This is a genomic window from Thalassotalea sp. 1_MG-2023, from assembly GCF_030546745.1.
In the GTDB taxonomy this organism is placed as follows: domain Bacteria; phylum Pseudomonadota; class Gammaproteobacteria; order Enterobacterales; family Alteromonadaceae; genus Thalassotalea_C.
Genome location: NZ_JAUOPD010000008.1, coordinates 1 through 115343 on the forward strand (window position 1 = coordinate 1; position 115343 = coordinate 115343).

The 115343-nt window shown below is 39.5% G+C and carries 99 protein-coding genes and 3 riboswitches (1 of these 102 running past the window's edge); of the genes, 40 read left to right on the forward strand and 59 right to left on the reverse strand.

Annotated features, from left to right (window positions below; genetic code table 11):
• The coding region (locus Q4489_RS08205; protein ID WP_303478923.1) for a transposase at nucleotides 1–297 on the forward strand (297 nt) is incomplete at its 5' end.
• 28 nt (nucleotides 298–325) lie between these two features.
• On the opposite strand, the gene Q4489_RS08210 is transcribed toward Q4489_RS08205, so the two are convergent.
• The 3 genes from Q4489_RS08210 to Q4489_RS08220 all read right to left on the reverse strand — a co-directional run bounded on the left by Q4489_RS08210 (nucleotide 326) and on the right by Q4489_RS08220 (nucleotide 5163).
• Complete coding sequence (locus tag Q4489_RS08210) at nucleotides 326–745, reverse strand: N-acetyltransferase (protein ID WP_138570161.1); 420 nt, start codon at nucleotides 743–745, stop codon at nucleotides 326–328.
• A gap of 125 nt (nucleotides 746–870) precedes the next feature.
• Nucleotides 871–1716, reverse strand: coding sequence for a nucleotide-binding protein (locus Q4489_RS08215; RefSeq protein WP_303478931.1), 846 nt, complete (start codon nucleotides 1714–1716; stop codon nucleotides 871–873).
• 501 nt (nucleotides 1717–2217) lie between these two features.
• A complete protein-coding gene (locus tag Q4489_RS08220; RefSeq protein WP_303478933.1) occupies nucleotides 2218–5163 on the reverse strand; it encodes a tetratricopeptide repeat protein in 2946 nt (981 codons plus the stop codon).
• Between the two features lie 226 nt (nucleotides 5164–5389).
• On the opposite strand from Q4489_RS08220, the gene Q4489_RS08225 reads away from it, so the two are divergent.
• Nucleotides 5390–6034 carry a hypothetical protein gene (locus tag Q4489_RS08225; protein WP_303478936.1) on the forward strand — a complete coding sequence of 215 codons (645 nt, stop codon included), beginning with the start codon at nucleotides 5390–5392 and terminating at the stop codon, nucleotides 6032–6034.
• A 114-nt stretch (nucleotides 6035–6148) separates the two neighbouring features.
• Here Q4489_RS08225 and Q4489_RS08230 read toward each other — a convergent pair whose 3' ends face one another.
• Complete coding sequence (locus Q4489_RS08230) at nucleotides 6149–7192, reverse strand: energy transducer TonB (RefSeq protein WP_303478938.1); 1044 nt, start codon at nucleotides 7190–7192, stop codon at nucleotides 6149–6151.
• Nucleotides 7193–7523: 331 nt separating this feature from the next.
• Between Q4489_RS08230 and Q4489_RS08235 the strand changes: the two genes are divergently transcribed.
• On the forward strand, nucleotides 7524–8201 hold the full coding sequence (locus Q4489_RS08235) for a hypothetical protein (protein ID WP_303478941.1): 678 nt from the start codon (nucleotides 7524–7526) through the stop codon (nucleotides 8199–8201).
• 92 nt (nucleotides 8202–8293) lie between these two features.
• On the opposite strand, the gene Q4489_RS08240 is transcribed toward Q4489_RS08235, so the two are convergent.
• The 5 genes from Q4489_RS08240 to Q4489_RS08260 all read right to left on the reverse strand — a co-directional run bounded on the left by Q4489_RS08240 (nucleotide 8294) and on the right by Q4489_RS08260 (nucleotide 19185).
• The gene (locus Q4489_RS08240) at nucleotides 8294–9442 is read right to left on the reverse strand and encodes a saccharopine dehydrogenase family protein (protein WP_303478944.1); all 1149 of its coding nucleotides are present in this window, start codon (nucleotides 9440–9442) and stop codon (nucleotides 8294–8296) included.
• Between the two features lie 11 nt (nucleotides 9443–9453).
• Nucleotides 9454–10521, reverse strand: a complete 1068-nt coding sequence (locus Q4489_RS08245) for a saccharopine dehydrogenase (protein ID WP_303478946.1) — start codon at nucleotides 10519–10521, stop codon at nucleotides 9454–9456.
• A gap of 104 nt (nucleotides 10522–10625) precedes the next feature.
• On the reverse strand, nucleotides 10626–13340 hold the full coding sequence (locus tag Q4489_RS08250; protein ID WP_303478949.1) for a TonB-dependent receptor: 2715 nt from the start codon (nucleotides 13338–13340) through the stop codon (nucleotides 10626–10628).
• Nucleotides 13341–13652: 312 nt separating this feature from the next.
• On the reverse strand, nucleotides 13653–15983 hold the full coding sequence (locus tag Q4489_RS08255) for an aminotransferase class III-fold pyridoxal phosphate-dependent enzyme (RefSeq protein WP_303478951.1): 2331 nt from the start codon (nucleotides 15981–15983) through the stop codon (nucleotides 13653–13655).
• 52 nt (nucleotides 15984–16035) lie between these two features.
• Nucleotides 16036–19185, reverse strand: a complete 3150-nt coding sequence (locus Q4489_RS08260; RefSeq protein WP_303478954.1) for a glycoside hydrolase family 2 TIM barrel-domain containing protein — start codon at nucleotides 19183–19185, stop codon at nucleotides 16036–16038.
• Between the two features lie 242 nt (nucleotides 19186–19427).
• Here Q4489_RS08260 and Q4489_RS08265 point away from each other — a divergent pair, with 242 nt between their 5' ends.
• Nucleotides 19428–20150 (forward strand): FadR/GntR family transcriptional regulator, encoded by a 723-nt coding sequence (locus tag Q4489_RS08265; RefSeq protein WP_303478957.1) that lies wholly within the window; start codon nucleotides 19428–19430, stop codon nucleotides 20148–20150.
• Nucleotides 20151–20220: 70 nt separating this feature from the next.
• Here Q4489_RS08265 and Q4489_RS08270 read toward each other — a convergent pair whose 3' ends face one another.
• From Q4489_RS08270 to Q4489_RS08410, 29 genes are all read right to left on the reverse strand, one after another.
• On the reverse strand, nucleotides 20221–21276 hold the full coding sequence (locus Q4489_RS08270) for a formimidoylglutamase (protein ID WP_303478959.1): 1056 nt from the start codon (nucleotides 21274–21276) through the stop codon (nucleotides 20221–20223).
• Nucleotides 21277–21597: 321 nt separating this feature from the next.
• Nucleotides 21598–24723 carry an efflux RND transporter permease subunit gene (locus Q4489_RS08275; RefSeq protein WP_303478961.1) on the reverse strand — a complete coding sequence of 1042 codons (3126 nt, stop codon included), beginning with the start codon at nucleotides 24721–24723 and terminating at the stop codon, nucleotides 21598–21600.
• 11 nt (nucleotides 24724–24734) lie between these two features.
• Complete coding sequence (locus Q4489_RS08280; RefSeq protein WP_303478963.1) at nucleotides 24735–26489, reverse strand: efflux RND transporter periplasmic adaptor subunit; 1755 nt, start codon at nucleotides 26487–26489, stop codon at nucleotides 24735–24737.
• Entirely contained in the window at nucleotides 26489–27853 is a 1365-nt protein-coding gene (locus tag Q4489_RS08285) for a TolC family protein (RefSeq protein WP_303479217.1), read from the reverse strand. Before Q4489_RS08285 ends, Q4489_RS08280 begins: the two co-directional genes overlap by 1 nt.
• Before the next feature lie 47 nt (nucleotides 27854–27900).
• Complete coding sequence (locus Q4489_RS08290; protein WP_303478965.1) at nucleotides 27901–28398, reverse strand: DUF411 domain-containing protein; 498 nt, start codon at nucleotides 28396–28398, stop codon at nucleotides 27901–27903.
• Between the two features lie 122 nt (nucleotides 28399–28520).
• Nucleotides 28521–28961 carry a CopL family metal-binding regulatory protein gene (locus tag Q4489_RS08295; protein ID WP_303478967.1) on the reverse strand — a complete coding sequence of 147 codons (441 nt, stop codon included), beginning with the start codon at nucleotides 28959–28961 and terminating at the stop codon, nucleotides 28521–28523.
• A gap of 122 nt (nucleotides 28962–29083) precedes the next feature.
• Complete coding sequence (locus tag Q4489_RS08300) at nucleotides 29084–30463, reverse strand: PhoH family protein (RefSeq protein WP_303478969.1); 1380 nt, start codon at nucleotides 30461–30463, stop codon at nucleotides 29084–29086.
• Between the two features lie 292 nt (nucleotides 30464–30755).
• Complete coding sequence (locus tag Q4489_RS08305) at nucleotides 30756–31310, reverse strand: hypothetical protein (protein WP_303478972.1); 555 nt, start codon at nucleotides 31308–31310, stop codon at nucleotides 30756–30758.
• Complete coding sequence (locus Q4489_RS08310; protein ID WP_303478975.1) at nucleotides 31310–32281, reverse strand: ABC transporter substrate-binding protein; 972 nt, start codon at nucleotides 32279–32281, stop codon at nucleotides 31310–31312. Before Q4489_RS08310 ends, Q4489_RS08305 begins: the two co-directional genes overlap by 1 nt.
• A gap of 1 nt (nucleotide 32282) precedes the next feature.
• A complete protein-coding gene (locus Q4489_RS08315; protein ID WP_303478978.1) occupies nucleotides 32283–33500 on the reverse strand; it encodes a hypothetical protein in 1218 nt (405 codons plus the stop codon).
• A 216-nt stretch (nucleotides 33501–33716) separates the two neighbouring features.
• Nucleotides 33717–35561, reverse strand: a complete 1845-nt coding sequence (locus tag Q4489_RS08320; RefSeq protein WP_303478980.1) for a TonB-dependent receptor — start codon at nucleotides 35559–35561, stop codon at nucleotides 33717–33719.
• Nucleotides 35562–35596: 35 nt separating this feature from the next.
• A riboswitch (cobalamin riboswitch) is annotated at nucleotides 35597–35754 on the reverse strand.
• A gap of 36 nt (nucleotides 35755–35790) precedes the next feature.
• Entirely contained in the window at nucleotides 35791–36642 is an 852-nt protein-coding gene (locus tag Q4489_RS08325; protein WP_303478983.1) for a cobalamin-binding protein, read from the reverse strand.
• 5 nt (nucleotides 36643–36647) lie between these two features.
• Nucleotides 36648–37250, reverse strand: a complete 603-nt coding sequence (gene cobO, locus Q4489_RS08330; RefSeq protein WP_303478984.1) for a cob(I)yrinic acid a,c-diamide adenosyltransferase — start codon at nucleotides 37248–37250, stop codon at nucleotides 36648–36650.
• Nucleotides 37243–38730: a cobyric acid synthase gene (locus Q4489_RS08335; protein WP_303478985.1), complete on the reverse strand. Its 1488-nt coding sequence runs from the start codon at nucleotides 38728–38730 to the stop codon at nucleotides 37243–37245. The genes cobO and Q4489_RS08335 overlap by 8 nt, the downstream gene beginning before the upstream one ends.
• Nucleotides 38730–39410 (reverse strand): histidine phosphatase family protein, encoded by a 681-nt coding sequence (locus Q4489_RS08340; protein WP_303478987.1) that lies wholly within the window; start codon nucleotides 39408–39410, stop codon nucleotides 38730–38732. Before Q4489_RS08340 ends, Q4489_RS08335 begins: the two co-directional genes overlap by 1 nt.
• Entirely contained in the window at nucleotides 39403–39966 is a 564-nt protein-coding gene (gene cobU, locus Q4489_RS08345) for a bifunctional adenosylcobinamide kinase/adenosylcobinamide-phosphate guanylyltransferase (RefSeq protein ID WP_303478989.1), read from the reverse strand. The genes Q4489_RS08340 and cobU overlap by 8 nt, the downstream gene beginning before the upstream one ends.
• On the reverse strand, nucleotides 39963–40757 hold the full coding sequence (locus tag Q4489_RS08350; protein WP_303478991.1) for an adenosylcobinamide-GDP ribazoletransferase: 795 nt from the start codon (nucleotides 40755–40757) through the stop codon (nucleotides 39963–39965). The genes cobU and Q4489_RS08350 overlap by 4 nt, the downstream gene beginning before the upstream one ends.
• On the reverse strand, nucleotides 40757–41824 hold the full coding sequence (cobT, locus tag Q4489_RS08355) for a nicotinate-nucleotide--dimethylbenzimidazole phosphoribosyltransferase (protein WP_303478995.1): 1068 nt from the start codon (nucleotides 41822–41824) through the stop codon (nucleotides 40757–40759). Before cobT ends, Q4489_RS08350 begins: the two co-directional genes overlap by 1 nt.
• Nucleotides 41824–42813 carry an iron ABC transporter permease gene (locus Q4489_RS08360; RefSeq protein ID WP_303478999.1) on the reverse strand — a complete coding sequence of 330 codons (990 nt, stop codon included), beginning with the start codon at nucleotides 42811–42813 and terminating at the stop codon, nucleotides 41824–41826. Before Q4489_RS08360 ends, cobT begins: the two co-directional genes overlap by 1 nt.
• A complete protein-coding gene (locus Q4489_RS08365) occupies nucleotides 42813–43583 on the reverse strand; it encodes an ABC transporter ATP-binding protein (protein WP_303479003.1) in 771 nt (256 codons plus the stop codon). The genes Q4489_RS08360 and Q4489_RS08365 overlap by 1 nt, the downstream gene beginning before the upstream one ends.
• An 86-nt stretch (nucleotides 43584–43669) precedes the next feature.
• Nucleotides 43670–43876, reverse strand: a riboswitch (cobalamin riboswitch).
• A 116-nt stretch (nucleotides 43877–43992) separates the two neighbouring features.
• Nucleotides 43993–44706, reverse strand: a complete 714-nt coding sequence (locus Q4489_RS08370; protein WP_303479005.1) for a gluconate 2-dehydrogenase subunit 3 family protein — start codon at nucleotides 44704–44706, stop codon at nucleotides 43993–43995.
• Between the two features lies 1 nt (nucleotide 44707).
• Nucleotides 44708–46390 (reverse strand): GMC family oxidoreductase, encoded by a 1683-nt coding sequence (locus Q4489_RS08375; RefSeq protein WP_303479009.1) that lies wholly within the window; start codon nucleotides 46388–46390, stop codon nucleotides 44708–44710.
• Between the two features lie 2 nt (nucleotides 46391–46392).
• Nucleotides 46393–47121, reverse strand: a complete 729-nt coding sequence (locus tag Q4489_RS08380; protein ID WP_303479011.1) for a DUF1080 domain-containing protein — start codon at nucleotides 47119–47121, stop codon at nucleotides 46393–46395.
• Between the two features lie 25 nt (nucleotides 47122–47146).
• Nucleotides 47147–48001: a sugar phosphate isomerase/epimerase family protein gene (locus Q4489_RS08385; protein ID WP_368389590.1), complete on the reverse strand. Its 855-nt coding sequence runs from the start codon at nucleotides 47999–48001 to the stop codon at nucleotides 47147–47149.
• Between the two features lie 17 nt (nucleotides 48002–48018).
• Nucleotides 48019–49752 (reverse strand): GMC oxidoreductase, encoded by a 1734-nt coding sequence (locus tag Q4489_RS08390; RefSeq protein WP_303479012.1) that lies wholly within the window; start codon nucleotides 49750–49752, stop codon nucleotides 48019–48021.
• 40 nt (nucleotides 49753–49792) lie between these two features.
• Nucleotides 49793–50404 (reverse strand): gluconate 2-dehydrogenase subunit 3 family protein, encoded by a 612-nt coding sequence (locus Q4489_RS08395; RefSeq protein ID WP_303479014.1) that lies wholly within the window; start codon nucleotides 50402–50404, stop codon nucleotides 49793–49795.
• Nucleotides 50405–50422: 18 nt separating this feature from the next.
• Nucleotides 50423–51631 carry a sugar MFS transporter gene (locus Q4489_RS08400; protein ID WP_303479016.1) on the reverse strand — a complete coding sequence of 403 codons (1209 nt, stop codon included), beginning with the start codon at nucleotides 51629–51631 and terminating at the stop codon, nucleotides 50423–50425.
• Nucleotides 51632–51639: 8 nt separating this feature from the next.
• Nucleotides 51640–52692 carry a sugar phosphate isomerase/epimerase gene (locus tag Q4489_RS08405; protein ID WP_303479019.1) on the reverse strand — a complete coding sequence of 351 codons (1053 nt, stop codon included), beginning with the start codon at nucleotides 52690–52692 and terminating at the stop codon, nucleotides 51640–51642.
• Between the two features lie 12 nt (nucleotides 52693–52704).
• A complete protein-coding gene (locus Q4489_RS08410) occupies nucleotides 52705–53865 on the reverse strand; it encodes a Gfo/Idh/MocA family protein (RefSeq protein ID WP_303479021.1) in 1161 nt (386 codons plus the stop codon).
• A gap of 145 nt (nucleotides 53866–54010) precedes the next feature.
• On the opposite strand from Q4489_RS08410, the gene Q4489_RS08415 reads away from it, so the two are divergent.
• Nucleotides 54011–54736, forward strand: a complete 726-nt coding sequence (locus Q4489_RS08415; protein WP_303479023.1) for an AraC family transcriptional regulator — start codon at nucleotides 54011–54013, stop codon at nucleotides 54734–54736.
• 40 nt (nucleotides 54737–54776) lie between these two features.
• Here Q4489_RS08415 and Q4489_RS08420 read toward each other — a convergent pair whose 3' ends face one another.
• Nucleotides 54777–55109 carry a hypothetical protein gene (locus Q4489_RS08420; RefSeq protein ID WP_303479026.1) on the reverse strand — a complete coding sequence of 111 codons (333 nt, stop codon included), beginning with the start codon at nucleotides 55107–55109 and terminating at the stop codon, nucleotides 54777–54779.
• 232 nt (nucleotides 55110–55341) lie between these two features.
• The gene (locus Q4489_RS08425) at nucleotides 55342–55662 is read right to left on the reverse strand and encodes a hypothetical protein (protein ID WP_303479028.1); all 321 of its coding nucleotides are present in this window, start codon (nucleotides 55660–55662) and stop codon (nucleotides 55342–55344) included.
• A 357-nt stretch (nucleotides 55663–56019) separates the two neighbouring features.
• Here Q4489_RS08425 and Q4489_RS08430 point away from each other — a divergent pair, with 357 nt between their 5' ends.
• The 3 genes from Q4489_RS08430 to Q4489_RS08440 are packed head-to-tail and all read left to right on the forward strand — an operon-like array spanning nucleotide 56020 to nucleotide 59388.
• A complete protein-coding gene (locus Q4489_RS08430; protein WP_303479031.1) occupies nucleotides 56020–57453 on the forward strand; it encodes a HAMP domain-containing sensor histidine kinase in 1434 nt (477 codons plus the stop codon).
• 1 nt (nucleotide 57454) lies between these two features.
• Nucleotides 57455–58003 (forward strand): hypothetical protein, encoded by a 549-nt coding sequence (locus Q4489_RS08435; protein ID WP_303479034.1) that lies wholly within the window; start codon nucleotides 57455–57457, stop codon nucleotides 58001–58003.
• A complete protein-coding gene (locus Q4489_RS08440; RefSeq protein ID WP_286271426.1) occupies nucleotides 58003–59388 on the forward strand; it encodes a sigma 54-interacting transcriptional regulator in 1386 nt (461 codons plus the stop codon). Before Q4489_RS08435 ends, Q4489_RS08440 begins: the two co-directional genes overlap by 1 nt.
• 36 nt (nucleotides 59389–59424) lie before the next feature.
• On the opposite strand, the gene zapE is transcribed toward Q4489_RS08440, so the two are convergent.
• Entirely contained in the window at nucleotides 59425–60540 is a 1116-nt protein-coding gene (gene zapE, locus Q4489_RS08445; protein WP_303479038.1) for a cell division protein ZapE, read from the reverse strand.
• Nucleotides 60541–60699: 159 nt separating this feature from the next.
• On the opposite strand from zapE, the gene Q4489_RS08450 reads away from it, so the two are divergent.
• From Q4489_RS08450 to Q4489_RS08460, 3 genes are all read left to right on the forward strand, one after another.
• Nucleotides 60700–61164 carry a DUF1043 family protein gene (locus tag Q4489_RS08450; RefSeq protein WP_303479040.1) on the forward strand — a complete coding sequence of 155 codons (465 nt, stop codon included), beginning with the start codon at nucleotides 60700–60702 and terminating at the stop codon, nucleotides 61162–61164.
• Between the two features lie 125 nt (nucleotides 61165–61289).
• Nucleotides 61290–62645, forward strand: coding sequence for a DegQ family serine endoprotease (locus Q4489_RS08455; RefSeq protein ID WP_074498633.1), 1356 nt, complete (start codon nucleotides 61290–61292; stop codon nucleotides 62643–62645).
• Nucleotides 62646–62787: 142 nt separating this feature from the next.
• Nucleotides 62788–63849 carry a trypsin-like peptidase domain-containing protein gene (locus tag Q4489_RS08460; protein ID WP_303479043.1) on the forward strand — a complete coding sequence of 354 codons (1062 nt, stop codon included), beginning with the start codon at nucleotides 62788–62790 and terminating at the stop codon, nucleotides 63847–63849.
• 71 nt (nucleotides 63850–63920) lie between these two features.
• On the opposite strand, the gene murA is transcribed toward Q4489_RS08460, so the two are convergent.
• Genes murA through mlaF form a run of 7 tightly spaced genes read right to left on the reverse strand, consistent with a single transcriptional unit; the run spans nucleotide 63921 to nucleotide 68629 of the window.
• Nucleotides 63921–65183 carry a UDP-N-acetylglucosamine 1-carboxyvinyltransferase gene (gene murA / locus Q4489_RS08465; protein ID WP_303479046.1) on the reverse strand — a complete coding sequence of 421 codons (1263 nt, stop codon included), beginning with the start codon at nucleotides 65181–65183 and terminating at the stop codon, nucleotides 63921–63923.
• Between the two features lie 21 nt (nucleotides 65184–65204).
• Nucleotides 65205–65462 (reverse strand): BolA family protein, encoded by a 258-nt coding sequence (locus tag Q4489_RS08470; protein WP_074498631.1) that lies wholly within the window; start codon nucleotides 65460–65462, stop codon nucleotides 65205–65207.
• A 39-nt stretch (nucleotides 65463–65501) separates the two neighbouring features.
• Nucleotides 65502–65798, reverse strand: a complete 297-nt coding sequence (locus Q4489_RS08475) for a lipid asymmetry maintenance protein MlaB (protein ID WP_303479050.1) — start codon at nucleotides 65796–65798, stop codon at nucleotides 65502–65504.
• A 9-nt stretch (nucleotides 65799–65807) separates the two neighbouring features.
• The gene (locus Q4489_RS08480) at nucleotides 65808–66512 is read right to left on the reverse strand and encodes a phospholipid-binding protein MlaC (RefSeq protein WP_303479053.1); all 705 of its coding nucleotides are present in this window, start codon (nucleotides 66510–66512) and stop codon (nucleotides 65808–65810) included.
• A gap of 14 nt (nucleotides 66513–66526) precedes the next feature.
• Nucleotides 66527–66997, reverse strand: coding sequence for an outer membrane lipid asymmetry maintenance protein MlaD (gene mlaD, locus Q4489_RS08485; RefSeq protein WP_303479055.1), 471 nt, complete (start codon nucleotides 66995–66997; stop codon nucleotides 66527–66529).
• Nucleotides 66998–67046: 49 nt separating this feature from the next.
• Nucleotides 67047–67823 carry a lipid asymmetry maintenance ABC transporter permease subunit MlaE gene (gene mlaE / locus Q4489_RS08490; RefSeq protein WP_303479058.1) on the reverse strand — a complete coding sequence of 259 codons (777 nt, stop codon included), beginning with the start codon at nucleotides 67821–67823 and terminating at the stop codon, nucleotides 67047–67049.
• Nucleotides 67820–68629, reverse strand: coding sequence for a phospholipid ABC transporter ATP-binding protein MlaF (mlaF, locus tag Q4489_RS08495; protein ID WP_303479061.1), 810 nt, complete (start codon nucleotides 68627–68629; stop codon nucleotides 67820–67822). Before mlaF ends, mlaE begins: the two co-directional genes overlap by 4 nt.
• A 335-nt stretch (nucleotides 68630–68964) precedes the next feature.
• Here mlaF and Q4489_RS08500 point away from each other — a divergent pair, with 335 nt between their 5' ends.
• From Q4489_RS08500 to mgtE, 12 genes are all read left to right on the forward strand, one after another.
• A complete protein-coding gene (locus tag Q4489_RS08500) occupies nucleotides 68965–69948 on the forward strand; it encodes a calcium/sodium antiporter (protein ID WP_286271414.1) in 984 nt (327 codons plus the stop codon).
• Between the two features lie 8 nt (nucleotides 69949–69956).
• On the forward strand, nucleotides 69957–70922 hold the full coding sequence (locus Q4489_RS08505; RefSeq protein WP_303479066.1) for a KpsF/GutQ family sugar-phosphate isomerase: 966 nt from the start codon (nucleotides 69957–69959) through the stop codon (nucleotides 70920–70922).
• The gene (gene kdsC / locus Q4489_RS08510; protein WP_303479069.1) at nucleotides 70922–71470 is read left to right on the forward strand and encodes a 3-deoxy-manno-octulosonate-8-phosphatase KdsC; all 549 of its coding nucleotides are present in this window, start codon (nucleotides 70922–70924) and stop codon (nucleotides 71468–71470) included. Before Q4489_RS08505 ends, kdsC begins: the two co-directional genes overlap by 1 nt.
• Nucleotides 71467–72033 carry an LPS export ABC transporter periplasmic protein LptC gene (lptC, locus tag Q4489_RS08515; protein ID WP_303479072.1) on the forward strand — a complete coding sequence of 189 codons (567 nt, stop codon included), beginning with the start codon at nucleotides 71467–71469 and terminating at the stop codon, nucleotides 72031–72033. The genes kdsC and lptC overlap by 4 nt, the downstream gene beginning before the upstream one ends.
• The gene (gene lptA / locus Q4489_RS08520; RefSeq protein WP_303479075.1) at nucleotides 71999–72523 is read left to right on the forward strand and encodes a lipopolysaccharide transport periplasmic protein LptA; all 525 of its coding nucleotides are present in this window, start codon (nucleotides 71999–72001) and stop codon (nucleotides 72521–72523) included. Before lptC ends, lptA begins: the two co-directional genes overlap by 35 nt.
• On the forward strand, nucleotides 72520–73251 hold the full coding sequence (gene lptB, locus Q4489_RS08525; protein WP_074498620.1) for an LPS export ABC transporter ATP-binding protein: 732 nt from the start codon (nucleotides 72520–72522) through the stop codon (nucleotides 73249–73251). The genes lptA and lptB overlap by 4 nt, the downstream gene beginning before the upstream one ends.
• A gap of 53 nt (nucleotides 73252–73304) precedes the next feature.
• Nucleotides 73305–74810, forward strand: coding sequence for an RNA polymerase factor sigma-54 (locus tag Q4489_RS08530; RefSeq protein WP_303479080.1), 1506 nt, complete (start codon nucleotides 73305–73307; stop codon nucleotides 74808–74810).
• A gap of 24 nt (nucleotides 74811–74834) precedes the next feature.
• Nucleotides 74835–75122: a ribosome hibernation promoting factor gene (gene hpf / locus Q4489_RS08535; RefSeq protein ID WP_074498618.1), complete on the forward strand. Its 288-nt coding sequence runs from the start codon at nucleotides 74835–74837 to the stop codon at nucleotides 75120–75122.
• A gap of 22 nt (nucleotides 75123–75144) precedes the next feature.
• Nucleotides 75145–75600 (forward strand): PTS IIA-like nitrogen regulatory protein PtsN, encoded by a 456-nt coding sequence (ptsN, locus tag Q4489_RS08540; RefSeq protein ID WP_074498687.1) that lies wholly within the window; start codon nucleotides 75145–75147, stop codon nucleotides 75598–75600.
• A 15-nt stretch (nucleotides 75601–75615) separates the two neighbouring features.
• On the forward strand, nucleotides 75616–76470 hold the full coding sequence (rapZ, locus tag Q4489_RS08545; RefSeq protein ID WP_074498617.1) for an RNase adapter RapZ: 855 nt from the start codon (nucleotides 75616–75618) through the stop codon (nucleotides 76468–76470).
• Between the two features lie 138 nt (nucleotides 76471–76608).
• A complete protein-coding gene (locus Q4489_RS08550) occupies nucleotides 76609–76884 on the forward strand; it encodes an HPr family phosphocarrier protein (protein WP_303479082.1) in 276 nt (91 codons plus the stop codon).
• Nucleotides 76885–77103: 219 nt separating this feature from the next.
• Nucleotides 77104–78462 (forward strand): magnesium transporter, encoded by a 1359-nt coding sequence (gene mgtE / locus Q4489_RS08555; protein ID WP_074498615.1) that lies wholly within the window; start codon nucleotides 77104–77106, stop codon nucleotides 78460–78462.
• A 58-nt stretch (nucleotides 78463–78520) separates the two neighbouring features.
• Here the strand turns inward: mgtE and pmbA are convergent, their stop codons facing one another.
• Nucleotides 78521–79864, reverse strand: coding sequence for a metalloprotease PmbA (gene pmbA / locus Q4489_RS08560; RefSeq protein WP_303479084.1), 1344 nt, complete (start codon nucleotides 79862–79864; stop codon nucleotides 78521–78523).
• A 100-nt stretch (nucleotides 79865–79964) separates the two neighbouring features.
• Here pmbA and yjgA point away from each other — a divergent pair, with 100 nt between their 5' ends.
• Nucleotides 79965–80483, forward strand: a complete 519-nt coding sequence (gene yjgA / locus Q4489_RS08565) for a ribosome biogenesis factor YjgA (protein ID WP_303479086.1) — start codon at nucleotides 79965–79967, stop codon at nucleotides 80481–80483.
• Between the two features lie 104 nt (nucleotides 80484–80587).
• On the opposite strand, the gene Q4489_RS08570 is transcribed toward yjgA, so the two are convergent.
• The 4 genes from Q4489_RS08570 to Q4489_RS08585 form a co-directional block, all read right to left on the reverse strand.
• Nucleotides 80588–81715, reverse strand: a complete 1128-nt coding sequence (locus Q4489_RS08570) for a succinylglutamate desuccinylase/aspartoacylase family protein (RefSeq protein WP_303479088.1) — start codon at nucleotides 81713–81715, stop codon at nucleotides 80588–80590.
• 20 nt (nucleotides 81716–81735) lie between these two features.
• Nucleotides 81736–82992 carry a PLP-dependent decarboxylase gene (locus tag Q4489_RS08575; RefSeq protein WP_303479090.1) on the reverse strand — a complete coding sequence of 419 codons (1257 nt, stop codon included), beginning with the start codon at nucleotides 82990–82992 and terminating at the stop codon, nucleotides 81736–81738.
• A gap of 11 nt (nucleotides 82993–83003) precedes the next feature.
• The gene (locus tag Q4489_RS08580; RefSeq protein WP_303479091.1) at nucleotides 83004–83753 is read right to left on the reverse strand and encodes a 2,3,4,5-tetrahydropyridine-2,6-dicarboxylate N-succinyltransferase; all 750 of its coding nucleotides are present in this window, start codon (nucleotides 83751–83753) and stop codon (nucleotides 83004–83006) included.
• A gap of 132 nt (nucleotides 83754–83885) precedes the next feature.
• Nucleotides 83886–84056: riboswitch (Lysine riboswitch) on the reverse strand.
• A gap of 138 nt (nucleotides 84057–84194) precedes the next feature.
• A complete protein-coding gene (locus Q4489_RS08585) occupies nucleotides 84195–85451 on the reverse strand; it encodes a DsbA family protein (RefSeq protein ID WP_303479093.1) in 1257 nt (418 codons plus the stop codon).
• A gap of 202 nt (nucleotides 85452–85653) precedes the next feature.
• Here Q4489_RS08585 and Q4489_RS08590 point away from each other — a divergent pair, with 202 nt between their 5' ends.
• From Q4489_RS08590 to arcA, 3 genes are all read left to right on the forward strand, one after another.
• Nucleotides 85654–86682 carry a methyltransferase gene (locus Q4489_RS08590; protein ID WP_303479095.1) on the forward strand — a complete coding sequence of 343 codons (1029 nt, stop codon included), beginning with the start codon at nucleotides 85654–85656 and terminating at the stop codon, nucleotides 86680–86682.
• A 91-nt stretch (nucleotides 86683–86773) separates the two neighbouring features.
• Nucleotides 86774–88405, forward strand: a complete 1632-nt coding sequence (locus tag Q4489_RS08595; RefSeq protein ID WP_303479096.1) for a sensor histidine kinase — start codon at nucleotides 86774–86776, stop codon at nucleotides 88403–88405.
• Nucleotides 88406–88595: 190 nt separating this feature from the next.
• On the forward strand, nucleotides 88596–89297 hold the full coding sequence (gene arcA / locus Q4489_RS08600) for a two-component system response regulator ArcA (RefSeq protein WP_303479098.1): 702 nt from the start codon (nucleotides 88596–88598) through the stop codon (nucleotides 89295–89297).
• 118 nt (nucleotides 89298–89415) lie between these two features.
• Here the strand turns inward: arcA and Q4489_RS08605 are convergent, their stop codons facing one another.
• Nucleotides 89416–89766 (reverse strand): Hpt domain-containing protein, encoded by a 351-nt coding sequence (locus Q4489_RS08605; protein WP_303479100.1) that lies wholly within the window; start codon nucleotides 89764–89766, stop codon nucleotides 89416–89418.
• A 275-nt stretch (nucleotides 89767–90041) separates the two neighbouring features.
• Between Q4489_RS08605 and folE2 the strand changes: the two genes are divergently transcribed.
• The 3 genes from folE2 (at nucleotide 90042) to Q4489_RS08620 (ending at nucleotide 97477) form a co-directional block, all read left to right on the forward strand.
• The gene (folE2, locus tag Q4489_RS08610) at nucleotides 90042–90965 is read left to right on the forward strand and encodes a GTP cyclohydrolase FolE2 (RefSeq protein ID WP_074498606.1); all 924 of its coding nucleotides are present in this window, start codon (nucleotides 90042–90044) and stop codon (nucleotides 90963–90965) included.
• 605 nt (nucleotides 90966–91570) lie between these two features.
• A complete protein-coding gene (gene gltB, locus Q4489_RS08615) occupies nucleotides 91571–96031 on the forward strand; it encodes a glutamate synthase large subunit (RefSeq protein WP_303479102.1) in 4461 nt (1486 codons plus the stop codon).
• A 27-nt stretch (nucleotides 96032–96058) separates the two neighbouring features.
• Nucleotides 96059–97477 carry an FAD-dependent oxidoreductase gene (locus tag Q4489_RS08620; protein WP_303479104.1) on the forward strand — a complete coding sequence of 473 codons (1419 nt, stop codon included), beginning with the start codon at nucleotides 96059–96061 and terminating at the stop codon, nucleotides 97475–97477.
• 349 nt (nucleotides 97478–97826) lie between these two features.
• On the opposite strand, the gene Q4489_RS08625 is transcribed toward Q4489_RS08620, so the two are convergent.
• On the reverse strand, nucleotides 97827–100391 hold the full coding sequence (locus Q4489_RS08625; RefSeq protein ID WP_303479106.1) for an EAL domain-containing protein: 2565 nt from the start codon (nucleotides 100389–100391) through the stop codon (nucleotides 97827–97829).
• A gap of 88 nt (nucleotides 100392–100479) precedes the next feature.
• A complete protein-coding gene (locus tag Q4489_RS08630) occupies nucleotides 100480–100773 on the reverse strand; it encodes a hypothetical protein (protein WP_303479107.1) in 294 nt (97 codons plus the stop codon).
• A gap of 157 nt (nucleotides 100774–100930) precedes the next feature.
• Here Q4489_RS08630 and Q4489_RS08635 point away from each other — a divergent pair, with 157 nt between their 5' ends.
• The 4 genes from Q4489_RS08635 (at nucleotide 100931) to Q4489_RS08650 (ending at nucleotide 106613) form a co-directional block, all read left to right on the forward strand.
• Nucleotides 100931–101770: an isopenicillin N synthase family oxygenase gene (locus tag Q4489_RS08635; RefSeq protein WP_303479109.1), complete on the forward strand. Its 840-nt coding sequence runs from the start codon at nucleotides 100931–100933 to the stop codon at nucleotides 101768–101770.
• 120 nt (nucleotides 101771–101890) lie between these two features.
• Nucleotides 101891–104809: an RNA polymerase-associated protein RapA gene (gene rapA / locus Q4489_RS08640; protein ID WP_303479110.1), complete on the forward strand. Its 2919-nt coding sequence runs from the start codon at nucleotides 101891–101893 to the stop codon at nucleotides 104807–104809.
• A 2-nt stretch (nucleotides 104810–104811) separates the two neighbouring features.
• On the forward strand, nucleotides 104812–105477 hold the full coding sequence (rluA, locus tag Q4489_RS08645) for a bifunctional tRNA pseudouridine(32) synthase/23S rRNA pseudouridine(746) synthase RluA (protein ID WP_303479112.1): 666 nt from the start codon (nucleotides 104812–104814) through the stop codon (nucleotides 105475–105477).
• 149 nt (nucleotides 105478–105626) lie between these two features.
• On the forward strand, nucleotides 105627–106613 hold the full coding sequence (locus tag Q4489_RS08650; protein WP_303479113.1) for a DUF3530 family protein: 987 nt from the start codon (nucleotides 105627–105629) through the stop codon (nucleotides 106611–106613).
• Between the two features lie 28 nt (nucleotides 106614–106641).
• Here Q4489_RS08650 and djlA read toward each other — a convergent pair whose 3' ends face one another.
• Genes djlA through Q4489_RS08665 form a run of 3 tightly spaced genes read right to left on the reverse strand, consistent with a single transcriptional unit; the run spans nucleotide 106642 to nucleotide 109111 of the window.
• The gene (gene djlA, locus Q4489_RS08655; RefSeq protein ID WP_303479115.1) at nucleotides 106642–107433 is read right to left on the reverse strand and encodes a co-chaperone DjlA; all 792 of its coding nucleotides are present in this window, start codon (nucleotides 107431–107433) and stop codon (nucleotides 106642–106644) included.
• The gene (murU, locus tag Q4489_RS08660) at nucleotides 107433–108119 is read right to left on the reverse strand and encodes an N-acetylmuramate alpha-1-phosphate uridylyltransferase MurU (protein ID WP_303479116.1); all 687 of its coding nucleotides are present in this window, start codon (nucleotides 108117–108119) and stop codon (nucleotides 107433–107435) included. The genes djlA and murU overlap by 1 nt, the downstream gene beginning before the upstream one ends.
• Nucleotides 108116–109111 (reverse strand): aminoglycoside phosphotransferase family protein, encoded by a 996-nt coding sequence (locus tag Q4489_RS08665; RefSeq protein WP_303479118.1) that lies wholly within the window; start codon nucleotides 109109–109111, stop codon nucleotides 108116–108118. The genes murU and Q4489_RS08665 overlap by 4 nt, the downstream gene beginning before the upstream one ends.
• Before the next feature lie 232 nt (nucleotides 109112–109343).
• On the opposite strand from Q4489_RS08665, the gene lptD reads away from it, so the two are divergent.
• The 6 genes in view from lptD to Q4489_RS08695 are tightly spaced (at most 17 nt apart) and all read left to right on the forward strand, a layout consistent with a single transcriptional unit that may run on beyond the window.
• Nucleotides 109344–111620 (forward strand): LPS assembly protein LptD, encoded by a 2277-nt coding sequence (gene lptD, locus Q4489_RS08670; protein WP_303479119.1) that lies wholly within the window; start codon nucleotides 109344–109346, stop codon nucleotides 111618–111620.
• Nucleotides 111621–111637: 17 nt separating this feature from the next.
• On the forward strand, nucleotides 111638–112918 hold the full coding sequence (gene surA, locus Q4489_RS08675; RefSeq protein WP_303479121.1) for a peptidylprolyl isomerase SurA: 1281 nt from the start codon (nucleotides 111638–111640) through the stop codon (nucleotides 112916–112918).
• 8 nt (nucleotides 112919–112926) lie between these two features.
• Complete coding sequence (gene pdxA / locus Q4489_RS08680) at nucleotides 112927–113919, forward strand: 4-hydroxythreonine-4-phosphate dehydrogenase PdxA (RefSeq protein WP_303479123.1); 993 nt, start codon at nucleotides 112927–112929, stop codon at nucleotides 113917–113919.
• Nucleotides 113920–113934: 15 nt separating this feature from the next.
• Nucleotides 113935–114750: a 16S rRNA (adenine(1518)-N(6)/adenine(1519)-N(6))-dimethyltransferase RsmA gene (rsmA, locus tag Q4489_RS08685; RefSeq protein ID WP_303479126.1), complete on the forward strand. Its 816-nt coding sequence runs from the start codon at nucleotides 113935–113937 to the stop codon at nucleotides 114748–114750.
• Nucleotides 114740–115120: a Co2+/Mg2+ efflux protein ApaG gene (apaG, locus tag Q4489_RS08690; RefSeq protein WP_303479129.1), complete on the forward strand. Its 381-nt coding sequence runs from the start codon at nucleotides 114740–114742 to the stop codon at nucleotides 115118–115120. The genes rsmA and apaG overlap by 11 nt, the downstream gene beginning before the upstream one ends.
• 5 nt (nucleotides 115121–115125) lie before the next feature.
• Nucleotides 115126–115343 carry the 5' end (the start) of a symmetrical bis(5'-nucleosyl)-tetraphosphatase gene (locus tag Q4489_RS08695; RefSeq protein WP_303479132.1) on the forward strand. Its footprint extends 598 nt past the window's final position, so 218 of the gene's 816 nt are visible here — the first part of the coding sequence; the start codon lies at nucleotides 115126–115128; its stop codon lies beyond the right edge, outside the window.

Consider the following 115343-nt stretch of genomic DNA (forward strand, 5'->3'; position numbering starts at 1 on the left):
TATATCAACAGTAAACAAGCGGCTGCATTAGTGGGAGTAGCACCAATGAATAGAGAAAGTGGGCGATATAAAGGCCAGAGAAAGATACAAGGAGGTCGTGCACAAGTTAGAACCGTATTGTACATGGCAATGATGTCAGCGATGCAATCAAATCCCGTTTTTAAAGCAACATATCAACGATTATTGGCCGTTGGTAAACCTAAAAAAGTTGCGATAATAGCGTGTATCAGAAAGATGATTGTGATTTTAAATTCGATGCTCAGAGACGGTGTAATGTGGGAAGCGCCAAAAGTGTAAAATTAACTATTGACGCCATAGTCTCTTGTTATATGCCCAGTTGCTTCTGTAAGAAATAACTAGTGTGCCCTTTAGGCATATCAGGTAATTCGCCAAAAATTGAATAACCTGCTTTGATATAAAAATCTAGCGCTTGGAATGTAGTCGTTTCCAACCTAATGCTAGGGATATTTTGAGATAAAGCATATTCCTCCATACGAGATAATAATTTTGTTCCCCATCCACCTTCACGAATACTTTCATCAATCCAAAGTCCCTGAATATGCATCCAGTTCCAGTTGATTTCACCTAGAATGCCGCCAAGAATCACACCTGATTCATCTTTTATGAATGAAGATATTTTTTCTCTAAACACAGTACCAGTATGCGATTCGTTAAATTCCGTCAAACCAGTTTTCAGGGCTTCAAATTCATTATCTTGTGGTGGGAGAGGATTAGTTAATTCCATAATTATGCTACGAACTCCGTTTGGGCATATAACGCCGCAATAACCGAGCGGAGCATTGCGTGGTAAAGTGAGCGAAGCGAACCACGCAATGCGGAGTCCGGTTGATTGCTTTGTTAGCATTTTTTCTAGAACGGAATATCGTCATCGAAGGCATCCGATACTTGCTTTGGTGGTGCTTGCTGAGGCTTGGGAGCCGGAAAGGCCAATTCTTCATTTTCTAAAAGCAACTCAATGCCTGCTGGCGTGATTTTATATGTGTAATATTCGTTTCCGTTCATATCTGAGTCGTTTCGCTTTTCAATATAACCAACGCGCTCTAGACGAATTACAGATAGATCTACTTTATGGGATTGCTCATTCAAATTATTTTTTACTTGGTAAAGCAAGTGCCCTTCCGGATCGGACGTAGCAGTACCCAAAAGTTGAGCAAGGACTAAGTAATCGAAATCCTTAACATTGGCAGCATCGATATTAATCTTTGGTGGAGCGACTGCAGCGGTCACCTCCTCCACGGTATGTAGCTTTTCCATTTGCTGCTTCATAAGAACACAAGCGTGATTGACAGAAGATGCTAAATCGCCATCAGATCTATCGGGCTCATAATCTGCCGGGGTTACACCTAGAAGGTCTGTCGGAAAATGCAGATCTACTCCTCTAGGCTTAAGAATAAAACACCTTTCTTTTCCTAGTGCCCCAATAAATAAGCCAAGTTCAAAAAGGACGTTGTCACGAACTATAGCTTTTTGTTGGTTTCGAATTATCGCAATGTCATCTGGAGAGAAAATAAATAGGGAAAAATCGACTGCTTTAGCTTTGTTTGTCAAAGCATCGATAGTGTTGCTCGAAAGATCAAAGGTTCCATTTCTCCAAATAGTGACTTCAGCCTTATGATCTAGATTGAGATTCACGGCATCAGCTACGTCTAGACTCTCCGAAGAGGAACCTATAAATATTCTTGGCTTTCTACTCATCGATTTCCCATATCATTGTGAAGCTAACAGCTTATTCATAAGAACCATTCTCGCAAGTAACGCTACGAACAGGTTCTCATTTTCATAAAATTGAAATTTCAAATTATCACTTCTTCTTAACTATATCAACGAGATAGTGCTTTGCTATTCTCGTTTGCTCCGTTAATACGAGAATAGTTCTCGATTTTCTGTTAAAAACAAGAAAAAAGGGAGGCTGTATAAGTACACAGCACTAAATAAATTAATGTTGATGATGTTTTTCAACATTACCTCGCTTTTTTTGCTGCTATCAAAGCATTAATTTGGATAGGCCGTTACGCTAATAGAACGATTGAAACCAACCTATTGGTTCAAATACTACATTACCTTTAATAAACAGAAGCACCTTTAAATTGCTACAACAGAGGAGTTGAACGACGTCTTAATTATCTTGCAAGTTATGAAAATATTGCCCTTAAGACACTGCCCGAAATAAAATCGTTATTTTACAGCCCAACGGTTTTAAAATTGCTTTATTAATTCAGCGCGGTTCTGACTTAACAAATGTGTTAATTCTGTTTTTATTTTTAGCGTTTCTTTGTGGTTTTCACCTAATACTTTTGCACTTACTTTAAGAGTTTGTCGAAAAAGCGTTTCTGCTTGCTTATACCTTTCAGTTATCTGATAAAGCTCAGCTAAGGAATGGTTTGCACTTAATACCTCAGGGTGTTCTGGCCCAAAAACTAACGTAGCAGCGCTTATATGCTGATTTAGTGATTGTTCAGCTAACTGATATTGCCCAGTTGCCATTTGAGTTAAAAATACACCTTTCATACAATAAAGTGTGTAAGGATTATTAATGCCTGATTTAGTTAACCATTTGTCTATACAAAGCTGATAATAGCGTTCTGCTTGTTCATAGTCTTTTTGGGCGTAGTAAAGGTTCCCTAACTTTTCTATAGAATACAACGTGTGACGATAGTCAGCGCCAAACAGCTGTGTTCGCTTTTGATATACTTGTTTAAAAATTTTTTCCGCCTGTGCAAAGTCTTTCTTAGCTAAGTAATAGGTTGCTAAATTATCTAGAGCGCCTAATGAATCTTGATGATCTTTGCCAACAACCTTGTTACTAACTTCTATCGTTTCTTTAATCACTGGCAATTTATCGGTTCCATCCTTTATTACATTCAGCCGACTGAGATTAAATAACAAACCTAAATAATCTTCATCTTTTGCTAAATGGTTTTCTTTATAAATCTCAAGTCCTTTTAGTATGTGCTTCTCTGCAGGCGCTATTTTGCCTAAATCAATATAAATAAGGCCTAACGTTTTATGTAGTAAAGCGTCTACATAGGGTGGATAGGTATTTTGAACTGGATCATTGAGTTTTCTGCCAGCATTGTTAAGTACAGTAGTTAATGAAACATCTTTACCTTTGGCAACAAAGGGGCTACTTGCCGCTAATGTTTCTGTTAAAAATTTTGAAATAGCTTTTGTTTTTTGACTTTGTGATAACGCGATATCTCGCTCGTTTTTCACTTGATTTGCTTGGAACCAAGTTAATACGCTAAACCCCATCAATGCGACAATAAAAAAGCTTAAAGTGATTCTTTTTCTTCCCTGATAACGTTTAGAGCTTTTAATGAAAGCAAGTTCGTTATCACTTAATGTAACTTCTTTACGTTTAATTAAATCTTCAGCGTCAAGCACTTTTTGCTTTGAATTGAGGAGCGCGTCGGTGGCTTTTCCAGTATTTAGCCAAAACATGCAATCATCAGCGAGTTGTTCTCGTTTATGAATAGCAACACTATTGTTGCTAAGCCATAATTGAATGCGTTGCCAATGTTTTAATAACGCTTCGTGCGCAATAGTGATAAATTGAAAGTCTTGTGCATCGCTATCTTGATGTTCAGTTAAATAACTACGTTGTTCACCTGTGTTTGTTTGAATGATAGTGGCAAATAACCGAGCATTGAGAAAGTGTTGAATAAACTGCTTTTCAACAGGCTTGTTAAAGTATTTTTTAGGTAGCTTTCGTGCTGTCACATTATGTTTATTTTTGTGATCTACTTGAATTAAGGCATGCATAATATTGTCCCAGCACGCTTGAACATTTACCGGTAAACGATTAAATACTTTTTCAGCTTGTTGAGCGATAGCCCCTTCAATTCCACCCATTTTTCGATAAACACTAAGCAACAATACATTCTGGCTACTACGTTGTTGGTACAATAAATCGAGCGTATATTCTAACAGTGGCAAGGCATCTGGATTTTTAACCGCAGCAGCAAGTAGTATTTCGTCTAAATGCTCTTCATTTTCTTTGTCGTGTTCAAAGCTTAATCCTGCAGCGATTGCAGGGTTTCTGATCATTCGACTAATTTCTACTGGGGTTGGCGCTTGTAAGTCGTACTGTTTTCCTTGGTCTTTTAATTCATAAAAACCTTTTACATCAAGACACTCAGCATAAAAATCATTTCTAAGCATTGCAGTAAAAAGTAACTGTTTACATTGCGCTATTTGTAATAAGCAACTCATTAAATTTTGCTTTAGTTTGACCGTTAAATTTTCATCTAAAAGAAATTGCTCAAATTGGTCGATAACAAGTAGTTTGTAATCTTTTACTTGCTCAGGTTGTGCAAGCTCTGCTTCATTATTGTTTAGATTACTGTCAACATTTAAAGCGTTTGTTAACTGAAATGGGTCTGCTTCTATCTGTGAAATTAAATGTGATAGCTCTATTGTCGTTTTAATTAATGCTAACTTGTTCAACGCATGTACTAATGCTGCAACTGGTGATTCATCGATACATTGACTAGGGCTTATAAAGTGATATTCAGTCACCCTGAGCTGAGAAAACCCCGTTTCACTGTTAAGGTAAGGTAACACTCCTGCCCTCATTAACGATGACTTTCCACTGCCACTTTTACCTAAAATCAATAGAAAATTATTTGACCGTTTGATGCTTGTCTTTAATTGGTAAATAACGTCTACAATAGCTTTTGCTCTGCCAAAGTAAATTGAACTATGTTGTTCATTAAAAGTATTTAACCCTAAATATGGTGAACCTTGCGTCCACTTTTTTAGCGTTTGACGTTGCGATACTTGATTAGATTTCGTTGGAAAATTAACTGGAGCAATAATTTTATAGCCACGGCGATAGATTGTTTCAATAAAACTTGGTTTTTTTGAATTACAGCCGAGTTTCTTTCTTAATCCCGCAATACATTTTTGTACCGGAGCATCTCCATAAAATGTCCCCGCCCAGCAAGCAATTAACAATTGTTCTGCACTAACGGTTTCACCGGCATTTTGACAAAGGTAAATCAACACATCCATCATCTTGGGCTCGATGGTGAAACGTGTACCTTCTTTGATTAGTTGATTGGAATCACCATCAACCGTCCATGTTCCTAAAGTGAAAGTACGAGGTGACTCAGTATGTTCAGCGATGCTCTTAGAATCCATTCTTTCGCAGCCTTTTTTAAAGATTAAATTGTCAATAAAGCTTACAGCATAAGGTTAGATTTCGCCACTTAACACAAAAAAACACAAAACCATTAAATCATTGAATAACAACATGTTTTTAACGCTCACCGAAATGGTAAGGAAACCGTAAGTCTTTTTTATATTTTTTGAACAATAATGCTAGTACAGGAAGTAACACGTAAATATTTAAAAGCCTAAGGAGCAGATGATGAACTGTACAATTAAAGTATTGATAGTAATTCAGCTAATGCTTTTTCATTTATTGGTAAATGCGCAAAACATAAATGGACTTGCATCACAGAGTAATGAAACATGGAGTTTTTCTAAAGAACTAAGAGCAACGTTTGTCAAAAAACAGAACCTTAATTATTTGGTCATTAGCAACTCAGAAGGCCGTATTCTCACTGAGCATCTTATTCCTAGAGCAAAACTCTTGGCTAACATCACTTGGGCAAGCAACGATCAATACCTTACCTTTACCGAAAATAACAGAAGCTTATGGCTCTTTAATATTGCTGATAATTCGGCAACACTAATTGAACAAAACTTTCAAAGCAAAGAGCCATTAAATTTTAATGCCCAATGGTCACCAAATGGCCAATGGATGCAGTATTTATCCAACAATAATTCACGATATCCAGCAAAAATGTACTCCTTAAAACGTAAACGGGCTTATCTTGTACCCGTGGCCTCAGACGTCATTGTTGATATTGCATGGCATGATAATAAAAATGAATTGGTAATTAATACCGATCAATCAACAAAAGAACAAACGGAAATGTCGTTATACGATATTAAAATGACACTTCAGCCAGAAGCGCAAATAGTACAAGTAATTCCCTTTGACTGACATTAAAAACACTAAATACACGCTGCTCTTTGCTGCTTGAATTAACGGGTAACAATAGTTAACGGCAAAGTTGCAAAGAGTAGCAAGCATTTAATTGAACGATTAGTGCGCTTGCTATCGGTACACTGCGTTTCTTTCCATCTCAGCTATTTTGCTCATTTCAACATCATGCCAAGTCGCATCACAATCGATATACGAAGCTGAATTTTGGGGTGATGGCAGCAACATAATTGTTCTTATATTATTCTTTGGCGTTGCTAATCGGGTGAGTTGCCATGCATTTATTTGTTGAGTTAATGCTTGCTTTAAGGGGGTGTCTATTTTTCGACAAAAGTCTATCAACGTTACTTTACCGCGTTTAGAAATAGTAAACTCTACCGCTAGCTTTCGTTCTTCAATAATCTGATAAATTGACTCATCTAAGCTGATCCTCATATCACCAACATGCCAATATTTTGCCACTTGATAAATAGGGGTAATAGGTAGTGAACTTGCGTCAATAACGGGTTCAGTAACCGTTGTTGTCATGTCAATTGGTTTATTCACTAACTCTGCTTGTTGCAAAGTGCCAAAATAATCCAAACCATTCATCAAGCTTAGAAAAGCTTGCTCTTTCTCATCAACACTTCCTGGAAATTGTTTGAATATGTTCACCAAGGCTTTTGCTAAAAACTTAGACTCGTCAATACTTAACACGCCATGGTAAGCAAATGAATTCTGTACCCATTCTTGATGGCTATTGCCAAAGGTTGGTTTCGATAAACGATTTTGGCGAAAGGCATTGATTTCATGACTTTCATGGGTTAATTCAGCACGGCAATCATCAGCATCGTATGTTGTTTGTTCAGAATCGTTAAGCCTAAATTCAAGCATCACTTTCTGTCGTTGTGCTTGTGATGATGGCTGTTCAGTTTGATATTGCCATTGCTCGACTGCTTTAACAGCTTCACCTTCAAACACTTGATGGCTACTGGCTATTGGCTCAACAAACTGTGTATTACCTTGCTTATTGATAAAAAACTGGACAGTAACACAGCCCTCAAGCTTTTGTTTTATCGCTTTTACCGGGTATTTAGGGTTTACTCTTTTAATGTTTTGCCAGTCATTTGCATTAGCAAATGTCGTTATAAGGCAAATTAGCAATATCCATATTTTCATGTGAGTCCTTTTAAAAGATTAGAGTTCGTGCAGAATGAGAACTATCTTAGTTTTCAATATTATAAAAGTTAAGGCGTTTTCTGTTATTTATTTCTCAGTATATATCAATCATTACCGGCAACAGTTTGCCGAAAATACATTAAATAGGCAATGGTTCGTCAGACAATCTCTTTAACTTTTCAGCGACTATTCTTTTGCCATAGCCTAACAATAATGTAAATCAGCAGTACAAGGTGTTTTTCCAAAAATTGTTAATGCATCAAGTAATGGAGTGATTTTTGCTAGGTTTTGTTACTAACTTGGCTTTTAAAACAATAAGGTGACGATAGAAATGGAAATTACCAGCAGTGCGTTTCACACGCAAATACAAGGTTCACATCAAGTTGGAAACGCTAAAAGCGATAGTGATTTCGCGCAAATTCTCGCGGGATATCAACCTAATAAATCAGAAAATAGCAAAGTTGAAGTCCGCGCTGAATCTGTTTTTAACATGAACACCAATCAAGGCAATAATGATGTTAATCTTGATGAATACCTAACCAATGGTCCACAAACTACCCCAGCGTCGTTAAAAGATGTAGAACTGTTATTACCAACAGCACATAATGTTGACACCTTAGCAAAATATTCCCAAGAAAAGTTCAAAGATTTGCTTAGCCAATACAACATCGCTTCACCACCTGAAACAATCTCGTTTGATAATGAAGGGCAAATTGTTATACCTGCAGATTACCCTTATACAGCACAATTAAAACAAGCATTAACAGAAAACCCTATCGTGGAAAACGCGCTTAGAACTACCGCAGCCTTAGCAAGCCATTATGCAGGTATCATGGAAGGACAACCGTTTCGAGATGAAATGGCAACAGCAAGATCGCAAGCAGATAGAGACAGGGTCATTGAAAAATACAGTTATTTATTTGACGATAACCGACCCGCTAAGCAAATTATTTTAAGTTTTTTAGAAGATGGTAGCCTGTTACTTGGCGAGAAAAAACTAAACGCTTAATAGGTTTTAATGTGTTTACAGGTATAAAAAAACCCCTTAGTAAATACTAAGGGGCGCCAGCGCTACAATAAACATAGCCAGGGAAATATCATTTAAACAAGTTGTTCAATGTGTACCGATTGGCCAAGTTTCGAGAGTTTATCTAACCATTGTTGTGCAATATCAGGCTGGCTAGGTGCCGCATGAACACCTGCAGGAATGTCGCCATTTATCACAGCTTCAATGCCAAGCGCTACCGTAATTGACACTAAACGTGCCATCGCTTGCCCTTCACTATTACCAGCAGCGTCCATGTAATAACGTTGATGCCAAACGGTGTTATCTGCTTGTTTTGCTTCTAACTCAACAGACATAACAACACGATCAGGTTCACCTTCTTCGTAACTGTATTTTTCTTCTAAATCTTGGCTGATCTCTGCCATTTTTTCTAAACCAGCTTCCCCTTGCAAGTCACCCACTTGATCAAAAAGATATTGCCATGCTTGTGACCAGCCATTCAATCGTAAGGTACCACGAACAAATTCTTCAACTTGCCACTCAGGTTCAAATTCATATTGCTTAACAAAAGGAATAGAATCGCGGTTTGGGTATGCTTGGAATGTTTCATTAACAGCACTTATGTGAATATCTTTTAATGCTTCCCATGGGCCTTTCGAGTTATTTTCTACGCCATTTTCTAGCCATTTAGCAGGTGATGTAAGTGCTTTTAGTACCCCTAATGGCGACCAACTGAATTTGTACTTAAAATCATTCGGTGTTTTAGGGAAACCGCCACAATAAGAGCGAAAATACAATTTTGAGTCGGCGCTACACGCATCACTTTCTTTAAAGCGTGCTACTAATAAATGTGCGAATAGGTGATCAATACCAGGATCTAAGCCAATTTCATTGATAAAGGTTAAGCCTTTCGTTTTGGCTTGTTGATCAAGCGCTCTCATTTCAGGTGCAATATAGCTACTTGAAACAAAGTGTGCTGATTTGTCTAAACAAAGTTGTGCTACTTCTACATGCATATTTGCAGGTAGCATTGATACCAAAATATCACCCGCTTTAACATTTTCAGCTAAAGTAGACCAATCTAATTGTTTTAATTCACATTCAATATGTGCTTCATCTAACATCGCTTGCGCTTTATCAGTACGACGGTTCCATACGACTAGATTATGTGATGAATTTGCTAAATATTTGATCCCTGGCGTGGCAGATAGCCCAACGCCAAGCCAATGTATGGTTGGTTTCATAGGAGGTTCTCTTATAGGTTTGTCGTTTTTTGATGAAAGATATCGAGTGCTTTTTGCCATACTGGCAGACTCAAATCATGTAAAGATGCTAAATAGGGCACTAATTGCTGACCGTAGTCTTCACTACTTTCTTTTGGCAATAATGATGGCAAATGATCAATCGCGATTAGATGCAAGCTATTTGGCTGTGGTATCACTTCTATAGTCGGTTCATTAAAGGTTGTGCAGTGGTTATAAATGCGAATTGGATTATAATCACCATAAGGGTCACAACTCACATCAGAAATTACACTCAGGTTTCGCTCAGCCGTATCAAGTGAAGCTAGTGTCACAAAAGGCGGTAAGTCTTGGTTAACCAATACACAATTAACTAATACATCCGCATCATTCACTTGTTCAAATGGCCCGCCTACTGCTGTTTCTGCCATATCCCATTCAATAGTGTTTAATTGCAATGCTTTTGCTAAGCCTATTGCGCCCGAACCGCTTCGACCTTTCGCACCAATTACCATTACTTTAGGTTTATGTTTGCATTGGGTAAGTAACCCTGATACTTCGCTGATCAACTTTTCTTGATCAGAAAAAGAGCACACTGGCGACAGTGCAGTTTTGCCCAGTTGTTTATTCGCCCAAGCCCATACGCCAAGTGCTGCGCCAGCAAAACCAGCCCAGTATCCAAACGCTGCAATTCGGCGTTGATTTTCATCGACTAAAAATTCTAAATCGTATAGTGCGCCTTCGCCTTGTTTAAAGCGCGATAAAATATCTTCAGCACCGGCTTGCTCTTTATAAGCGTGGGCAAAATAAATATGTTTATGAACCAATGGGAAATTATCTTCAGGTAACTCTTTTAACCCTAGAATAAAAGCACTTTTGGGTGCTTGTGGCCAACTACCTTCTGAGACAATTTCACACCCCACAGCTCGGTATTGTTCAATAGTGAAAATGTTCTGGTGGCCCTGCTCAACCGATACTTTATAACCAGCATCAATCAGTGTTTTTGCGCCTGTAGGGGTTAGCGCGGTACGTTGCTCCTGAGGTTTTGTTTCGGCACGTAACCAAATATGCGTCTGACTCATAAAAATATTTACTTCTCGTTTAATCAATTCAAAAACAAATGAATGAAAGTCAGTCAGTTATCATCAACATAACTGACTGACTTAACATTAGCTAAATTCAGTGATTAGAATTTTCCGCGAATACCTACTGAATACCTAGGTCCTGTTTCAGTAACCGTTAGGGTTTGGTTAGCGTATTCTGCATTTTTAATATATAGCTCGTTGGTGATGTTAATACCTTCAAAGAATACCGTTAGGTTTTCATTAAGGTCATAACTTCCACTGATATCGACTTGTTTATAGTCATCAACATAGTGGCCGTCTCGCCATGTTTGAGGCTTAGATTGCATGAAACGGTCACGATTGTTATAGGCAATTCGGAACTGTATCTCGTCTTTTTCATAAAATAAGATCAAGTTTTGCGAATCACTTAAACCAATTAATGGCAGTTTTTCAGCACCTTCATCAGCAGTAGATTCACTGTCAACAAAGGTCATATTTGCAATAACACCTAAACCATCAAATGGTGCAGGCAAACTGGTAAACATGTGCTGAACAGCAACTTCATAACCATCAATTTTTGTATTATCTTCATTGATTGGGCGCGACATTTTGTAAGTATATGTACCACTTGGTACTGTAACCGTTTCTTCTGTTTCACCTGAGCCTAAGTAACCATCAACATCTTTAGAAAATGCGGCAATCGCTGCATAACTGCCTTCTTGGTAGTACCATTCAAGAGTAAGATCTAAGTTAGTCGATTCGAACGGATCTAGTTTTGGATTAGAGCCAGAGCCAAATAATTGATCAATAGGACCATCGCCGTAACTTGCAAGCGGTGACATTTCAGCCAATTCAGGGCGCGTTAAGCTTTTTGACCAAGCAAAACGAGCGACAAACTCATCGGTAATTTCTAGCTTACTGTTCAAGCTAGGTAAAACATGGCTATAGCTATGACCAACTTCAACAGCCACATAATCATCTGAGGTTATAGCGCGAACCTCGCCTGGTTTTTCATTAGATTCAATTAAATCTAATAGTGCTACTTGATTACCTTTCGATGTACTATCAGTTTTCACATAACGTACGCCAGCAATAACTGACCAAGGCATTTCATTTACTTCGCCTTCGAAATAGAAGTCAGTATAAAGTGATTTTAACTCTTCATTGACTTCATACGCTGTAGGATCATCAACAATACCAAAACCAGCACGAGAGAATATTGCCCGTACTAAATCAGGATCATCTAACTGTGAAATTGCTTCATCCGTACCTAAGAAAGCAAATAAATCATCTGAATTTAAGGTTGGCCAGAATTCAGTTGGGTTACCTGAACCGCCTGATAAAAAGCCATCAGCATGGTAAGTCCATAACATATCTGCCGGTAATGGAATACGCGAGCTGTTATCAGCATAAGTCCACGGCAGTGGATTTTCTGTTTCTGCATAGGTTGAACCTAAGGTACGATCAGAGTAATGAAGACCAAAACCAATTTTTACTAATGGACCCATTTCAACAAAAACGTCATTATCTATTTTAGCCTCAAGGACTTCATCTTCTACACGAGTACCTTGTAAAGATGCCCAACCAGCTGTTAACACATCGCCTTCTTTGAAGTTTTCGAACGACATGGTAGGTACTAAATCGCCAGACGTTCTGTCATAGGTATACTCACCAGGGCGACCAGCAACAACATCAGACCAACCTTTACCAGGGTCATGTTCAGCTTTAGAGGTGTTAATATCTGCTGTTAAACCCCAGTTATCAGTAACTTGCCAATCAAGGTTTAAACCAAATGCTTTTAGTTTATTATCTGCATCTGATTGACGTACTAAGGTTTCGATATAACTATCAACAAAGTCAGCTTTGACTAAGGTATTATTTTCGTCGATAACAGGGTTTCTCACATTGCCTGTTTCAAACCACATTGGGAAAACATCTTGACGGTATTGCACATTATAATCTGAATATAGTGCGTCTGCTGTTACCGTAACATCTTTCGTAGGCTTATATTGAAGTACCAAAGTGCCACTGTTACGTTCACGAGTTTCTGTTTGCGCGATTTGATCATAGTTTTGCGGGAAATAAATTTCGCCATAATTCTGACCATCTAAATCGTCTTCAGTTTTGTAATAATATGCGGTATTCGCTTGGTCGTAACGGCTTTCACGTTTGTAATGTGAAAAAGAAGCCAGTACACCAAATTTATCATCATCAAAGGTATTGCTGATAAGGCCTGAGAATTGCGGGCTCATTTTTCCCGTCATGTCATCATACAAGCCTTTAATACTGCCAACGGCTTTAAATCCTGGGAAATCCATCGGCTTAACAGTGCTGATATCTACCGTTGCACCAATCGCACCTTCTTGTAAGGCCGCTGATTGCGTTTTATGCACTTCTGCACCATTGATAAGTTCAGATGCTAAAATATCAAAACTGAATGCTCTACCGCCACTTGTTGTTGCAAGGGTACGACCATTTAATAATACAGAGTTGAATTCTGGCCCCATACCACGCACGGTAATTAGCTGCCCTTCACCACCACTACGATCAATTGAAACACCCGTTATACGCTGTAATGATTCAGCAACGTTTTGATCTGGAAACTTACCAATATCTTCTGCTGATATCGCATCTACTACATTGCCAGAATCTTGTTTAATACCTACTGAGTTAATCAAACTACCGCGAATACCGGTCACGGTGATCACTTCAGTATCTTTTTCTGCTTGTTCTTCTTCTGCTTGATTCGCATCTGCCCATGTAATACCCGATACCCCAAGGTTTAACATAAGTAAAGACGTTAAATAGCTGAGCTTAAAAGGCTTGCCGTTTTTCATATCTATTCCTCTGTTTTGTCATGTCACTTAAGCGCGTGTCTTAATGCACACTTACAATACTATCGTATTTATAGTATAAATCAGATAATAGTATATTTAAGGATTAAAAGTAAACGGTTGAATATAAAATATGCAGATATATTGCATACAAAAACAATAAGGCACTGTTTTTAAAGGAAAGAATTATTTTGTTTTTTGATAATAACGATTGAATCGCTATCAAATGAGTCGCGTTTTTTTCACACAAAGAAAAATGTCATATCTATTACCACATGACATTTTAGCTTTTAGAATGATGAATATTCGTGTGCGCTAATCACTTACCAGTGTTTGCAAGCCTAAAGTCAAGGCATTGATAAATGTGTCAGCATCTTGCTTGTTGAACACGATAGGAGGCTTAATTTTTAAAATATTATAAAATGGCCCTTCTGTACTCAAAATGATTTGTTGGGTTTTCATAAATTCTACTAATGATGCTGTAAGGTCAGTTGCTGGTGCTTTAGTGTTGCGGTTTTCAACAAGCTCAACGCCAATAAACAGTCCTATGCCTCTAACATCACCTATCACATCGAACGCTTGCTGTAATTTACGTAACGCATGTTGCAGGTAATCGCCTGTTTGCTTCGCATTTTCCATCAGTTGTTCTTCTGTGATCACATCAAGCACCGCAGCGCCAATTGCACAAGAGACTGGGTTGCCACCAAAAGTATTGAAATATTCCATGCCTGTTACAAAGGCATCAGCAATTTCTTGGGTTGTGATCACCGCAGCCATTGGGTGACCATTTCCAATAGGCTTACCTAAAGTGACAATATCAGGCACAACTTCTTGAGTTTCAAATGCCCACATATGACTACCTACTCGACCAAAGCCCACTTGTACTTCATCAGCAATACATACACCGCCGGCATCCCTCACTTTTGCATATACTGCTTGCAAATACCCCTCAGGCATAATGATTTGTCCTGCTACACCCTGTAACGATTCACATATAAACATGCCTGGCTTTTTCCCATGCTCAGCAAGTTCATTTATCGCACGCTGCACATCTTCTGCATAAGCCGTTGCACTATCAGCGGTATTTCCTTGGTATTTGCCACGATAAGGATCAGGCAACATCACTTTATGCACATAATCTTTTGCCCCTTCGCCGCCTGGCCCATCAAACTTATATGGGCTCGCATTAATACATGCATTGGTATTACCATGATACGCGCCTTCAACTGTCAGTAACTCGGTTGAACCGGTATAATTTTTAGCTAAGCGAAAAGCCAATTCATTTGCTTCACTTCCACTGTTTACAAACATACAAACCGATAACGGCTCTGGCATAGTCGCGAGTAATTTTTCAGCATAATTGACTAAGTTGTCATGAAGAAAACGAGTATTAGTGTTTAGTTTTGCCATCTGAGCTTGCCCTGCAGCCACTACTTTAGGGTGGCAATGCCCGACGTGGCAGACATTATTAACCATATCTAAATAACGGTTTCCTTGCTCATCATAAAGATATGCGCCTTGCCCTCGCACAATTTTTAATGGCTCTTTAAAGCTCAAACTTAATGTTTTGCCTAAATGTTTTTCACGATACTTTTTAATCTCAGCTTTTGTTTTTCCTTGATCGGGATTCACCCCACAAGCAACTTTTAATCGACAAGTAATCGCATAAAAATTCACCTCTTTAAGTAACGAAAGTAACTGCCAAGCGGGTTTAACTGATACCAACAAATAATCGTTATTTGGCTGCTCTTTGATCGCGTTAGCAGCATTACATACGCTCGTACAAAGCCTTAACGCAATTAAATACGGTAATGTATCAAATTCATCGTCATTAATAGTATAGTGCTCATGAAAACCAGCAACGGTGTTGACCAATGTGGTTAATGGGTCTGCTTGTTCCATCATGGCATAAGCAGCAGTTATCGCTAGTTCATTAATCGTTTGGCTATACACCATATCGCCAAAGTCTATTAACCCCGTAATTTTACTAGGGGTGTTAGTTTGATCAACGAGCAGGTTATGATCGTTGGCGTCATTATGAATAACACTACAAGGAAGTTTTGCTAAGTTTGGAGTGACATGTGCTTGATACATTGATAAAAAATATTCAACAAGCGGCTTTTGATCTTGTGCTAGGTGTTGTTTTTTATCTTGGCAAATAGCATAGCCATGCGCTAAGTCCCAATCAAAATAGCGATACGCACCTTGGTGTTTAAAGTCGCTTAATGTATTAGCCACTTTAGCCATAAAATGTCCAAGATTTTGCCACAAGGTTGATGACATGTTTTGTTGATTCGCTTGAGCATAAAAATCACCGGGTAAATACGTTAGCACCCGCATATAAAATGTGTTCTGCTGGGTATCTACAATGTCAGTGATCTGCTGATCATCCTGATTCTTCACCACTTGAGGCACAGGTAACTCATTAGATGATAAATGCGTCATGGCATCATTTTGCATCATCAGCTCAATTTTTTTCTCGGCACTATTAGCGACTTTTACAACATAACGTTGTTGTGCTGTCACCAAAAGTAAATTTTGATCACAATAACTTGCAAGCGCTGTTAACTCGCCATCTAATTGATAGTGGTGTTGTAATAGCGTTGTTAATGTTTCAATTGAAAATGTTGGTGTAACTGAGTTCATGATTATCTCTTAACTGTTTTATGGCGAGCCTTGCGAAGACTCGCCATGATCTTTATTTGACCGCTATTGGTATTAAGGTAAAACGATAGCGTAAATCTTGTGCTTTAATCGTGTATTGGTCATGCACTAGGCGTCCCCATGAGGTATCGCCGCCTACTCCCATTTGCAGGTGGTCAATATTAACCGTGGTTAAATCTCGACGCGGCACATCAATCGCATGTTTAGTGGTTACCGGCACTAAACCTGATGCAGAAGCCGTTGCATCACCTTGAGCAAAATCAATATCAGCTTGTAAATACGGCCATGCGCTTGTGTTAAGCACTTGTTCACCAACTGCTTTAAAGCCAACACCTTGTTTATTGGTGATACTCATCCATCGAACATCGGTTTTATTGCCATTTTCCTGTGGACGAATATAGTGCTCGATTTGTTCATCAACCATAGCACGGTGCAACGCGATTTTAGCGCCGGTTTTTCTATCCCAATAAGATTCGTGCGGCCCTCTTCCATACCAAGTAAGGTGTTCATAAGCGCCTGGCATCACAAATTGCATACCAAATCGAGGAAGATTAGGTAGTGTTTGATCATCAGCTAAATCAAGTGATGACGTTATTTGAATACTACCATCATTCGCAAGCTGGTAATCAAGTGAATATGTACCGTTAAAGTCTGTCGACTTATAGTGTGCCGTTACCTTATTAGCTTTAGCTTCAAAGGTACTTAACGTTAATTTCTGTGCCGCAGTTTGCCAAACAGCAGCCCATTTTTGCATGTTATTCCCCAAATCATTGTCGGTAGGAGCACGCCAAAAGTTAGGCATTAATGGCTGTAATAATAAGGACTCATCGTTAAAAGTATAGTTAACTAAATAGCCTGTTTTTTTATCGAAGCTCGCTTGAAAATGCTTTCCTTTGTAACTAACCTTTTGGTGATTTTCTAACTTGATTAGTGATCCTTTTTCAGCCTTAACAAAGTTGTTAGCCTTTTCTTTACTGCTAACAACAAACTGCTCAAACGCAATTTCATGGCCAATTGGCAGTAACGGCTGTTGATCTTTAATCACCGCACTCAAGGTGATGACATACTCTTTACTGCTGTCTTGTATTAGCTTACTGATTGGCAGAGTAACTTTTGCTTTGGTTCTTGGCTGAACCGCAGGCATTTTTTGTTTGCCGCTAGCAATAGTTTTACCGTCAGCTGCAATGTTCCAATTCAGTTGATATTGGTCTAAATCTGTAAAGAAAAATTCGTTATCAATCGCAAAAGTACCTTGCTGAATATCCACTGTAGAAAAGTTGATATTTTGATACACTTTTTTAACTTCATAAGCATGAGGATGGGGCTTTCTATCAGGGTTCATCAAGCCGTTATTTAAAAAGTTACCATCTGTTGGTAGCTCAGGGTGGAAGTCTTTACCGTAAGCATAATATTTCTGGCCGTGCTCATTAACATACTCTAACGATTGATCAACCCAGTCCCAAATGAAACCACCTTGCAAAGATGGGTATTTCTTTATGACAGCCCAATAATCTTTGAGGTTGCCTACTGAATTACCCATTGCATGGGCATATTCAATCATGATCCCTGGGCGGTAAGGAGATCCTTCGGCATACTTAACTAAGCGTTCAATAGAAGGATACATAGGTGCAAAAATATCAGTGTAATGTTCTGTACCCGCAGGTTCATATTGTACTGGCCTAGTACCGTCGTTATCTTTGAGCCACTGATACGTTGTTTCAAACACTTTACCTTCACCCGCTTCATTACCTAGCGACCAAATAATAATAGAAGGGTGGTTTTTATCTCGCTCATACATACGACGCGTTCGGTCAATATGTGCCGGTATCCAGCTTTCTTCATCGCCAATTTGCGTGGCTTTATTTGTGGCTAATGGGTGTGATTCGATATTCGCTTCATCAATCACATACAATCCGTATTTATCGGTTAAATCATACCAATATGGATTATTTGGGTAATGACTTGAACGCACAGCATTAATGTTAAACTGTTTCATTAATTGAATATCACGTTCCATTGACGCTTTATCAACCACATGGCCTTTTCGTGGATCAGTTTCGTGACGATCAACCCCTTTGATATAAATAGGTTGCCCGTTAACCAGTAACTGCGCGTTTTTAATTTCTATATGGCGAAAACCAATATCATCTTTAACCGATTCAATAACTTCACCGTTATTGTTTTTCAGGTTAATGACCAAGGTATATAAATTTGGCGTTTCAGCGCTCCAAAGAGCAGGGTTATCTAACGTACTCGCTAAGCTAACTTTGGTGCTTTTGCCGCCGGAAAGTGTGACTTTTTTCTGGCCCTGTAGCACTGGTTTCATCCCTTTTCTAGGGTCAAGTAGCTTGTATTCAACTAAACGCGTTTCTGTTGATTTTTGAAAGTTCTCTACTGTAACATCAACGGTAAATTCGCCTTGTGTGAAATCTTTATTTAATTTTGGCTGCGCATGAAAATCAAAAATATGCTGTGCTTCGGTTGCAAACAGATAGACATCACGTTCGATACCAGAAATACGCAGCATATCTTGGCTTTCTAAGAAACTCGCATCTGTCCAACGCCTGATTTGAAAAGCTAACAAGTTTTCATTGTCTTGCAAATAGGGCGTCAAATTAAATTCAGCAGGTGTTTTAGCCCCTTGACTAAAACCAACTTTTTCACCATTTAACCATACATCTAGCGAAGACTTAGCCGCGCCAACATGCAAAAACACTTGCTTATTTTTCCAGCTTTCTGGCAAGGTAAATGGTTTTCGATATGAACCTATTGGGTTGTAGTCCGTGGGCACATCAGGCCACTTAGTACTAAACGGGAACCTTTCATCTAAATAGATCGGGTAACCATAACCTTCAATTTCCCAGTTCCCCGGTACGGGTATTGTGCCCCAATGTGTGTCGTCAAAATCAGATAAATGAAAATCACTGGCCGCATCATTAGGTGAACGTTGCCAGTCGAATGTCCATAAACCGTTCAGTAACATAAAGTTACTGCTTTGCTCTTTGAGATCAACAAGCGCTGCTTGTTCGCTTTGGTAAGGAAATAAACTTGCCCGAGGTTCAAGTTTGTTAATCGCGAAAACCGTATGATCACGCCACGGCTCTCTCACTTCATTCGCTGATGCTGATGTTGCAAATAACGACGTTGAAAATAATGCGATACTCGATAATTTTTTTAATAACATTATTATAAACCTGTAAAACTTTGTACTATTTATACTACAATATACAAAACTACTGACAAGGGATAAATATACTTTTTTCAATACTAGTTTTGTAACATCATGTTATTAAATAATATTTTTATCATTTATAGTATTTAATATACCAATGATGTAGTTATTACTGGAGTAAAGCAAATTACTCATTTATTATCAGCAGATTATGCAGATTTAAATCTGCTTTAGAATTCAATAAAAGGTAACACATGGACGCTAGGCACTTAAATTTAACACAACAACTTGTACACGAGCTTGGCCGTTCAATATTAAAAGGTAAATACAAAGTTGGTGGTAAACTTCCGTCGGAAGCGGAATTAGGTGAAATATATGATATTAGCCGTAATGCGACCCGTGAAGCGGTAAAAATGCTCACAGCAAAAGGACTCATTAGTTCGCGTCCTCGCAAAGGTATTCAAGTTGCAGATCAAAACAAGTGGAACTTGTTCGACACCGATGTGCTTGGTTGGATTCTAGTCGGAAAACCTGATTTATATATGTTGCGCCATTTTATGCAACTAAGACAACCCGTAGAAGCACAAGCCGCATATTTAGCCGCGCAATATGCAACCGCAGAAGACTTTGATAACATTGAACAGGCACTGTCAAATATGCAGTTAGCTGAAGTAAATAACGACGCTGAAGCTACACATCACGCTGATGTGAAATTTCATAAAGCGGTGTTAAATGCCACTAAAAACCCTTTCTTTATACAATTAGAAAACTTTATTGAAATAGCGTTAAAAGTAAACTTACGCTACACCAATCGTATTAAACCAGTCACTGAGCTCGAATACCAAGCACATGCTGATTTATTTGCAGCTATTAAAAAAGGTGAAGCGGCTAAAGCATACGAGTTCGCGATGTCGACACAATCTGCTACGTTAAAGTTAGTTGACGAAGCCATTACTAGATCAGAATCTGAAGCTTAAAACCTCAGTTATACGCATAACATCCGACGCCTAAACATAGTTACCAATGTGGTGAATAAACTAGGTTTATTTATGCGCTTTCTTTCGCCTGTATAAAACTCACCACTAATGATGCATATAGCTGTCCGATATCATTCATGCCGGCTTCGATTCCACTGGGATGCTGAGCAGGAGCACCTTCCGCTAAATGCAAATAACAGCTGGATGGTTCACTTCCCATGCGATAAACAAAATACTCCGCATCTTGAACGCTAATACCACAATTAGTATATGCGCTTGCAGGTACAAAAGAGATACTATCTACATCAACTTCAATGCCTATCGCTTGATCAACCTCTTTTAAATATGCTTGTCCTGCTTGTAATGCCGAGCTGAAGTCTTGATTTCGTCTAACCCAAATATCTTGATAACTTACCCACTTAAAACCAAAGTCATGTAGGGCTTGAATGTTTGTTTTTGAATTTTTTAACTCATGCATGCCTAATGAAAAATAGCGATTTAACAGACCTTGTTTAGCGGCATAACTAAAACCATTGCCACTATGACGCCCTTCTGGTGCTCTAAAATCAGTGTGTGGATCTAAATTTATTGCACTTATTGGTGTCTGCATACTTTGGCTTGCTGCTTTTATGATGGGATAAGCGTTATTATGTCCGCCGCCAACAACAATAGGCGTGAGCTTTTCATCAAAAATGATTTGGCATACTTGGCTAACACGATGATCTAACTCACTGACTAAGTTTCTTAACGCTTCAAGTTGCTTTTCGCTATTCGTATGTAAGTGTTCACTTTCGTTTTGCAGGTCTTCGCAATATACATGGCCAAGCACTGCTATTTGTTCACCACGAATAAAATCATTTTGTTGTAAAGCACAAAACTTAGTCAAAAAAGCTTGCCACCCTTTATCAGCACCCGCTTTACCTAAGTTTGCTCGCGGGCCTATATCTTCCGGAACGCCAAGCAAAATGTATTTGACGCCATCTGCTTTTAACGATTTTAAAATAGCTGCTAGGTCATCTTTGAACGTTGAATCAACGGTTTTAATCACTTCACCAAGGCGTTGTTCACCTGCTCTTTTTTGAAAATATGGTGTTAAGTATTGCTTTTCTGATGAGACTAAAAACATAGTTATTCCTTTCTGATGGGTATTTCAACGCAAACATTCAATGCGTAATACCCTTTTAGTGTAAACGTCACACGCTGTTTTTTGAACGTAAAATAGCAAAACGTAGAGCCTTTTATGTGAGTATTTTAATGCGCCAAACACAAATTGTATATACAAGCAGAATAAAAGGGGTCAGGTACATTTAAAATTAAGATAACCTAACTATTACAGTTTCAACTCATTTACACTAACTCCCAACAAAGAAAACTGATTTACAAACAATCCCCCAAAGCGTCAATGGCAAAACCACTGACTCTGTTACTTCTTAATAGGATTTAAACATTAACGCTTAATGAGTAAGGATTTACGCCATAAATAAAATACCGCAGGTAACACTAATAAGGTTAGTAATACGGCACTTGCCATGCCTCCAACCATTGGAGCAGCAATTCGACTCATCACTTCAGAGCCTGTACCACTACCATAAAGTATCGGCAATAAACCGATAATGATTGTGGCCACCGTCATCATTACCGGACGAACACGTAAACCTGCGCCTTGCATAATGGCTTCAACCAACGCGGAAGTATCAAAATCACGATGTTGTCTTTCGGCTTGTGCTTTCGCTTCTTTCAGTGCTTGATTTAAATACACGAGCATAATCACGCCTATTTCAACACAAATACCAGCAAGGGCAATAAAACCAACGCCAACCGCCACAGAAAAATTAAAGCCTTCTAAATACATCAGCCAAATACCACCAATCATGGCAAGTGGTAACGTTCCCATAATCATCGCAACTTCAGCAAAGCTTCTAAAGTTCAAGTACAGCAAAACAACGATAATCGCTAACGTTAATGGCAACACATAGCTCAATTTTTCTTGAGCCCGTTGCATGTATTCATATTGTCCAGCCCAAGAAATTGAATAGCCTGCAGGTAAATCAATTTCATTAGCTATTTTTACCTTCGCCCCTTCAACATAACTGCCAATGTCAACTTCATCTATATCGATAAATGTCCAGCCATTGATGCGAGCATTTTCACTTTTAATGCTCGGTGGACCATTTTCAACATACACATTAGCAACATCTGCTAACGCTATGCGCTGGCCGTTAGGGGTAATAACAGGTAGCTTCTGTAACTGCTCTGGAGAGTCTCGATAATCTTGCGGGTATCGTAAGTTAATCGGGTAGCGCTCAAGCCCTTCCACCGTTTGCGCAACGTTCATACCGCCAATCGCTGTAGCAACGACTTGTTGTACATCAGCGATATTTAAACCGTAACGAGCAGCTTTTATACGATCAATATCCACTTTAATATATCGACCACCGGCAACACGTTCAGAATATACTGACACCGTACCGGGATGATCTTTAAGCACGGCTTCCAATTGCTGACCAATTTCTTGGATCACCTTAATATCACTGCCTGCTACTTTGATACCCACAGGGGTTTTAATGCCCGTGGCTAGCATATCGATACGTGTTTTTATCGGCATAACCCATGCATTGGTTAACCCAGGAAATTGCACTAACTGATCAAATTCTTGCTTTAAACTTTCTGTGGTTACACCTTCACGCCATTGCGATTGAGGCTTTAATTGAATAAACGTTTCGATCATCGTTAAAGGTGCGGGATCTGTCGCCGTTTCTGCGCGACCCACCTTCCCGAACACCGTTTCCACTTCAGGCACAGTGCGAATAAGTTTATCGGTTTGCTGCAATAATTCCCGAGCTTTGCCGATAGAAATGCCAGGGTATGTCGTTGGCATATACATGAGGTCACCCTCATCTAAAGGCGGTATAAATTCAGTGCCAATTTTATCTAGCGGGAAAAAGCCTATACAAGTGACTGCAAACGCTGCGATTAGAGTTATTTTTGGATAGGTTAACACCTTTTTTAGTAGTGGTTTATAAATAGCGACAAGCGCTCTATTCACCGGATTTTTTTGTTCTGATATGATTTTTCCGCGAATAAAATACCCCATTAACACAGGTGTTAATGTTATAGCTAAGCCTGCTGAAGCTGCCATTGCATAAGTTTTGGTATAAGCGAGTGGCGCAAACATTCTGCCTTCTTGTGCTTCAAGAATGAAAACAGGCAAAAAACTCACTGTAATAATAAGTAAGCTAAAGAAAAGTGCGGGCCCAACTTCAGATGCTGATTTCGCGACTATTTGCCAGCGATTATCTTTAGTCAGAGGCGTTTTTTCTATATGTTTGTGCATGTTTTCAATCATGACAATCGCGCCATCGGTCATGGCGCCAATGGCAATCGCTATACCACCTAACGACATGATATTGGCATTAATCCCTTGGTAATACATGATGATAAATGACACTAAAATACCGAGCGGTAGCGTGATAATAGCCACCATTGACGATCGCACATGAAACAGAAATACCACACATACAAGTGCAACAATCGCTAACTCTTCAACGAGCTTCGACCAAAGGTTATCCACTGCACTTTCAATCAGTCTGGAGCGATCATAAACCGTGACAATTTCAACACCGTCTGGTAAACCATCTTTTAATGCATCAAGTTTCGCCTTTACCCCGTCAATGGTTTGCTGAGCATTTTCACCAAAACGCATCACCACAACGCCTCCGACGACTTCACCTTCACCATTGAGTTCAGCAATACCACGGCGCATTTGTGGCCCTAGGTTAATGTCTGCAATATCACCTAATAATAAAGGCGTACCGTTGACATTCAAACCAAGTGGTATGGCACTTAAGTCACTGATTGATTGAATATAACCAGAAGTTGTTACCATGTACTCCGCTTCAGCCATTTCAACCACTGATGCACCGACTTCTTGATTACCTTGTTTAATTGCCGTTTGAATTAAACTCAGCGGAAGGTCATAAGCGCGCAGTTTATCGGGGTCAACAACCACTTGGTATTGTTTAACCATTCCGCCTACAGCAGCAACTTCCGAAACACCTTCAACCGTTTGTAACTCATACTTTAGAAACCAATCTTGAAGGCTGCGTAACTGGCTAATATCGTGCTGACCTGTTTTATCAACAAGTGCATAAAGATACACCCAGCCAACACCTGTTGCATCAGGGCCTAATTGCGGTTTCGCCGAACTTGGTAAGTTAGGGGCAACTTGAGATAAATACTCCAATACGCGCGAACGAGCCCAATACAAATCGGTATTATCATCAAAGATGATATACACATAAGAATCACCAAAAAATGAATACCCTCGCACAGTTTGTGCACCAGGTACCGATAACATGGCAGTGGTTAAGGGGTAAGTAACCTGATCTTCAACCACATGAGGTGCTTGCCCAGGGTATGATGTTTTAATGATCACCTGCACATCAGATAAATCAGGTAAAGCGTCAACAGGTGTATTTTTAAAAGCAAAAACACCTACGCCAATGATAATTAATGTCGTCAATAACACAAAAAAGCGATTAAAGACTGACCAATGAATTATACGTTCTATCATCTCAGTCTCACTTAGTGGTGTTGGTTGTGATTGTTATGCTGTTGGTGATCAGTGTCACCAACGTTAACAGGTGTCATGTCAACAATAATGAAATCATCATGTACTTCAAACGTGAAGGTGACTTGCCCATCGTTTGAGAATACCTGTAAATCAATACTTTCATCGACGATAAAATCCATAGTGGCGGCTGGTCTATCCCATTTTTCAATGGCTTCACGGCTAATATTGACCACTCTTGTATCATGGTCAATTTGATTAATGACACCGTTAACCGTTGCCGAAGACACTGACTCATTGGCCGTTTCAGGTTGTGAAATTATATGAATGCCGGTTATTTCGAATCCGCCATCATCCGTTTTGCTCACTTCAAAGTGCAACACCTGCCCTGACATTAGCGTATCAACGTCAACACTTTGAGCAATATTGAAATCCATCGTCATTTCTGGCCAGTCCCAAGCCTCTGCAGGTTCATGGCTAATATTTGCCATGCTATGTTCAGCCATAACATGATTTACTTTTCCTTGCATCCATACTGAATTAGGCGTTTCATCATGATACATACGTTTAAAATCTGACGTTTTACTGGATTCTGAATCAATTAAAAATTGTGCGGAAGTCACCACAACATCATGCTGATCTAATCCATTTAAAATCTCGATATGGTTTTTATCTACACGACCAATAGTTACTTCAATAGATTTAAACTGGCCTTCACCCAATGCAAGCACAACACGATCTTGTTTCCCGGTGCGGATCACAGCCTCTTTAGGAACTAAAATAGCGCGGTTAGCTTGGTTTGCATGAATGGACACTTGCGCGAACATATTAGGTTTTAACAGATGTTTTGGATTATCAAATTTTAATCTTACGCGCAGTGTACGTGTTTCACTATTTAACGTTGGGTAAACATAATCAACAACGCCAGTCCATTCTTTACCTGGTAAAGAGTCGAGCGCCATCGTCACCGCAAGCCCTTGTTTGATTAACGCAATATCTCGTTCAAACACTTCAGCTTCCACCCATACCTGATCGAGTTTTCCAATACTTAGTAAAGTAGTCCCCGGTTGTACATAGAAACCTTCTCTGATTTGTAAGTCATCAACAACCCCAGCTTGCGGCGAATAAAACGTAACATGTTGTTTTACTTTACCGGTCTTTTCGAGTGCTTTGATAAATTCAGCTGATAACTGTAACGCCGTTAAACGTTCTTTTGCTGCTGTAATTATCGACCTGTTATTGCGTTTTAGTGCGATTAGAAACTCTTCTTGGGCATTAACAAGTTGTGGAGAATATAAGGTATACAACGGCTGCCCTTTTTCAACAGGATCACCTGCCGCTTTAACATAGAGCTTTTCAATCCAACCATCGACACGAGGGTGAATATGCACCAACGCATTTTCATCATATTGCACATAGCCAACCGTTGAAATTTCGCTATGCATCGCTTTTAGTGCAACAGGTTCGGTACGTACTCCAAGGTTATTGACCACATAAGGAGAAATTTCTACTGTCCCCGGGCCGTGTTCATTTGCTGAGTCAGTTTGCTCATATACCGGAATTAAATCCATGCCCATCGGCGACTTTCCCGGCTGATCTCGGCGGTAATTCGCATCCATTGGCGCTACCCAATATAACGGCTTTTTCTCTGATGACGCTGTAGAGGCGTTATTATCGTGTGAGCCCGTATTTTGTAATACACTCAATGTACTAGCACCTAGCGCAGCACCTGCAATAACAGCGATAATGATTTTATGATTAGATTGCATTATTGGTCTCCAAATTGCTGACTAAGCACAGTATTTACGTTTTTTTGTGAGGGAATATATTGATGAGGTTCATCATCTTGCGTGAAAAAATAATTAATGCGAACAACCGCTTTAAGGGCTTCTACATCAATGTTTAATGCTGCTATTTTAGTATTTAATTGTGCAATCCTTGCTCTAACCACTTCTGAAAAGTCACCGTCATCATTGGTATAGGCAGTTAGTGACGCTTCAGCTTGATTATGCGTTTGTTTAAGCAATTGTTGTTGATATAGCTTTTGTCGCTCTGAAAGTCGCTTTAGCTGTCTTGTTTCTTGTTCAACTGCGCTAATCATCTGTTTGGTTAATAGTAATTTTTCAGTTTTTACCGCGGCTGACTCAGCAATGGAGGCCGCTACTTGTTTGTCTTGTTTATTATCCGTAAATAGGGGTAAATCAAAGGTAACGCCTACCGAAAACAAATCAGCACGACTATCTCCAGAGGGCATATTATCTCGATAACTATAACTGGCATTAACTCCCCATTGCGGCTTATATTGCTGCTTTGCTAACACCACATTTTTCTCAACGACTTGTTGCTTAACATCAATCACTCGCAAAGCAGGATGATTTAATAGCACTTTTGCCAAACGATTACGTGAGTATTTTGCTGTTTTAAGCAATTCTGGTCGCGTTAACCGAAGGTCAGGCAATTGAGATGAAACATTAAATACCAAGGCTTGACTGTCAAAATCAAACGTGTCGGCTGCATTACTAGGATCATAAACATGCAACCATTCATTTAAACGTGCAATTGCGGTTTCTAACTGTTGTTTTTCAAGCATTAACCTATCTTCAAGTTGCACAATTTCTAACTGAGCACGAATAACATCTTGTTGACGAGTTTTACCAACAACGTTTGAATAGCTCACTTGTGCCACTTCTGCAATCTGCTCGAACAAAGCCCAGTCTTTTTCTATCAGGGTAATGGTGCGTTGAGCTAAAAAAGCATCCAGCCATAATTGTGAAACAGTGCTTTTCACCGTCGCTTGGCGAACTTTTCGCATTAATGGAAATTTAGTTGCATCAAGCTTCAATTGGTTTTGTTTAATCGCCAAGCTATCTCCGCGAGGAAACATTTGAGCAACACCGACTTTTAATTGTGTCATCCCTTCTTGCTCAGTATTCCAAGAATCAACAGGAAGGTTCATCATACCTATTGAAACCTTAGGATCTGGCAATGTACCCGCAGCAATACTTCTCTGGTGAACCGCTTGCTGTGTTAAGCGATTGCCATGTAGCCAAGGATCATTTTTTTCAGCGATCGTAATTGCTTGCATCAGTGAAACAGTGTTTTCTGCTTGCGATGTTAAAGCAAAAAAACCCATAGTTAAGCCTAACGATAATTTCGTTAATCCAATAAAAAAGCGATACATCAGAATTGCTCCTCATAAGATCGAACAGTTGCGAAAACTTTGCTAGTGCCATTTTTCGTTAACATTAAAATGTTATACGGCATAAAACGGTGACCAACCTCCATTCCTGGCGAGCCTATTGGCATCGCTGGTACCGTTAAACCAATAGCGTCGGTATGTTTTTCGCTCAAAAATTGTTTGATGAATTTGGCAGGTATATGACCTTCGAAAACAAAGCCGCTTTGTGTAACGGCGGTATGGCAAGATCGATGATTCGACTTTATGCCGTAGTGATTTTTTATTTGTTCAAGACTTCGGTAATCTTGCGAAAACGCGATAATACCTTGGTCTTCAATATGCGTGATCCATTTTTTACAACAACCACACGTTGGTGTTTTATAGACCAAAAGCGCGAGTGGATCGCCTTCAGACTCAGGTTCATGTGTGTGCTCATTAGCACCAACAATCATAGGTAATAGCAGTAATATTGCTGCTAGTGTTAAATAAGTTTTGATCATTTTGCCCCCAGACAAAGCTGGATGTTAATTCGGCGTATAAACGCTAAATAAATTTACAGAAAAGTTAATAAACTGCGGGTTCTATACTGCATTTGATAAAATGCAGACGCACTAACCCTGTATTAGGCAAATATGGGAGGTCGATATAAAGAGGTAAGCGTTTGACTTTGCTCAGCTTGTGAAACAGAAAGAATTTTCACTGACAGTTCGAGTTGTCGTGTTTGAATCGTTGAAAAGAGTGCCGCTGCAATATTAGAGCAACTACCACTAAAACAGCTGCAAGATTGCTGACAACAGCTATCATCCATGTTTTCATGGTGTTCAGTCGATTGTTCTGTCATCTGATGATGACTATGATCCATCATGTTCATCTGCGATGATGATTGACTCGTTTGCTTCATATTCATCATATGATAAGACATTACGGTAGACGCCAAAGCCTGACCTAAAAAGGACAAGCAGACCGTCAGTACTAATAATGTTTTAATAACGTGAGTCGACACCAGTGCAAAACCAAATAGCTCAATTGAGGAGATAATTACACAGTTATCGGTTTTAATCAATAAACTGATACCACTTTAGCTGTGATCAGGCCAAAGTGAAAAAGCAAAGGTGCTCACTCACTCGACAACAAGTATGTAAGCACCCTATCTTTATTTACCACATGATTTACTACATGGTTTCTTTATAAATTTTCTTCCGCAAATGATGCTAATCGCGAACGAACAACGCCATTTAAGTTCACCGTTGTACTGCCTGGAAAGTCTTTAAAGCGTTCAACAATGTAGGTTAAGCCAGATGTTAAAGCACTTAAATAATTACTGTCTATTTGCGCCAGATTACCACTGCACACTAACTTGGTGCCTTCACCACAGCGAGTGATAATTGTTTTCAGTTGAGATGCCGTTAAGTTTTGACATTCGTCTAAAATCACAAAGGCATTTTGAATACTTCTACCGCGCATAAAGTTTACCGATTTAAATTGAATATTCGCTTTATCCATAATGTAGTTTAAGCTACCTTCCATATTTTCATCTTGTTTATGCAATACTTCTAATGAATCGGTAATAGCCGCTAGCCAAGGCGCCATTTTTTCTTCTTCCGTACCGGGTAAAAAGCCAATAGATTCAGCAATTTCAGGCGTACTTCGGGTAACAATAACCTTGTCATACATGCCTCGTTCGATCACTAATTCTAACGCCGAAGCTAAAGCAAGTAAGGTTTTACCGCACCCTGCAGGGCCCGTTAAAATGACCAAGTCGATCGATGGGTCCAGCAACGCATCCATCGCTATACCTTGATAAATATTTTTTGGTGAAATGCCCCATGCCTGCTTTGACATAAGCCGTTCACGCCCTAGATCAGCAATCGCTAATTTTTGTTCATCCCAACCCACCACTTTACCCGCAAAATGTTCGCCCTCATCGAGTAAATATTCATTCATATAGGCGCTAGGAAACACCGATTTTTCTACATAGTGTGTGGTATTTCGTCCTTCTGATTCACTTTCACAGCTTTTTACTTGCTGCCAAAAGTCTCCTGAAAATTTGTGGTAACCCTTGGTAAGAAATTGAATATCATCAATTAACTGATCAGTTCGATAGTCTTCAACATGCTTAAGGCCCGCCCCTTTTGCCTTAAGGCGCATATTAATATCTTTTGTAACAAGCACAACTTTACGCGTTTTACGGGTGCCTTGAATGTGTAAAGCAGTATTAATAATACGATTATCATTTTCATTAAATGATAGCTTACCAGCGGTTTGTTCTAAGGTGTAGTCATTAAAAATAGACAACCTGCCCACTTTACTACCATCTTGTTGTGTGGGGATGGGAACACCCGCAAGTACTTCTTCAGGCGTTGCATTTACTAAACAGTCTTCTAATGCTCTGATAGCTACTCGAGCATCCCGGCTGACGTCTTTGTTACGATCTTTAATAGAGTCGAGTTCTTCAAGCACGGTCATGGGAACAATTACATCGTGTTCTTGGAAAGATAGAAAAGCGAAGGGCTCGTGCAGTAATATATTAGTGTCTAATATATAGATAGTTTTTTCTTCAGTCATATACACAAATTTCCTCAAAAAAATGAAAAACCTGTGTTAATCAAATTGGCAACTAACCACTAAACAACGCTGTCAATGTGATCAACAAGTCCGTTGAAGTTTGACCCTCCTCACGCCATCAAAATGTATGAAGCAATTTCACTTTGACACCTTCTGAGTATTGTTGCAAGTACCAATGTAATAGGTTTGCGTACTTTTTTAATAAGTCTATTTTCAGCTAGTTTGCAAGTTTTTATCCCGAAATAAAGCAGTTTACTTTTTAGTGGCTATGTTAGGAATGTTTATTGACGATTTAATCCATTAAGTGTGGTTCTCTTACACGTTTTACCGCTCCTACAAGCGAAATAGCTGCCCATGCAATTTCCAAAGCAAATACCGGTAGGTTCTGATCTTGCCAAAGCTGAGGTAACAGCACAATTGCCGCGTAGGCATTAAGTAATAAGTAAGCAAGATGATTCAACTTTTTACAACAAAAAAGTAAGTAACCTGCGGTAAAAGCATACGCTGAAGACCAACCCAGTAAGGCAATATTTATCACGCCGCTAGCAATATACTGATAACAGAAGTAGCTCACGAAAACGAATAAGCCTAGATAAAAAAGACGCGTACTTGCCGGTATTTTATTGATTGGCCAATGACGTAAAATGGCTAAACTAACCATTGCCCAAAAAGCATTAATAAATACTGCTTGATACGAACTTACCGCCAATGAACTGATGACCAACACCACGGCAGCCAGTAAATTACCACCGTAATAAATATTTGGCTTCCAATGTCGAACGAAAGAAATATAAGCATGATTAATTAAATAAAGTACTGTGCCTATCCAGCCTATTAATACCAACATTAAATTAACTCAATATGCATATTTCTAACGTACACTTCTTTACCCACTAGCGGCCCATTTAAAATGACCACTTTACTTACATCCATCATGTTCTTATAAATTCGGTCACTTTTAGACGGCTTTAACAACTTATTACTCCACTCTATCACTAACACTTTAGTGCCTTGTGCCAAGGTGTAAAAGGCTGCGTTTGCCGTTAAATCGGTTTGCGCTAAAATGGCAGGATATCCTTCAGAGGTAATTAATTTAGCAATGTCAGGTTCAAGCTCCAATTGCTCTGGCGACAAGGTAAAGCTTTGTAAGTCAGTGACTTGAGCAAGTAAACCATTTAACTGTTTTATTAAGGCATGACCTTGCGTGTTATTAGCTGCAATTAAATGTAAACTCTTAGTATCGCGAATATCCGTCAGCGGTTTTATCAATAATTTTTGTTCATTAAACTGATTATTTAAAATATAGTTCATCACACTTTCTGTCATCGGTAAATAATCAATCTCACCCTCTAACAGTGCTTTTAGCGCAGTATCTTCATTGTTAAATATTTGCGCATCTGCGACTAACGTATCTATATTTTCACCATAACTATACCCTGCCACCTTTCCAACACGGTGCTCTGATAATCTTGCTTGATCAATTTGTTGATTATATTGCCGGTTAAAATAAATATGACTAGTTACCTGAAAAATGGGTGCAGAGTAAAGCACCTGTTTTGCACGTTCAGCGGTTTTAAAATAAGGAAAAGATGCTAACTTTTCTTGGCGAGAAACCTGCTGAAAGGCGAGATCATAGTTTTGTCTAAGCCAGGTTATTTCAGTATTATTTTGACTAAACACTTGCTCTAATAATGCAACTGCAGAACCAGCATGCTGCTCGCTAACGTAAGGTTGCCAAGGAGCAGTAGTGATCGTAATGTTATTAGCATTAGCGCTTTGCCAGAAAAACATCATCAAGATTAAGCAGAAATAACGCATGCTATTTTCCTTTCATTACTTTATAGAGAATGACCAACGCGAACGTTAACCCAAAACCAAACGAAAACATGATATCTGCATCAATTTCAGCAATGAACTCTAAGAAGAACGAGCGATTATCATCGTTATAATCAAGCGCCGGTCGCGACATCATTTCGCGGCTAAATTCTGTTAAATATAATGACAATTCAAAAACAGCAAAAAAACTAAGCGTCACCAGCAGTAAATCTGTCATAACGGTACTTCGTTCACGCCGTTTATTGTCTGACTCTTCCAGCCTTGCCGAACAAATTTCGATCATTCTCTGACCATTTGCAGCTACTTCGTTAAAGTCCCAACTGGTTAAAATATCGTCTAACAATTTTCGCTTAAAGCGATTTAAAAACTTCTTATGTTCATGCAAATCAATTAAATGTAACCTTGTGACAACTCGCGCAAAAGACAGTTTCTCTTGAGTTTTGGCTAAATTATTGGCGTTATATGCACTATCAATTGCCTGTTTAAGCAGTTGATTACAATTTTCTTGGGCAGTGTAATAATACTGGGCCAGTACCATGGTATTTACCCGCAGATCTTCATGCGTTTTACTGCCATCAACAATTACGTATTGTAACCAAGTAATGGAGTAATCTCGCTCACCACGAATTATTGCTTCAGCATCTTGTGGTGTTTGAGTGTCTTTTAACCAAGTTCGAATTAATGCCTGAATATTAACATCTTTAATTTGAGTATTTTCTAACATTAAAAAGCGAGCGATCCAATGGATATCTGCCTTTTCTGGCATACTGCTTAAGCGAAGCATTTTATTTTTATCGTTGGGAATTAAGTGCTCAAGCTCAGTTAAAAACGTTTGATATACATTATCGATTTCTTGCTTGGTTTGCGCTTGGCATTGTTCAGATATTTGCTCGGCGGATAACGACGCATCGAATAAAATATCAAGCTCAGCAATGGCAACATTATTAGGAAATAAGTGCAAAATAACCGGAGATAGTGACTCGTTGTGCCAAGTTAATATTCTAATATCTCGCGCATCGTTATCGATAGTATTATAGTCATGCTCAACCTCGGGTTGGTTAAGTGCACGGCAATGCTCATTACTCGCCGCGATTTCATGAATAAGTTCAAGGTATTTGGTGCTGGATTGATCAACCCCGATAGTGACACTTAACGGCACATAAAGCGGTGATACGGTTTTAATGGTGATTTGGTTGCTCATTGTTATGTTTCTTAAATCAGGCCGAGCATCATAGCTTTGAGCATATCACTAGCTCTTAATCTTAACAAGAACAGAAACTTACATTAATATAACTGCGCCCCATACTGGTTGTTTTTGAGTCTTTTTCACTAAAATGCCAGCTTTAAAACAAGCTGGCATTTTCATACTTCATGGTGTTATTCAGTAAAAACCAAACCTGTAACAAACAGGTATTTATTAATTCTGATAACTAACCCCTAAATATACCGTTCTATCTTGCGAGAAATAACCATTTATGGTGTTGTATTGTTCATTAAAGGCATTATTTATTTTCGCTTCAACTTTAAATTTATCTGTAATTGCATAACTAGTGCCTAGATTAATCAATTGATAGCTATCTAGTTTGACTTTGCCAACACCCCAAACATTATCATACCTTTTACCTTTGTACTGCCACTCAACGTAAACATCTGCGTCAGCAATATCAGTACTGAACTTATAATTGGCAGATTCCTTAGCTCGACGAATAAGTTGATCATTTGTAGCAGCATCTTCAGCCTCAACATAACTCGCATTGAATTCATGTGTACCGTGACTTGCTGGGTATTTTAAACCAAGTTCAGCACCTTGAATTTCAACTTTATCAACGTTACCCGGCATTTTTATGCCGTCATTATTTACCGCACCATCCCACAGAATTAAATTTTCAACATCTGTTTGGTGTAAATTGAATGAAGCCGCAACACTGCCAAATTGGCTAATAATATTAAACTCAATGGAATCAGATGTTTCTGAGACTAAGTTTTCATTACCCATAGATCCCCAACTTAGTGGGTAGTATAAATCATTAAAGGTGGGGGCTTTAAAACCCGAGCCTGCTGATAAAACCAAACGCGTAGCCTCACTGACTTGATACCCTACACTGGCATTATAAGTAGTTTCAGAATCAACATCTTCAACATCATCATAACGAGCAGCTAGCTCATAGGTTAACGCATCTTGGTTATATACGGTATGAGCAAAATAACCTGAAACATCACGCTGATTGGTATTAAACTCATTTGTACCGCGTACCTCTTCATCATAAAAGTCAGCACCTACATTTAACTTCCATTGGCGAGTAAGTTCAGTATGGTTTATCAATGAAAGTTGGCCTCGACGAGTGTCAAAAACACTACCATCAGGCTTCTCAAAAGTATTGCCATAATTAATATTAGAGGTTCGACTTTGACCGACAGAAAATTGAGTTCGGTTATTATGCCCATTGATGTTCGATGAATAGATAGCACCAATATTCCAGACGTAATTGTTAACATCTGATTTATTTTGATAGCTGCTATCGTATTCTGTTTCACCATGTTCAACTTGTGCTAACCAAGTCAACATTAACGCATTGCTCACTTGCTGTTGCCCATTAACCGCAAGTGAATCATAACGAAAACCATCATCATCGGTTTCACTGTCATCTTTGACATCAAAGCCATCGCTTTCTTCATGGCTAACACTAACACTGGTAGAGCCATCACCGTGCTTGAGGCCAATACCGGCGCTATATTTTCGGTAGCTATCGCTACCAAAAGTGGCATTGGCAAAATGTTCACCGCCATCAACCTTGCGGGTAAAAATTTGTATCACACCGCCAATGGCATCTGAGCCCCATAGTGCTGCACGCGGGCCTTTCACGACCTCAATACGTTCAATTAGTTCTGGGGCAATTTCATTCAAATTGGTTGAACCTAGCGTTGCTGAACCAATTCGCACGCCGTTTAATAGCACTAAAGTATGATCCGAATTACTACCACGCATATACACAGAAGAGTTTTGGCCTCTGCCACCATTTGCAGAAATATCAATACCAGATACAGTCGCTAATAATTCTAGCACCGATTTAGCCTGAATTTTTTCAATCTCTGCTCGCGTAATAACTACTTGTGAGACTAAAACGTCTTCAGCACTTGATGCGGCACGATTTGCAGTAACTAAAATTTGCTCATCGGTTTGATAACCAGAAGTTTCAGCAAACGATGTTGATGAAAGTGAAAGTGCAGCTGAAATAGACGCTGCGATAAGTTTATGTTTCATGTTTTCCTCGCCACCTGAGCCCACCGCTCAGGTAAAACTAAGTTAAAAATTTAGGCCGGTCTCCGGGCTTCTAGGCGATAAAAGTAAGCGTACTTTGTATCGTCAGTTTACCGTTGCGGGGGCAGCACAAGAGTTTCACTTGTTTCCCTTCTTACTTAGTTTGTGACTAAGTGCCTAAACTTATTATGTACTGATCGTTATGATCAGAGGTTCGTATACCACGATTGATTTAGTCAACGGTGGCGTTTAAATCTCGCTGTTTATCAATTAATTGGCAAAGCGATGCTAATTCTTTAATAGAGCGCGATGTCATGCGATACAACATATCGGCGTTAGGGTTAATAAACGCATTATGTTTAACCGCGGGTATTTCTGACCATTGTTGCCAATCAATTTTATCTGGAGATTGATGACCATGAGACGATGGCTGAATAATTATTTCAGGTGACTTTACAATCACTTGCTCAATGTTTATTTGCGGGTAGTCTGTTTTGCTATCAACAAAAGGGTTAGTTGCTCCGCATACCTTTATTTGTTGTTGTAACCACGCATTTTTTGCAATTGTCGTTAACGGCCTAGGCCATAGTTCATAAAAAACCGAAATCGGTTCAGCGCCTTGATAATCAGCACGAATCTTTGCTAAATCCGCTAGGTAATCATCCGCTTTTTCATTAGCAATTTTAGTTAAACCTGTCCATTGCCCTAAATCTCTTAACTCTTGTGCTACATCTTCAAGCACAAGCGGATTTGAATACACGATTGGAATGCCGAACGAGGCTAACCGAGCTAAATCTTCACTTGGATTACCCGTTTTCCAAGCAATAATAAGATCTGGATTTGTCGCTAGCACTTTCTCAATACTTAATGCGGCATAATTACCGATACGAGGAATACTTTTAGCTTGCTCTGGAAAATCAGCATGATCGGTAGTACCGATGATACGATCCCCTGCACCTATTTGATAAAGGTTTTCAACAATATGCGGTGCTAGCGCAATGATTCGATGAGCCGGTTTATCTAGCGTATTGGCAATACTTGCCGCACTGATAAACCAAAGCAATGTAAAGACATACTTTGCCATAAGGATCACCAATCAATCCCTTTTTGCACTTTAATTCCAGCTTCAAAGGCATGCTTTTGAGATTGTACTTCCGAAACAGTATCAGCCATTTCAGTTAATCGGCGATGTGCAGCTCTGCCTGTTACAATGACATGTTGACCTTCAGGTCTGTTAGCGATGGCATCAAGCACTTCATCAATATCAAGGTATCGATAACTCAGCATATAGGTTAATTCATCTAGCAAAATAGTTTGAATGCTAGGGTCTGCTAGCAATTTTTTAGCCTCTTGCCACACTTTTTCAGCAGCCGCCATATCAGCTTCTTTATTTTGAGTTTCCCAAGTGAATCCTGTTTTCATGACATAAAACGGTACACCCAGTTTTTCTAATAGATTTCGTTCACCACAATCCCAAGTGCCTTTAATAAATTGGCATACAGCGGCAGTTAATCCATGGCCAACGCTACGAGTTATCATGCCAAAACCAGAGGTAGACTTTCCTTTGCCATTACCTGTTATTACCAATAATAAACCTTTATCGTCTTGAGCTGCGGCAATACGTGCGTCTACTTTTTCTTTTAGTTTTTGTTGACGTGCTTTATGTTTATCTTGTTTGTCTTGTTCATTCATGGTGCTGTCTCCAATGGGTTAATGCGTTTTCTATTTTATCTAATGCGAGGTATTGCTCGCATGTGTCGGCTAATCGTTCTATGGCGTGTTCTTGTATATCTTCTAATGATGTTGCTGCTGAAATTGTCACTTGGCACCATGAAGCAAGTTGTTCGATGGCATTTTTACTATCCCAGATGCCATGTAAATAACCACCAGCGATTTGTTGATCATCGCTTATAATGCCTTGAGCGTTCCCTTCTATTGTCATCAAGGGGGGTAAATCAGCTAAATAGGTTGTTTCACCTAAGTGAATTTCATAACCTTTAATGGTTTTATTTAACCCCGCTAAATGCAATATCGCTTGCCGATTAGCCAGTGTTTTTCGTGGTTGTAAAATCGTGGTAATCGGTAACAAGCCTAGCCCTTCACTGATACCCGCTTTGCCTTCTAAGCCAAGCGGGTCATTAATATGTTGGCCTAACATCTGAAAACCACCACAAATACCAAACACCTTACCGCCATAGCGTAAGTGTGTATTAATTTGTTGATCCCAGCCTTGTGCTTTGATAAACGCTAAGTCTTCACGGGTATTTTTACTACCCGCCAAAATAATAAGATCTGCCGCTGGTAACGGTGAATTAACAACTTCAGACGCATAGACAAAGGTTAAGTCTATTTCAGGGTGTACTCTCAACGCATCAAAATCATTATGGTTACTCATTCTAGGCGTTACTGGCACAATCACTTTTAATTGGGTGTTTGCTATGTTTTGAACATTATCTACCGCGTCTTCGGCAGCAATATGTAATCCATGAATATAAGGAAGCACACCTAAAACAGGCTTGTTGGTATAGTTTTCTAGCCATTGTAACCCTGGTTCTAATAACGAAAGATCACCACGAAAACGATTGATCACAAAGCCAATAACACGTTGTTGCTCGCTTTCGCTTAATAGCGCTAAAGTGCCAACTAAGTGAGCAAACACACCGCCTTTATCAATATCTGCAATTAAAATAACCGGGCAGTCTGCTGCTTCGGCAAAGCCCATGTTCGCAATATCCCCTTCACGAAGGTTGATCTCTGCGGGGCTACCTGCGCCTTCTACTACAATACGTGTATAATTTTTTTCTAATCGCGTATGTGAATCCATCACCGCGTTAAAAGCAATTTTTTTATAATCATGATACTGATCAGCATTCATGCTTTCAAAAACTTGACCATGAATGATAACTTGCGCATTTTTGTCAGATTGTGGCTTTAATAATATCGGATTAAAATCTACTGACAACGGTACATTGGCGGCATGCGCTTGCACCGCTTGGGCACGACCTATTTCGCCACCGTCTTGCGTTACCGCACTATTTAACGCCATGTTTTGGGGTTTAAACGGTGCAACATGTAAACCTTGCCGCGCATAAATTCGACATAGTGCTGCAACCAATGTTGTTTTACCGGCATCGCTAGTTGTGCCTTGTACCATTAAGGTTTTTGCCGGCATTACCGTGCCTCCATAATAAAGTCAGGCAATGATGCGCTATTATCAAGACTATGTTCATGCATAGGCCGAGCAATGTACTTAACCCGACACTGATGTGCTTTGATGTGAATTTTAGTTAAGCTGCCGTAACCAATCGACAGTTGTGTATACCACAATGGATTTCGCACATTAAGGTTCAACACTGCTGCCAAAATCATCCGGATAACTCCCCCATGGCAAACCACTAAGAGGTCGTCTTGTTGCTGGCTAGCTTGTTGCACTATCGCTTGCCATGCTTGATTAACGCGATAGGAAAAACCCGTGAGCAATTCTGCTTCTGGTAAAGGGTGCTGCACCGGATCTCGCCAAAATTTTTCTAACGGTTGCCATTGTTCAACCTGCTGATAGATATCGTCAAAGGCAATACCATCGTAACGACCAAAATACATTTCTTGCATGGCGGGTTCAATGCTCGGTGCTGGTAATGATAACGCCTGAGTAAGTTCTATCGCTAAGGTTTTACAACGTATTAACGGAGAACTAATAACATGCGAACATTTGCCCGCACGTTTTTGTTCATACGCTTTAAATTGTCTCACTAATTGTTGATTTTCATCATCACTAACAGCAACATCAGTTGTGCCATAAAGTGCAGCTTGACCTTGTACCTTTCCGTGTCTTAGTAATATAACGTTAGCCACTAACTGCTCCTTTTAGGGTTAGCGGTATTCCTGCCGTCACTAAAGTTACTTGATCTGCGATCTTCGCCACCTTCTGATTTAGCCAACCAGCATGATCAACGAATAATCTCGATTGCTCTCCCATAGGCACAACGCCAAGCCCTACTTCATTGGCTACCGCCACCATTGTTAACCGTGATTGATGTGCTGATAACGCTAGGATTAATTGCTCAATAGCCTGTGATAATAGTTGTGTCTTTTTTTGACGAGTATTCTCTTTACTCTCAACGCTCATTAATATATTCGTTAACCATAATGTTAAGCAGTCAATTAACACCACGCTATTATCAGGTAGCTTTTGCAATACGTGGTCGATGTGTATGGGAGATTCACATAACTGCCAATGCTGAGATAACCTATCTTGTTGATGTTTTTCAATTCTTTCTATCATCTCATCATCATAGGCTTGTGCTGTCGCCAAGTAATACCGTGAAGCATCAGCAAATTGATTGATTATCCATTGCTCTGAAAAACGGGACTTTCCACTGCGCGCACCGCCAAGCACCAAATGGATCATTGCGCACCGCCAATAGCAAAAGCGACAATTAACATATAGATAATTAACTCAGTAAGTTGTTGGCAAGCGCCTAAACAGTCGCCAGTAAAACCTTCAATACGCGCGATTAACCAACGTCGAAACACAGCACGAAAGATAAGCAGGGTAAACACTAATACGATCACAAAGGTCAAAGAGAAAAGCGTATAGGGTATAAACAACAATGGCAGCGTGCCAATTAACATCACCAGCAAACAATCTTTTTGGCTCTGTTGCTGTGCCAATGGTTTACTTTTACTACTCAAGTCTTCACTGACGTAAGGAGTATCAGCAATAAGACTTGCCGCTATGGCTCTGGAAAAAGCATGAGCAAAAAATAGTGAAAAAAGCATAAGTTCTGCATGCGCGATATGCACCAATAAAACGTACTTTAATAACATAACCAAGAATAGGCTGATTGCTCCATAAGTACCTAAACGGCTATCTTTCATAATAGCGAGCCGAGAAGAAACGGTATATCCTCCGCCAATACCGTCTGCCATGTCGGCTAAACCATCTTCATGAAACGCGCCAGTAAGCAAAACACTGACAATTAATAATAAAACAACCGATAAATCAATTGGAAAAAACGTAATTAATCCACTGAACACCACACTTAAAATGGCGGCAACTACTAACCCCACTAATGAAAAATAGCGCGTAGCTTGATTCAGATCAGATTCTTGAAAATCAGCAATATTACCCACAGGAATTCGGGTAAAAAACTGACAAGCAAGCCTAAACAAACGCCATTGTTTGCTGGTGTTTAGCATTAAACTGTCACTCCTGCACTTTCGAAACTTGCCATATCATTATAAAAACTAACAGCAGCTTGTAGCAGTGGGAACGCCAACGCAGCCCCCGTTCCTTCACCTAATCGTAAGGCTAATTGCAGTAAAGGCTGTGCGTGAAAATGTTCAAGAATTTGCTGATGGGCATGTTCATGAGATTGATGAGCAAAAATTAGGTAATCTGACACTTCGGGCGCTATTTTATGCGCCACTAAGGCTGCTGTACTGACGATAAAACCATCAACTAATACAGGAACTTTTCGTTTCGCACTTGCTAAGATAGCGCCAACGATATGAACTATCTCAAAGCCCCCTAGTTCTGCCAGTATTGTTGTTATACTCACATCATCTTTATGGGCTTTTAAACGTGTTAAGCCTTGAGAAATCAGCTGTTTTTTTACAGCAAGTTGTTCTGTGGTAATTCCTGTTCCTAAGCCAACTGACCGGTCAACGGGTATATCAAGTAATGTTGAGGTTATCGCCGATGCAGCACTGGTGTTAGCAATACCCATTTCACCAAATATTAATACATTACAGCCTTGTTCAATTGCACGTTCAGCAATGCTTTCTCCAGCAGATAAGCCGTTATTTACTTGAGCGATGGTCATTGCGGCTTGTCCGCTTATGTCATGTGTTCCAGCACCTAATCGCGACTCAAAAAAGTTACGATGTTGTTTTTTTAATGCCTCTGGTAACGGGGTACACATACCTGTATCAACAACGCTCAGCGGCATATTGTGACAACGACAAAAACAATTTATTGCCGCTCCACCGTTAAGAAAGTTAACCACCATTTGGTAAGTCACATCGCTAGGTGCGATACTAACACCTTGATTAGCGATACCATGATCCCCTGCAAAGACAATAACTTGTGCGTTTAACGTATCGATATTTTGCCATTGGCGAGTACGATCACTTTGGATTATAGCTAACCTCATAGCAAGTTGTTCAAGCGCGCCTAACGCACCAAGAGGTTTCGTTTTTTGATCTATTTTATTAGTAATTTGTGGCAAATATTGTTGCGTTAATTTAGGAACATTAAACATCATTACATTCTTCTCATGAGAAACAGAAAAAACACACTACCAATCACAGAAGTGATCACACCAATCGGTAACTCTTGACCCGGTAAAATTGTACGAGAAATCACATCAACCCAAATTAAGAAACAACCACCAACTAAGCCAGCACAAAGCATGAGTTTAGCAATGGTAAAACCAAAAAATGGCCGGACAATATGTGGGATCATTAATCCAACAAAACCAATGCCACCACAATAGGCAACCACCACTGCCGTCATTGCGGCACAAACACATAGCGAAAGTATTCGAACAAATGCAACATTAACACCGAGCGTTCTTGCACCTTCATCACTCAATAGCAGCGCATCTAATTGCCTTGAGAACATCAAGGCGATAAAAGTACACACTAAAATCACCGGCGCAATGAGCGCAATGGCATCATAATTTGCACGCGCAAGAGAGCCCATCATCCAAAAAATTACTCGATTGGTTTCAAAGGCTTCACCGAAATACAAAATAAAACTGGTGATAGCACTTAATAAGAAAGATACCGCCACGCCTGCTAGCAATAAATGTTCAACGCGTCGCCAGTTATTATTCATGAGAATAGTCATGACAATAAAAACGGCAGAAAGCGCGCCTAGAAAAGCAGCTAAAGGTAAAGAAAAGGTTTGTAAATGTTCAGGTAATAAACTTGAAAGGGTTGCACCAAGCCCTGCACCGGCAACAATACCAAAAAGATACGGATCCGCTAACGGATTACGCGTAACGTTCTGCATTAGTGCCCCTGCACCCGCTAAAGCAAATCCAGCCAAAAAGCCCATTAACACTCGTGGAAGCCGAATATCGAGCAAAATAGTTTGATAAATCGGTTGTTGGCATTGCGCGCTTACACATTGCCACACTTGAGAAAAACCTATCTCGGTGGTGCCAAAGCCCATGGATAACAGCAGTGATAGCATCACTAAGATCACTAGCGCCAATAAACCGGGTAAAAAAGGTAGACGCGTATCCATTAGCGCTGCTCCCCAAAGCTTACTCGTAGCTTCCCTGTGATGGGGTTATCATCAACGACACACGGAATTTTAAACACCTGCTCGAGTAAACTCGCCTTTAATACCGTTTCAGGCGTATCAAATGCTAAAACTTCGCCGTCAGACATCAACATAATTCGATCACAAAATAAAGCCGCTAAATTAAGATCATGAATGCTCATCACTAAGGTTAAATCGAGGGCTTTAACAATAGATAAAATTTGATGCTGATAAAAAATATCCAGATGATTGGTGGGTTCATCCATAATCAAGATTTCAGGTTGCTGAACTATCGCACGCGCAATAAAACAACGTTGTTGTTCACCGCCGGAAAGTGTATTAAACACTTGGTGCTTTTTATTCTTAAGATCTACACGTTCAATTGCTTGATGTAATAGTGCGTAATCTGCTTGGGTATTAACATCAAAGTACTGCTTATGCGGTATCAAGCCCATTTTTACGACATCGAGTACTGATAAATTAAACACCGCTTCACGATGTTGGCTAACCACCGAAATTTTTTGTGCTATTTCTCGGCGAGTAAATGCAGTTAACGCTGTTTCTGATAAAGTGATTTTGCCTGATTGCGGAGTATGCTCTCGATAGAGACATTTTAAGAAGGACGTTTTACCAGCACCATTTGGCCCTAAAATACCAACCGTTTCGCCGATATTCGCGGTAAAATCAATCCCATTAAGGATTAATTTATCATCTACTGACCACACTAAATTTTCCGCGCTTAAATGCAACAAAACACCTATACCTTAAAATAGATGTGCGGCGAATTAGGTTATTAATAGCAATGCTGTGTAATAACTCAACTATGTTACCCGCACAGTTAGTAATGCATTTTCATGGCAGGTCTCCTGACTTTTAGGGATCACCCAAATTTCACCTTCCCAGTGGCATACCAGTGGTTCTGAAATTCAGCCCTAATTACAGTTGCGGGAACAGTTGTGGACTTACACCACATTCCCTTTTAAGCCTTAATTATCAACGAATTAGAATCGTATAACAAACAGGCACCATAAAAATTTTGGCTACTCTAGCATAGTATGTAAATGAACACCAGAAAATAGAAGTATAGACGTCTACAATACTGTATAGATAAATATGCAGCCAGTTGAGTAACTGATTACATCGATTGTGGGTGTAGAAAATTTAAAGGGTTAACCCTAATTCTTTAACCACCTGTTCTAAGTGTGTCATTGCTTCTTCTGTTGGGCCTGGATAATCACCCATGATAGGAACGTTGCCCATGTATCCGATATCTTTCATACCTGCGGGACTAGAATAAAAAGCCGCTAGCACTAACGATCTAAAACGTGCAAAAGCAGGAATTATACGCATAAACGCGTTATCGTTATCTTCTCGTTCAAACGCGATATCATCAATAATTTGTAGACGCTTTTGTTCGGTTAAATTAACAAACGATTGTTCAAATCTCAATTGAGCTTCATCATCTATCCACGTTAACGCAGATAAAATCGTTAATCGATCGTGCTGCTGCCGACTATAAGGCGCACTAACCCACTCATCAACGACGTCAGGTACGCCAACTTCGCTCCCTGAAGGCACAGTGCCTTCTCGTGGCACAATAATATCTGCCAACACTGCAACAAGGGTTAATTGCTCTGTTGTTAAGGTTTTCGGCCACGGTGATTTAGGTGGGATCAGTAAATTTGGATCTTTACCATAACCTTTAGCATTAATTGGCGACAACGTTAGCTTCGGCCAATGCCCTTGCCCCGTATTCTTTTCAGCAGCCATCGTGAGCGCACTAACACTATTAGGAATTAACGTGCTAGCAGACAATGCACCCACCCATTTTAGTGATTCTCGACGACTGAGTTTTATCTGATATTTTTGTGTCATCTTATAGTGCTCCCTTGTTCATTTGCTCAGAAAGCCACGTTGCATTTCGCATCGCTAATGTCATGATAGTTAATGTACAATTCTTGTGTGGATTTGAAGCAAAAACCCCAGCGTCCATAACAAATAAGTTATCGCAATCCCACGTTTGTCCCCATTGGTTTGTCACAGAATCTTTAGGCGAATCGCCCATTCTTGTTGCGCCAACTTCATGAATGATTTGTCCGCCTTTCAAAATAGCTTTTTCAGCAGAAGGCAATGGGTAGTCAATCGTTGCTCCCATGGTTTCTAATATTTCTTTTGCGGTTTTTAAGCCATGAGCCACTTGATTCAATTCATGCTTTGACCATTTCCAATGAAACTTGGCAACGGGAATTCCCCACTTGTCTTTGACTTTGTCGTCTATTTCCATGTAACAATGTTCATTTGGCAGCATTTCACCTCGAAGGCTCAAGTAAACTGACGAACCATATTTATCTCTTACTTGTTGCTTTAATGCCGTACCATAACCTTGTAGGCCTGAACTTACGCCAGAGCCCGGTTGACCAAATCCACTGCCAATTTCAAAGTGATAACCTCTTGGAAAATCAAGCTCGCCTTTTTCTTGTGCTTTGTGTCCCCACCAAGGAATGAATAAATGATTAGCAGTATGACCGTCCTCGTTATACCTTGGTCTTCCGGCTAAAGCGGGAATGTACGCTCCTAGGCCAGTGCCCGTTGAGTCCATAATATTACGCCCCAACTGCCCGCTTGAATTAGCCAAGCCACTTGGGTGATGCTTGCTTTTAGAGTTCAACATTATGCGAGCAGATTCACAGGCACTTGCTGCTAAAATAACGACATTTGCACTGAGACATGTTTCAGTGTTGCTTTGCTTATCAATATAACAAACACCCGTTACTTTGCCTTGCTGATCAACCGTCACATTCTTAACCATTGCATCAGTAATGACGTCTAAATTTCCTGTTGCTTTCGCCATAGGAATTAAAGATGTTGTGGTTTGAAAAGCTGCACCAATAGAACAACCATGACCACATGGTGTTGCGTAAAAACACGCCTGTCTATCATCTTTAGGGCGGGTCAACACCGCTCGATGCATTGGCGCTGTTGGAATGCCGAGTTTCTTTGTCGCTGCTGCAATTAATAATTCTGGTACTCTAGGTTTTGGCGGTGGTTGAAGAATGCCATCTGATGAGTCTGGCATATCATCTAAGCCAGTATTTGTGCCACATACACCAACTAAATATTCCGTTTTATCGTACCATGGTGCTAAGTCTTCATATTCGAATGGCCAATCAGCACCTAAACCATCTCGTGACTTTCCTTTAAAGTCATGTTCACTAAAACGTAATGAATAGCGGCCCCAATGGTTGGTTCTTCCGCCTAACATTCGTGCACGCCACCATAAAAAATCAGAACCTTCACCAGTGGTATAGGGTTCTCCAGGAACGCTCCAACCACCGTCAACGGTTGCATCATAAAAACCAAAGTCTTTGTCTACATTACCTGCGCCCATTAACGGCGCTTCACCGTTTGTTTTAAACATTGGTGTTTCTGTTTTAGGGTCATAATTTCGACCCGCTTCTAACATTAATACTCGATGTCCAGCTTTGGTCAGTACATAGGCAGCCATTGCACCACCCGCACCAGAGCCCACTACGATTACTGGATGCTTTTTATCTTTCATGACTAAAGCTCTTTAATTTTGATATTTTTAAATGACACTACATCGCCATGATCTTGTAAGCCAATATAGCCATTCGCTTGTTCACCAAAGCCTTGCCACGTAGCAAATTTACTTTTAGCTACTAGCCCATTCCATCTATCACTACCAATAACGATATCCGTGGTTTTCACTTGATTTTGCCAGACCTCTAAATGCCCCTGATTTACACGTATCCTAACGCTATTCCACTCTCCTGCTAGTTTGTGTGAGCTGTCAGGCGATGCAATCATGTCGTATAATGAACCTGAGCGATGCGTCGGATCTTTTCTATCACTGTGCTTTAAGTTATCGAGAATTTGAATTTCTGGCGCGCGAGAATAGACATACTTCCCTTTTTCGTCGACACGAATAAAAATGCCGCTGTTGCCAGCTTCTGAAATACGCCAATCAAGCTTCAATTCAAAATTTTCGTAGGGTGCTTGTGTAATTATATCGCCGCCACCTTTACCAGTTAAGGTAAGTGTATCGTCAATTACTTGCCATTGTTTACTCAGTGTTTGTTGTTGGTAATTTCGCCATTGCGATGCTTGTTTTCCGTCAAACAACAATTGCCAGCCAGCTTGTTTTTCAGCATCAGTTAGTTGATTACTAGTTTCAGCCATCGTTGACGATGAAAATAATAAACACGCTGTTGTAATTAAAACGGCTTTGAAGTTATGTGTTGCTTGCTGCATTCCAGGTATTTTTGTCATTATTATGTTGCTCTTATGCTGTTTGTTATAATTGCTTAAGTACTTTTTCTAAGCCTTTTTTCGATTGCTGAACAGCTTCCATCGGCGTTAAGCCGTTTGGATATTCTTCTTGTTCAACCACGATCCACAATGTTCCACCAACGGCTATATTTGCCTTAGTTAGCGCTAACCAATCAATAGTGTCTTTTCCAATGATAGGCAGTTTCCCTTCAGTGCCTTCAGGCAATTTTACTTTGTAGTGTGTTGTTAATGTTCTTCCTGGATAACGTCTTACGTACTCTACAGGGTCTTTGCCGGCATAAGTTGTCCAACCAACATCTTGCTGTAACACTACGTCCTGTGAGGTGTTTTTTGCAATGTAGTCCCAATAGGTTGTACCCTCAAAACTGTTAAATTCTTGATCGTGATTATGAAAGCCAATGCGCATACCATGAGGTTTTAACTGAACGCTTAAGTCATTTAATAAACTAACCACTTCTTTCACACCTTCTGGATGCCAAGCTCTTTCATCCCAAGGTACAATAAGCATCGAGACGCCCACAGCCTTATAAAACGCAACCGTATCAGCAAAATTTTGCTTATTCAGTTGTTCAAAGCCTAAATGTGCACCACTCACGGTTAAGTTCTTTGACCTTAGAAACGTTTTCAACCCTTCTGGATTATTTTCAAATGGCCCAAAGCTTCCAGCAAACTCAACCCCTTGAAACCCCATATTAGCAAGTGATGAAATGGTCTGTTTAAAAGATGATTTAATATCGTCTTTCACCGACCATAATTGCACGCTTATTTTAGGAATTACGTTGTTTTCTTGATGCCCTTGGTCAGCTTGAGTAATAAAAGGTAAGCAAGCACACATTAAGGTAATTAGCTTATTTTTCATGATTTATTCCTTGTTATTTAAATTCGTTTAGCATTCATTTCTTTTACTGCATAATCAACCGCCCTTGCAGTTAATGCCATGAACGTTAGTGAGGGATTAACTACCGCTGAAGAGCAAAAACTTGCACCATCTGTGACAAATAAATTTGCGATATCATGTGTTTGGTTAAAGCCGTTCAGTACCGAATCTTTCGGATCACGCCCCATGCGTGCAGTACCCACCTCATGAATGGCTAACCCTGGTGGAGCGCCATCAATTGAGTTATAACTTTTTACATCTTTTAAGCCCGCTTTTATCAACATATCTCTTGCGGTTTCTTCGGCATCAGCCATCATGGCTATTTCATTTGCTGACCACGTGCAATCAATATGTAACTGCGGTATACCCCATTTGTCTTTTTTGGTGGAATGCAACGCTACATGGTTTTCAAAGCGTGGTAACATTTCACCTTGAGCCATCAAGTTAAAATACCAGTCACCCGCTTGGGTGAGCCTTTGTTTAAATCCAACACCTATGCCTTTACTATTAGCGGCGCCTTTCCAGCCACCGCGACCAGCGCCACCAGCTAGCGCATACCCTCTTACATAATGGTCTTTATAACGCTTTGGCTCAAATTGAAAGTTTGGAATATAAATACTGGTAGGTCTTCTGCCTGATACGGTTTCATCTTCAAAACCTTCAACACGACCAAAAGCACCAGCATTGTAATTATGATCCATCAAATAATGCCCTAGTGTGCCAGAACTGTTAGCGATACCATTTGGAAATTTTTTCGAAGTCGAATTAAGCATGATCTGCGTTGTACCAAGCGTAGATGCACACAAAAATACCACTTTTGCGTAATATTCACGGGTTGATAAGTCATCATTATCAACCACCCGTACACCTTTTACACGATTGGTTTTTTCATCATAAATTAAACTATGAACTACGCTATTAGGCGCAATATGTAAGTTTCCTGTTTTAGCCGCTGCCGGCAGCGTAGAGCTTTGTGTTGAAAAATAAGCACCAAAAGAACAGCCCTTTTGACATTCATTTCGTGCTTGGCACTGTACTCGACCTTGCGAATAATGAAGTTCAGTAGGTTTAGTTAAATGAGCGGTGCGGCCCATTATCATCGGTCGTTCTGGAAATAGTTTTGCAAATTTATCTTTCAGCATTATTTCCGGCGAACTAAAGTCAAAAGGAGGCAAGAATTCACTGTCTGGTAATTGAGGTAAACCATCATAATTACCTGAAATACCTGCATGTTTTTCAACATGTGAATACCAAGGAGCAATATCGTCATAGCGAATAGGCCAATCATTCCCATGACCATCTGACTTATTGGCATTAAAATCATAGTCGCTGAACCGATATGATTGCCGATGCCAAAGCAGTGATTTTCCGCCTAACTGATTAGCACGTATCCAACTAAAATTCGTGCCTTTTTTCGTACTGTAAGGCAAGTCTTTGTCATTACCGAAAAAATGTTTAGTACCATCGTGAAAAGCGTAACACTGTTGTTGCACTTTATATTGCTCTTCAACTAACAGATTATCGACCTTCATGCGGTTAGGGTATTGCCAAACACCCTTGCCTTCTGTCGGGTAATCTTTTCTATGCTCAACAATGCGACCGCGCTCGATCATCAGTGTTTTAAGCCCACGTTCACATAACTCTTTTGCTGCCCAACCGCCACTGACACCAGAGCCAACAACCAGTGCATCATAGATATGATCACTTTGTTGAATATATATATCTTGTTGCATAGCTAACCTCTTAACAACGCTAAACCCGTGCCAAATTTACTTAATAATAAGCAAGTGAGCCGTATGTTTTCCCAACTGAGTCATAAGGCACTGAACCTTTAAATCCTCCAGGAACTGCTTGATAAGCTAAGACCTCCGTTGCCCCAACCTCTGTCGTAAAATAGCCAAAAACAATCAACGCCTTTAAACCACTAAACTGCTGTTGATGTTTCGCAGTGAAACCCATAGCACCGGATTCAATACTTTCTAATATCTGAACTTTTTGCATAGTCGTAAGTTGATAAAAATCAGCGGTATATAATTGCTTTGCTTTAGCATTAATCAAATCAATTATCGCCAAAGCATTTAGTTGCTCAGCTTTTTGATGGCAAGTAACTAATTGATGGTCAACAAAACCATGTACGTTAAGTTGTGCCGCACTAGGCGTATCTGTTTCAGGGATAATCGTTGAGCAAACGGCACTAAGTACATTAAATTGTTGTTTAGTAAATAATTTACGTGCCTGTCCCCCTGTTTTCTGTTGAAAAGACATCGCAGACGCTAGCGCATTTCCTGCAGTTAAGTGCGCGACAGTGCTGGCCCCCATCAATGCAGACAAACCTTTAACAAAGGCACGTTTACTCGTTGATTTTAATAAAATATTGTTACTCATACTTTCCCCAACCTTGCTTTATTCTGTCGCGTGCTTACGTTTTCGCATATAAAATGTCAGCCCTGCAAAGGCGATAATAAGAATAACAGGAAAAATTGACAGGTTTGCTAACGCCGCTTGACCTGCGACTAACTCCGCCATTTGCGGATCAGGGTTTTCAAGCAAAGCCGCTTGTCGTGCATCGTCAATCCACTGACCAATAAATGGGTTCCACATACTTACAGCAAACATACCTGCTCCCCCCATGATCGACATACCTAAAGCGCCTGACTGAGGAATATTTTCAGCGACAAAGCCGATCATCGTTGGCCAAAAATAAGTAACACCCAAGGCAAAAATTAAAGCACATAAATAAACGGCACCACCTGTGGCAACACTCATGGCATAAATACCAATAGTGGTCATTACTGCTGAGCCAAGTAATACACCTGATGGATTTAAACGATGAACTAAAGGTCCTGCAAAATAACGGCCGACTGCCATAACACCGGTAATAAGTGCCATAATTAGCATAGGCGACGCACCTGATGCGCCTAAAATTCGCTCAATCCATTGTTGAGTACCTAACTCACTTGTTGCCGTTAAGGTCATACAAAACGCCATAAATAAAAACAAGGGTGAAAACAGTCCTTTAATGTTTTTACGCGTTGAGGTTTCAATATTATCGCTTTGCGGAAATTGATGGCTGAACATTAAAAAACCATAAATAAGCGTTGGCACGATCATGATCGCTATTTGAATTTGCCAGCCGATGCCCGCATCGGTAAATAATTTTGAAATAAGCGCACCAATAACAATACCGCCTGGAAACCACACATGAAAACGATTAAGCATAGTGGTTTGGTTTTTATGATACATATCGGCAATCATAGGATTACAACCGGCTTCAACCGCGCCATTTGCAAAACCGATACAGAAGGTTGATATTAATAACGTCCAAAAGCCATCCGCTGAAATGGTCAGCAATAAGCCAACAAGGTGACCAACAAAGGCAATGAGTACGAGCTTTTTTGCGCCTAAGTAGTTATAAAGTAAGCCGCCGAACATCATCGCTACAGGAAAGCCTAGAAAGGCCATCGCATTAATCCAGCCAAGCTCAGCATCTGATAATGCAAATTCTTGGCTTAATTGCGTTAAAATACCCGCTCTGATAGCAAAAGTCATTGCGGTAACGATCAACGCTAAGCAACAGGCAGTAAAAAGCGTATTTTTATTTATTGTTTTCATACTCTTCCTTATAAACCTAAAATTTTTCTGTTTAATGTCTCATCTTGACCACTTGCAGCAAAGTCATCAAAGGCATGCTCAGGTGTTCGAATTAAATGTTTTTCGATAAACGGCGCACCTTCACGAGCACCATCTACTGGGTGCTTTAAACAACACTCCCATTCAAGCACTGCCCAACCATGGAAGCCATATTGAGTTAATTTACTGAAAATTTGTGCAAAGTCGATTTCACCATCACCTAATGAACGAAAACGTCCAGGGCGCTCTTGCCAGTTTTGATATCCGCCATATACACCGCTACGTCCATTAGGTCTAAATTCAGCATCTTTTACATGAAAAGCTTTTATTCGTTCATGGTAAATATCAATAAAGGCTAAATAATCTAATTGCTGTAATACAAAGTGACTAGGGTCATAAAGAATATTTGCCCTCGGATGATTGTTTGTTGCCGCAAGAAAGCGCTCAAAAGTTACGCCGTCGTGTAAATCTTCTCCTGGGTGTAACTCAAAGCAAAGATCAACGCCGGCCTCTTCATAGGCATCTAAAATCGGTAACCAGCGATTAGCAAGCTCTGCAAAACCGTCTTCTACAAGGCCTGCTGGTCGTTGTGGCCATGGATAAACTGTTTGCCATAACAACGCACCTGAAAACGTAGCATGTGCTGTTAAACCTAATCGTTGGCTCACTTTCGCCGCCATTGTGACTTGCTTTATTGCCCATTCAGTTCGAGCTTTAGGATCATGACGAACTTCTTCAACCGCAAAACTATCAAATTGCGCATCATAAGCAGGATGAACGGCGACTAACTGGCCTTGAAGATGTGTTGAAAGTTCACTAATTGTTAGTCCGGCCTGCTTTACAATCGCGTGAACTTCATTACAGTAATGTTCGCTTTCGTAGGCTTTTTCTAAATCAAATAAACGTTTATCCCAAGTAGGAATTTGCACCGCTTTGTAGCCTAAACTAGCCGCCCATTCACAAATGGTTTTTAAGTCGTTAAACGGCGCTTCATCACTACAGAACTGAGCTAAAAATATGCCTGGGCCTTTAATTTGTGTCATCACTTTTCCTCTCTATTCTGTCGCACACGATAATTGATGCCATTTCATGTCTGATTGACTCGCACGTACGGTATTTTCAATAAACGCCATTCCTCTTACGGCTTCGGTAATACCGGGAACATCATGAGTCTCGTTGCTAGCATCTTCGCCACGCTGAAACGCACGCACTTGACCAACAAAGTTTTGGTAAACATTGGCAAACGCTTCTAAGTAGCCTTCTGGGTGACCAGCAGGTGTTCTCATCGCATTAAGAGCTTGGTCACACATCTCCCCAACACCAGCTCTTAACATTTGAGTAGGTTGGTCAGCTGATTTTAGCCACAAGGTATTCGGCTCCATTTGCCACCATTCAAGACTTTTTTTATCACCGTATATGCGCAAACGTAAATTATTTTCTTCACCAATCGACACTTGGCTAGCAAGCAGCACCCCTTTTGCCCCGTTTGAAAAGCGCAATAAAACGGTACCGTCATCATCAAGTTGTCGGTCGGCAACCGTCGTTTCAAGATCTGCGCATAATTGTGTAATGGTTAACGCTGAAACATATTCAGCTAAATTTGCGGCATGTACGCCGATATCTCCCATACAACAGCTTATACCTGATTTTTTAGGGTCTAAACGCCAGCTGGCTTGTTTACTTGTTTCATCATCTTTTGATGCAAGCCAACCTTGGCTATATTCCACAACAATTTTGATGACATTGCCTAATTCACCTGATGCAACAAGATGTTTAGCTTGTTTAACCATCGGGTAGCCATTGTAAGTATGTGTTAATCCATACAAGGTATTATGTTGCTCAAGCAATGATTGAAGCGCTAATGCTTCTGCTAAATCGATGGTTGCCGGTTTATCTGATAACACATGAAATCCGTACTCTATCGCCATTTTTGCGACGGGAAAATGCAAATAATTAGGAGTAACAATTGCGACAAACTCCATGCGTTGTTCAGCTGGAAGCGCCGCCTCTTGTTCAAACATTTCTTGATAGCTTGCGTAGCATCGCTGTTGAGCAATATTTAAGTCAGCTCCTGATTGTTGACTACGTTCGGCATTACTACTAAACGCTCCACAAACAAGTTCAATGTTGCCATCTAGAAAAGCGGCCATACGATGTACAGCGCCAATAAAAGCGCCTTGACCACCACCAACCATGCCCATACGTATTTTATTCATTACTGGCCCAATTATTTAGAGGTTATCCATTTAATATAGGCTTACTGCACATAAAGTGTTATTAATAAATCGGTTTTTAATGCAACAAAATCGGCGAACGGCTATTATAATTTGCAGAATTTCAATTTTTAACTTTGGACTATAAATGAGCGTTGACAGAACATTACTTGAACAAATAGAAACCTTACAGCTGATAAAAATGTTTGATTTATTACCCGATACACTTTTTTGGATCAAAAATGAAAAACACCAATTTATCTATGCCAATAAAGCTTTTGTAGAACATCAACGGGTTAAATCTATTGAGCAGGTTGTTGGTAAAACCGATTACCACTTTGCGCCTGCGCATATCGCTAAACAATTTATTCGTGATGATGAGAAAATTCTGGCTGGCGAACGAGTCACTGAAAGATTAGAAATGAATATGAATGTAGGAGGCCATATTGCTTGGTATAGCACGACAAAGCGCCCATTGTATAATAATCAAGGCAAGATTATTGGGTCATACGGTATTACCAGACACTTAGAAAAACAAGCCATGGCATTAACCGGTTTAGAGGCAGTAAAAGTTCCGGTTGATTATATTAAAGAACATTTTGATCAGCCACTGACGATTGAAACATTAGCGCAGGTTGCCCATTTATCAGTAAGCGCGTTAGAGCGAAGGTTTAAAAAGTATTTAAAGAAAACACCCAAGCAATTTATTAATGATTTACGTTTAGAACAAGCACGAAGATTATTAGTAGAAACAACCACGCCAATTGCGGAAGTTGCAGAAAAGGCTGGATTTAGCGATCACAGCTATTTTAGCAAAAAGTTTAAACAATTATTTGGCGAGCTTCCCTCTCAATTTAGAGATAACTATCAATAAATCGCCATTCAATAACCACTTTATTTACTTTTCTTTTTTGTTACTTAACCAACTGAAATACATTCGCCACTGGTGATTGATATTGAGGAATATCAACTTTAGCACTTACCATAGATGATTGTTTAAATCGGTCGAAATTAGCATGTTTTACCGACAACTGAGAACAAAATTCTTTAAAGGTTGTAAAATCATCTCGGGTAAACACTTCATTTTCCCTGCTAAGTAAACCATCAAAGTAGGCATTGTCACCGTTAACGGTCAGTGAGGCTATAGCACTATAGGGATCACCGTAGTTGTCAACACGTAACGCTCTTACGGCTTTGACTTCAAAGATCCAATTATTTAGTTGAACATATCGCGGCATTGTTTTCATTATCGGGGGCCTTTTTACACACGAAAAAAAGCCGACTGAGAGTTGGGAAGACAGTCGACATAAACGGGGGAATCGTAAATACCAAAACAACTGGTATAAGGGCTACTGATATTGATTTACATCACTCAGTTTGGCCGTGACCAATAAGCCTTACTTTGATAAATCACGTTAACTTATCAGCAATGAAAGCAATAATCGGTAACCCCTAATTCCTTAGTTTTAAAGCTATTGTTTAGCTATTACCTTCATACTGCGCAAATTCACTTGCACTAATTGCTTGGTCGCTATTGGTGTCAATATCATCAAATGATGCTAACAAACCAGTATCTAATACATTTTCTAGCTCTTTTTTACTTAATAAACCATTGCTATCATCATCATAGTTCTTTAATAGCTGGTCAAAGGTCATTTGTTTATCAGTAGTAAGGTTTGCAACTTTTTCACCCTTATCAATGCTAGGAGCTGTTGGTTTTTCATTAGCGTTAACTAGAAAAGCACCTGTGGTACAAAATGCTACAACTGCACATACCTTTTTTAAACTAACTGGTTTCATAATAAATTTTCCTTTTTGCTTTTGTTAATTAAAGAGTGTTGGGAATGTTCAGACTCACTAAAGCAGTAAGCGCGCCAACTTTACAAGGCATTGTTTTTATTTAATTTATAAAAATAAAGCTGACAATAAACGTTAAGAACTGTTGCCATTTGGCGACAGTATTGAAGGCTAAAAAATTTAATCGCTGGGATAAAGCAGTTCGAGAGTTATTTTTTATTTTAAGATCAGTGTGTTAAATATAATTTTTATTAATAAATTAACTGTCGCCAATTAAAGACAGTGTTGTATTCCCCGCTTAATACCGTAAAAATACGTACTATTCATACTCTTTACTTGTTAATGGTTAGGCGACTTCATTTGAACTTAACACTCCGCAATATTTCGATTAAACATTTAACCATTTTTGGTTTTACCTCAGTGATTTTACCCTTGGTATTAACCTTACTTTATGGCAGTCAAAAACTGCACCAACTAGCCGAACAAAGTGCCTCTAGTATTTCAAGTGTTGCTGCAACAGTTGCAAATGACCGACAATTAAGTGCTTCATTAAATTTATTACAACGTACTGCCAGCCAATATATTGTATTAGAAGAGAAAGAATTACTTGATCGTGTTTATCGCCAGCAGCAACAAGTAAACAGAGTACTCAAACAGTATGAGCAACAAGCCTCTTCACGGGCAATTAACAGGCTATGCCAATCATTGCGACAAGAAGTAAATAAAACCATGTTGCAAATAACCGCGTTAGAAAGACCCACCTTAGACGATTTGCAACAATACTTTAAATCCATGAATAACCTCAGTGCTCAATTAGGAAATGAAAGTGAAGCGCTTATTCAGTTCCAAGTAAGCCGAGTACAATCAAGTGCAAATACAACTCAAAAGGTATTATTAAATAGCGTTTTTATTATTCCCGTTACCATCATCATCGCTATTTTATTTTCGTTAATGATTTTAAAACCATTACAATCTTTACAGCGTAAAATTCAGCGTTTAGAAACGGGCAAGTTTGATGATGAAATTCTTTTTTCTGGCGCAACTGAGGTTCAAAATATTGCTAAAGCCCTGGAAAGAATGCGCCAAAGGTTGCACACCTTAGAGCAACAAAAATCTAGCTTTATTCGTCATATATCCCATGAATTAAAAACGCCACTTGCTGCAATACGTGAAGGTACAGAATTGCTCTATGACAACAGTTTAGGACAACTCAATGAAGGTCAATATGAAGTCACAGAAATTATGCGCAGTAACGTAAATCGATTACAAATGTTAATTGAAGGGCTCTTAGATTTTAATATTGTACTTGATTCAACGAGTTTACTTTCTGCTGCACCTGTTGATATTTCACTTTTAATTGATGAATGCCTCGCCGCACGAAAGCTTGAACTAAATGGAAAAAATATTGAAACCGTACTAAATATAGACAAAATTACCTTAACAACAAATAGTAAACAGTTATCAGTCATTTTTGATAATGTATTATCAAATGCAATTAAATATTCACCCAATAACGGTAAAATTTTTATTGATGTTTTTGAAGATGAACAGCAACTTATTTGTACTATAGCTGACCAAGGGCCTGGCATTACTTCTCCTGCTATCGAAAAAGTATTTGATGCATTCTACCAAGGGCCAGCACCAGAAAATGCACCGATCAAAAGCAGTGGCTTAGGGTTAACTATTGTAAAAGAATTATTAAAACGCTTAAATGGAACTATCGTGTTGAAAAACCATTCAAACAAACGTGGTTTAATTGCCATGATCAAACTTAACTTAACGGATAACCAATAACATGAACATGGAGAGCTTCCGCACCTTCGTTGCACCTAAGCAATATCAACTGAATAGTTATCTATTAATTTTTATATTAATGTGTGCGTTCAGCGGCTGTAAATTAACCTCAGACAAGGCAGTTACACCGACCATTAGTGAATATTATTTATGGTTAAAGTCATTGCCCGTTGAAGCATTATCCGATGAGTTTACGCGCGTAAATAATAATACTAGCACAACGCAATCACCACATAAAAACCATGCACAACTCGCTTTATTGTATGCCATACCGAAAGCTAATCAACACAATCCATACACAGCAAAAACCATTTTAAATCAATTAAATAAAAGTCATCTCTCAGCGTTTGACTTAGCATTTATTGAATTATTATCAGAACAATTAAATCAGCAGATTATTGCATTAAATAAAAATGTGCTAAGTACTAAGGCACTAGAAAATATGCAAAAAGAAAACAATGACCTTGAAGAACAAGTCAATAAGTTAACGACACAAATTAATCAATTAAAAAGCATCGAAAGAGACATTCAACCACAAGAGCTAAATTAATGAGCAGTAACACCGAACAACAAGAAAAATTAAACGTATTAGTGGTTGATGATGACCCAAGTTTGTTGCGTCTAATTAGTATTCGATTAAGTGCCGCAGGTTATCATGTGCATGCTGCAGATAACGGAAAAAAAGCACTCAATATTGTGGATAGCCACCCAATTCAGTTAGTGATCAGTGATTTACGTATGGAAGGTATGGACGGTATGGCATTATTTGAAAAAATACGTGCGGTTCAACCAAGCCTTCCTGTGATTATAATGACGGCTCACGGCACTATTCCTGATGCGATACATGCTACAAAACAAGGGGTGTTTAGCTTTTTAACTAAACCCTTTGAAAGCCAAGAACTGCTTGAAACAGCTAAGCAAGCACTTCATTTGCAACCACATGCCGATACCTTTACACAAGACGATAAATCGCAAATATGGCGACAAAAAATTATCAGTCGTAGTGCGGTAATGGCAGCTTTACTGCAACAGGCAAAACAGGTTGCACAAAGCGATTTTAGCGTATTAATACACAGTGAAAGTGGAACCGGTAAAGAATTGCTTGCACAAGCCATTCACTTAGCAAGTGATCGTAAAGACAATACGTTCACCGCGATAAACTGTGCAGCTATTCCCGAACAATTATTAGAATCTGAGTTATTTGGCCACAAAAAAGGTGCCTTTACTGGCGCAGAACAAAACCATGTTGGCTTGTTTGAAGCATCTGATGGCGGCACGTTATTTTTGGATGAAGTTGGTGACATGCCAATGAATTTTCAAGTTAAGTTACTGAGGGCGCTACAAGAAAGAGAAATTCGCCCAGTTGGCAGTACTAGCTCAGTTAGTGTAGATGTGCGCATTATTGCCGCAACACATCAAAACCTACAGCAAGCAATTGCAAATAATGACTTTCGGGAAGATTTATATTATCGACTAAATGTTGTTGAACTTGCCTTACCACCATTATCTGAACGAAGAGAAGACATCCCTTTACTTGCCAATCATTTTCTTAATAAAAGTAAGACCAGTACTAAACGAGAGATTAATGGCTTTACCAAAGAAGCAATAGAGGTACTTATTAGCGCTCCTTGGCCAGGTAACATCAGACAGTTACAAAATGTCATTGAACACAGCGTCGCACTCGCCACTGAGCCATTAATTAGTGATACGCTTATTCGTAACGCATTAAGAGATCGCACCTCACAATTACCCTCGTTTCAAGAAGCACGAGAGCATTTTGAGCGTGATTACTTATCAAAACTGCTGAAAATTACCGCTGGTAACGTTTCACAAGCGGCTCGTATTGCTCAACGTAATCGAACAGAATTTTATAAGCTACTCAAAAAGCATCAGCTAGACGCTGAACAATTTCGAGAGGATGTCGCCTCTGAATAAAGAGGCTATTAAAATTTAGCTGAACTTGAAAAAACCTTAAGGAATGTGTTCAGACGCTAAATAATCGTGTGATTGCATTTCTTGTAGTCTGCTTAAGCAGCGTTTAAATTCAAACGTTAACCTTCCATGACTGTATAAATTTTCCATTGCTACTTCAGCAGACATGATTAATTTTACTTTTCGTTCATAAAATTCGTCGACCAATGCGATAAAGCGCCTTGCGGCATCATCACTATCTGCACTCATCTGCTTAACATTAGCAAGTAGTACCGAATGGTACACTTTACTTATTTCCATGTAGTCACTTTGACTTCGAGCGGATTCACAAAGCACAGAAAAATCAAAATGTACGACGCCATCTGACGCTTCAATTGCATGTAATTGACGGTTATTGATATCGATAACGGTATTTGAACGCCCTTCTTCAACCGACAATTGGGTAAAATAATGATGAAGGTTCTCCGTCGCTTTTTTATCAAGCGGATGATGATAAATTTCAGCTTGTTCTAACGTGCGCAAACGATAATCGATACCACTATCAACATTAACAACGTCACAATGCTGATTAATCAAAGCTATTGCAGGCAAAAAGCGAGCTCGCTGCAAACCATTACGATATAACTCATCAGGTATGATATTCGAGGTTGCCACCAAGGTAACATTATGAGCGAACAACTCTTCAAATAACGTGCCTAAGATCATCGCATCGGTAATATCAGATACAAAAAATTCATCAAAACAAATAATACAGGTTTCATCAGCAAAGCGTTTCGCAATAATCTTTAGTGGATCAGCTTGCCCTGATAACGTTTTTAATTCTTCATGAACACGATGCATAAAACGATGAAAGTGTACGCGCATTTTATTCTTAAACGGTAAGCAATCATAAAACGTATCGACCAAATAGGTTTTTCCACGACCAACACCACCCCAAAAATAAAGACCTTTTGCCCGAGTAGGAGTGGACTTTTCAATAACACGCTTCCACCTATTTAACACTTTTTTGAAACCTTTAACGGGTAAAGGCTTGTTTTGTAGGTCTTCAAATAAGCGTTGTAGGTGTTTTACCGCATTTTCTTGTGCTTGATCATATTGAAAGTCGTCTCTTTCGAGATCTTGTTTATACTTGTCTATAGGAGATAAATGTATCATGTAACGTTACGTGTTATTGATTGTTAACCAATGCTTGAAAAAAATAATTTAGCATACATATTAACTTTCAAATAATTTGGCTTTGTGTGTTAATCTCTATTTTCGCCAATTTTTTCCGTTATTACAATTTGTACGGCTTGTTAAATAAGGTTTTTAATTATGAATATTGTTGTGGGTATCATTATTTTTATCGTCGGCGCTATTGCAGGCATGCTTGCCAATAAATTTATGTCGGCTTCAAACAAAGAGAGTAAAAATCTCGCTGAGAAAGCAAGCGAAGCAGAAGCATCATTAGCACAATATAAACTCGATGTAGCAGAACACTTAGATGACTCTAAGAAGCTGCTTGAACAGATGAATAGTACTTGTCAAACGGCAATGCAACAAATGGAGCAAAGTACTAAGCTACTTCAACAAGCCACAACCGCTGAAGAAATTGTGATGCCATTTTTCGCCAAAGAAACTCAAGAACAACTCGCGCAAACAGTGGAATTAAGACACGATCGTAAGGAGCGTGAAAAACAAGAAACTGTCACCGAAGCACCACTCGATTATTCTGGTACAGCAAGCGGTCTTTTTGCCGATCAGACACAAGCTGTTACAAATAGCGACATTGAAAAGTAGGAACTTGCAGTTAAATCCTTAGTCAGTAGTCATACCACTTTGTATAACGCAATGAACATAAAAGTATACAACGTGCTCTAATTTAACGTATTAATATCAGTATGAAAGTAGGAGAGATCTCTGTTATGAAAAAAATATCTGTGCTGTTGAGTAGTATTTTACTTTCAGGTGGCGTTGCCATGGCAAGCCTACCCGCACACGCAAACTTACCATTATCCGTTGCAGGGCAACAAATACCGAGTTTAGCCCCTATGCTCGAAAATGTTACCCCTGCGGTAGTACTCATTTCGGTAAGAGGCACACAAGAAATCAAACAACGTGTACCTGATGCTTTTAGATTTTTCTTTGGAAACCCTCGACAAACCCCATCAAGAGAGCGACCTTTCCAAGGGCTAGGCTCTGGCGTGATTATCGATGCTGAAAAAGGCTATATTGTTACCAATTATCATGTGGTCAAAGAAGCTGACGAAATTCAAATCACCCTAAAGGATGGTCGTCAAATTGAAGCAACAAAGATGGGGTCTGATGAAAACAGCGATATCGCATTGTTACAAGTAGATACCGAAGATCTAACCGCGGTAAACATCGCTGACTCAGACAAATTACGAGTGGGTGATTTTGCCGTCGCTATTGGTAGCCCGTTCGGCCTAGGCCAAACAGTTACATCAGGTATTATTAGTGCGTTAGGCAGAAGTGGTTTAAATGCTGATAACTTTGAAGACTTTATTCAAACAGATGCCGCCATTAACAGCGGCAACTCAGGTGGTGCCTTAATCAATCTTCGTGGTGAATTAATTGGTATTAATACCGCGATTATTGGCCCTAACGGCGGTAATGTCGGCATTGGTTTTGCCATTCCAAGTAATATGGTAAAAAGTTTAGTCACACAGATTATTGAATTTGGTGAAGTTCGCAGAGGCGTTCTCGGCGTTGCCGGTAGAAGTGTTACCGGTGAATTTGCTAAGGCAATGGAGCTTGAAGAAGCTCAAGGTGCCTTTGTTGAACAAGTCACTATCGATTCAGCCGCAGATGAAGCAGGTATTGAAGCGGGTGATGTGATCACAAAAGTTAATGGCAAAAAAATACGCTCATTTTCAGAATTACGCGGTAAAATTGGTGCTATTGGTGCAGGCAGTGAAGTTAAACTGACTGTCATTAAAAGCAATGGCAAAGAAAAAACCTATTCCGTTGTGCTGAAAAAAGCTGACAGCCCTAATGTAGAACCCGCGTCAATTCATCGTATGCTTGAAGGTGCTGAGCTTGAAAATCATGACCAAGCTAAAGGTGTATTGGTTTCAGACATTGAAGAAGATTCTCCTGCAAATATGATAGGTTTGCGCAAAGGCGATATTATTCGCGGTGTAAACCGCAGCCGTGTCAGTAACATTGGCGAACTTCGTGAATTACTTAAAGAAGGTGATGGTATCTCGCTCTTGCATATCATTCGAGGTAATTCAAACCTGTATATCCGTATACGTTAACCTTCTACCGATGAAGTGATACACCTGTTGCTAACATTTTATTCTAGCAACATCATACACAGGAAACGGCTCAATGATTGAGCCGTTTTTTATTGTTAACACATGTGTTAATCTTCTAAAAAAATAACCGTAAATTACGCCCTTGAAAATCATAGACTCAATAAAATACGTACTTAACGCTGTTAGCTATGGCGTTATTTTTGCTGTCGTCCTTTTAGTTATATACCCAGATTTAAGTGGTGAAGGTGACAACTGGTGGAGCTTTTTCCGTCCGCAAAAAACTTCGCCTGCTCCGCTTTCCTATGCAACGGCGGTTCAACGTGCTGGCCCTGCAGTTGTTAACTTGTATTCTGAAGAAATTCAAAACAGTGTTAATTATTTGCAGGCCCCACGTAGCGTAACGCGATTAGGCTCCGGCGTAATAATGGATCCTAATGGTTATATGCTGACCAATTATCATGTGGTGCAAAATGCCGCTCAAATTCGTGTTGATTTACAAAATGGTCAGAGGTTCCCAGCAACCATTATTGGCTATGACGTGTACACCGATTTAGCCGTATTAAAAATTGAGGCAAATAACCTACCGGTGATCCCACAAAACCTCGAGCTTGAAGCATCGGCTGGTGATGTTGTTCTCGCAATAGGGAATCCATTAAACTTGGGACAAACCATCACGCAAGGTATTATTAGTGCTACTGGCCGTACAGGCCTAAGCAATACAAACCATACTCAATTTTTACAAATGGATGCTGCAATCAACGAAGGTAATTCCGGTGGAGCGTTGGTAAACACCAATGGCGCGCTGGTAGGCATTAATTCGCGCTTATTTAGAGAAATAAATCCGCAACTTGATATTCAAGGTATTTTCTTTGCGATCCCCTACCAACTGGCTTACAAAGTGATGCAACAAATTATTGATAATGGTCGAGTCATTCGAGGTTGGTTAGGTATAGACACACAAGTATTTAGTCAAAACCCTCGCGGCTTTCTTATCAGTGGTATTGTTAAAAATAGCCCTGCCGACATTGCCAAACTTCGCGCAGGCGATATTGTCACTCAAATTGGCGACACACCGATTACTTCTACTATACAAGCACTTGATTTAGTTGCAGAAACAAGACCAGGCACTGAACTAATTTTTATTGTATATCGCGGTGAGCAACAATTAAAAATACCCGTCACTATTTTAGAAAGTGAACAGTAAAGCTTATTACGTGGTTAGAATTTTATAGATTGGGGAAACCACCTAAATTACTAGGTGGTTTTGATATGCTGTTAAGCGCCTTGAACACGTGTGATATCAGCGCCTAATGCTTGTAATTTATCTTCAATTTTCTGATATCCGCGATCGATATGATAAATTCGATCAACCTGAGTTTCTGTTGTTGCCACGAGACCTGCAATTACTAAACTTGCAGAAGCTCTTAAGTCTGTCGCCATCACCTGAGCTCCTGTTAACGTGTTAACCCCTTTAGCAATAGCGGTATTACCTTCTAAGGCGATATCGGCTCCCATACGCTGTAGTTCAGGTACATGCATAAAACGGTTTTCAAAAATAGTTTCAATCGTCGTTGAGGTTCCCTCAGCAATCGCATTTAAAGCAACAAACTGTGCTTGCATATCCGTTGGAAACGCTGGGTGTGGTGCCGTACGAATATTGACCGCTTTAGGCCTTTCATTCATTGCTAAACAAATCCAATCGTCACCTGTTGTTACCGTTGCACCAGCTTCTTGTAACTTACTGATCACAGCATCGAGTGCACTAGGATCGGTATTAGTACAGGTCACCTTTCCTTGAGTCACAGCAGCTGCTACTAAGAATGTGCCTGTTTCGATACGATCTGGCATTACCCGATACTGTTCTCCAGCTAATCGAGCTACACCTTCAATGGTCAGCGTGTCACTGCCCGCACCGGAAACATTTGCCCCCATCGCATTTAAACAATTTGCTAAATCAACAATTTCAGGTTCGCGGGCAGCATTTTCGATGATAGTTTTACCCTCTGCTAATGCAGCTGCCATCATTAAATTCTCTGTACCTGTAACACTCACTGTGTCCATGAATATTGTGGCACCTTTTAAACGGCCTTGATTTTTCGCAATGATATAACCGTTTTCCACGTCAATTTCCGCCCCCATCAACTTCAACCCTTGAATGTGTAAGTTGACAGGGCGAGCACCAATAGCACATCCGCCGGGTAAAGAGACTTCGGCATGACCAAAGCGCGCTAACAACGGTCCAAGTACTAGAATGGATGCGCGCATTGTTTTAACCAGTTCATACGACGCTTTATAATTATGTATTTTAGATGCATCAATGGATACTTGATCTTCTGCTACCCACTGAATAACAGCGCCTAAATCACTCAACAACTTTAACGTCGTGTTAATGTCATTTAACTCAGGAACATTACTGATAGTGATCGGGCGTTCAGATAATAAACAAGCCATCAAAATAGGTAGTGCTGCGTTTTTAGCACCAGAAATAGCTACTTCGCCATTAAGCGGATTACCGCCATTGATTTTAAATGCGTCCAAGGTATTCTTCTTAATTACTGATTACAGGGGTAAGTTAAACATTTTTTCACGTTGCCAGTCAGACGTTGTGAAGGTTTTTACTGTTACCGCGTGAATAGAGCCATCTTTAATAGCTTGTGATAAAGGAGCAAAGATCAACTGTTGACGTTTCACTCGTGATAACTCTCCGATAAAATCAGCGACAGCGATTACGGTACATTGTGAGCCATCAAACTTTACGTGTAATTCGTCAAGCTCAACAGCGTCATTAATTAGTTTTTCAATTTCAGAAACTTCCACAAGGGTCTCCCATTAACAAAGTTACTGGGATTATAGGGCTTATTGTACTGGCAAGAAAGCCGAGACCGCACTTAATTTTGCTAATTTCACCAAGTCGTCAGGTAAATCAACAAGTTTAAGGGGTAAATCTGCTTTTTGAGCATTTTCAACCATCAATAATAACCATGCTAGCCCTGCGGTATCTACCACATTAACTTGTGATAAGTTAATGTGGGTAATGTTATTTGAAAGGTCGCGGCTAGATTGTCGCTCTACACTAGCGGTAATAAATTCACGCGTTAAATTGCCTTTAACCACCAATTGATGTGCTTCTGGCAATATCTCTAATGTTTTCACGTAGCGTCCCTATTTAAAAACAATATCTTTTTCGGCTTTTTCTTTTAACAATTCCGTTACGTGTGGTAACCCTTTTTGGCGGATCAAGCTACCAAGTTCAGCTTCTTTACTATCAAGCAAACTGATCCCCTCTGCCACCATATCATAGGCTTTCCATTCGTCAGAATCTCTGCTTTTTCGCGTGGAAAATGAAATATCGATAGGTTCTCTACCTGGCTCTATCACTAACGTTTTGACAAATGCGATACGACCAGAGTTTGATAACCTAGCCTGTTCAAAGGTGACTTTTTGGTTGTTATAAAGCGTAAACACTTGTGCATAAGAAGTGATTAAATAATTGAGAAAAACAGGTACGAATTCATCACGCTCTGCTGCTGTCGTATTCTTAAAATTCTTAGCGCCTATCACTTTAAAAGCAGCATAACGATAATCGATGTACGGTACTAACTCTTCACGCACAATTTGTTTTAATAAGTTTGGGTTTTTACGTATTTCCGTTTGTTCTCTGGCAAAGCGTTTAAATGTGATATCAGCAACAGCTTTAATCATATCAAACGGATCTGCAGTATTAATGGTGGCAGAGCCGCTACCTTCATTTACATAAAAAGGCGTCTGAGATGTTGATAACGCATCATTATCGCCTGCTGCAAAAGCACTACTTGATGCCAAATATGCTGTAAGTAAAATTGCTGTGTGTTTAGATAACATTTTCATCTTTTCCCCAATCATTAATCACCATTCCCTTGGCCGAATAAAAACTGCCCTATCAATTCTTCTAATACTAAAGCGGGTTTAGTATCTTCTATGTAATCACCTTCTCTTAGTGTACCAACCGACTCATCAATAAAGCCAGGTAGCAAACCGATATACTGTTCGCCTAACAAGCCAGCGGTTAAAATAGACACTGATGTTGCTTCTGAAAAGTTTTTAAATCTTGTATCGATTTCCAGCGTAACTAAAGGTGTGTAATCGTCAGAATCTAAGCTTATTTCACTCACTCTACCAACAACAACACCACCCACCTTTATAGGTGAGCGTACTTTTAAACCACCAATATTATCAAATTTGGCGTAAAGCTTGTACGTTTCTCCGCCACCTGAAATACCGCTATCGGCAACTTTTAACGCTAGCATTAACAATGCAGCAATACCGATTACCGCAAATAGCCCAACAAAAACTTCTATTTTTTTTGACACCATGTCATCCACCCATTGAACACAAACACCGCTTAACCAAACCTGAACACATTTATTTGGTAAACATTAATGCGGTTAAAATAAAATCTAAACCTAAAACCAGTAAAGAAGACTGCACAACCGTAGCTGTAGTTGCTCTACTAATACCTTCTGAAGTTGGCACACAATCATAACCTTTATAAACGGCTATCCATGTCACAACAAAAGCGAAAACAATGCTTTTGATCACACCATTTAAAATATCTTTTTCAAATGAAACTTGCGCTTGCATTACTGACCAAAATGTACCGCTATCAACACCTAACCAATCAACACCGACTAAGTGTGCCCCTAAAATACCAACAGCAGAAAAAATTGCCGCTAATAAGGGGAGTGAAATAAAGCCAGCCCAAAAGCGTGGTGCTATAACTCTACGTAACGGATCAACCGCCATCATTTCTAAACTTGATAATTGTTCGGTTGCTTTCATTAAGCCAATTTCTGCCGTTAGTGCGGAACCTGCTCGTCCCGCAAAAAGTAACGCGGCAACTACAGGTCCAAGTTCTCGTAATAACGATAACGCTACCATAGGCCCTAAACTCGCCTCAGCACCATAGCCAACAAGTATAGTATACCCTTGTAGCGCTAACACCATGCCAATAAAGGTGCCAGATACCACAATGATAATTAGCGACAACACACCAACAGCATAAAGCTGTTGCACTAACAGAGGAAAGCCACGTTTTACATCAGGAACATGTGCTAGCGCAGAGGTTAGCATGATTATTGCTCTGCCAAGGGCGCTAACTCGACCAATAACCTTACGGCCTATTGTTTGCAACCAATTCATTTAACGCTCCCTTTACCTAATAGCTCTTCTTGATATGCTGCTGCTTTATAGTGGAAAGGAACTGGTCCATCGGCTTCTCCATTGACAAATTGCTGCACTAGCGGAGACGTTTGCTGACGAATTTCATCCGGCGTGCCATGGCCTATGACTTTTTGCTCAGCAATAATATAAATATAATCAGCGATGCTCATCACCTCGGGTACATCATGAGAAACTACAACAGATGTTAGTCCTAACGCATCATTCAACGATTTTATCAATCGAACGATAACGCCCATCGATATAGGATCTTGACCAGCAAAAGGTTCGTCAAAAAGGATAAGTTCAGGATCAAGCGCTATCGCACGAGCAAGTGCAGCTCTACGTGCCATACCACCAGATAATTCATTAGGTTTTAGGTCTCGAGCGCCTCGTAAACCAACAGCTTCGAGCTTCATTAACACCATTTTTTCAATAAGGCGCTCAGATAATTTGCTATGCTCTCGCATTGGAAAGGCAACATTGTCATAAACCGACATATCGGTAAATAGTGCACCACTTTGAAACAACATGCTCATGCGTTTTCGTACTTGATATAACTCATGACGAGAAAGCGTAGGAATATCATTACCATCAAACAGTATCTGTCCAGATTCAGGACGCAACTGTCCACCAATAAGGCGTAGAAGTGTCGTTTTTCCGATACCACTCGGCCCCATGATTGCGGTAACTTTACCTTTCGGTATTTGTAAGTTTATTTCATCATATATGATTCTTTCTTCCCGTTTGAAAGTCATATTTTTGATGTCGACCAACATATCTGACATGGTTTATTATACTGTTTAATTTTCCATCTTTTAAGTAGTGCTAATTCTACCTGACTGCAACAAATACTTCATCCAAATTTCATCATTTAATATGTCTAAATTACGTGAGAAAACGTGTACAAACGTAAGAAAGTGTAAGATGTGGTCATTATTTGCACACACGGTAGCCAATCAAAATAAAGTTGCGATAAAATTTGGTGCTCTAAAGTAGCTGTTTTGGTCAATATTTGTAAAAAAATCACGATCATTTAGCTTTTTTATCAATCTTCGTGCAATAACGCTTTTTTTTTCTCTTACAACGGGCGACAATTTACCCCTTAATATTGGAGTGATGAATGTTATTACAGATTTTTATATTATTAGTTTCTTTAATCGCCTTAGTTTGGAGTGCCGATAAATTTGTGTTAGGGGCCTCTTCCCTTGCCCGCAATATCGGCATCTCACCCATGATTATTGGTCTAACAATAGTAGCTATGGGGTCATCTGCACCAGAAATGATGATTGCAGGTACTGCCTCTTTGCAAGGAAACCCTGATACTGCAATCGGTAATGCTATAGGCTCTAACATCACGAATATCGCATTGGTGTTAGGTATCACCGCAGTTTTACACCCGCTTTCTGTTTCTTCAAGTACGATAAAACGGGAAATTCCCCTAGTACTTGCGATAACGGGTATCGCTTATTGGTTTGTTTCTGACAGTTATTTTAGTTTCGTTGAAGGGCTTATTTTAATTGTAGGTTTTGTGGCATATATTCTTACTTTACTGATTATTACCTTGCGTCGTTCTAAAACACACCCGCTTGATGATGCAATGGTATTAGAAGCTGAACAAGAAGTACCGGATGCTCTGCCAACGCCTACATCACTGTTTTGGCTAACCGTAGGTATTATTATATTGCCATTAAGTGCCACATATTTAGTTGATGCGTCTGTTTTCATTGCAAAGGCATTTGGTATTAGTGATTTGGTTATCGGCCTAACGGTTATTGCGATTGGCACAAGCTTACCCGAGTTAGCCGCAAGTATTATGAGTATCGTCAAAAAAGAAGATGACTTAGCCTTAGGCAATATTATTGGTTCAAATATTTTTAATATTTTAGCCGTGCTTTCTCTTGCTGGTTTAATTGCTCCAGGTAGCATTGATCCAGAAGCATCATACCGTGATGCACCATATATGCTCGGTGTTACATTTTTATTATTTTTCTTATGTTTCACACGACGTTTAGGTAATTTTAAAATCACCAGATTAAACGGTGTTATGTTGCTAGTTTCCTTTGTAGCTTATCAATTGTTATTGTTTAGCCAGTTAAAGCATTAGAGCTCACTATGAATAATTTTAGCAAAATAGCCAAAGACGTTATCAATATTGAAGCGCAATCAATTATCGAATTAACACAATTTATTGATGTTAATTTTGAAACAGCGTGCCAATTAATGTTAGAAACCAAAGGGCGTGTGATTGTAATTGGTATGGGTAAATCAGGCCATATAGGCGGAAAGATTGCCGCAACCTTTGCCAGTACAGGAACCCCTGCATTTTTTGTTCACCCGGGTGAGGCAAGCCATGGTGACTTAGGCATGATCACCCCTGAAGATATTGTGCTCGCTATTTCAAACTCAGGTGAAACCGGTGAAGTATTATCAATTTTGCCCGTGATAAAACGTATTGGTGCAAAGCTCATTGCCATGAGTAGTAACCCGAATTCAACGTTAGCAAAGCTCAGTGATACCCATGTTTGTAATAAAGTGTCCCAAGAAGCGTGTCCGCTTGGTTTAGCGCCAACTTCTAGCACAACAGCAACACTTGTAATTGGCGACGCAATGGCAGTTGCTTTATTAAATGCCCGTGGATTTACTGCCGATGATTTTGCCTTATCGCACCCAGGTGGCAGTTTAGGCAAGCGTTTATTATTAAGACTACAAGATATAATGCATACAGGAGAACGACTGCCAGTTGTTGATCAACACGCAAAAGTCAAAGATGCCCTAGTCGAAATGTCGCTAAAAGGGTTAGGTATGACTGCGATCACCAACCAAGAGCACGCACTTATTGGTTTGTTTACCGACGGTGACTTACGTAGAATACTAGATGCTAAAATAGATATTCATCAAGATAATATTTCTTCAGTCATGACGAAAACACCCACAACAGCGCCGCAAAGTATGCTTGCGGCAGAGGCTTTAAAAATCATGGAAGATAAAAAAATTAATGGTTTAATTATCGTTGATGAACATAATAAACCCATAGGTGCAATGAATATGCATGATTTACTAACCTCAGGAGTACTGTAATGGTTTCAACCTTATACGGTGAAGTAAGCTCAGAGGTATACAACAAAGCTAAAAAGATAAAACTATTTGTCTGTGATATTGATGGTGTGTTTTCGGATGGCCGTATTTATCTCGGTAATGATGGCGAAGAGCTTAAAGCATTTCACACTAAAGATGGTTACGGTATTAAAGCACTGAGCGCGAGCGGGGTTGACGTTGCCGTGATCACTGGCAGGCAATCAAATATTGTTCAAACCCGTATGACAGCATTAACGGTCAAACATATTGTGCAAGGCCAAGAAAATAAACTGCCAACGTTAAAGGCTATGATCGCAGACCTAAGCTTAACGCCAGAGCAAGTTGCCTATATAGGCGACGATATGCCTGATTATGAATGTATGCAACATGTTGGTTTGAGCATTGCGGTGAGTGACGCGCATCCAAGCATTTTGTCTCTCGCTGACTATACTACGTTTACCCGTGGTGGCTTTGGTGCAGTTAGAGAAACCTGTGACTTATTCATGCAAAGTCAAAATACATTGCACAATGCAACAGGCGCTAGTATATGAGCCGAACTCAGGTATTATCTTTTTTATTTTTTGCCTTTGCGATTGCAGCATACAGTGTGCTTGAATGGCATCACACAAAAAATGAAGACATAAAAGTGGTTGAGAATAACATCACGCCTGACTTTATCGCCGAATCACTTAAAAGTGAGGCTTTTTCGTTACTAGGGAGCTTAACCTATCGTATCGATGCAAAACGAATGGAACATTACAACGAATTAGCAGTCACATACTTTGAGTACCCAAAATATACCTTATACCCAAAAGATAGTGATGTTCCTTGGAAAATAAGCGCTAATGAAGGCACACTTTACAATAGCAATCGAGTCAAACTCGAAAATAACGTATTATTAATTTCAACGGATGAAAAAAGTTTAATTAGAGAGATTCATGGAAAGTATTTAGAACTAGATTTAAATACCAATATTATTAGCTCAGAGAATCGCATAGAAATTAAAGGTGTTGATTTTGCTATGCAAGGCACAGGGTTAATAATAGACTTAAACACGAAACAGGTAACACTCACACAACATGAACAAACTATTTATCAACCGTCTGCACATTAGTCTTTTATTATTAAGCGTGAGTGTTAGCACTGTATTCAATGTTAACGCTGCCAAAATTGACTTACAGCAAGAAATTAGCATTGATGCTTCACGGCAAGCTGCTGATCTTAAAAACAAAATTTTCAGCTATATCGACAATGTTGTCATTAAGCAAGGTTCATTGGTGATCAACGCTGATCTTGTTCAAGTTATTACCGCAACAGAAACCGATACAAAAACTTATATTGCCCAAGGTAAACCCGCCACGTTTAAACAAACGCTAGAAGATGGAACACCCATTTACCTACAAGCTGATGAAATAAAATATGAGCCAGCCAAAAACACAGTGACCATTTCCGGTAATGCAGAATTACGCCAAGAAGGCAGTAAAGTAAACGGTAGTGTAATTACCTATAATTTCTTAACTGAACAAGTACTTGCTAAAAGCGAAAATGATCAACGCGTTAAAACCGTATTACAGCCAAAGCAATTGGAAAAAAAGAATCCATGAACAACGCGAAATTAAATGCTACTCACTTGGCTAAATCCTATAAAGGGCGTATGGTAGTTAAAAATGTTGGCTTAGAAGTAAATGCTGGCCAAATCGTTGGTTTGTTAGGGCCAAATGGTGCAGGAAAAACCACCTCATTTTATATGATAGTGGGCTTGGTTACTCAAGATAACGGCAGCATTACCTTAAATGACGAAGATATCACTTTATTGCCAATGCACGAACGAGCACGCAGAGGCATTGGTTATCTTCCGCAAGAAGCGTCTATTTTTCGAAAATTGACCGTATATGAAAATATTATGGCGATTTTACAAACGAGAAAAGAACTAACAGAAATCGAACGAGAAGAAAAACTAGAACATTTAGTAGAAGAATTTAACATTGGACATATTACCGAAAATTTAGGTATGAGTTTATCTGGTGGTGAACGCCGTCGAGTAGAAATTGCCAGAGCCTTAGCAGCTGACCCTAAGTTTATTCTGTTAGATGAGCCTTTTGCGGGTGTTGATCCAATTTCTGTAGGTGATATAAAAAAAATTATTCTACACTTAAAAAATAAAGGCATCGGTATATTAATAACCGATCATAACGTTAGAGAAACACTTGATGTGTGTGAACATGCTTACATTGTAAGCCATGGCGAACTTATCGCCCAAGGTGATGCAGATCAAATCCTCGCGAATCAACAAGTCAGAGATGTATATCTTGGTGAACAATTCACGTTATAGTTATAATATGCTTTAGAAAAATAAGATTTACTTGAAAGGATAAGAAGTAATTAATGCGCCCAAGTCTGCAACTACGTATCGGACAACAGCTCACAATGACGCCGCAACTCCAGCAGGCGATCAAGTTATTGCAGTTGTCCACGTTGGATTTACAACAAGAAATTCAAGAAGCACTAGAAAGCAACCCTTTGCTTGAGGTTGACGAATCATCATCGTCTGTAGAAGACAACCAACCTGATCGTTTAGAAGAAGCTTTTTCCGCAAACACTAATGACGAGAAACCAAACAATAACGATGGTACAGAAGACTCTACACCAACGGTAGATGAAATTAGTACCACCGAAGCAATGGATAAATCCGATATCCCCGAAGAACTTAACATCGATACAACGTGGGATGAAAGTTACAGTGCTGGTGTTTCAAATACCGGCGCAGCTCCTATCTCAGATGATTATGTATACCAAGGTGAAACTACAGATTCCATTCAAGATCACCTACGTTGGCAAATGAAGCTTACACCGTTTAGTGAAACAGACGAAGCTATTGCCATGGCAATCATCGACGCCATTGACGACGCGGGCTATTTACGCGTCACCACAGAAGAAATTTTAGAATCAGTTGGTGTTGAAGATGTTGAACTCGACGAAGTAGAAGCCGTTTTAAAACGAATTAATGTTTTTGATCCCGTAGGTGTAGGCGCTCGGTCGATTGCTGAATGCTTAACAATTCAGCTGAATCAATTTGATAAAGACACGCCATGGTTAAATGAAAGTAAACTAGTGATCAATGAATACATTGATTTACTCGGTAATCGTGATTATCGACAAATCATGCGAAAAGCGAAACTCAAAGAAGATCAACTACGTGAAGTGATCCGCTTAATTCAATCTTTAGATCCGCGCCCTGGTGATTCCGTGATCCAAGGTGAAGATCAATACGTGGTACCTGATGTATCCGTTGAGAAAAAAAATGGTCGCTGGATTGTCGAATTAAATCCAGATACGGCACCAAGGCTTTCAGTAAATCAGCAGTACGCTTCAATGGCTCGCTCGATGAAAAACACAAATGACAGTCAGTTTATTCGTTCAAATTTACAAGAAGCTAAATGGTTTATCAAAAGTTTAGAAAGTCGAAATGATACCTTATTAAAAGTGTCTAATTGTATTGTGCAACGTCAACAAGGATTCTTTGAGCACGGCCCCGAAGCCATGCGTCCAATGGTGTTAAACGATATTGCTGAAGCTGTAGACATGCATGAATCGACCATTTCACGTGTGACCACGCAAAAATATATGCATACACCGCGTGGTATTTTTGAACTTAAATATTTTTTCTCTAGCCATGTAAGTACAGAAAATGGCGGAGAATGTTCTTCAACAGCGATTCGCGCTTTAATTAAAAAGCTCGTTGCTGCAGAAGTGCCTGCTAAGCCACTGAGTGATAGCAAAATGGCAGAACTATTGGCTGAACAGGGTATCAATGTTGCTAGACGGACGATTGCTAAATATCGAGAATCGTTAAATATTCCACCGTCTAATCAACGTAAAAGTTTACTTTAACTCTCTAGTAAAAGGATAACGCTTATGCAAATTAACCTTGCCGGACATCATGTTGAAATTACTGAACCTATGCGCGATAGCGTCAATAAAAAGTTTGCAAAGCTAGAGCGACACTTCGATCACATTAACAATGTTTATGTTGTGTTAACGGTTGAAAAATTGAGTCAAATTGCTGAAGCAACCGTACACCTAAGTGGCACCGAAGTTCATGCTAAAGCGGAAAACAACGACATGTACACATCAATAGACTCACTCGTCAATAAGCTCGATAAACAAATCCTCAAATACAAGGGAAAAATTAATCAACATTAGTTTGTTGATCACAAAATCCACTATGAATTTTATCGATATCATCAAAGAGGACTGCACACTGTGTGCAGTCCAAGCTACCAGCAAAAAACGTATTCTTGAACTTTTATGCAGTAAAGCTGCTGACACCAATGATCAAGTGACCACTTATAATTTACTTGAAAGCTTAATGCTAAGAGAGAAAATGGGTTCTACAGGTATCGGTAATGGTATTGCTATTCCGCACGGTCGGCTAACATCAACAGATAAAGTCATGATTGTTATCGCGACTGCAGAAACCCCCATAGAGTTTGACGCCATTGATAATCGACCTGTGGATATTTTTATCGCCTTATTTGTACCGGAAGCTAAATGCCAGCAGCATCTATCCACGCTACAAAGTATTGCCAAAGTATTCAGCGATAAAAGCGTGTGTAAACAAGTTCGCAAATGTGACAACAACCACGAATTATTCCAATTACTAAAATCTACTGCCCAATAACCTAGGATTTCATCAATGAAACTTACGATCGTAAGTGGCCGCTCCGGCTCAGGTAAAACAGTCGCTTTGCGCGTATTAGAAGATTTAGGTTATTACTGTGTAGATAATATTCCTGTAAATTTATTACCCGCATTGACCCATACGGTTATTAATGATTACGAAACAGTTGCGGTAAGCCTAGACGTTAGAAATCTACCTGCAGAACCAACAGATGTACCCGAAATACTCGATTATTTACCTAGTGCAGTAGAACTTTCAATCGTGTATTTAGACGCTGACGACGGCGATCTTATTAGACGATTTAGCGAAACACGTCGTTTGCATCCGCTCATTCGCCAGAACATCGCACTTGATCAAGCGATGACTTTAGAAAAAAAATTACTTGAACCCATTGCTGCTCGTGCCAATTTATATATTAATACTAGCCAATTAACACCACATCAACTTGCAGACTTGATACGCGAACGAGTCTTGGGCAAAAAAAGTGGCTCTATGGTAGTAGTATTTGAATCATTTGGCTTTAAACACGGGCTACCAAAAGATGCCGATTTTGTCTTTGACGCGCGCTTTTTACCTAATCCTTTTTGGGAAAAAGAATTAAAGCCGTTTACTGGGTTAGAGCAACCAGTAAAAGATTTTCTCGCCAGCCAACCAATTGTGACCAAGTTTATCTGGCAAATAAACAGCTTTATGATGACCTGGTTACCGCATTTAGAACGGAATAATCGCAGTTATATTACTATCGCTATCGGCTGTACTGGTGGTAAACATCGTTCGGTATATATCGCCGAATTGTTAGCATCTAATTTAAAGAAAGAACGTAAAGACGTGCAGGCTCGTCACCGCGACCTTAAATTGCCTAGCACATAATCAAATTATGTCTGGCAAATATTTCTCACAATAAAAACGTTGTAAATAATTGAATGAATACAACGATAAAAAGTAGCAGCGTTGATTAAATTACGTTTACACTAACAATACGTCAACTTAAGGGGTAAGTTTAATCATATGAATCGCTTTTCTCGTTCAATCATAATCACCAACAAGTTAGGGATACACGCCCGGCCTGCCACTAAGTTAGCGCAATTAACTCAACAATTTAAAGCAACAGTAATGATAGAGTTAGAAGGTAAGCAAGTTGATGCCAGTAGCATAATGGGGTTAATGTTACTGGCTGGCAGCCAAGGGAAAACCGTTAATGTTCATACAGAAGGCCCTGACGCTAAGCGTGCATTAGAAGAAGTACACCAATTATTTACTAACAAGTTCGATGAAGAAGAATAATGTGTACGCCTTGGTTAAATGACAAACTTACACGAAAAAACTCCCCTTTATGCCAATGCAGTGTTCACATTTACAATAAGAAAAAAGCTGCTAAAACCAACCAGTTGAGATAGACTATAATACCAAATATAGTGGATGCCTTGGTGACGTTCTCAGAACATCGCCCATCTGTTTCATTTTTAGCATTCTAATTTCGTGAAAACGGCAAAGGGTAGCATGATGCCGGAAGTGTCAGAACAAGAACAAAGCCAACAACGCCTACAACAAGTCAATGAAGCGCTTGGCAGCGGTATGTTTGTTTATGTCCGCAAACTACTACAGAACATGCCCGCTTATGATCTCGCGCTACTGCTTGAATCGTCTCCAAATAAAAGTCGTACTATTTTATGGCAACTTATCGATCCCGATCATCATGGTGAGGTCTTAGAAGAATTAAGTGAGGAAGTACGTAAAGGTATTTTAAAAAATATTCGTCCAGAAAAATTAGCAGAAGTTGCTGAAGGGATGGATGTTGATGATCTTGCAGAAGTATTAAGAACCCTACCAGATACCGTTTATAACGAAGTGCTAAACTCGATGGATTCGCAAGACCGAAGCCGGGTAGAACAAGCACTTTCATACGAAGAAGATACCGCTGGTGGTATCATGAATACCGATACCATCACAATACGCCCTGACGTAACCGTTGATGTTGTGCTTAGGTATTTACGTTTAAAAGGCGAATTGCCTGTCGCCACTGATTCATTTTATGTCGTTGACCGTAATGACAAATTTATCGGTGCCGTATCACTTGCAGCTATCGTAACTGCAAAGCCAGAAGAGTCAATTTCAACCTTAATTCATGCGGATATAGAAGCAGTAAACGTTGAAATGCCTGAAACAGAAGTTGCGCAACTATTTGAACGTTACGATTGGTTCTCTGCCCCGGTGATTGATGATAACGGTCGATTATTAGGTCGTATTACTGTAGATGACATTGTCGATATCATTCGTGAAGAAGCCGAGCATTCTATGATGAGCATGGCGGGTCTTGATGATGAAGCAGATACTTTTGCCCCTATTTTAAAAAGTACTCAACGCCGCTCTATATGGTTAGGTGTTAACTTAATAACCGCTATTTTTGCCGTTGTTGTGTCAAACATGTTTGAAGATATTTTAAGCCAATTAACCATTCTGGCAATTTTAAACACACTCGTACCTAGCATGGGCGGTGTAGCAGGCAATCAAACGCTAACACTGGTGATTCGTGGTATCGCACTTGGCCACGTTGGTGATTCCAACTCCCGCGTCTTGTTAATGAAAGAATTAGCCGTTGGCTTTTTAAATGGCATTATTTGGGCAATTTTAATTGCCGCGGTAGTAGGTATTTGGAAACAAGACATCATACTCGCAGGCATTATCGCGTTTGCTATGTTAATGAATATGACAGCGGCAGGAATCGCAGGGGTTACCATTCCATTAATGCTCAAACGAATGAATATTGATCCTGCGTTAGCGGGAAGCGTGATCTTAACAACGATTACCGATGTGGTAGGTATTTTTGCTTTTCTAGGTACTGCAGCATTGCTGTTAGGCTAATAACTATAACCACTTGGCTTAGCCGCAATTGCAAGATTGCGGCACTCACCTAAACCAGTTAATTTCCAGCAACTTGCATTTGGTCAATAATAATTGACCCGGTTTTAATCGCGCCCTTTAAGTCATAATCGTTACCAACAGCCACTAAATTTTTAAACATGTCTTGTAGATTGCCTGCAATAGTGACTTCAGAAACCGGAAAAGCAATTTCACCATTTTCAACCCAAAAACCTGCCGCGCCACGCGAATAATCGCCGTTAACAACATTAACACCTTGGCCCATTAATTCTGTTACTAATAAACCCGTGCCTAAGGTTTTTAACATTGCGTCAAAGTCGCCACCATTAGCACTGACCTGCCAGTTATGAATACCACCAGCATGCCCTGTTGTTGTCATACCTAGTTTTCTCGCAGAATAACTGGTCAATAAATAGGTGGCTAAATCACCGTCTTTGATAATTTCCCGATCTTTCGTTGTGACACCTTCGCTATCAAACGCACTGCTGGCCAAACCTTTTAAAATGTGGGGTTTTTCTTCGATGGTTAAAAACGAAGGGAAAATTTGTTCGCCCAACGCATCTAATAAAAATGAGGATTTACGATATAAATTACCACCACTAATCGCGGCAATAAAATGTCCCCAAAAGGTGTTAGCAATATCAGCACGAAACATGACCGGCACCTTAGCTGTAGGCAGTTTCTGTGCGTTAAGTCGTGCGAGCACTTCATTGGCCGCTTCTTTACCTATAGCTTCTGGGGCAGTTAACTGAGAAAATTCGCGACTGACACTATAAGCATAATCTCGTTGCATTTCGTCATTATCTGTTGCAATCACAACACAACTTAAGCTGTGGCGAGTACTTGGATATCCCACAATCTGACCATGACTATTGCCGTAAACTTTAAAGCCCTCAAAACAAGCCAAAGTAGCGCCATCTGAGTTAGTGATCTTGTCATCAGCACTTAAAGCCGCTTGCTCACAGGAATTGGCTAAATCAATCGCTTCTTCAGTGGTTAATACTTTAGGATGATATAAGTCTAAATCTTTCGGGTTCATTGCCAATAATGCTTTATCAGCCAGCCCTGAGCTTTCATCAACGGAGGTATATTTGGCAATATTGACCGCTGCTTGCACCGTTTGATTCAACGCATCTTGTGATAAGTCAGCGGTTGAAGCACTCCCCTTTCGCCCTTGCTGGTAAACCGTTATTCCTAAGGCACCATCACTGGTAAATTCAACCGTTTCAACATCACCTAGTCTTGTTGTTACACTCAAACCTTGTTGTCTGCTCATCGACACTTCAGCGCCATCTGCACCTAGTGTTTTCGCTAAAGCTAAGGCGTCGGCGACGGTTTGTTTAACATCTGTCATTTGTTCAGGGATTGTTTTTATATCGGTCATTCGTCAATATAGCTCTTTTGTTGCAAGCAAATGCTCTCACTGCTAGAGGCGAGTTCACGCTTGTTGTATAATGCTTAAAATTTTTAATGATAGCGTTATTATGCCTCAGTACGAACACGATATCGATGAATTCGATGAAGATTATAAAAGTAAAACCGAAATAAAACGTGAAATGCACGCTATGCAAGACTTTGCCATGAAATTGGTTAAGCTTTCCAAAGCACAGCGCGCGAAAGTACCGTTTCCTGAAGAAATTCTTGAAGCGTTAGCGCTCGCAGACAAAATTAAAAATAAGCCTGAAGCCTTACGCCGTCATGTCAGGTTTATGAGTAAAGTGTTACTTGAAACTGATTTAACAGATGTGAATCAAGCATTAGATGTAATGGCGAATAAACACCAACAAGATACTTCTCGACATTTACGTTTAGAACAATTGCGTGACGACCTTATTACTCAAGGTAACGATAAAATTGAAGCCATGCTTGAACAATATCCAGCAATGGAACGACAAAAATTAAGGCAACTTGTTCGCCAAGCAACGAAAGAGCATAACGCTGAAAAACCGGGTAAATCATATCGAGATCTCTTTGCTTATATCAAAGAACACGCGGAAGAATAATACCCTCAAACGCTGAGAATAACGTAAATTGAAGACAGGTTACACCAATAACGCGCTACTGAATTATTGGTGTAAACACTGTTTTATTTGACTAAACTTTTCACTTACAACGTAAAATACTTTGTAAAAACTTTATAAAGTTCAGTACCTTGGTTAACACTTGCTGATGCAAAATGCAAAATAGGAATAACTTCTTCATCCAAAGATAAATAATGCAAAGGATCACCATCACCATAGTTATCCATTCTTAATATTCTTGCTAACGGCTCGCCAGCCGGTAGAGGTTGTCCAAATTCAGCCAAATAATCTACCATCCCGCCCATGGGAGAATAATAGGCTTTATAGTCTTTTAACATACATGCATAACGAGTCATTGGTTTTGCTTGGTATTCTGGCGCATCAATTACACCTTTGTATTGCAAGTAACTCAAAATACTTTGCGCATCTTCTAAAGCGACATCTAGATCAATTTGTTCTTGTGACCCAAGCTCAACGGTAAAGCTTTCTTTATTCAATGAAGCAGAGCTTATCGAAAAGTTAATACCTAACTCTGCGAAAGCTTCTTGAAGATGCCACCAAGGGCAAAAAGTTGCTTCATCTAATGCGCCGTCAAACTGGTTTGGGATCAACAATGTATGCGGAATATCAAAGTGTTTAGCGCTTTCTTTTGCGTATTCCGGGCAATATAAGTGTTTGCTAGATATTGGCCCTGTATGCAAGTCAAGTACAAGGTCAGCTTGGTGTGCTAAGCGCTGCAGCTGATAAGCGATTCGTTGCCCAGTCGTTAAACCAAATATATTGTGATTAAGTTTTTGCTCAATACTTTGGATCATTAATGCTTTAAAGTTCGCTTCAATGGTTTTATCGTCTTTACCAATGCTCTCACGGACAAACGGCTTTATCATTTCAGGCGCAAAATGATACATGCGATTCCAGTTAACACCGGTGATAGGATCAAATCGTCCAAGGGTATATTCACCATTTTTATGGTTACATCCTACAGGGTTAGCATACGGTACTAGGGTAATATCACCCTTGACCTGCGTATTCCTTAATAACTCCAGCAATTGGAAAATTACCGCGTTACCTTGTACTTCTGCACCGTGCATGTTCGCCTGAATATAAACACTCGGCGCTGTTGAATCACCTTTAAGTCGGTACACAGGAACCGTTAAGGCTGCGCCGCTGGCCATTTCACCAACGTGCATAACGTCTTTTGTAAAATTTGTCATTTTCGTCTCTTTCATTATTATTATGCTAAATACCACTGCGCAGGCTTTGCTGCACGTACAAGAGATAATGTTTGCTCGCAATAAACATATTCTGCAGCGGTTTGATGGCATAAGAAAAATGGCATACTCTCAGTAAAGCCATACGCACCTACATAACCAAATAATAATCGGTCATCTATATCGACATCTGTTGGTAACGGTAAATTACCAAGCTTATCCATACTGGTACATAACGGGCCATGTAAGTCGAATAGCGTATTTTTATGCGAGGAATCCCGTAAAAGCCGAACGGGAAAAGGTTGATCGGTTATCCCTGGTCGCAACAAATGATTAATGCCTGCCGCTAACACTAATTGCTGTTGATCAAAATTAACTTTTTTATCAACCACTGAGGTCACATAATAACCACAGTTGGCTACAGCATATCTACCAAGTTCTAGCCATAATTCGGCTACATTGGCTTGTTGCTTAATTTTCGCCAGATCGGCAATAATCTCTGACCAGTGTAGCTCCACTCCTTGCTCATGATAATCAATCCCTAAACCACCACCTAGATCGAGCACTTTTAACGACATACCAAGGGTTTTAGCAAGTGAAACTAAAGGCTCTATCATTTGTTGCCATAGGGCATACATTTTTTTATTCGACAACATGTTACCCCACTGAAAAATATGCAGACCACATATATTAAGGTGCGGATACAAAGAGACATGATGGTTTTTCCAAGCGTCTAATGACATACCAAAAGGCGTTATTTGGTTGCCACCTAACGGATTTTTATCGCCGTCAGGCCACTGTAACTGTACTCGTAACAGCACATCAGGCGTTATCGATTGCTCTTTCGCTAGCTCATTCAACCACTTCAGCTGATTAGGACTTTCAACAACAAACGTGTTTACCCCTTTAGCAAGAAATTCGGCAAGTTGAGCACGCGATTTGGCAGGGCCAGTATTGAGAATTCGATCAGCACTCACATTTTGGTCAAGCACTTGTTGTAGTTCACCGCTACTGGCAACGTCAAACTGAATACCGGCTTGATCAACCGTTTGAATAATACGTGATAAAGGGTTTGCTTTTACTGCATACCAAAGCTTTACAGTATCTTGCTGTTGTAATACATCTAAATGACTTTTTAATGCATTTAAATCGTAAACAAAGTAAGCAAGTTCATCGACATTATCACTAACATGATGACTTAAAGCCTGCTGTAGACCTTCACTTTTTTGAAACTGTTGATACCAGTTATTGGTTAGTTGCTCACCCGTTGAGTGCTGCATGTTCTCTCCTGTTATCGAAGTACTGATTCAAGCGTTAATGAAGCGTCACTTTGTTCATCACGATATTTAACAATCAGCGCACAAGCCATGTTCAGCCCATTTTCATTAGCCCATGCACCTGATACAGGTCGAGTACCTGGCACTACAACAGCACGTTCAGGAATATCAGCACCTTTTGCTAGTTGTACTTGATTCACACAATCATAAACAGGCACTGACGCAGAAAGCGTTACCCCAGGAGCCAGCACAGCCCCTTTTCTGATCACAATACCTTCAACCACGACAACCCCTGCACCAAGAAAGGCGTCATCTTCAACAATAACGGGGCTAGCCCCAATAGGCTCTAATACACCACCAATTTGTACTGCGGCAGAAACATGCACATTTTTGCCTATTTGCGCGCATGAACCAATCAAAGCGTGACTGTCAACCATGGTACCTTCATCGACGAAAGCGCCAACATTGATATAAGCAGGTGGCATAACAATTACGCCAGCTGATACATGTGCACCTCGACGTATAGAAGATCCACCAGGCACAAGGCGCACACCGTCAGCGACGGTCATTTCTCTGGCCGGTAGATTATGTTTATCAACAAATCCTTGGTATGGCCCGGTAAATGCTGTATTTTCTCCAGCTTTAAAAGCCGCTAAGATCGCTTCTTTAGCCGCGACATTTGCATGCCATGTACCATGCTCATCTTTATTAGCCGCTCTAACGGTGCCTGCTTCTAATTGTTCTAAGGTTTGTTGCCAACTCACTAGGTAAATACTCCAAAAACTAACAGTTCAAAAAGCGCGACAATGAATGTCACGCGATAACGTGTAAATTAAATGGAAAGCTGAAGGCTTTGCAGACGAATAACTACGTAAGAGAAGTAGCTAAAGCTGACAAAGGCCAGAAGCTCTCCACCTTACGGTGACAGTTGTCAGGATTCAGCCTGAACAACCGACAAATACATCATCAAATATGTATTTATCTCGGCGTTATACTCCCTGGTTAATGTTCATAAGAGTTTGATCTCTTCCCATTAACTACCTAGTAAACGCTCCTCTTCTGGCCCTATTTGCGTAGGTCGGTGAAACCCACCTACGATAAAAAGGGACGCCATATTAGAACATTTATTCTAATATCTCGCAACCACCAAACCTTAGCAGTGATATATTAGTAGCGAAATAAAAGAAAAATCGTAAGCACACCCGCTATAGCGTTTTAACCTTAACCGGATAACCTTCATTGCCAAACTCAGCGTTTACCTCAGGAGGTTGTGAAATTGCTTGTTCGATTAAAAAGAACCTATCTTGTCCCCAACAACTTGTGCTTTGATACTTAAAACATGGGCTTCCCCATAAACCCAAAGCAGATAACTCTTTGACATGTTGTTCAGCCCAGACTTGCCAGTCATGTTGTTGTTGATACGCTAGTGCTTCACTATGATCAATTTGTAATTGTTGACACAACGTCTTCATTGCTTGCTCATCATTTAGGTTAATTGAGTCAACAAATAAAGCGTTAAAAACCGCGTTAACATAATCAATGGTTTTCCCCTGTGCTGCTGCATAAGAAAAAATTTGATAACAACAAGCTACGTGTTGATCAAGCCGAGTAAGCGTATTTGAAAATGCGATATTGGCTGCTTTCGCTTCACGGTAGGCATCGTTAAACATATATTTTTGTTTATTAATAGGAATTGTGAAGCCACGTTTTTCAATCGGTATAATTGGTTTAATCGCTAATGTTAATTGATGCTTTGTTGCCAATCGAACCGCTTTAATAAACCCGATATACGAATAAGGACAATTTAATGATAAATAAACGTTTATGGTTTTATTGTTAATGACAGGTACCGTCAGATCAGTGTAGGTTTCGTCGTTAAATTCATGCTGGAAATACGGCTCGCTGTCTTTTTTTAACAGACCTAAGCTCAGTAACCGCTGCTCTAAATATGTTAACCTATCAACGCCTAAAAACCATTCTCCAGCAAAAAAACAAGTGGCAGCTAAATAATGCCCCTTATTAACGAGTCTGCGCTGATTTTTAATTTGAAAGTTAATTACTGGGGTTGATGTTTGACAGTAGTATTCAAAAGCACCTTGCCAAGTCGTGGTAAAAAGTTTCTCAGCATCTACAACATTTTTCACTGAAAGCTGCCAATACTGCTGACCTGTTAATAACTGAGAATCATTCGGCACAACGGTAATTGCCTTTAAATCATAGCGATGTGCGATAACATTAGCATCATTTAGCACCCATTGGCGCATGAGCTTAGGGTAAACGTTTATCCCCGGTAATGATTCATAAACAAGATATAAGTTTATGTCTACCTCATAGCGTTGCTCAATATGAATAAGCGCTTGAATAAGCATATAGCTATGAGGATCTTTTAGGGCAACATATACTTCAATACACGGTTTTTTATTTAACAATGATGGCAATAAAAAGTATTTCGCATTTTGCATGCGTTGGTAAAAATTGCTTCTAAACCACCAAGCCTGTATTTGCTTCAGCCATTTATCAATAACTTACTCCTAGTAATCACGTCTTACAATGTAAGGCTAAACCTTGGTACCATCAAGATAATAAGGTAGAATACCGCCTAATTATGACACAAATTTACGTACTTTCCTGTCTGCGTAGAATACAATTTGTACTGAGCAATCGATGTTTTTAACCAACCTTAGCCAAGTGTTAGCCCGTCATGATGATTTACTCATCGCTTCGTCACCTTTATTAGTTAACATGCCACAAGATAACTTTGCTGACCACTTACAGCAAATTTCAGTTGCTGACGAGATAACATTTTACGATACCCAATATGATGCGCATCTATTTAGAGATATTAGTGTAAAAAATAACGCCATCTTTCATTGTCAATATCAAAGTAAAACATTACATGACTTAGTAATAATGACCTTTCCTAAAAGTAAAAAGGAACTGACGTTCACGTTGTCAATGCTCAGCGAAAACTTGTCAGAAAATGCAAGAATACTCGTCGTTGGAGAAAATAAAAGTGGTATAAAATCAATGAGCAAATTGACTCAAGATTACCACAACACCCTTGATAAAATTGATACTGCTCGGCACTGTGTTTTATACGAGTTAACCTTAAAACAGTTGCCTACTTTTAACCTTGAAGATTGGTTTCAATATTACGATTTAACCATTGAAGGTGAACAATGCGTAATCGCGGCATTACCCGGTGTTTTCAGTCAAGGTGGCCTTGATAAAGGCACAAAAGTTTTATTTGAACATCTGCCAAAAAACCTATCAGGCCATGTGCTTGACTTTGGTACTGGTGCGGGTGTTATTGCAACATATCTGGCGAAAACGAATCAACATATCACGATTGATCTTGCTGATGTTAGCGCATTAGCTTTAGCGTCGGCTGAAAAAACGCTTAAAATAAACAAACTCTCTGGAAACTTAATTGCAACCAATAGTTTATCGTCAATTAGCGAACAGTACGATCACGTTGTCACTAATCCGCCGTTTCACCAGGGAACCAAAACACACTATGCCGCTACAGAGAGCTTTCTAGCAGGTATTCATAAACACATAAAATCTCACGGCACGTTAACCGTTGTAGCCAACAGCTTTTTGAAATATCAGCCAATTATGGCGTCATACTTCAAAAAGGTATCAACAGCAGCTATCAAACATGGCTTTGCTGTTTATTCGGCTTTAAAATAAGATAAGTAATTGAAATTTACAGATTTGAGTTGCAATTTAGCTTGATATCAACAATTATCAAGCTATAGATAAAATAAACTATATTATTCTAATGCCAGTTCATCAAGACATAAAATCAATACGTCGCGCAATTCTGATCAGCATTGTAGGTTTTGTGTCGCTATTTGTTTTACTCGCCTGCGCCTACATGGCAAAAACCTTCTTAAGTGAATCTGAACACCAATTAGAAAAGAGTACTATGCAATGGGCTAACTACGTTGTTCAACTGGCATCAGATGATTTACGCAGTGGTGACAAGTTTGCCTTAGAAGATAAATTACAGCTTTTTTCTGCCAATGAAGCGATACAAAAAATTGATGTTTACGCATTAGAACATAGCACAGATAATTTCAATTATTTTGCGGGTTACGATTACTTAAAAAGCGCTAAAACCATTGGCGAGAAAATTACTACACAAGAAAAAAACCGTTATTTAACTCCCGTTAAAGAAGGTGATGTTGTTAAATTTGTAACACCTGTTGCGCTACAAGATCAAAAGCTAGGGTATGTCTATATTGAACTAGATACCCAGCAAGGTTTATCGTTCGATACCCATATTATTATTATTTTTGTTTTGTTGATTCTGCTACTTTTTTGTTGTGTCTTTTTTGTCAGTTATCGACTGGAAAATTACATAGTGACGCCATTAAGAACGTTAAGTACCGATATTTTAAAAATTACACAATCAAAAGATTACAGCTTACGCATTTCAAGCTTACCTTATAGAGAAGCAGAAATTGTGGCCATGAATATTAATAGCTTCCTAAACCGTACTGAACGGCATATCACGCAATTAGGTTTAGCTGAAAAGCAAAGTCTAGAATTAAATATTGAGTTAGAAGACAAGGTCACCAAACGAACTGATGCATTAAAAGAATCGAACCAAGAGTTATTATCTACCTTAGAAAAATTACACCAGTTCCAAGACCAATTGGTTGAAAGTGAAAAGATGGCTTCTTTAGGTGATATGGTCGCGGGGGTTGCGCATGAGGTGAATACTCCTATAGGCTTAGGTGTTACGGCATCTACGTTGCTTTCCGATAGGCTGACAGATATTAAAGCATCCTTTGAAGATAAATCCTTAAAATCAAGTCAACTTAAGAAATTTCTTACCGAAGGCGAAGAAAATGTAGGCATTATATATCGCAATTTAAAACGCGCTGCTGAGCTTATTTCTAGTTTTAAAAAGGTGGCGGTTGATCAGTCAAGTGAAGAATTTAGACAATTTAACTTTAATGATTTGCTTAATGAAATGATGCTAACCTTAGCACCTCAAATTAAAAATTCACCATACAATATTACTTTCCATTGTCCTGAAGAACTCACTGTTGTGAGTAAACCAGGCCCCATTAACCAAGTGCTAATAAATTTAATTCTAAATTCAATTACTCATGGTTTTGATGGTCGAGAAAATGGTAATATTACCTTGTCAATTGCTCAACATAGCGAAACGCTTCATATGGTGTATCAAGATGATGGGCAAGGTATTGCCACTGAAATTAAAGATAAGGTTTTTGAACCTTTCACCACAACTAAACGCGGTGAGGGAGGTAGCGGCTTAGGGCTACATCTCGTGTATAACTTGGTAACACAAGCACTAGGGGGGAATATTAAACTGGAAAGCAACGCCGAACAAGGTACAAAGTTTGAAATTCAGTTCCCTATCAGTGAGCAGCTACTTTAATCAAGTAGGCAGCTTAACACTCTATTAACACTGGTTAGAGATTAGCCATTGGAATATTTGTTATTTTATATTAGGGTGTATAAAATTGTTATTAAGATGTAACGATAAACAATAATTCTTAAATTCGTTATAATTGTACTAACAGACAAAAACCAGATTACGTATTACTGTATTTATTTTGGAAAAACGCATGCAAAAACCTCATATACTTATTGTAGAAGACGAAGAAGTTACTCGATTTAATTTACGCAACTTATTCGAAGCAGAAGGTTACATTGTTTCAGAAGCAATAAACGGCGAAGCGATGGAGCAGCAACTAAAAAATAATACCATTAACCTGGTAATTATGGATATAAATTTACCTGGAAAAAATGGGCTACTTTTGGCGAGGGAATTAACCACCAATAGCGACCTAGGGCTCATTTTTCTTACTGGCCGTGATAGTGATATCGATAAAATTTTAGGGCTAGAAATTGGCGCAGACGACTACCTGACTAAACCATTTAACCCTAGAGAGTTAACCATTCGAGCGCGCAATATATTAAATCGTATCACCCAAGGAAAAAGTGATACTGAAAACGCTGTTATTAAATTCAATCAGTGGACACTTGATGGCAACTCTCGACAAATGACCTCACCTAATGGTGATATCATTTCAATTCCACGCGGTGAATATAGAGCATTACGATTACTAATTGCCAATGCAGGCCAAATCGTTACCCGCCAACAATTAATTAAAGAAATGACCGGACGAGACTTACGCTCAAACGATAGAACAGTTGATGTCACCATCCGTCGATTAAGAAAGCACTTTGAGTCAGTAGATAAACAAGTCGAGTTAATTAATACTATTCATGGCGAAGGCTATCGATTCGTCGGTAGAGTAGAATAAGTAATAACCTTCTTTATATCCAAGCAATACAAAATAGAGGTTAGCGTTGCTAGCCTTTTTAATATCTGCCAATAACTCAATTTACTGATATAATCATACCATCAATGACTGCAATAAGTTATTGAGAGTCTAACCACTTTTCAAATGCTGTAATGGCTAGCTGATTTTCATGTTTCAACGAAGCTAAATACTCACGTTTGTGTGGCCAGTCATCCGTCGATTTTTCTATCTGTACTAATCGCTGGTGTACAACAGATAAGCCAACACTCCCAGCAGCACCTTTCATTTTATGACATGCTTCTTGCCAACCTGACTGATTTTCATTGACCGTTGTTTCTGCTATATCATCCAAATAGACTTGAGATTGTTCAATGTATAACGCTAACATCTGCCTCACAACATCTACACCAAGGTTATCAATATAACCAACAAGCAGTTCAGTATCTAACTGTTTCATATTATTAAACATTCATTTTTCTACATACGGTTAATATTCATTGTAACAGGCAAATTCATTTTGTCATTAATCTGCTCCAATATTGCTTTGTGGATATATTTTCTGACAGTTGGCCGATATAGCATATACCAGCTTAATATTGCTTTTACCGATGAATTCATTCAAAATACCCGCCCTTTAAAACTAGGCGTTAGCATTACTAAAAACGCTTAAATGCATTAACCCTGTTATAACTGAAGTTAGGGGAAGCCTAGCCCTTTATATAACACCCTATTACCGGAGTCTCCATGTCTACCTTAATGCCTGATATTGCAAATCATACTACTGCCCAAACCGAAGGAACACTAGATTGGGTGGGAATGAGCAATATTGAAATGCCTATTATGTTATCTTCAAAAGATGAGTCTCCTAGAATGGTTTCTGCGTTTGTTGATGCGTTTGTTAACTTAAAAGAACCACAAGCAAAAGGCATTCATATGTCTCGTTTATATTTGTTGCTTGATGAGCTCTCCACAAGTAATGAATTAAACTATCAAAGCTTAGTTACCCTGCTTGATGGCTTTATCAGTAGCCACCAAGAGCTTAGCGATAATGCTAAAGTGGTTTTTCGCTTCGATTACCATTTAAGAAGAAAGTCGCTCATTAGCGGCAAACAAGGCTGGAAAGCCTACCCTGTCACAATTACCGGTAGATTAAACCAAGGTAAACTAAGCATAGAACTTCATGTTGATGTACGTTATTCATCAACTTGCCCTTGTTCTGCGGCATTAGCTCGCCAGCTGATCCAACGTGCATTTAAAGAGTCATTTAATGAAGAAAGTGTTAATCTTGATGATGTTCATCAGTGGCTTGGCACAACAGAAGGTATTGTTGCAACACCTCATAGCCAACGTTCAGTAGCTGAAATCAAAGTCAGTCTTAGTGAAAACTTAACTGAATTTCCAATTAAAGACATAGTAGATTTAACAGAAGGTGCGTTAAAAACCCCAGTTCAAGCTGCAGTAAAGCGTGAAGATGAACAAGAGTTTGCAAGATTAAACGGTCAAAACTTAATGTTTTGCGAAGATGCTGCACGTAAATTGCAATTTGCGATGAACCAAGTACCTGCGTTTGAAGACTTCTGGTTAAAGATAAACCATCTTGAATCGTTACATGCTCATGATGCCGTGAGTATTACAACGAAAGGCATCGCTGGCGGCTACCAACCTTAGTTTTCAGTCATACGTCCTTATAATAGCAGGAACGATTCCTGCTATTATTTCTCTATTTTCCGTAAAGAACACGCACCAATCGCCTAAAATGTATTGCCTTGTAGTCATCATTGCTACTCATTGTTCAGGTAATGTAACTAAATAGTGCTTTTCTATATGCAATTACTCATTATCTCGTTCGGCTCGCCCAACTTTTTTTAATAGCAATTTTTTATAGGTTAGTTTTTTAATGCTTAAGGTGAATAATTTTTTGCATAAATTACCTAAAACGTCAACCTTCCGCTAGCCCTTACCCATCATGTAATAAACTTACATTATACAACCACATAACGATCAAAACCCCTTTAAATGTAAATAATTATCATTAAGATAAAGAGCTTTACCATGTAAAATATATAGTTTTACCCTTTAAATACAACAAGATACAAAAATGTAAATAAATTACGAGCAAAAACTCTATTTTTATTGACCTTTAACCAGTTTGCGTTTAATGTTAGGGGTTCCGCTTAGCTCAAAAACCAGAGTAATTATGCATTTTTTACATAATTTTATTCTAATTTTAACCACTCTGGTGCCAAGTAGGTATTTTTTTTAGGAGAGAAAACATGCAGCTTTATGATCCCAACTTTCAAAAAGACAATTGCGGGTTCGGCTTAATTGCACATCAACATGGTGAAAACAGCCACAAGCTTGTAAAAACCGCAATTTCAGCACTTGATCGTATGCAACACCGTGGTGGTATAAATGCTGACGGTAAAACAGGCGACGGTTGTGGATTATTAATGAAAAAGCCTGACAGCTTTTTCCGTGCTGTTGCCGAAGAAAATGGCTGGAAACTCGGAAGAAAATATGCCGTTGGTATGATTTTTTTAAACCCTGATCCTGTCATCGCAGCGCAAACTAAAGAAATACTTGAGCAAGAACTTGCACAAGAAATGCTAACCCTAGTTGGCTGGCGCGTAGTGCCTACTGACAAATCAATTTTAGGTGACATTGCAGTCGGTAATGTACCTACTATTGAACAAATATTTGTCAATGCGCCTCCGGGTTGGCGTAATCGCGATTTAGAGCGCCGTTTATATATGGCTCGTCGCCGTGCAGAAAAGCGAATTGAAGACGAGCGATTCTATGTGGCTAGCTTGTCATGTTTGGTTACCATCTACAAAGGCTTAATGATGCCTGTAGATTTACCTAATTTTTATTTAGATCTTGCTGATATACGCATGCAAACAGCAATTTGTGTATTTCATCAGCGTTTTTCAACCAACACATCGCCACAATGGCATTTAGCACAACCTTTCCGTTATTTAGCGCACAATGGTGAAATCAATACCATTAAAGGTAACAGACAATGGGCAAGAGCACGTACTTATCGTTTTCAATCTCCACTCTTACCTGACTTACAAAATGCGGCACCATTTGTTAATGCAGCAGGGTCTGATTCATCATCATTAGATAACATGCTTGAGCTATTTTTAGCCGGCGGTATGGATTTATTCCGTGCTATGCGCTTACTAGTGCCACCTGCATGGCAAAACAGTCCATTAATGGATGATGATTTAAAAGCATTTTATGAATTTAACTCAATGCACATGGAACCATGGGATGGCCCCGCTGGTATCGTAATGACAAACGGCCGCCATGTTGCTTGTAACCTTGATAGAAACGGTTTACGACCTGCGCGTTATGTGATTACCCGTGACGGTTTTATCACCCTTGCTTCTGAAGTAGGTATTTGGGATTACGGCGAAGATGAAGTAGTAGAAAAAGGCCGTGTAGGGCCAGGTGAAATGCTTGCAGTCGACACCTACACAGGTAAAATTTTCAACTCCAATGCTATTGACAACGATTTAAAAGTTCGTCATCCGTACCGTGAATGGTTAGATAAAAATATTAGCCGTTTAGTGCCATTTGAAAAACTGGATGCAGAGCTTATTGGTAAGCGAGCATTTAACGATAAAAGTATTGCCCAATATCATAAACTGTTTAATTACAGTTATGAAGAAATTCAACAAGTGGTTAAAACTCTGGCAGAAAACGGTCAAGAAGCAACAGGTTCAATGGGCGATGACACGCCAATGGCAGTATTATCGAGCCAACCAAGAACCTTATACGATTACTTCCGTCAACAATTTGCGCAAGTGACTAACCCGCCTATCGATCCATTACGTGAGCGTTACGTGATGTCATTAGGTACGTGTATTGGCCGTGAACATAACGTATTCAATGAAACGACTGGTCATGCAGATAGAATCCTTTTTGATACCCCTGTATTAATGTACACAGGCTTAAAGCAATTACGAGAACTTGATCCTGAACATTATCGAAGTGATACGTTAAGCCTAAATTACCATGCTTCTGAAGGGTTAGAAGCCGCAATTCTTCGTTTATGTGATGAAGCTGTTGAGCTTGTCCGTAATAAAAACACAGTAATTTTAATTCTTTCTGATCGCCAAATTGATAAAGGTTCATTGCCTATTCCTGCAGCAATGGCTGTTGGTGCGGTACAAAAACGCTTAGTTGATGAACAATTACGTTGCGATTCAAATATTATTGTTGAAACAGCATCAGTCAGAGATTCACACCAATTTGCAGTGTTACTCGGTTTAGGTGCGACCGCTATCTATCCATATCTTGCTTTTGAAACGGTAGAACAACTTGTCGATCAAGGTCAAATCAATTTATCGGCTCGTGAAGCCGTTGAAAACTACCGTAACGGTATTAATAAAGGTTTGTTGAAAATACTCTCTAAAATGGGTATTTCTACCATCGCGAGTTATCGCTGTGCTGGTCTTTTCGAAGTGATCGGTTTAAACCAAAATATCATGCAGCTTTGTTTCCCTGACTTACCAAGCCGTATTCAAGGTGCTGATTTTACCGATATAGAGCAAGATAATATTAATTTAGCTCGCAAAGCTTTCTTAGCCCATCAAAAAATAAGTCACGGCGGCTTATTAAAATATGTTCACGGTGGTGAGTACCACGCGTACAACCCTGATGTGGTGAAGAATTTACAAGATGCCGTGCAAAGCGGTGAATACAGCGACTATCGTAAATTTGCTGAGACCGTCAATAATCGTCCGGCTGCCGCTTTACGTGATTTACTTGCGCTTAAATCAGACACTAAACCAATCAGTATTGATTCGGTAGAAGCAGACACTGAAATGTTTAAACGCTTTGACAGTGCAGCAATGTCTATCGGCGCTTTGAGCCCTGAAGCACATGAAGCTTTGGCTATTGCGATGAATCGCTTAGGTGGGTTCTCAAATTCTGGTGAAGGCGGCGAAGATGAACGTCGTTTTGGTACAGTGAAAAACTCACGTATCAAGCAAATTGCATCAGGTCGATTTGGCGTAACACCACACTACCTAGTCAATGCGGATGTATTACAAATTAAAGTAGCGCAAGGTGCTAAACCAGGTGAAGGTGGCCAATTACCGGGAGATAAAGTAACGCCACTTATTGCAAAATTACGTTTCTCAGTGCCAGGTGTAACACTTATTTCACCACCTCCGCATCATGATATTTACTCGATAGAAGATTTAGCTCAGCTAATCTTCGACTTAAAACAAGTAAACCCTAAGGCTGTCATTTCTGTCAAGCTCGTATCTGGCCCAGGCGTTGGTACTATCGCTTCAGGTGTTGCCAAGGCTTATGCCGATTTTATTACTATCTCTGGTTATGATGGTGGTACAGGTGCTAGCCCATTAACCTCGGTTAAGTATGCTGGTTGTCCTTGGGAACTTGGTTTAGCAGAAGCACATCAGTCACTCGTTTCTAATGGTTTACGCCATAAAGTACGATTACAAGTAGATGGTGGTTTAAAAACAGGCTTAGACATCGTAAAAGCCGCTATTTTAGGCGCTGAAAGCTTCGGTTTTGGCACAGCTCCTATGGTAACACTAGGTTGTAAATTCTTACGTATTTGTCACTTAAACAACTGTGCGACAGGTGTTGCAACGCAAGATGATGTATTGCGCGAACAGTTTTTTAAAGGCTTGCCTGATCAAGTGATGAATTATTTCAAATTTGTTGCTCAAGATGTGCGTGAAATTTTAGCTCAATTAGGTGTTGAAAGCTTGACCGCAATTATTGGTCGAACAGATTTACTTGAACCACTTGCTGGGATTAGTGCTAAACAACAAAAACTTGATTTATCACCTATCATTGCGCCGGTTGTGCCTAAAGACAATACGGCCGTTCATCAAACAGAGCCAAACAAGCCATTTGATGAAGGTAAGTTAAATCAAGAAATGTTAGCTGCTACGCGTGATGCTGTAGCACACAGTACAGGTGGAAACTTCCGATTTAGCATTAAAAACGTTGATCGCTCTGTAGGTGCGGTATTATCGGGTGAAATTGCGAGGCAGCATGGTGATCAAGGTATGGCTGCACAGCCAATCAAAATTCAATTAACTGGTACGGCTGGTCAAAGTTTTGGTGTCTGGAATGCTGGTGGTCTTGAATTAACCTTAACCGGTGATGCAAACGACTACGTGGGTAAAGGAATGGCTGGTGGTAAACTGACTATCAAACCACCCAAAGGTGTTGCCTATAAAAGTCATGAAACGATGATCATGGGTAATACATGTTTATATGGTGCCACCGGTGGCAATCTATATGCGTGCGGCCGTGCTGGTGAACGTTTCGCTGTGCGTAACTCTGGTTGCCAAGCAGTCGTTGAAGGTACAGGTGATCATACATGTGAATACATGACCGGCGGTATCGTTACTGTATTAGGTCAAGTTGGCGTTAATTTTGGCGCAGGTATGACAGGCGGCTTTGCTTATGTACTGGATGAAGCGGATGATCTCGCCATCCGAATGAATAATGAGTCAATAGAAATGTTAGCTGTTTCTGATTTCAATATTCATATGGAACATTTACGCGGTATTATCAATGAGCATTTCGAAGAAACAGGCAGCTTACGTGCCCAAGAAATTCTTGCAGACTTTGATAAATTTTCGCCAATGTTTAAATTAATTAAACCAACAGCTACTGACGTAAAAACACTTTTAGGTCATCGTAGCCGTTCTTCTGCTGAACTTCGCGTTCAAGCACAGTAACTAAAGAACGCGAAGAGGAAGATTATAATGAGTAAAAATGTATACCAGTTTATCGACGTAAATCGCATCGAACCGCCGAAAAAGCCGATAGATGAACGAAAAATCGATTTTGTTGAAATATATAATCCACTAAGTAGTGAACAAAGTTCAGGACAAGCAGACCGTTGTTTAGATTGTGGTAACCCTTATTGTGAGTGGAAATGTCCTGTACATAACTACATTCCACAATGGTTAGAATTAGTCACCGAAGGCAAAATTTTTGAAGCTGCTGATTTATGTCATCAAACAAATAGCTTACCTGAGATGTGTGGCCGTGTTTGTCCGCAAGATAGGTTGTGTGAATCAGCATGTACCTTAAACGATGAATTCGGAGCGGTTACCATCGGTAATATTGAAAAATATATTACTGATACGGCATTTGAACAAGGTTGGAAGCCTGATCTTTCAGATGTAGAACCTACCGGTAAAAAGGTTGCTATCGTTGGTGCTGGGCCTGCTGGCTTATCATGTGCCGATGTTTTAACACGAAATGGCGTTGACTGTGTCGTGTTTGATAAACACCAAGAAATTGGTGGTTTATTAACCTTCGGTATACCCTCTTTCAAATTAGAAAAAGAGGTAGTCAAACGTCGTCGCGGTATTTTAGAAGGTATGGGAATTGAATTTAAGCTCAACGTAAATGTGGGTGTTGATATTCCCTTCAGTGAACTAACCGATAATTACGATGCTGTTTTTCTTGGTATGGGTACCTATACCGATATGACAGGTGGTTTTGAACACGAAAGTGCGCTAGGTGTGTATAACGCACTTGATTTCTTGATTGCTAATACGCAACACATTATGGGTATCACTGAAAACGCAAAACCGTATGTCAGCTTTACTGATAAAAAAGTTGTTGTGCTTGGTGGTGGTGATACCGCAATGGATTGTGTCCGCACTTCTATTCGTCAAGGTGCAAAAGAAGTTACTTGTGCCTATCGACGTGATGAAGCCAACATGCCTGGTAGCCCTCGTGAAGTGCAAAATGCCAAAGAAGAAGGTGTTGATTTTCAATTTAATATTCAACCATTAGATGTTGCGGTTGATGAAAACGGCCAAGCATGTGGTGTTAAATTTGTGAAAACTCAATTAGGTGCTCCAGATGAAGCAGGTCGTCGCCGACCAGAACCCATTGAAGGAAGTGAGTTTATTATGGAGGCTGATGCTGTAGTAATCGCATTCGGTTTTTTACCAAGCCCACCTAAATGGATGCAAGATGCAGGCGTTTCGCTTGATGAAAGGGGCCGCGTGGTCGCCAATGCAGATAGTGAATTTGCTTTACAAACTTCCGCGCAAAATATTTTTGCCGGTGGCGATATGGTATTAGGTTCAGACTTAGTTGTTACCGCTGTAGATCAAGGTAGAAAAGCAGCATTAGGTATTTTAGATTTTGTACTAACTGAATAGCACAATAGTCAACCTATCTGTACACAAAGAGACGCATTTTAGCGTCTCTTTTTTTTAACAATTTTCACCTTTAGCTAGTCGTTAAGCATTCATCCTCTAAGGTCTGCAACTTTCTCTATTAAACGGTTTTATATTTATCTAATACTTTGTTACTGCTAGGTATAATTGAAATGTCGCAAGTTATTTACCTAAACAAAGTTATCGCAACATCGTTTGTCAAAATAATGCGGTATAACTCCTTAAAGTGCGGTATCAACGGGCGGAGTTGATCATCCGTCAATTAAATTAAGTATTATTACAAATGAAAAAATCGGGTGTGTTATCTGCGTTACGAGAAAAGTGGCTAACACTAACCTAAATATTGCTCGATAGCCTCTGCTGGCATAGGCTTATGAAAATAATAGCCTTGGCCATACATGCACTCCATTTGCAGGAGTAGGTTTGCATCAGCGAGGTATTCAATGCCTTCGCCGACAGTCCCCATTTGTAAATTTGTCGCTAAATCTATAATGGTTTTAATAATCGCTTGGTGATTGCCTTGTTTATGAATATTATTAATAAATGAGCGATCAATTTTTAACACATCAATAGGAAAACGATGTAAATAACTTAAGCTAGAATATCCTGTGCCAAAGTCATCTAGTAGTATTTTTACACCCATTTCTTTTAGCGCTCTCATGTTTTTTAATACCATGTCGCTATTTTCAAGCAGTGCTCTTTCGGTTAACTCCACCCGTAAATGTTTCGCTTTGATACCAACTTTTGTCAAAATAGCGGCAATGTCCGTTGGTAGTTTAGGATCGAAGAAGTGGTTGCCATATAAATTGCAACTAACGTACAGATCATCACGTTTAAAGTTGAGTTGCCATTGTTTTAATTGAAAACATGCTTGTTCCATGATTTGTAAATCTAATGCCAAAATAAGGTTAGTTTCTTCTGCGAGCGAAATAAATTCGTTCGGCATGACAAAACCTCTTTTCTCACTTTGCCACCTTGCTAATGCTTCAAAGCCAACAATTTTTTTATCGGATAAACGTACGATCGGCTGAAAATAAGGAAAAAATTCTTTTTTATCAATTCCTTCACGAGCATCTGCCTCTAAAGTCATCGCATTTTGCACTTTCTTATGCATGCTAGAGTCAAACACTTCATAACGCCCTTTCCCCATATCTTTCGCATGATACATCGCTATGTCAGCATCTCGCAGCATAGTTTCAGCATCTTGGTACCTTTCGTCGTTAAAAAGTACTCCCATACTAGTGCCAATGAACACTGGTTGGTTTTCAATTAGAAATGGCGTAGAAAGAAACGCAGTAATGCGCTCAGCAACATCATAAGCTTCTTGCTGCTCGACTAAATCTTCAATTAATATGACAAATTCATCACCACCAAGTCGCGCTACGGTATCTTTGGTTCTGACGATATCTTTTAAGCCTTCAGCAACTTTCTTTAATAACACATCTCCCGCATGGTGACCTAAACTATCATTGACCACTTTAAAGCGATCTAAATCTAAAAATAAAATAGCGAATTGCAGCTCTGGCTTTCTCACCCAACAAGCAATGGCGTGATTTAATAAATCTAAAAATACTGCTCTATTTGCCAGCCCTGTTAAGCCATCATGGGTTGCAGCATGCTTAAGCTTTTCTTCAATTGCACGGCGCTGTTTAATTTCTTCTTCAAGTTCAACAGTACGCAACTTCACTTGTTGCTCAAGTAGCTCTTGTGTTTGCCGTTCAAACAATGCCAATTCACGCCGTTTAATGGCGGTAGAAACGTGTTGTGAAACAAAGTTAAGCAGCTCGGCATCATTCTCATTAAAAATAATTCCCGATTGATAACTTTGAATAACCATTGCCCCTATGGCTTCTTCCGATTGCATCAAGGGCACGCCAAGCCAAGATTTAGTTTTCGTTTGTGGCTTTGCTGTTTCACCCTTTTCATACAATTCAAATATTTGCTGCCTATTTAACAGGATGGTGTCTTTTTGTTTAATGACTAATTCAGTTAAACCATTTGAAAATTTGCGAGGTGAAAATTTTTCAGCCAGATCTTCAGAGTCTTGCTCTGAGTAATAAACAAATGTAATGGTATTTTTAATACGGTTAAAATTAGCAATATAAAAATTTTCTGCATTAAGTAGTTGACCGACAATGTTATGCACCATTGCATAGAATTTTTCGATATCAATTGAAGCATCATTGGTTAATTCAGAAATCCGGTATAGAGATTCTTGTAATAACTCAGACTTTTCTCGTTCACGTATTTGCTCCATCAACTCATGAGTACGTGCATCTACAGCCTTTTGTAGACGTTCTCTATCTTGTAGTCGTGTCATAGCAGTAACGATATGCTGTGCGGTAAACGTTAGCATTTCAAGATCGTGCTCTTGATAACGTGTTTCTTCGTTATAGCTTTGTACCGCCATGACACCAATCACTAAATCATCACAAATTAAAGGCACACCTAGCCAGTCAGTTCCGATGGTGCCCACCGCTGTCAGCAAACCTTGATTTTGCATTTCATCCATTTTTTCTGGCGTCACTAATAAAGGCTTACCTGTTTCAATAACATAACTTGTCATTGAGCCTATCCATTCTTTATAGTCAACGGGACCAGAAGGAAAGCTGTCTTTTTCATCGATATCATAAACAAAGTTTAAAGTATTAAACGTTTGATCATACATAACAATGTAAAAATTTGGCGCATTCATAATTGACGCGATTGCTTTATGTACTTGCGGGTAAAAGGTATGAAGATCAGCACATTCATGCGAAAGCTGATTGAGGGTAAATAACGCAGTATATCGCCCTTGTAGCGTTCGGTACTTTTTCAGTAATGACAATGCTTCTTTTGCTAATGCATGATCATTATTTGGTAGTGAATTAGCGTCACTTGATGATTTATTACTCATATATCATTAAATTATCATAACTTTAGCAAAACCTCTAATTGGTATAGCTAGACTTTTGAACAATATTTGTCATGAATATGCTCGCTTTTTAATTATTTACCCCTTTTTCTTCTAGCGCTTGCATTTCTTCTTTGTTACCACAAATCGCATCTTGCTGACTGTCACGATAGTAGCGCATGTCAACACAGTTTTGTTGATAACGACGTTCTAATTCCGTGCGAATAATAGGTTTATCTTTCGCTGCATCAATTTTACCCTGTAAAGTTTTGCACTCTTGTATTTGTTCAGTGGCTAACGTAATGTCTTCACACGTTTCTGGGTTGCTTGAACAAGCCGTTAACAGACCGTTTGTTATTAACGCGATTACTACAGGCAATTTCATTATTTTTTCTTCCTAGATTCAATACATTATCCTTTCATTATAGCGATGTTTTTTATTCTAGATAGCTTTAGGCTATGATTATTTAAAATCTTTACCTGACCATTTAGACAGGTTTTGATATACTGAAAAAAGTACAACAACAGAATGAGTTTTCACTATGCAAGTTCAAGTGGTCGATTACCGTGAAAAAGACGCGCCGAAGCGTTTCGTCCAAAGTTTAAGAGATACTGGATTTGGTGTTTTAACGCATCATCCAATAAAACAAGAACTGGTTGAATCTATCTACCAACATTGGTATGACTTTTTTCAACATGGTGATCCAGAGCAATATGCTTATGATCCTGCAACTCAAGATGGCTATTTTGCTCCAGCCATTTCAGAAACTGCCAAAGGTCATCAGAAAAAAGACATCAAAGAGTATTATCATGTTTATCCATGGGGAAGAATTCCTGAGTCATTAAAAGAAGAAATACTTACCTACTATAAACTGGCAAGTTCACTTGCTGCTGAATTACTTGACTGGATTGAGCAATATAGCCCTGAAGATGTCGCTAAACTTTATTCTGAACCGCTTTCTTCGATGATTAATAATACGCCAAATACCCTGTTGCGTGTTTTACATTATCCACCGTTATCAGGTGAAGAAGAACCTGGTGCAGTTCGAGCTGCTGCTCATGAAGATATTAATTTAATCACTATTTTACCTGCAGCAAATGAACCCGGCTTACAAGTGCAACTTAAAGATGGAGAATGGTTTGACGTACCAGCAGATTTCGGACAATTAATTATCAATATTGGTGATATGCTGCAGGAAGCTTCGAAGGGATATTTTCCTTCTACAAGCCATCGCGTTATTAATCCTTCTGGCGAAGAAGCTAAAAAATCTCGTATATCTTTGCCGCTGTTTCTACATCCGCGCGATGAAGTTGTTTTATCAGAACGCCACACACAAGAAAGCTATTTATTAGAACGGCTGAAAGAGTTAGGTGTTAAATAAACCATCGTTGTGCAAACGCAATAAAAATCGCTATTTTTCAGAAAAATTAGATGATCAGCGCTATGATTAACGTTACCATAGCGCCCCTTTTTTACATCGCATTTTTTGGAGTTTATTTCTATGTCGTTTCAGCCGGGTCAACGTTGGATTAGTGATGGAGAATCAGACCAAGGATTAGGAACAGTTACCAGTGTCGAAAGTCGCTTTGTCTCAATTATGTTTACCGCGACTGGAGATATCAGAAAATATGCGATCGATAACGCACCGCTCACTCGCGTTATCTTCCAGCAAGGCGATATTATCCCTAGCCACGAAGGTTGGCAGTTATCTATTAGTGATGTAGAGGAAACCAATGGGATATTAACCTATCACGGCACACGTGTTGATAACGAAGCACCAGAAAGCTTAAAAGAAGTGATGATTGATCACTTTATTAAATTTAATAAGCCCCATGATCGTTTACTCAATGGCCAAGTCGACAGACTAGACTGGTTTCGTTTAAGAAAAGACAGCCTCAAACATCAATTCCAACAGCAACAATCCTTACTTACCGGATTAACTGGCGGTCGCGTTAGTTTAATACCGCATCAGCTTTACATTGCCGATGAAGTAGGTAGCCGATTTGCGCCACGAGTGTTATTAGCCGATGAAGTTGGCTTAGGTAAAACCATCGAAGCAGGGTTAATCATTCATCAGCAGTTAGTTACTGGTAGGGCACAACGTGTATTGATCATTGTGCCAGAATCGCTAACTCATCAGTGGTTAGTTGAAATGTTGCGTCGTTTTAACCTTCATTTTAGCATTTTCGACGAAACGCGCTGCCAAGAAATTGCTAACTCAGGCGATGAAGGTGAAACAGTTAACCCGTTTTCTTCAGAACAATTAGTGTTAGTGAATCTAGATTTTATCACTAAACAACCACAATGGTATGAGGCACTCATCGAAGAAGAATGGGACCTAATGGTCGTTGATGAGGCTCATCATTTAAATTGGCAAGTTGATAATGCAAGTATCGAATATCTTTGTATCGAACAACTCGCTCAAACAATTCCAGGGGTTTTACTGTTAACGGCAACGCCTGATCAACTTGGTCATGAAAGTCACTTCGCCCGTTTACGATTACTAGACCCTGATCGCTTCTATGATTATCAAACCTTCACAGAAGAAGAAACGCATTACACTGAAGTAGCAGATGCAGCTAACGCACTTGTTGCAAAAACTGCATTAAATGATCAACAACAACAAGTATTAACTTCCTTACTGGCTGAAAGTGATATCAGTGCATTACTTGCTGATCTTAATGGTGATGAAGCACAACAATCAACAGCACGTAAAACATTATTAAATCAGTTACTTGATCGACATGGCACCGGTCGTATTCTGTTTAGAAATAGCCGAAATACCATCAAAGGCTTTCCAGAAAGAAAGCTTCATGCGACTCCTTTAACGATGCCACAAGCGTATCAAGAAAGCATTGAAGACTTTTTATTATCTGACAGCCGAGAAAATTTGGTTGATAAAAAACAGGCACAATTTCTTAACACACCAGAACGCTTATACAGCTTAGCGTCTGTTGAACAATGGTACGACATAGACCCACGCGTTGATTACTTAACCACTTTATTAAAAGATCTAAATAAAGAGAAATTGCTGGTGATATGCGCACACGCTGAAACCGCAATTGAATTAGAAACGGCACTCCGCGTAAAAGCAGGTATCAGAGCAGCTGTCTTTCATGAAGGGTTAAGCATTTTCGAACGAGATCGTGCAGCTGCTTATTTTGCCCAAGATGAAGACAGTGCCCAAGTATTGTTATGTTCAGAAATTGGCAGTGAAGGAAGAAATTTTCAATTTGCCCATCATTTAGTGCTATTTGATTTACCAACCAACCCTGACTTACTCGAACAACGCATAGGTCGATTAGATCGTATCGGCCAAACACAAACCGTTAATTTACACGTACCTTATTTTGAACATTCAATGCAAAGCGCTTTATTCCAATGGTATCACCAAGGGCTAAACGCATTTGAACATACTTGTGTTACTGGCCGCGCCGTATTTGAAGCACAAGCAGAACAATTAGTAGACTTACAATTTTCACCTATTGCTGACGATGCATCAATCAAACAATTTGTAGATGACAGTCATACATTACATCTACAAATAAAAGCAGAGTTAGAAACTGGCAGAGATAAATTGTTAGAGTTAAATTCTTCGGGGCAAGGCCGAGCTGAAACGTTAGTTGATGAAATTATTCAGCAAGATAACCATACCCGTTTGCCGCAATTTATGTTTCAAGTATTTGACGTGTTTGGCATAGGACAAGATGACAAAGCAGACAATGCTATCGCCTTACAGCCTACAGAACATATGTTAAGCGGTAACTTTCCTTGTCTCCCTGATGATGGCACAACAGTCACTTTTCATCGCGATACCGCATTAGCTTGCGAAGATTATCATTTACTCACGTGGGATCACCCCATGGTAACAGGTGCAATTGATTTAGTGCTTTCTGACGATGTCGGTAATTCAAGTATTGGTCTGCTTAAAAATCCTGCGCTTCCTGCCGGTACCTTCTTTCTTGAATGTATGTTTACTCTTGAAGCAACAGCGCCAAGCCAACTGCAACTGAAACGTTATTTACCTACCACACCAATTCGGGTGCTGGTTGATAAAAATGGTAATAATCTTGCTGATAAAGTCAGCGAAGCGGTATTAGATCAACAGCTCATTCCAGTTAAAAAACAGGTTGCATTGCAATTAATAAAAGCATTGAAAGAGCAAGTTTCTCCACTGGTTGAAAAAGCTGAGGTTCACGCCAAGTCGCATATTGACCCACTTATCACTTCAGCCAAATCACTTATGACAGATAAGCTAACGCAAGAATGGCAAAGACTGTCAGCGTTAAAAGCTATCAATCCAAGTGTTCGTCAAGAAGAGTTAGACTTTATTAATCTGCAGCAGCAAGAGTTAACGACTTATATTGAAAAAGCACAATTAAAATTCGAAGCAGTCCGTTTAATCGTGGTGACTCACTAACAATGAGCGCAAACCCTGACTTTGTTTATTCACCGCCGTTATCTCCTTACCTTGATATACTTTATCGAGACAATGATATCGTCGTGGTGAATAAGCCAAGTGGTCTTCTTTCTGTACCAGGCAGACTACCAGAGCATAAAGACTGCCTGCAAACACGTGTTCAACGTGTACTACCAACGGCCACCATTGTACACAGATTAGATATGGCAACTTCTGGTGTCATGCTGATGGCTTTAAATAAACACGCGCATGTAGAAATTAGCCGACAATTTGAAAAAAGGTTAACGCAAAAATACTACCTTGCGCGTATTTTTGGTCATCCAGAGCAAAAAACAGGAACCATTGATCAGCCATTAATTTGTGACTGGCCAAATCGACCAAAACAAAAAATAGACCATGATATTGGCAAAAAGGCACTGACCCATTACCAAGTGCTTAGTGCAGACGAGAATACCAGTTTAGTGAAGTTAACGCCGATAACAGGACGCTCTCATCAATTACGTGTACATATGTTGTATCTTGGCCACCCTATACTTGGAGATAGATTATATGCCCACCCACAAGCACTAAGTATGAGTAACCGTTTATTATTACATGCACGTGAACTAACATTTAAACACCCAGTTCAGCAACAAATGCTAACCATCGAAGCCGTTTGCCCTTTTTAATACTAGGGTCTGTTGACCTCTCGTGTTTAGTTCGAACAACTTTTAATTTCGAAAAATCAACCGCCCCTAGGTAAAACGCTTGTTTTTAACAACAGTTTTTCGCTAAAGTGTCGATATAGTACCAATTGATATAATTATTAGGAATCGTAATGGGCATACTAACAAAAGCAGTACTTTTGCCTGTTACCATCAGCTTTATTCTTGCTAGCTCAGTTATTTCTACTCGTTCGTTCAGCCAAGAAAACCAAGAACAAGAAACACAACAAAGCACGAGCGAATCTACTCCAGAAAAAGCATCAAAAAATGCTTCAGAAAAAACGACGAGCAACGGTGATGCTGCACCCGTGACTAATGAACAACAATCACCTGAAAGACCCGACATATCACTACCTAAAGCATTACCTGAAATTTACGAGTTAGATTTAAAGCATTATTTACCAGAAGGTGAATATGAAAATATTATGGTCGGTGATAATGAACACGTTGCCTTAGTGACTACCCATGATAGCGAATTACCAAAAGGTATTGCCATTTTGATACCAGACTGGCAACAACCGGCTACGAGCCCTCAAGCTATCAACGAGTTACGAAAAATATTACCTAAGCAAGGGTGGACAACATTAAGTTTACAACCGCTTGATAAACCTGAAAACTATCCTTCAAACGCGCTTGACGATACAACTAAAACAGCAGAAAATGCAGAACAATTGGCTCAATATCAACAGCAACTAGCGCCGTTAATCGCCGCAAGTATTGAGAAAGCAAAAAGCTTTCCAGGGATTATTATTTTAATTGCTCAAGGGCAAAATGCTGCACAAATTTTGTCAATTTTACAGCAGCCTGAATTTGCTAAACCAAATGCTTACATTATGTTAAGTGCTTACATGCCAACGACACAAGAAACACAGATTGCCGCAGAACACCTGACTGAATTAACCTTGCCTATACTTGATGTTTCTTTGAAAGCTGACCATTTTCAGGTTCCTCGCAATGTGGCTCTACGTAGCAAGTACGTTAAACAACTTGCAAAGTCGCAATATCGACAAACAACCTTATTTAACTTCACTACCGGCTATTACGATGCAAATGCGTTAGCAACACAAATTAAAGGTTGGCTGACATCGCTTGGGTGGTAATTCGCTCAGGCACGTCGTAACCACATGGCTAACTTTTCTTTTTGTTGATCAATTCATACGCCGCCTGAATGTCTTGTGCCTGCTCTTTTGCAGATTCCATCATTTCAGGGGGTAGACCTTTTGCAACAAGTTTATCTGGGTGATGCTGAGCCATGAGTTTACGATACGCTTTTTTTATTTCTTGTGTTGAGGCCGAAGGAGAAACGCCTAGCAATTTATAGGCATGATCAAGTTGTTCTTGAGGTGACTGTCCTTGTTCTGCACCTTGATGAAACTGTGCTCCTGCCATGATCATTTCAAGCAACTTATCTAAATCACGCGCTGAAAAACCTAATTTTTTTGCTATCACATGCAAAGCTTCACGCTCGCTTTGCTCTAAACTGCCGTCAGCAAACGCAACTTGAATTTGAATTTCCACAAACATTAACAGCAAGTCTTGTCGGTGACCACAACGTTTTTTGAACGTTGTTAATTGTTTTTCTATAGGAAAGCCCGCCAATTTACCTTCACGAAATGCCTCTTGTGCTTGCTTCTTCATTTCAGCATTTAAACCAAGCTTATTCATATAGGCACTAGCAAAGGCGATCTCATGCTCTGTTACACGCCCCTTGGCTTTAGCGATATACCCCATGACGGTGAACGTGGTATAGAAAAAAGTTTGTTGTTTACTTTCTTCATCTTGCGCTGCAAATCGATCGAAATCAAAGCCAACACCTTTATCAAAGCGATGACCCAACCACATTCCTAATAACGCACCGATTATATGTTTACTCAGCATAAAACCGAATAAAAAACCAAGTACCTTGCCCCATATACGCATTAATAAAAACCTTCTAATTCTTTGTTAAGTAAAGCCAGACGTTCCGGAGTTCCTACATCTGTCCAGTTACTGGGTAACACACTGCCCGATACCGTCTGTTGATTAATTGCATCACGCAACAATGGTGCTAGCTTTGCTGGCTGACCTTTTTGACAGGTCGAAAATAAGCTAGCACGATAAATACCGATGCCACTATAAGTATATCGAGAAGCAGCATCTCCATTATTACTTACCTGCTCATCTTCCAAATTAAAGTCTCCTAAAGGGTTATGTTCAGGGTTTTTCACCAGCCATAAGTGTGCCTGTATTTGTTCTGCTAACTTAGGGATATCGTTAAAATGATAATCAACGTAGATATCACCATTGACCACTAGAAAAGGAGCGTTATTATTGTCAAGAAATGGCAGTGCTTGGCATATACCGCCAGCAGTTTCGAGTGCTTGCTCTCCTTCATGACTATACACAATGGATACACCCAATTGACGACCATCCTTTAAACATGCCACTATCTTATCGCCTAACCAAGCAGTGTTGATGACAAATTCACGAAAACCTGCTTGGCGTAGTTTTTCAATATGATGAACAATTAATGGCTTTCCTGCTACTGATAACATTGGCTTAGGCAAGCTATCAGTTAAAGGTCGCATTCTTTCGCCGCGGCCGGCTGCTAAAATCATAACCTTCATTTAACTTCCTTGTGCTCAACAAGCGGTAATACTTTATCAACGACTAATTGTTTTAGTGATGCAAGCTCAGGATAATGCTGACAAACGTCCACAATATAGTGCAAGGTCAACGGAATATCCTTCACATAACTTGGTTTATTATCGCGATGTTTTAATCGTGCAAATATTCCCGCCGCCTTAACATGACGTTGAATTCCCATTAAATCAAACCATCGATGCCATTGCGCAGTAGATATATTCTCTCCTGCTAATTGTTTACCATAGTGAACAATAAAATATTTCAATGCTTGTTCTACCACATCATCCGGCCATTTAACGTAGCAATCTCTAAGTAATGACACAACATCATAGGTAACAGGGCCAATCACTGCATCTTGAAAATCAATCACCGCGAGTTGCTGTTGATAGCACATTAAGTTTCGACTGTGAAAATCTCGATGCATTACAACTTGTGGTTGTGCCAATGCATTATCAACTAAACAGTCAAAACAGGTTGCTAGTGACTGGTGTTCTTCAGGTGATAAGGTGATATCTAAATGCTCTTTTAACAACCATTGTGTAAAAATATCGAGTTCCATTCTTACAAAATCAGCATCGTAGCGTGGTAAATTTTGTTGCGGAAGCATCGCAATAACAGGTAAAAGATCAATCGCACGTTGGTAATATTCAATCACAGTTTCTGGCGATAAAACATCAGCGAGTAAGGTATCCCCTAAATCCATTAAACAAAAAAAGCCATTCTCAGTATCGTGGTAAAAAATGTCAGGTTGCAGCACATTCGCTTGCGCTAAACGTTGTGACATCTGAACAAACGCTTTATTGTTGCAATACTGAGCCGGTGAATCCACCGCAATAAAAGACTGTTCATTTAACTGGAACCGAAAATATCGTCTAAATCCCGCGTCACCCGTTAAAGGCTGCAACGTAACTTGATTGCTTTTATGTTTTTCAGCTAACCAAACAGTTAGCTGCTCCTGTCTAACGTCGTGCAAAAATTTCTCCTACTGCTGACTAATACAATTAATATAATGAAAAAAGTAATCAGGAAAGACGAATTACCGTTTATTTATTGGGCTCACATTATCGCTATATGTACTTATATTTCGTTATACCGCTATAATAATGTTTCATTAGATAAAATTGCTATATTATTAACAACTTTAGGGGTAAAATAATATGAATTTTTGTGATACCTAACAAGCCATTTTACTTATCGGAACATTAATGCATTTTCTCCGGACATTGTTGGTCATAGCAACGACATATTTTTTTTCTTTAAACGTGTTAGCGCAAACTGCTGATTCCATACAAAATATCAATGCCAGCTGCCCGCTTCCAACTTACCCTAATATTGTTGATGGTACAGAAACCTTAAACAGCGACACCTATAACATATGGTCAAAATCTACGCATATTAAACGAGAAAAATTTGCCCAGTTTATTGGTGGAGTAACCCTTTCAGGTCAAGGACAAGCAATTTCAGCTGATGAATTATTTGTTGATAGAACAACTTCTGCTTTGTCGGCCACGGGTAATATACACTTTCAAAACCCAACTGTTGATATTTTTGCCTCATCTTTAGATGCTAGCAAGTCACAAAACTATACCGAGTTAACACAAAGTTCTTATCAACTGGCAGGTAACCCCGGTCACGGTAGTGCGGGTAATATTAGAGTCACTGGCGATGGTACGTTAACATTAGTTGATTCTAATTTTACCACTTGTTATGGCGAGGTGCCTGATTGGCAAATTCAAGCCAGCGAGATCAGTATTTCACTCGATGAAAACCACGGTGAAGCCTACAACGCTCGTTTTAAACTATTCGGCGTGCCTGTTTTTTATGTACCGTATTTTTCATTTCCTGTTTCGAATGAACGTAAATCGGGTTTTCTCTACCCGAAGTTTTCTTCTTCCCAACGTACTGGCTTTCAATTTGAATCGCCTTTTTATTGGAATATTGCCCCTAATATGGACGCCACTATCACGCCGAGATACATGTCTAAACGTGGCCTACAACTATTGACTGAATTCCGATATTTAACAGGCCAACAAAATGGTCAATTAAATATTGAATATCTAAATAAAGATGATGAACTAAATAATGACGACAAACGCTATTTAGCACGTATTCAACATGTAGGTACTATTTCTGAAAACATTCGCGCCTATGTTGATTACACGACAATTAGCGACGACAACTACCTTGTGGATATTAAAAGCGAACAATACAATTCAAACGATGCCTATTTGTATCAAATAGGCGAAATCGCATATTTCAGCGATAATTGGTTTACCAAACTGCAACTGCAAGATTTTGAAGTATTAGGTGAACACCAAACGAGTTACCAAACACTGCCGCACATTGAGTTTAGTCATTTTACACCTCTTAACTTTTACCATGCCGAGTTCGATGTGTATTCTGAAATTACCCGATTTACATCAAATAACCTGACCTTGCCTGAAGCTGACAGATATCATTTTGAGGCGGGGTTCACGTTACCTATCTCAACACCTGCATGGTTTCTTAATTCTGAATTACGAGTGTTACAAACCAACTATCATCAAACCCGAACAGAGGCCTTTGATCGTTTAGAAAAGTCAGTAAGTAGAACCCTGCCTAAAATTCGATTACATGGCGGAATGAATTTTGACCGAGACATTACCTATTTCGATCAAGCTTTCACTCAAACCTTAGAACCACAACTACAATATTTATATATTCCAGATGAAGATCAATCTGCAATTGGCGTTTACGATACAACAACATTGCAAGATGACTATGATGGCCTTTTTCGTGATAGACGTTTTAGTGGTTTAGACAGAATTGCACAAGCAAATCAGTATTCGTGGGGTATCACCAGCCGTTTACTCGATAATGACAATACAGAAAAGTTTAGATTAAGTGTCGGTCGCATTGTCTACTTAAACGATACCCATGTTAGCCATAACAACCAGCAAATTGCCTCATCTGGTGAATCAGCACTAGCCAGTGAATTGTACTTAAGTTTGAATAGAAACTGGCAATTTAGTAGTGACATTCAATACAATACAAAAGAGAACTCAACCAATCGCAGCCAAAGCTCGTTAGATTATGTTTTTGACAATAATAATACAATTCAATTGAACCATCGCTATAGCAAAAATGTCTCAGGTAGCAAGCTTGAACAAGTTTCGTTACTGACAAGTGTTGCAATGAATAAAAATTGGCAATTTGTGGGTCGTGTGACACAAGATTTAAAAGATAAACGAAGCTTAGAAAGCTATGCAGGGTTACAATATGAAAGCTGTTGCTGGGCAGTTCGCTTTGCTTTTCACCGACATATTAACTCAAATATTGATGAGCAAAATCAATTTCAGCAAAACCGCGATGAATTTGATAGTGGATTCATGATACAGTTCATCATAAAAGGATTAGGCGGTAACAGACAACCAATAGACACAACTGAAATGTTTAACAATAGTATCTTTGGTTACAAACGCCCTTATTTTCTCAACAATTAAACGAAGAAATATAATTAATGAAAACCATATTTAAATCTTTTGTATTGGCTTGTGCCTTTATTGGCAGCTATGCATCAGCTCAAGAAGTAAAACTAGATAGCGTCGCCGTAATTGTTAATGACGGTGTGGTATTAGAATCAGAAATTCAAGATTTTCTAAGTAAAATTAAACAACAAGCGGCAAAGAAAAATCAAACATTGCCAAGTGATAAAGCATTACGTGTGCAAGTTACTGAAAAGCTAATTGACGACAACCTCGTGGCACAGTTAGGCGAGCGTATGGGCATACAAATAAGTGATGCTCAACTTGATGAAACCATACTGTCAATTGCTCAAGATAATAATTTGACCCTAGAGCAATTTCGTCAATCCATCATCAGTGAAGGCTTAGATTATGAAAAATATCGTGAAAATGCTCGCCAAGAACTTATTAGTGGTGAAGTAACACGAAATTCTGTGCGCCGCCGCATTTATATTTCACCACAAGAAGTAACCAACTTACTTGCTGTGATGAAAGAGCAAACGAACAATGACGTTGAGTATCGCTTAGGCCACATTTTAATTGAATTTCCACCTGAGCCTTCTCAAGATGACATAAACGCCGCAAAGACCCGCGCAGAAAAAGTGCTAAAACTACTAAATGACGGTTCAGATTTTACCCGCATTGCAATTGCGTCTTCAGGCGGTTCAAATGCCTTAGAAGGTGGTGATTTAGGCTGGCGTAGTATCAATGAATTACCCACCCTGTTTTCAGAGCTTGTTGACGGTAAAGATAAAGACACCATATTAGGCCCAATTAGAACAGGATTAGGCTTTAGTATTGTAAAAATTCAAGATATTCGTGGTCGCCAAGTCATGGAAGTTGAAGAAGTCAACTCAAGACACATTTTGATTGAACCCACTATTATTTTAAGTGAAGCTAAGGCCAAGGAAACATTAGAAAATCTTCGTGAACAAATTGTTTCAGGCGAAGCAGACTTTGCAGAACTTGCAAAAGAATATTCTGATGGACCAACCTCAGTAAAAGGTGGAGAGTTAGGCTGGACAGATCCAAAATCATTCGACCCTGCATTTTCGAATACCTTAGCAAAGCTAAAAGTGAATGAAGTCTCTCAACCCTTTCGTACTTCATTTGGTTGGCATATTGCGGAGTTAACCGGAAGAAGAACGCTAGATGCAACCCAACAAATGAATGAAAACCGCGTTTATCAAGTGCTATACAAACGTAAATACTCAATGGAAAGTGCTCGTTGGTTAAAAGAAATGCGCGACGAGGCTTATATCGAGATACTGGAGTAATTTAAACCATGGTAAATCGTATCGCGGTAACGCCAGGAGAACCTGCTGGCATCGGTCCAGATTTGATGATCCACATTGCCCAACAAGATTGGCCAGTGCAGATCGTCGTTGTTGCTTCGCAAACACTCATGGAAGCACGCGCAAAAGAACTCAATATTGATATTGAGTTCTTAGCATACAACGAAGACCAACCTGCAATCACGCATCAAGCCGGAACGATGACTATTTTACCTGTTGAACTGGAAGCCCCTTGCATTACCGGACAACTAAACCCTGCTAATGGCCACTATGTCGTTGAAACATTGCGCATTGCTTGTGAAAAAAACATCAGTGGCGATTTTGACGCCGTAGTCACGGGCCCTGTTCATAAAGGGCTAATCAACAAAGCTGGCATTGCTTTTAGCGGCCATACTGAATATTTTGCGCACCAAGCCAATTGTTCTGATGTCGTCATGATGTTAGCAACAGAAGGACTACGTGTTGCACTAGTAACAACACATATTCCGCTTGCTTATGTCTCAAAAGCCATCACTCATGAACGTTTGCAGAAGGTTACCCAAATTCTTCATCACGATTTAATTGAAAAGTTTGGAATAGAATCTCCGAGAATTTATGTTTGTGGTATTAATCCCCATGCAGGTGAAGATGGTCATTTAGGTCGAGAAGAAATTGATATCATGAACCCCGCTCTTGATGAACTTCGCGAGCAAGGCATGAACCTAATAGGGCCACTACCTGCTGATACAATTTTTCATGAAAAATATTTGCAAGATGCCGACGCCATTTTAACCATGTTTCATGATCAAGGTTTGCCAGTATTAAAATATAAAGGCTTTGGTAATTCAGTCAACATTACACTAGGCTTACCTTTTATAAGAACTTCTGTAGATCATGGTACAGCCGTTGAATTAGCAGGTACAAATCAGGCAGACCCAGGTAGTTTTCGCCAAGCAATTTCGACAGCCATTGAGCTTGCTAATAACCATAATTCAAGAAAATAGGTATGTTTTACATCAATGAGTAAAAATAGCCATTTAGGTCATCAAGCCAGAAAACGTTTCGGGCAAAACTTTCTTCATGATCAAGCAATCATCAGTCAAATTGTTGATGCAATTAATCCTGAGCCAGGTGAAAACCTGGTAGAAATTGGCCCTGGTTTAGGCGCCCTTACAGAACCTGTGATAGAGCGAGCTGGTGACATTTCTGTTGTAGAGCTTGATCGGGACTTAGCGCATCGATTAAGACATCACCCATTTCTAGCCAAGCACCTAACCATTTACGAGCAAGATGCACTAAAATTTGATTTTACCTCGATTTGTAAAGCAGATAAGCCGTTAAAAATCTTTGGCAACCTGCCATACAATATCTCTACACCACTTATCTTTCATTTGCTTAGCTTTCGCGATGCGGTAAAAGACATGCATTTTATGCTGCAAAAAGAGGTTGTAGAAAGAATGGCCGCGGGCCCTAATAGCAAAACATACGGCCGACTTTCCATCATGACTCAATATCAATGTCAGGTTATTCCTGTAATGGAAATTGGCCCAGAAGCTTTTCAGCCACCTCCGAAGGTTGATTCTGCTATTGTACGTTTAGTGCCTCACAAAGAAATAGCCAACCCAGTGAAAAAATTGTCAGCATTAAACCAAGTATGTCTTACTGCTTTTAATCAACGCCGAAAAACAATTCGTAACAGCTTTAAAAAACTTATTGACGTTGATGCGATTGAATCGTTAGGCATTGACGCAAGTTTACGTCCAGAAAATATTTCATTAGATCAATATATCGCCTTAGCCAATTATTTAGTTGACCACCAAAGCAATGACCAATAAATCAGAGCAAGTTATCGTTACCGTTGATACACATTACCTCGAAGAGCAGTCAAGTGAGCGTGATCAACGCTATGTGTTCAGTTATACCATCACCATTGAGAACCAATCAGAGTTTCCAGTAAAGTTATTATCTCGCTATTGGCTGATCACTGATGCGAACGACGAAAAATCAACGGTTGTTGGTGAAGGCGTGATCGGTGAACAACCAATTATTAACAGTGGTTCATCATTTACTTATACCAGCGGCTGTGCTTTAAAAACCCCCGTTGGTACCATGCAAGGGCACTATCAAATGATTGATAACAACAATGCCCCATTGAAAGTCGATATACCTATCTTTCGTTTGGCAACACCCAATATTTTACACTAACGTTTATGGCTACGTACTTCATCGGTGATATACAAGGCTGCTATCAAGAATTACGTTTATTGCTTGAGCAGGTTTCGTTTTCTCCTGATAAAGATGAATTATGGGTTGCAGGTGACATGGTGGCAAGAGGACCTGACTCATACCACACGTTAAAATATTTGATGTCATTAGAAGACTCAGTTAAAGCAGTATTAGGCAACCATGATCTGCATTTACTCGCCAC

Excerpts from the sequence above, each read along its gene's own strand:
- lptA (WP_303479075.1), top strand. The coding sequence starts at position 71,999 with ATGAACAAACTATTTATCAACCGTCTGCACATTAGTCTTTTATTATTA.
- Q4489_RS08550 (WP_303479082.1), top strand. The coding sequence starts at position 76,609 with ATGAATCGCTTTTCTCGTTCAATCATAATCACCAACAAGTTAGGGATA.
- Q4489_RS08315 (WP_303478978.1), bottom strand. The coding sequence starts at position 33,500 with ATGAGCAACCAAATCACCATTAAAACCGTATCACCGCTTTATGTGCCG.
- Q4489_RS08370 (WP_303479005.1), bottom strand. The coding sequence starts at position 44,706 with ATGACACAAAAATATCAGATAAAACTCAGTCGTCGAGAATCACTAAAA.
- Q4489_RS08250 (WP_303478949.1), bottom strand. The coding sequence starts at position 13,340 with ATGAAAAACGGCAAGCCTTTTAAGCTCAGCTATTTAACGTCTTTACTT.
- Q4489_RS08390 (WP_303479012.1), bottom strand. The coding sequence starts at position 49,752 with ATGCAACAAGATATATATATTCAACAAAGTGATCATATCTATGATGCA.
- Q4489_RS08265 (WP_303478957.1), top strand. The coding sequence starts at position 19,428 with ATGGACGCTAGGCACTTAAATTTAACACAACAACTTGTACACGAGCTT.
- murU (WP_303479116.1), bottom strand. The coding sequence starts at position 108,119 with ATGAAGGTTATGATTTTAGCAGCCGGCCGCGGCGAAAGAATGCGACCT.
- Q4489_RS08280 (WP_303478963.1), bottom strand. The coding sequence starts at position 26,489 with ATGCAATCTAATCATAAAATCATTATCGCTGTTATTGCAGGTGCTGCG.
- Q4489_RS08285 (WP_303479217.1), bottom strand. The coding sequence starts at position 27,853 with ATGGGTTTTTTTGCTTTAACATCGCAAGCAGAAAACACTGTTTCACTG.
- Q4489_RS08360 (WP_303478999.1), bottom strand. The coding sequence starts at position 42,813 with ATGGATACGCGTCTACCTTTTTTACCCGGTTTATTGGCGCTAGTGATC.
- gltB (WP_303479102.1), top strand. The coding sequence starts at position 91,571 with ATGCAGCTTTATGATCCCAACTTTCAAAAAGACAATTGCGGGTTCGGC.
- ptsN (WP_074498687.1), top strand. The coding sequence starts at position 75,145 with ATGAATTTTATCGATATCATCAAAGAGGACTGCACACTGTGTGCAGTC.
- rluA (WP_303479112.1), top strand. The coding sequence starts at position 104,812 with ATGAGCGCAAACCCTGACTTTGTTTATTCACCGCCGTTATCTCCTTAC.
- Q4489_RS08400 (WP_303479016.1), bottom strand. The coding sequence starts at position 51,631 with ATGAAAACAATAAATAAAAATACGCTTTTTACTGCCTGTTGCTTAGCG.
- Q4489_RS08210 (WP_138570161.1), bottom strand. The coding sequence starts at position 745 with ATGGAATTAACTAATCCTCTCCCACCACAAGATAATGAATTTGAAGCC.
- Q4489_RS08220 (WP_303478933.1), bottom strand. The coding sequence starts at position 5,163 with ATGGATTCTAAGAGCATCGCTGAACATACTGAGTCACCTCGTACTTTC.
- Q4489_RS08480 (WP_303479053.1), bottom strand. The coding sequence starts at position 66,512 with ATGAAAATGTTATCTAAACACACAGCAATTTTACTTACAGCATATTTG.
- Q4489_RS08435 (WP_303479034.1), top strand. The coding sequence starts at position 57,455 with ATGAACATGGAGAGCTTCCGCACCTTCGTTGCACCTAAGCAATATCAA.
- Q4489_RS08620 (WP_303479104.1), top strand. The coding sequence starts at position 96,059 with ATGAGTAAAAATGTATACCAGTTTATCGACGTAAATCGCATCGAACCG.
- Q4489_RS08410 (WP_303479021.1), bottom strand. The coding sequence starts at position 53,865 with ATGAATAAAATACGTATGGGCATGGTTGGTGGTGGTCAAGGCGCTTTT.
- cobO (WP_303478984.1), bottom strand. The coding sequence starts at position 37,250 with ATGAATGAACAAGACAAACAAGATAAACATAAAGCACGTCAACAAAAA.
- Q4489_RS08320 (WP_303478980.1), bottom strand. The coding sequence starts at position 35,561 with ATGAAACATAAACTTATCGCAGCGTCTATTTCAGCTGCACTTTCACTT.
- mlaF (WP_303479061.1), bottom strand. The coding sequence starts at position 68,629 with ATGTCAGATATGTTGGTCGACATCAAAAATATGACTTTCAAACGGGAA.
- Q4489_RS08290 (WP_303478965.1), bottom strand. The coding sequence starts at position 28,398 with ATGATCAAAACTTATTTAACACTAGCAGCAATATTACTGCTATTACCT.
- Q4489_RS08350 (WP_303478991.1), bottom strand. The coding sequence starts at position 40,757 with ATGCTAAACACCAGCAAACAATGGCGTTTGTTTAGGCTTGCTTGTCAG.
- Q4489_RS08635 (WP_303479109.1), top strand. The coding sequence starts at position 100,931 with ATGCAAGTTCAAGTGGTCGATTACCGTGAAAAAGACGCGCCGAAGCGT.
- arcA (WP_303479098.1), top strand. The coding sequence starts at position 88,596 with ATGCAAAAACCTCATATACTTATTGTAGAAGACGAAGAAGTTACTCGA.
- Q4489_RS08240 (WP_303478944.1), bottom strand. The coding sequence starts at position 9,442 with ATGAAACCAACCATACATTGGCTTGGCGTTGGGCTATCTGCCACGCCA.
- lptB (WP_074498620.1), top strand. The coding sequence starts at position 72,520 with ATGAACAACGCGAAATTAAATGCTACTCACTTGGCTAAATCCTATAAA.
- Q4489_RS08385 (WP_368389590.1), bottom strand. The coding sequence starts at position 48,001 with ATGAAAAATAAGCTAATTACCTTAATGTGTGCTTGCTTACCTTTTATT.
- Q4489_RS08225 (WP_303478936.1), top strand. The coding sequence starts at position 5,390 with ATGATGAACTGTACAATTAAAGTATTGATAGTAATTCAGCTAATGCTT.
- mgtE (WP_074498615.1), top strand. The coding sequence starts at position 77,104 with ATGCCGGAAGTGTCAGAACAAGAACAAAGCCAACAACGCCTACAACAA.
- Q4489_RS08500 (WP_286271414.1), top strand. The coding sequence starts at position 68,965 with ATGTTATTACAGATTTTTATATTATTAGTTTCTTTAATCGCCTTAGTT.
- Q4489_RS08450 (WP_303479040.1), top strand. The coding sequence starts at position 60,700 with ATGAATATTGTTGTGGGTATCATTATTTTTATCGTCGGCGCTATTGCA.
- Q4489_RS08380 (WP_303479011.1), bottom strand. The coding sequence starts at position 47,121 with ATGACAAAAATACCTGGAATGCAGCAAGCAACACATAACTTCAAAGCC.
- Q4489_RS08630 (WP_303479107.1), bottom strand. The coding sequence starts at position 100,773 with ATGAAATTGCCTGTAGTAATCGCGTTAATAACAAACGGTCTGTTAACG.
- Q4489_RS08420 (WP_303479026.1), bottom strand. The coding sequence starts at position 55,109 with ATGAAAACAATGCCGCGATATGTTCAACTAAATAATTGGATCTTTGAA.
- Q4489_RS08270 (WP_303478959.1), bottom strand. The coding sequence starts at position 21,276 with ATGTTTTTAGTCTCATCAGAAAAGCAATACTTAACACCATATTTTCAA.
- Q4489_RS08425 (WP_303479028.1), bottom strand. The coding sequence starts at position 55,662 with ATGAAACCAGTTAGTTTAAAAAAGGTATGTGCAGTTGTAGCATTTTGT.
- lptC (WP_303479072.1), top strand. The coding sequence starts at position 71,467 with ATGAGCCGAACTCAGGTATTATCTTTTTTATTTTTTGCCTTTGCGATT.
- zapE (WP_303479038.1), bottom strand. The coding sequence starts at position 60,540 with ATGATACATTTATCTCCTATAGACAAGTATAAACAAGATCTCGAAAGA.
- mlaE (WP_303479058.1), bottom strand. The coding sequence starts at position 67,823 with ATGAATTGGTTGCAAACAATAGGCCGTAAGGTTATTGGTCGAGTTAGC.
- Q4489_RS08650 (WP_303479113.1), top strand. The coding sequence starts at position 105,627 with ATGGGCATACTAACAAAAGCAGTACTTTTGCCTGTTACCATCAGCTTT.
- Q4489_RS08570 (WP_303479088.1), bottom strand. The coding sequence starts at position 81,715 with ATGACAAATTTTACAAAAGACGTTATGCACGTTGGTGAAATGGCCAGC.
- Q4489_RS08395 (WP_303479014.1), bottom strand. The coding sequence starts at position 50,404 with ATGAGTAACAATATTTTATTAAAATCAACGAGTAAACGTGCCTTTGTT.
- Q4489_RS08215 (WP_303478931.1), bottom strand. The coding sequence starts at position 1,716 with ATGAGTAGAAAGCCAAGAATATTTATAGGTTCCTCTTCGGAGAGTCTA.
- pdxA (WP_303479123.1), top strand. The coding sequence starts at position 112,927 with ATGGTAAATCGTATCGCGGTAACGCCAGGAGAACCTGCTGGCATCGGT.
- folE2 (WP_074498606.1), top strand. The coding sequence starts at position 90,042 with ATGTCTACCTTAATGCCTGATATTGCAAATCATACTACTGCCCAAACC.
- djlA (WP_303479115.1), bottom strand. The coding sequence starts at position 107,433 with ATGCGTATATGGGGCAAGGTACTTGGTTTTTTATTCGGTTTTATGCTG.
- Q4489_RS08305 (WP_303478972.1), bottom strand. The coding sequence starts at position 31,310 with ATGTTGGTATTAATAGGCTGGATAGGCACAGTACTTTATTTAATTAAT.
- Q4489_RS08325 (WP_303478983.1), bottom strand. The coding sequence starts at position 36,642 with ATGGCAAAGTATGTCTTTACATTGCTTTGGTTTATCAGTGCGGCAAGT.
- Q4489_RS08625 (WP_303479106.1), bottom strand. The coding sequence starts at position 100,391 with ATGAGTAATAAATCATCAAGTGACGCTAATTCACTACCAAATAATGAT.
- cobT (WP_303478995.1), bottom strand. The coding sequence starts at position 41,824 with ATGATGTTTAATGTTCCTAAATTAACGCAACAATATTTGCCACAAATT.
- Q4489_RS08335 (WP_303478985.1), bottom strand. The coding sequence starts at position 38,730 with ATGCCGGCAAAAACCTTAATGGTACAAGGCACAACTAGCGATGCCGGT.
- Q4489_RS08530 (WP_303479080.1), top strand. The coding sequence starts at position 73,305 with ATGCGCCCAAGTCTGCAACTACGTATCGGACAACAGCTCACAATGACG.
- Q4489_RS08405 (WP_303479019.1), bottom strand. The coding sequence starts at position 52,692 with ATGACACAAATTAAAGGCCCAGGCATATTTTTAGCTCAGTTCTGTAGT.
- kdsC (WP_303479069.1), top strand. The coding sequence starts at position 70,922 with ATGGTTTCAACCTTATACGGTGAAGTAAGCTCAGAGGTATACAACAAA.
- rsmA (WP_303479126.1), top strand. The coding sequence starts at position 113,935 with ATGAGTAAAAATAGCCATTTAGGTCATCAAGCCAGAAAACGTTTCGGG.
- yjgA (WP_303479086.1), top strand. The coding sequence starts at position 79,965 with ATGCCTCAGTACGAACACGATATCGATGAATTCGATGAAGATTATAAA.
- Q4489_RS08245 (WP_303478946.1), bottom strand. The coding sequence starts at position 10,521 with ATGAGTCAGACGCATATTTGGTTACGTGCCGAAACAAAACCTCAGGAG.
- Q4489_RS08255 (WP_303478951.1), bottom strand. The coding sequence starts at position 15,983 with ATGAACTCAGTTACACCAACATTTTCAATTGAAACATTAACAACGCTA.
- lptD (WP_303479119.1), top strand. The coding sequence starts at position 109,344 with ATGCATTTTCTCCGGACATTGTTGGTCATAGCAACGACATATTTTTTT.
- Q4489_RS08275 (WP_303478961.1), bottom strand. The coding sequence starts at position 24,723 with ATGATAGAACGTATAATTCATTGGTCAGTCTTTAATCGCTTTTTTGTG.
- rapA (WP_303479110.1), top strand. The coding sequence starts at position 101,891 with ATGTCGTTTCAGCCGGGTCAACGTTGGATTAGTGATGGAGAATCAGAC.
- Q4489_RS08375 (WP_303479009.1), bottom strand. The coding sequence starts at position 46,390 with ATGAAAGATAAAAAGCATCCAGTAATCGTAGTGGGCTCTGGTGCGGGT.
- Q4489_RS08300 (WP_303478969.1), bottom strand. The coding sequence starts at position 30,463 with ATGACTGAAGAAAAAACTATCTATATATTAGACACTAATATATTACTG.
- Q4489_RS08605 (WP_303479100.1), bottom strand. The coding sequence starts at position 89,766 with ATGTTTAATAATATGAAACAGTTAGATACTGAACTGCTTGTTGGTTAT.
- Q4489_RS08230 (WP_303478938.1), bottom strand. The coding sequence starts at position 7,192 with ATGAAAATATGGATATTGCTAATTTGCCTTATAACGACATTTGCTAAT.
- Q4489_RS08575 (WP_303479090.1), bottom strand. The coding sequence starts at position 82,992 with ATGCAGCACTCAACGGGTGAGCAACTAACCAATAACTGGTATCAACAG.
- pmbA (WP_303479084.1), bottom strand. The coding sequence starts at position 79,864 with ATGACCGATATAAAAACAATCCCTGAACAAATGACAGATGTTAAACAA.
- Q4489_RS08440 (WP_286271426.1), top strand. The coding sequence starts at position 58,003 with ATGAGCAGTAACACCGAACAACAAGAAAAATTAAACGTATTAGTGGTT.
- surA (WP_303479121.1), top strand. The coding sequence starts at position 111,638 with ATGAAAACCATATTTAAATCTTTTGTATTGGCTTGTGCCTTTATTGGC.
- Q4489_RS08590 (WP_303479095.1), top strand. The coding sequence starts at position 85,654 with ATGTTTTTAACCAACCTTAGCCAAGTGTTAGCCCGTCATGATGATTTA.
- apaG (WP_303479129.1), top strand. The coding sequence starts at position 114,740 with ATGACCAATAAATCAGAGCAAGTTATCGTTACCGTTGATACACATTAC.
- hpf (WP_074498618.1), top strand. The coding sequence starts at position 74,835 with ATGCAAATTAACCTTGCCGGACATCATGTTGAAATTACTGAACCTATG.
- mlaD (WP_303479055.1), bottom strand. The coding sequence starts at position 66,997 with ATGGTGTCAAAAAAAATAGAAGTTTTTGTTGGGCTATTTGCGGTAATC.
- Q4489_RS08585 (WP_303479093.1), bottom strand. The coding sequence starts at position 85,451 with ATGCAAAATGCGAAATACTTTTTATTGCCATCATTGTTAAATAAAAAA.
- Q4489_RS08310 (WP_303478975.1), bottom strand. The coding sequence starts at position 32,281 with ATGCGTTATTTCTGCTTAATCTTGATGATGTTTTTCTGGCAAAGCGCT.
- Q4489_RS08415 (WP_303479023.1), top strand. The coding sequence starts at position 54,011 with ATGAGCGTTGACAGAACATTACTTGAACAAATAGAAACCTTACAGCTG.
- Q4489_RS08505 (WP_303479066.1), top strand. The coding sequence starts at position 69,957 with ATGAATAATTTTAGCAAAATAGCCAAAGACGTTATCAATATTGAAGCG.
- cobU (WP_303478989.1), bottom strand. The coding sequence starts at position 39,966 with ATGATCCATTTGGTGCTTGGCGGTGCGCGCAGTGGAAAGTCCCGTTTT.
- rapZ (WP_074498617.1), top strand. The coding sequence starts at position 75,616 with ATGAAACTTACGATCGTAAGTGGCCGCTCCGGCTCAGGTAAAACAGTC.
- Q4489_RS08235 (WP_303478941.1), top strand. The coding sequence starts at position 7,524 with ATGGAAATTACCAGCAGTGCGTTTCACACGCAAATACAAGGTTCACAT.
- Q4489_RS08455 (WP_074498633.1), top strand. The coding sequence starts at position 61,290 with ATGAAAAAAATATCTGTGCTGTTGAGTAGTATTTTACTTTCAGGTGGC.
- Q4489_RS08260 (WP_303478954.1), bottom strand. The coding sequence starts at position 19,185 with ATGTTATTAAAAAAATTATCGAGTATCGCATTATTTTCAACGTCGTTA.
- Q4489_RS08595 (WP_303479096.1), top strand. The coding sequence starts at position 86,774 with ATGCCAGTTCATCAAGACATAAAATCAATACGTCGCGCAATTCTGATC.